The 112485-nt window shown below is 70.7% G+C and carries 104 protein-coding genes, 2 tRNA genes and 2 pseudogenes (1 of these 108 only partly in view); 46 read left to right on the forward strand and 62 right to left on the reverse strand.

The window, feature by feature from the left end; genetic code table 11:
* Positions 1-567 precede the first annotated feature (567 nt).
* From tyrS to infC, 15 genes are all read right to left on the reverse strand, one after another.
* Positions 568-1884 carry a tyrosine--tRNA ligase gene (gene tyrS / locus ACIPJ2_RS00005; RefSeq protein ID WP_402727041.1) on the reverse strand — a complete coding sequence of 439 codons (1317 nt, stop codon included), beginning with the start codon at positions 1882-1884 and terminating at the stop codon, positions 568-570.
* Positions 1885-1945: 61 nt separating this feature from the next.
* Complete coding sequence (locus ACIPJ2_RS00010) at positions 1946-2608, reverse strand: DNA-3-methyladenine glycosylase (RefSeq protein WP_402727042.1); 663 nt, start codon at positions 2606-2608, stop codon at positions 1946-1948.
* Positions 2605-4050: an argininosuccinate lyase gene (gene argH, locus ACIPJ2_RS00015; protein ID WP_402727043.1), complete on the reverse strand. Its 1446-nt coding sequence runs from the start codon at positions 4048-4050 to the stop codon at positions 2605-2607. Before argH ends, ACIPJ2_RS00010 begins: the two co-directional genes overlap by 4 nt.
* 74 nt (positions 4051-4124) lie before the next feature.
* The gene (locus ACIPJ2_RS00020) at positions 4125-5312 is read right to left on the reverse strand and encodes an argininosuccinate synthase (protein ID WP_402727044.1); all 1188 of its coding nucleotides are present in this window, start codon (positions 5310-5312) and stop codon (positions 4125-4127) included.
* Positions 5313-5320: 8 nt separating this feature from the next.
* Positions 5321-6298, reverse strand: a complete 978-nt coding sequence (gene argF / locus ACIPJ2_RS00025) for an ornithine carbamoyltransferase (protein ID WP_402727045.1) — start codon at positions 6296-6298, stop codon at positions 5321-5323.
* Positions 6295-7521 carry an acetylornithine transaminase gene (locus ACIPJ2_RS00030; protein WP_402727046.1) on the reverse strand — a complete coding sequence of 409 codons (1227 nt, stop codon included), beginning with the start codon at positions 7519-7521 and terminating at the stop codon, positions 6295-6297. Before ACIPJ2_RS00030 ends, argF begins: the two co-directional genes overlap by 4 nt.
* Entirely contained in the window at positions 7518-8540 is a 1023-nt protein-coding gene (gene argB, locus ACIPJ2_RS00035) for an acetylglutamate kinase (protein ID WP_402727047.1), read from the reverse strand. Before argB ends, ACIPJ2_RS00030 begins: the two co-directional genes overlap by 4 nt.
* Positions 8540-9700 (reverse strand): bifunctional glutamate N-acetyltransferase/amino-acid acetyltransferase ArgJ, encoded by a 1161-nt coding sequence (argJ, locus tag ACIPJ2_RS00040; RefSeq protein ID WP_402728291.1) that lies wholly within the window; start codon positions 9698-9700, stop codon positions 8540-8542. The genes argB and argJ overlap by 1 nt, the downstream gene beginning before the upstream one ends.
* A gap of 53 nt (positions 9701-9753) precedes the next feature.
* A complete protein-coding gene (locus ACIPJ2_RS00045) occupies positions 9754-10851 on the reverse strand; it encodes an N-acetyl-gamma-glutamyl-phosphate reductase (protein ID WP_402727048.1) in 1098 nt (365 codons plus the stop codon).
* A gap of 76 nt (positions 10852-10927) precedes the next feature.
* Positions 10928-13420 carry a phenylalanine--tRNA ligase subunit beta gene (gene pheT, locus ACIPJ2_RS00050; RefSeq protein WP_402727049.1) on the reverse strand — a complete coding sequence of 831 codons (2493 nt, stop codon included), beginning with the start codon at positions 13418-13420 and terminating at the stop codon, positions 10928-10930.
* Complete coding sequence (pheS, locus tag ACIPJ2_RS00055; protein WP_402727050.1) at positions 13420-14460, reverse strand: phenylalanine--tRNA ligase subunit alpha; 1041 nt, start codon at positions 14458-14460, stop codon at positions 13420-13422. Before pheS ends, pheT begins: the two co-directional genes overlap by 1 nt.
* Before the next feature lie 88 nt (positions 14461-14548).
* Positions 14549-15412 carry a TrmH family RNA methyltransferase gene (locus ACIPJ2_RS00060; RefSeq protein WP_402727051.1) on the reverse strand — a complete coding sequence of 288 codons (864 nt, stop codon included), beginning with the start codon at positions 15410-15412 and terminating at the stop codon, positions 14549-14551.
* 74 nt (positions 15413-15486) lie between these two features.
* Positions 15487-15873 carry a 50S ribosomal protein L20 gene (gene rplT / locus ACIPJ2_RS00065; protein WP_144759956.1) on the reverse strand — a complete coding sequence of 129 codons (387 nt, stop codon included), beginning with the start codon at positions 15871-15873 and terminating at the stop codon, positions 15487-15489.
* Between the two features lie 27 nt (positions 15874-15900).
* Complete coding sequence (gene rpmI, locus ACIPJ2_RS00070; RefSeq protein ID WP_065961871.1) at positions 15901-16095, reverse strand: 50S ribosomal protein L35; 195 nt, start codon at positions 16093-16095, stop codon at positions 15901-15903.
* Between the two features lie 76 nt (positions 16096-16171).
* Positions 16172-16843, reverse strand: a complete 672-nt coding sequence (infC, locus tag ACIPJ2_RS00075; RefSeq protein WP_402727052.1) for a translation initiation factor IF-3 — start codon at positions 16841-16843, stop codon at positions 16172-16174.
* A gap of 298 nt (positions 16844-17141) precedes the next feature.
* Here infC and ACIPJ2_RS00080 point away from each other — a divergent pair, with 298 nt between their 5' ends.
* A complete protein-coding gene (locus ACIPJ2_RS00080; protein WP_281265756.1) occupies positions 17142-17501 on the forward strand; it encodes a DUF1844 domain-containing protein in 360 nt (119 codons plus the stop codon).
* Positions 17502-17567: 66 nt separating this feature from the next.
* Here ACIPJ2_RS00080 and ACIPJ2_RS00085 read toward each other — a convergent pair whose 3' ends face one another.
* Positions 17568-18932: a phosphotransferase gene (locus ACIPJ2_RS00085; protein WP_402727053.1), complete on the reverse strand. Its 1365-nt coding sequence runs from the start codon at positions 18930-18932 to the stop codon at positions 17568-17570.
* A 129-nt stretch (positions 18933-19061) separates the two neighbouring features.
* Here ACIPJ2_RS00085 and ACIPJ2_RS00090 point away from each other — a divergent pair, with 129 nt between their 5' ends.
* The 4 genes from ACIPJ2_RS00090 to ACIPJ2_RS00105 all read left to right on the forward strand — a co-directional run bounded on the left by ACIPJ2_RS00090 (position 19062) and on the right by ACIPJ2_RS00105 (position 24263).
* Positions 19062-20552: a CHAD domain-containing protein gene (locus tag ACIPJ2_RS00090; RefSeq protein ID WP_402727054.1), complete on the forward strand. Its 1491-nt coding sequence runs from the start codon at positions 19062-19064 to the stop codon at positions 20550-20552.
* 35 nt (positions 20553-20587) lie between these two features.
* Positions 20588-21043, forward strand: coding sequence for a MaoC/PaaZ C-terminal domain-containing protein (locus ACIPJ2_RS00095; protein ID WP_402727055.1), 456 nt, complete (start codon positions 20588-20590; stop codon positions 21041-21043).
* 73 nt (positions 21044-21116) lie between these two features.
* The gene (locus tag ACIPJ2_RS00100; RefSeq protein ID WP_402727056.1) at positions 21117-22976 is read left to right on the forward strand and encodes a glycoside hydrolase family 2 protein; all 1860 of its coding nucleotides are present in this window, start codon (positions 21117-21119) and stop codon (positions 22974-22976) included.
* A 66-nt stretch (positions 22977-23042) separates the two neighbouring features.
* Positions 23043-24263, forward strand: coding sequence for a hypothetical protein (locus ACIPJ2_RS00105; protein ID WP_402727057.1), 1221 nt, complete (start codon positions 23043-23045; stop codon positions 24261-24263).
* A 175-nt stretch (positions 24264-24438) separates the two neighbouring features.
* Here ACIPJ2_RS00105 and ACIPJ2_RS00110 read toward each other — a convergent pair whose 3' ends face one another.
* Together ACIPJ2_RS00110 and ACIPJ2_RS00115 are read right to left on the reverse strand one after the other, a co-directional pair.
* Positions 24439-25467, reverse strand: a complete 1029-nt coding sequence (locus ACIPJ2_RS00110; protein WP_402727058.1) for an amidase domain-containing protein — start codon at positions 25465-25467, stop codon at positions 24439-24441.
* 43 nt (positions 25468-25510) lie between these two features.
* Entirely contained in the window at positions 25511-25921 is a 411-nt protein-coding gene (locus tag ACIPJ2_RS00115; protein ID WP_402727059.1) for a VOC family protein, read from the reverse strand.
* Between the two features lie 118 nt (positions 25922-26039).
* Between ACIPJ2_RS00115 and ACIPJ2_RS00120 the strand changes: the two genes are divergently transcribed.
* The gene (locus tag ACIPJ2_RS00120) at positions 26040-26423 is read left to right on the forward strand and encodes a hypothetical protein (RefSeq protein ID WP_402727060.1); all 384 of its coding nucleotides are present in this window, start codon (positions 26040-26042) and stop codon (positions 26421-26423) included.
* 29 nt (positions 26424-26452) lie between these two features.
* Here the strand turns inward: ACIPJ2_RS00120 and ACIPJ2_RS00125 are convergent, their stop codons facing one another.
* Positions 26453-28315 carry a hypothetical protein gene (locus ACIPJ2_RS00125; RefSeq protein ID WP_402727061.1) on the reverse strand — a complete coding sequence of 621 codons (1863 nt, stop codon included), beginning with the start codon at positions 28313-28315 and terminating at the stop codon, positions 26453-26455.
* Positions 28316-28568: 253 nt separating this feature from the next.
* On the opposite strand from ACIPJ2_RS00125, the gene ACIPJ2_RS00130 reads away from it, so the two are divergent.
* A complete protein-coding gene (locus tag ACIPJ2_RS00130; protein WP_402727062.1) occupies positions 28569-29087 on the forward strand; it encodes a hypothetical protein in 519 nt (172 codons plus the stop codon).
* 73 nt (positions 29088-29160) lie between these two features.
* On the opposite strand, the gene ACIPJ2_RS00135 is transcribed toward ACIPJ2_RS00130, so the two are convergent.
* The 4 genes from ACIPJ2_RS00135 to galU form a co-directional block, all read right to left on the reverse strand.
* Positions 29161-29236 (reverse strand) — tRNA-Ala (locus ACIPJ2_RS00135).
* Positions 29237-29309: 73 nt separating this feature from the next.
* Complete coding sequence (locus tag ACIPJ2_RS00140; RefSeq protein ID WP_402727063.1) at positions 29310-30401, reverse strand: hypothetical protein; 1092 nt, start codon at positions 30399-30401, stop codon at positions 29310-29312.
* 91 nt (positions 30402-30492) lie between these two features.
* A complete protein-coding gene (locus ACIPJ2_RS00145) occupies positions 30493-31152 on the reverse strand; it encodes a GNAT family N-acetyltransferase (RefSeq protein ID WP_281265767.1) in 660 nt (219 codons plus the stop codon).
* Positions 31153-31243: 91 nt separating this feature from the next.
* Positions 31244-32134 carry a UTP--glucose-1-phosphate uridylyltransferase GalU gene (gene galU, locus ACIPJ2_RS00150; RefSeq protein WP_281265768.1) on the reverse strand — a complete coding sequence of 297 codons (891 nt, stop codon included), beginning with the start codon at positions 32132-32134 and terminating at the stop codon, positions 31244-31246.
* 113 nt (positions 32135-32247) lie between these two features.
* Between galU and ACIPJ2_RS00155 the strand changes: the two genes are divergently transcribed.
* The 3 genes from ACIPJ2_RS00155 (at position 32248) to mscL (ending at position 33694) form a co-directional block, all read left to right on the forward strand.
* On the forward strand, positions 32248-32832 hold the full coding sequence (locus tag ACIPJ2_RS00155) for a 5-formyltetrahydrofolate cyclo-ligase (RefSeq protein ID WP_402727064.1): 585 nt from the start codon (positions 32248-32250) through the stop codon (positions 32830-32832).
* Position 32833: 1 nt separating this feature from the next.
* Positions 32834-33127, forward strand: coding sequence for an FmdB family zinc ribbon protein (locus ACIPJ2_RS00160; protein ID WP_402727065.1), 294 nt, complete (start codon positions 32834-32836; stop codon positions 33125-33127).
* 72 nt (positions 33128-33199) lie between these two features.
* Positions 33200-33694 (forward strand): large conductance mechanosensitive channel protein MscL, encoded by a 495-nt coding sequence (gene mscL, locus ACIPJ2_RS00165; RefSeq protein ID WP_281265771.1) that lies wholly within the window; start codon positions 33200-33202, stop codon positions 33692-33694.
* Between the two features lie 130 nt (positions 33695-33824).
* On the opposite strand, the gene ACIPJ2_RS00170 is transcribed toward mscL, so the two are convergent.
* Together ACIPJ2_RS00170 and ACIPJ2_RS00175 are read right to left on the reverse strand one after the other, a co-directional pair.
* The gene (locus ACIPJ2_RS00170; RefSeq protein ID WP_402727066.1) at positions 33825-34409 is read right to left on the reverse strand and encodes a CDP-alcohol phosphatidyltransferase family protein; all 585 of its coding nucleotides are present in this window, start codon (positions 34407-34409) and stop codon (positions 33825-33827) included.
* Positions 34410-34721: 312 nt separating this feature from the next.
* On the reverse strand, positions 34722-38402 hold the full coding sequence (locus ACIPJ2_RS00175; protein ID WP_402728292.1) for an AAA family ATPase: 3681 nt from the start codon (positions 38400-38402) through the stop codon (positions 34722-34724).
* Positions 38403-38754: 352 nt separating this feature from the next.
* Here ACIPJ2_RS00175 and ACIPJ2_RS00180 point away from each other — a divergent pair, with 352 nt between their 5' ends.
* From ACIPJ2_RS00180 to ACIPJ2_RS00215, 8 genes are all read left to right on the forward strand, one after another.
* Entirely contained in the window at positions 38755-39627 is an 873-nt protein-coding gene (locus tag ACIPJ2_RS00180; protein ID WP_281265774.1) for a CoA ester lyase, read from the forward strand.
* Positions 39628-39637: 10 nt separating this feature from the next.
* A complete protein-coding gene (locus ACIPJ2_RS00185; RefSeq protein WP_402727067.1) occupies positions 39638-40087 on the forward strand; it encodes a DUF6264 family protein in 450 nt (149 codons plus the stop codon).
* Positions 40088-40111: 24 nt separating this feature from the next.
* Positions 40112-42472: a hypothetical protein gene (locus tag ACIPJ2_RS00190; RefSeq protein ID WP_402727068.1), complete on the forward strand. Its 2361-nt coding sequence runs from the start codon at positions 40112-40114 to the stop codon at positions 42470-42472.
* Positions 42469-45189, forward strand: coding sequence for a hypothetical protein (locus ACIPJ2_RS00195; RefSeq protein ID WP_402727069.1), 2721 nt, complete (start codon positions 42469-42471; stop codon positions 45187-45189). The genes ACIPJ2_RS00190 and ACIPJ2_RS00195 overlap by 4 nt, the downstream gene beginning before the upstream one ends.
* Positions 45186-46043 carry an ABC transporter ATP-binding protein gene (locus tag ACIPJ2_RS00200; RefSeq protein ID WP_402727070.1) on the forward strand — a complete coding sequence of 286 codons (858 nt, stop codon included), beginning with the start codon at positions 45186-45188 and terminating at the stop codon, positions 46041-46043. Before ACIPJ2_RS00195 ends, ACIPJ2_RS00200 begins: the two co-directional genes overlap by 4 nt.
* Positions 46040-46708, forward strand: coding sequence for an ABC transporter ATP-binding protein (locus ACIPJ2_RS00205; RefSeq protein ID WP_402727071.1), 669 nt, complete (start codon positions 46040-46042; stop codon positions 46706-46708). Before ACIPJ2_RS00200 ends, ACIPJ2_RS00205 begins: the two co-directional genes overlap by 4 nt.
* 61 nt (positions 46709-46769) lie before the next feature.
* Positions 46770-48023, forward strand: coding sequence for an FAD-dependent oxidoreductase (locus ACIPJ2_RS00210; protein WP_402727072.1), 1254 nt, complete (start codon positions 46770-46772; stop codon positions 48021-48023).
* Positions 48024-48057: 34 nt separating this feature from the next.
* On the forward strand, positions 48058-48936 hold the full coding sequence (locus ACIPJ2_RS00215) for an aldo/keto reductase (protein WP_402727073.1): 879 nt from the start codon (positions 48058-48060) through the stop codon (positions 48934-48936).
* Between the two features lie 3 nt (positions 48937-48939).
* Here the strand turns inward: ACIPJ2_RS00215 and ACIPJ2_RS00220 are convergent, their stop codons facing one another.
* On the reverse strand, positions 48940-49377 hold the full coding sequence (locus tag ACIPJ2_RS00220) for a hypothetical protein (protein ID WP_402727074.1): 438 nt from the start codon (positions 49375-49377) through the stop codon (positions 48940-48942).
* Between the two features lie 148 nt (positions 49378-49525).
* Between ACIPJ2_RS00220 and ACIPJ2_RS00225 the strand changes: the two genes are divergently transcribed.
* On the forward strand, positions 49526-50491 hold the full coding sequence (locus ACIPJ2_RS00225; RefSeq protein WP_402727075.1) for an NAD(P)H-quinone oxidoreductase: 966 nt from the start codon (positions 49526-49528) through the stop codon (positions 50489-50491).
* A 72-nt stretch (positions 50492-50563) separates the two neighbouring features.
* Here the strand turns inward: ACIPJ2_RS00225 and ACIPJ2_RS00230 are convergent, their stop codons facing one another.
* Positions 50564-51190 carry a TetR/AcrR family transcriptional regulator gene (locus ACIPJ2_RS00230; RefSeq protein ID WP_402727076.1) on the reverse strand — a complete coding sequence of 209 codons (627 nt, stop codon included), beginning with the start codon at positions 51188-51190 and terminating at the stop codon, positions 50564-50566.
* Positions 51191-51266: 76 nt separating this feature from the next.
* On the opposite strand from ACIPJ2_RS00230, the gene ACIPJ2_RS00235 reads away from it, so the two are divergent.
* Positions 51267-52691: a DHA2 family efflux MFS transporter permease subunit gene (locus tag ACIPJ2_RS00235; protein WP_402727077.1), complete on the forward strand. Its 1425-nt coding sequence runs from the start codon at positions 51267-51269 to the stop codon at positions 52689-52691.
* Positions 52692-52782: 91 nt separating this feature from the next.
* On the opposite strand, the gene ACIPJ2_RS00240 is transcribed toward ACIPJ2_RS00235, so the two are convergent.
* From ACIPJ2_RS00240 to ACIPJ2_RS00275, 8 genes are all read right to left on the reverse strand, one after another.
* Positions 52783-53517, reverse strand: a complete 735-nt coding sequence (locus tag ACIPJ2_RS00240; RefSeq protein WP_402727078.1) for an amino acid ABC transporter ATP-binding protein — start codon at positions 53515-53517, stop codon at positions 52783-52785.
* A complete protein-coding gene (locus ACIPJ2_RS00245; RefSeq protein WP_402727079.1) occupies positions 53514-54377 on the reverse strand; it encodes an amino acid ABC transporter permease in 864 nt (287 codons plus the stop codon). The genes ACIPJ2_RS00240 and ACIPJ2_RS00245 overlap by 4 nt, the downstream gene beginning before the upstream one ends.
* 5 nt (positions 54378-54382) lie before the next feature.
* Positions 54383-55204 carry an ABC transporter substrate-binding protein gene (locus tag ACIPJ2_RS00250; RefSeq protein ID WP_402727080.1) on the reverse strand — a complete coding sequence of 274 codons (822 nt, stop codon included), beginning with the start codon at positions 55202-55204 and terminating at the stop codon, positions 54383-54385.
* A 214-nt stretch (positions 55205-55418) separates the two neighbouring features.
* Positions 55419-56210 carry a DUF3800 domain-containing protein gene (locus ACIPJ2_RS00255; protein ID WP_402727081.1) on the reverse strand — a complete coding sequence of 264 codons (792 nt, stop codon included), beginning with the start codon at positions 56208-56210 and terminating at the stop codon, positions 55419-55421.
* Between the two features lie 25 nt (positions 56211-56235).
* Positions 56236-56715, reverse strand: coding sequence for a cupin domain-containing protein (locus ACIPJ2_RS00260; RefSeq protein WP_402727082.1), 480 nt, complete (start codon positions 56713-56715; stop codon positions 56236-56238).
* Between the two features lie 7 nt (positions 56716-56722).
* Positions 56723-58036 carry an amidohydrolase family protein gene (locus ACIPJ2_RS00265; protein ID WP_402727083.1) on the reverse strand — a complete coding sequence of 438 codons (1314 nt, stop codon included), beginning with the start codon at positions 58034-58036 and terminating at the stop codon, positions 56723-56725.
* Positions 58033-59721, reverse strand: coding sequence for an adenosylhomocysteinase (locus ACIPJ2_RS00270; protein ID WP_402727084.1), 1689 nt, complete (start codon positions 59719-59721; stop codon positions 58033-58035). Before ACIPJ2_RS00270 ends, ACIPJ2_RS00265 begins: the two co-directional genes overlap by 4 nt.
* Before the next feature lie 65 nt (positions 59722-59786).
* Positions 59787-60728, reverse strand: a complete 942-nt coding sequence (locus ACIPJ2_RS00275; protein ID WP_402727085.1) for a PrsW family intramembrane metalloprotease — start codon at positions 60726-60728, stop codon at positions 59787-59789.
* Between the two features lie 90 nt (positions 60729-60818).
* Here ACIPJ2_RS00275 and ACIPJ2_RS00280 point away from each other — a divergent pair, with 90 nt between their 5' ends.
* The 6 genes from ACIPJ2_RS00280 (at position 60819) to ACIPJ2_RS00305 (ending at position 64921) form a co-directional block, all read left to right on the forward strand.
* A complete protein-coding gene (locus tag ACIPJ2_RS00280; protein WP_281265793.1) occupies positions 60819-61082 on the forward strand; it encodes a glutaredoxin domain-containing protein in 264 nt (87 codons plus the stop codon).
* A gap of 124 nt (positions 61083-61206) precedes the next feature.
* Positions 61207-62100, forward strand: a complete 894-nt coding sequence (locus ACIPJ2_RS00285) for an amidohydrolase family protein (RefSeq protein WP_402727086.1) — start codon at positions 61207-61209, stop codon at positions 62098-62100.
* 49 nt (positions 62101-62149) lie between these two features.
* Positions 62150-62998: a fumarylacetoacetate hydrolase family protein gene (locus tag ACIPJ2_RS00290; RefSeq protein WP_402727087.1), complete on the forward strand. Its 849-nt coding sequence runs from the start codon at positions 62150-62152 to the stop codon at positions 62996-62998.
* Positions 62998-63750: an SDR family NAD(P)-dependent oxidoreductase gene (locus ACIPJ2_RS00295; RefSeq protein ID WP_402727088.1), complete on the forward strand. Its 753-nt coding sequence runs from the start codon at positions 62998-63000 to the stop codon at positions 63748-63750. Before ACIPJ2_RS00290 ends, ACIPJ2_RS00295 begins: the two co-directional genes overlap by 1 nt.
* 91 nt (positions 63751-63841) lie before the next feature.
* A complete protein-coding gene (locus ACIPJ2_RS00300) occupies positions 63842-64519 on the forward strand; it encodes a FadR/GntR family transcriptional regulator (RefSeq protein WP_402727089.1) in 678 nt (225 codons plus the stop codon).
* Positions 64520-64642: 123 nt separating this feature from the next.
* A complete protein-coding gene (locus ACIPJ2_RS00305) occupies positions 64643-64921 on the forward strand; it encodes a GlsB/YeaQ/YmgE family stress response membrane protein (protein WP_281265797.1) in 279 nt (92 codons plus the stop codon).
* A gap of 87 nt (positions 64922-65008) precedes the next feature.
* On the opposite strand, the gene ACIPJ2_RS00310 is transcribed toward ACIPJ2_RS00305, so the two are convergent.
* From ACIPJ2_RS00310 to ACIPJ2_RS00350, 9 genes are all read right to left on the reverse strand, one after another.
* Positions 65009-65962 carry an aldo/keto reductase gene (locus ACIPJ2_RS00310; protein ID WP_402727090.1) on the reverse strand — a complete coding sequence of 318 codons (954 nt, stop codon included), beginning with the start codon at positions 65960-65962 and terminating at the stop codon, positions 65009-65011.
* Positions 65959-66279: an L-rhamnose mutarotase gene (locus ACIPJ2_RS00315; protein WP_402727091.1), complete on the reverse strand. Its 321-nt coding sequence runs from the start codon at positions 66277-66279 to the stop codon at positions 65959-65961. Before ACIPJ2_RS00315 ends, ACIPJ2_RS00310 begins: the two co-directional genes overlap by 4 nt.
* A complete protein-coding gene (locus tag ACIPJ2_RS00320) occupies positions 66279-67604 on the reverse strand; it encodes an alpha-L-fucosidase (RefSeq protein ID WP_281265799.1) in 1326 nt (441 codons plus the stop codon). The genes ACIPJ2_RS00315 and ACIPJ2_RS00320 overlap by 1 nt, the downstream gene beginning before the upstream one ends.
* Positions 67605-67637: 33 nt before the next feature.
* Positions 67638-68552, reverse strand: coding sequence for a carbohydrate ABC transporter permease (locus ACIPJ2_RS00325; protein WP_402727092.1), 915 nt, complete (start codon positions 68550-68552; stop codon positions 67638-67640).
* Positions 68545-69519 (reverse strand): carbohydrate ABC transporter permease, encoded by a 975-nt coding sequence (locus ACIPJ2_RS00330; protein WP_402727093.1) that lies wholly within the window; start codon positions 69517-69519, stop codon positions 68545-68547. The genes ACIPJ2_RS00325 and ACIPJ2_RS00330 overlap by 8 nt, the downstream gene beginning before the upstream one ends.
* Positions 69520-69622: 103 nt before the next feature.
* Positions 69623-70861, reverse strand: a complete 1239-nt coding sequence (locus ACIPJ2_RS00335) for an ABC transporter substrate-binding protein (RefSeq protein WP_402727094.1) — start codon at positions 70859-70861, stop codon at positions 69623-69625.
* A 43-nt stretch (positions 70862-70904) separates the two neighbouring features.
* Positions 70905-72233 carry an enolase C-terminal domain-like protein gene (locus tag ACIPJ2_RS00340; protein WP_402727095.1) on the reverse strand — a complete coding sequence of 443 codons (1329 nt, stop codon included), beginning with the start codon at positions 72231-72233 and terminating at the stop codon, positions 70905-70907.
* A 523-nt stretch (positions 72234-72756) separates the two neighbouring features.
* Positions 72757-73362 (reverse strand): TetR/AcrR family transcriptional regulator, encoded by a 606-nt coding sequence (locus ACIPJ2_RS00345; protein ID WP_402727096.1) that lies wholly within the window; start codon positions 73360-73362, stop codon positions 72757-72759.
* A gap of 59 nt (positions 73363-73421) precedes the next feature.
* Positions 73422-75587 (reverse strand): MDR family MFS transporter, encoded by a 2166-nt coding sequence (locus ACIPJ2_RS00350; protein ID WP_402727097.1) that lies wholly within the window; start codon positions 75585-75587, stop codon positions 73422-73424.
* Between the two features lie 190 nt (positions 75588-75777).
* On the opposite strand from ACIPJ2_RS00350, the gene ACIPJ2_RS00355 reads away from it, so the two are divergent.
* From ACIPJ2_RS00355 to ACIPJ2_RS00380, 6 genes are all read left to right on the forward strand, one after another.
* On the forward strand, positions 75778-76719 hold the full coding sequence (locus ACIPJ2_RS00355) for a phosphotransferase (RefSeq protein WP_402727098.1): 942 nt from the start codon (positions 75778-75780) through the stop codon (positions 76717-76719).
* Between the two features lie 78 nt (positions 76720-76797).
* Positions 76798-79872 (forward strand): FtsX-like permease family protein, encoded by a 3075-nt coding sequence (locus ACIPJ2_RS00360; protein ID WP_402727099.1) that lies wholly within the window; start codon positions 76798-76800, stop codon positions 79870-79872.
* Positions 79869-80807 (forward strand): ABC transporter ATP-binding protein, encoded by a 939-nt coding sequence (locus ACIPJ2_RS00365; protein ID WP_402727100.1) that lies wholly within the window; start codon positions 79869-79871, stop codon positions 80805-80807. Before ACIPJ2_RS00360 ends, ACIPJ2_RS00365 begins: the two co-directional genes overlap by 4 nt.
* Entirely contained in the window at positions 80804-81547 is a 744-nt protein-coding gene (locus tag ACIPJ2_RS00370) for an ATP-binding cassette domain-containing protein (protein ID WP_402727101.1), read from the forward strand. The genes ACIPJ2_RS00365 and ACIPJ2_RS00370 overlap by 4 nt, the downstream gene beginning before the upstream one ends.
* A complete protein-coding gene (locus ACIPJ2_RS00375) occupies positions 81544-82062 on the forward strand; it encodes a hypothetical protein (protein ID WP_281265810.1) in 519 nt (172 codons plus the stop codon). The genes ACIPJ2_RS00370 and ACIPJ2_RS00375 overlap by 4 nt, the downstream gene beginning before the upstream one ends.
* Positions 82063-82234: 172 nt before the next feature.
* Positions 82235-83599 (forward strand): NtaA/DmoA family FMN-dependent monooxygenase, encoded by a 1365-nt coding sequence (locus tag ACIPJ2_RS00380; RefSeq protein WP_402727102.1) that lies wholly within the window; start codon positions 82235-82237, stop codon positions 83597-83599.
* Between the two features lie 144 nt (positions 83600-83743).
* Here ACIPJ2_RS00380 and nadE read toward each other — a convergent pair whose 3' ends face one another.
* Positions 83744-84565 (reverse strand): ammonia-dependent NAD(+) synthetase, encoded by an 822-nt coding sequence (gene nadE / locus ACIPJ2_RS00385; protein ID WP_281265814.1) that lies wholly within the window; start codon positions 84563-84565, stop codon positions 83744-83746.
* Between the two features lie 88 nt (positions 84566-84653).
* On the opposite strand from nadE, the gene ACIPJ2_RS00390 reads away from it, so the two are divergent.
* Complete coding sequence (locus ACIPJ2_RS00390; RefSeq protein ID WP_402727103.1) at positions 84654-85676, forward strand: hypothetical protein; 1023 nt, start codon at positions 84654-84656, stop codon at positions 85674-85676.
* 117 nt (positions 85677-85793) lie between these two features.
* Here the strand turns inward: ACIPJ2_RS00390 and ACIPJ2_RS00395 are convergent, their stop codons facing one another.
* Entirely contained in the window at positions 85794-86945 is a 1152-nt protein-coding gene (locus ACIPJ2_RS00395; RefSeq protein ID WP_402727104.1) for an AI-2E family transporter, read from the reverse strand.
* A 96-nt stretch (positions 86946-87041) separates the two neighbouring features.
* On the opposite strand from ACIPJ2_RS00395, the gene ACIPJ2_RS00400 reads away from it, so the two are divergent.
* The gene (locus ACIPJ2_RS00400) at positions 87042-88412 is read left to right on the forward strand and encodes a serine hydrolase domain-containing protein (RefSeq protein ID WP_402727105.1); all 1371 of its coding nucleotides are present in this window, start codon (positions 87042-87044) and stop codon (positions 88410-88412) included.
* 4 nt (positions 88413-88416) lie between these two features.
* Here ACIPJ2_RS00400 and ACIPJ2_RS00405 read toward each other — a convergent pair whose 3' ends face one another.
* The gene (locus ACIPJ2_RS00405; protein WP_402727106.1) at positions 88417-89139 is read right to left on the reverse strand and encodes an SDR family oxidoreductase; all 723 of its coding nucleotides are present in this window, start codon (positions 89137-89139) and stop codon (positions 88417-88419) included.
* Here ACIPJ2_RS00405 and ACIPJ2_RS00410 point away from each other — a divergent pair.
* Both ACIPJ2_RS00410 and ACIPJ2_RS00415 read left to right on the forward strand, forming a co-directional pair.
* A pseudogene (locus tag ACIPJ2_RS00410) lies at positions 89138-89365 on the forward strand (LysR family transcriptional regulator); the annotation flags it as partial. The gene ACIPJ2_RS00405 and the pseudogene ACIPJ2_RS00410 sit on opposite strands and share 2 nt — an antisense overlap.
* A gap of 307 nt (positions 89366-89672) precedes the next feature.
* Positions 89673-90110: a LysR substrate-binding domain-containing protein gene (locus tag ACIPJ2_RS00415; RefSeq protein WP_402727107.1), complete on the forward strand. Its 438-nt coding sequence runs from the start codon at positions 89673-89675 to the stop codon at positions 90108-90110.
* A gap of 12 nt (positions 90111-90122) precedes the next feature.
* Here ACIPJ2_RS00415 and ACIPJ2_RS00420 read toward each other — a convergent pair whose 3' ends face one another.
* Positions 90123-92087 carry a potassium transporter Kup gene (locus tag ACIPJ2_RS00420; protein ID WP_402727108.1) on the reverse strand — a complete coding sequence of 655 codons (1965 nt, stop codon included), beginning with the start codon at positions 92085-92087 and terminating at the stop codon, positions 90123-90125.
* A gap of 141 nt (positions 92088-92228) precedes the next feature.
* On the opposite strand from ACIPJ2_RS00420, the gene ACIPJ2_RS00425 reads away from it, so the two are divergent.
* On the forward strand, positions 92229-93260 hold the full coding sequence (locus ACIPJ2_RS00425) for an NAD(P)-dependent alcohol dehydrogenase (RefSeq protein ID WP_402727109.1): 1032 nt from the start codon (positions 92229-92231) through the stop codon (positions 93258-93260).
* 100 nt (positions 93261-93360) lie between these two features.
* On the opposite strand, the gene ACIPJ2_RS00430 is transcribed toward ACIPJ2_RS00425, so the two are convergent.
* The 6 genes and pseudogenes from ACIPJ2_RS00430 to ACIPJ2_RS00455 all read right to left on the reverse strand — a co-directional run bounded on the left by ACIPJ2_RS00430 (position 93361) and on the right by ACIPJ2_RS00455 (position 98026).
* Entirely contained in the window at positions 93361-93666 is a 306-nt protein-coding gene (locus ACIPJ2_RS00430) for a DUF1214 domain-containing protein (protein WP_402728293.1), read from the reverse strand.
* A gap of 481 nt (positions 93667-94147) precedes the next feature.
* Positions 94148-94633 (reverse strand): annotated as a pseudogene (locus tag ACIPJ2_RS00435) (DUF1254 domain-containing protein); the annotation flags it as partial.
* A gap of 19 nt (positions 94634-94652) precedes the next feature.
* Positions 94653-95558, reverse strand: a complete 906-nt coding sequence (gene ppk2, locus ACIPJ2_RS00440; protein WP_402728294.1) for a polyphosphate kinase 2 — start codon at positions 95556-95558, stop codon at positions 94653-94655.
* 148 nt (positions 95559-95706) lie between these two features.
* Positions 95707-95910, reverse strand: coding sequence for a hypothetical protein (locus ACIPJ2_RS00445; RefSeq protein ID WP_402727110.1), 204 nt, complete (start codon positions 95908-95910; stop codon positions 95707-95709).
* 81 nt (positions 95911-95991) lie between these two features.
* Entirely contained in the window at positions 95992-96318 is a 327-nt protein-coding gene (locus tag ACIPJ2_RS00450) for a hypothetical protein (protein WP_402727111.1), read from the reverse strand.
* A gap of 556 nt (positions 96319-96874) precedes the next feature.
* Entirely contained in the window at positions 96875-98026 is a 1152-nt protein-coding gene (locus ACIPJ2_RS00455; protein ID WP_402727112.1) for an FAD-dependent oxidoreductase, read from the reverse strand.
* 115 nt (positions 98027-98141) lie between these two features.
* On the opposite strand from ACIPJ2_RS00455, the gene ACIPJ2_RS00460 reads away from it, so the two are divergent.
* Positions 98142-98867 (forward strand): TetR/AcrR family transcriptional regulator, encoded by a 726-nt coding sequence (locus ACIPJ2_RS00460; protein WP_402728295.1) that lies wholly within the window; start codon positions 98142-98144, stop codon positions 98865-98867.
* Positions 98868-98915: 48 nt separating this feature from the next.
* On the opposite strand, the gene ACIPJ2_RS00465 is transcribed toward ACIPJ2_RS00460, so the two are convergent.
* Positions 98916-99575 carry a hypothetical protein gene (locus ACIPJ2_RS00465; protein ID WP_402727113.1) on the reverse strand — a complete coding sequence of 220 codons (660 nt, stop codon included), beginning with the start codon at positions 99573-99575 and terminating at the stop codon, positions 98916-98918.
* Entirely contained in the window at positions 99572-99772 is a 201-nt protein-coding gene (locus ACIPJ2_RS00470; RefSeq protein WP_402728296.1) for a CocE/NonD family hydrolase C-terminal non-catalytic domain-containing protein, read from the reverse strand. Before ACIPJ2_RS00470 ends, ACIPJ2_RS00465 begins: the two co-directional genes overlap by 4 nt.
* A gap of 731 nt (positions 99773-100503) precedes the next feature.
* Between ACIPJ2_RS00470 and ACIPJ2_RS00475 the strand changes: the two genes are divergently transcribed.
* From ACIPJ2_RS00475 to ACIPJ2_RS00490, 4 genes are all read left to right on the forward strand, one after another.
* A complete protein-coding gene (locus ACIPJ2_RS00475; protein ID WP_402727114.1) occupies positions 100504-100917 on the forward strand; it encodes an ester cyclase in 414 nt (137 codons plus the stop codon).
* A gap of 147 nt (positions 100918-101064) precedes the next feature.
* On the forward strand, positions 101065-102132 hold the full coding sequence (locus ACIPJ2_RS00480) for a catalase family protein (protein ID WP_281265827.1): 1068 nt from the start codon (positions 101065-101067) through the stop codon (positions 102130-102132).
* A complete protein-coding gene (locus tag ACIPJ2_RS00485; RefSeq protein WP_402727115.1) occupies positions 102129-103238 on the forward strand; it encodes a catalase family protein in 1110 nt (369 codons plus the stop codon). The genes ACIPJ2_RS00480 and ACIPJ2_RS00485 overlap by 4 nt, the downstream gene beginning before the upstream one ends.
* A 205-nt stretch (positions 103239-103443) precedes the next feature.
* A complete protein-coding gene (locus ACIPJ2_RS00490) occupies positions 103444-104583 on the forward strand; it encodes a glutathione-independent formaldehyde dehydrogenase (RefSeq protein WP_402727116.1) in 1140 nt (379 codons plus the stop codon).
* 801 nt (positions 104584-105384) lie between these two features.
* Here the strand turns inward: ACIPJ2_RS00490 and ACIPJ2_RS00495 are convergent.
* Positions 105385-106221 carry an alpha/beta fold hydrolase gene (locus ACIPJ2_RS00495; protein WP_402727117.1) on the reverse strand — a complete coding sequence of 279 codons (837 nt, stop codon included), beginning with the start codon at positions 106219-106221 and terminating at the stop codon, positions 105385-105387.
* A gap of 293 nt (positions 106222-106514) precedes the next feature.
* Between ACIPJ2_RS00495 and ACIPJ2_RS00500 the strand changes: the two genes are divergently transcribed.
* Complete coding sequence (locus tag ACIPJ2_RS00500; RefSeq protein ID WP_402727118.1) at positions 106515-107453, forward strand: BLUF domain-containing protein; 939 nt, start codon at positions 106515-106517, stop codon at positions 107451-107453.
* Between the two features lie 590 nt (positions 107454-108043).
* Here ACIPJ2_RS00500 and ACIPJ2_RS00505 read toward each other — a convergent pair.
* Complete coding sequence (locus tag ACIPJ2_RS00505; protein ID WP_402727119.1) at positions 108044-108352, reverse strand: hypothetical protein; 309 nt, start codon at positions 108350-108352, stop codon at positions 108044-108046.
* A 157-nt stretch (positions 108353-108509) separates the two neighbouring features.
* Between ACIPJ2_RS00505 and ACIPJ2_RS00510 the strand changes: the two genes are divergently transcribed.
* Both ACIPJ2_RS00510 and ACIPJ2_RS00515 read left to right on the forward strand, forming a co-directional pair.
* On the forward strand, positions 108510-108680 hold the full coding sequence (locus tag ACIPJ2_RS00510; protein ID WP_402727120.1) for a hypothetical protein: 171 nt from the start codon (positions 108510-108512) through the stop codon (positions 108678-108680).
* 227 nt (positions 108681-108907) lie between these two features.
* Positions 108908-109258 (forward strand): hypothetical protein, encoded by a 351-nt coding sequence (locus ACIPJ2_RS00515; RefSeq protein WP_402727121.1) that lies wholly within the window; start codon positions 108908-108910, stop codon positions 109256-109258.
* A 27-nt stretch (positions 109259-109285) separates the two neighbouring features.
* On the opposite strand, the gene ACIPJ2_RS00520 is transcribed toward ACIPJ2_RS00515, so the two are convergent.
* The 3 genes from ACIPJ2_RS00520 to ACIPJ2_RS00530 form a co-directional block, all read right to left on the reverse strand.
* Complete coding sequence (locus ACIPJ2_RS00520; RefSeq protein ID WP_402727122.1) at positions 109286-110167, reverse strand: NAD(P)H-binding protein; 882 nt, start codon at positions 110165-110167, stop codon at positions 109286-109288.
* A gap of 85 nt (positions 110168-110252) precedes the next feature.
* A complete protein-coding gene (locus ACIPJ2_RS00525) occupies positions 110253-110537 on the reverse strand; it encodes a hypothetical protein (protein ID WP_402727123.1) in 285 nt (94 codons plus the stop codon).
* A gap of 515 nt (positions 110538-111052) precedes the next feature.
* Positions 111053-112141, reverse strand: a complete 1089-nt coding sequence (locus tag ACIPJ2_RS00530) for an alpha/beta fold hydrolase (protein ID WP_402727124.1) — start codon at positions 112139-112141, stop codon at positions 111053-111055.
* Between ACIPJ2_RS00530 and ACIPJ2_RS00535 the strand changes: the two genes are divergently transcribed.
* On the forward strand, positions 112112-112429 hold the full coding sequence (locus ACIPJ2_RS00535; RefSeq protein WP_402727125.1) for a winged helix-turn-helix transcriptional regulator: 318 nt from the start codon (positions 112112-112114) through the stop codon (positions 112427-112429). The two genes, ACIPJ2_RS00530 and ACIPJ2_RS00535, sit on opposite strands and share 30 nt — an antisense overlap.
* Positions 112430-112433: 4 nt before the next feature.
* On the opposite strand, the gene ACIPJ2_RS00540 is transcribed toward ACIPJ2_RS00535, so the two are convergent.
* Positions 112434-112485 (reverse strand) — tRNA-Arg (locus tag ACIPJ2_RS00540) (it continues 23 nt past the right edge of the window).

Here is a 112485-nt window from a genome sequence, read left to right on the forward strand (position 1 = left end):
GTAAAAAAATTACAACCAACACCGAAGTGCCAGCGAGTTGATCTTGACTGTTGACTGTCTACTGACAATCTTCAATCCAAAAGGAATTGTCTCCGTACCTCCACAAGTGAAGGCAACGGGGTCAATAAATTGGCATTGACAATGTGCACGCTGTTGAGTTCTCAAGGACCAGACGCACTCCCCGCTCGACCCCGAAAAAGGTTCCGCCAGAGAGGCATTCGTTCTTGGTTTGACCACCGGTGTCGTCGGACTCGAGGTCCAGTAGGCTCATCCCCGAGGGGAGAGAACCGGTGGAGTAGTCATCCTAGGCGTCGAAGCCGTCCAGCGCAAGGCCGGATCTGAACTCCAGTGGAGGATGGTCCCGCTTGAGGGCCGACGTGCTCTGGGCTTTCGCTCCAGCCGCTCCGCCGCACCTTTGGGGTGACGAGTAAGAACTATACGCAGCGCTGGACGGGTGCGCCAAGACGGGCCACATCCCGGGCGTGTCGCATCGTGCAACACGTCACCCGGGACGCACGGAAGCCCGGTCCCACACCCGTGGAACCGGGCTTCGCGCGTCCGGGTGGATCAGCCGACGAGGGTCACGCCGGCGAGGGTCTTCTTGCCACGACGGAGCACGAGCACTCCCCCGGGCAGGGCGAGGTCGGACAGCGGGGCCGTCGGGTCGTCGGCTCGGGCGTTGTTCACGTAGACGCCGCCTTGGTCGATGGCACGTCGGGCTTCCCCGAGGGACTTCACCAGCTCGGTCTCGACGAGCGCCTTCGCCAGGTCGGCATCCGGCGCGAGCGAGATCGACCCGGGGAGTTCCGCGATCGCGGACCGGAGCGTGGGTTCGTCGAGCGCCTCCAGGTCACCGTTGCCGAACAACGCCGCCGAGGCATCGATCGCCGCCTGGGTCGCCGGGACGCCGTGCACGATCGACGTCACCTCGAACGCGAGGGTCCGCTGGGCCTCGCGCCGGAACGGTTCATCGGCCACCGCCTGCTCGAGCCGTTCGATCTCGGCCCTCGACAGGAAGGTGAACTTCTGCAGGCGGTCGACGACGTCGGCATCGGTGGTGTTGAGCCAGAACTGGTACAGCGCGTACGGCGACGTCATGTCGGCGTCGAGCCAGATGGCGTTGCCCTCGCTCTTGCCGAACTTCGTGCCGTCGGAGTTCGTGATGAGGGGCGTCCCCATCGCGTGCACCGTGGCACCTTCGGCCCGACGGATGAGCTCCGTCCCCGAGGTCAGGTTGCCCCACTGGTCGGAGCCACCCGTCTGCAGCGTGCACCCGTACTGCCGGAACAGCTCGCGGTAGTCCATCCCCTGCAGGATCTGGTAGCTGAACTCCGTGTAGCTGATCCCGGCGTCCGAGTTGAGCCGGGCAGCGACCGCGTCCTTCTTGAGCATCGAGTTGACGCGGAAGTACTTGCCGACGTCGCGGAGGAAGTCGATCGCGGACATCGGCGACGTCCAGTCGAGGTTGTTCACGAGGCGCACGCCGTTGTCGCCGTCCGGGCTGAGGAACCGCGACACCTGCTCCTGCAAGCGGGCGACCCACTCGGACACGGTCTCGCGGGTGTTCAGGGTGCGCTCCGCGGTGGGCCGCGGATCACCGATCAGGCCGGTCGAACCGCCGACCAGTGCGAGGGGCTTGTGCCCCGCGAGCTGCAGTCGCCGCATCGTCAGGAGCTGGAGCAGGTTGCCGCAGTGCAGTGACGGAGCCGTCGGGTCGAAGCCGCAGTAGTAGGTGATCGGCTCGCCGTCGAGGGCCTCTTTGAGTGCGGTCTCGTCGGTCGAGACGTGCACCAGACCACGCCAGCGCAGTTCGTCCCACACCGAGGCGAAGGTGGGATCGTTCTGCTGGCGTGTCAGGACATCGGGAGCGGTATCACTGGACACCCAGCCATCGTAGCGGCGGCCGGTGACGCACTCGGCACACTGGAGGCCCGGTGCTGGTCCGTCAGTCGAGGGCGCGCTGGTGCCGTCGGTACGTCGAGACCGTGGGCTCACCGGGCAGCCAGAAACGCCAGGGGAAGCCGGCACCGCCGGCGATGCCGGCGACCCCGGTGCGCGGCCCGCGACCGATCAGCGGGTCGGCAGCCAGCCCCGCGAGGACCGCAGCCGGTCCGTCGGAGGCGAGCCGATCCTCCAGGCCGGGTGCCAGGGCGAGCACGTACGGGCCGCGACCGTCCGTGACGGAGGAGCCGTCGTCCGTGCCGAGGACCGCACCGAGCGCGCTGCCGAGGTTGCCGGGTCCACGCGCCAGCTGCACGTCCGACACTGACGGGCCCCGCCGCTCGCGGGCGACGTCGATGCCCTCGACGACCTCGGCACCACGGAGGAGCGATCCGGACGACGTCCCGGCCGGTCCGCTGACGACGTTGACGCACGTGTGGATGCCGTACGAGCGGTACGCGTAGAGGGTGCCGGGCGGGCCGAACAGTTGCCTGTTCCGCTCGGTCATCCCACGGTGCCCGTGTGAACCGGGGTCGGTCGGGCCGAAGTACGCCTCGACCTCGGTGATGCGGATCGTCACGCCTCGACCCGTGAGCGTCGCACCGAGCAGTGCCGGCGCGGAGACCGGTGCCGGCTCCGCCAGGAGCGCGAGGAGGCCCGCCGTCATCGGGTGAAGGGCGCCCCGCTCGCCAGGTCGTGGACACGCTGCGTCAGGCCCGTGAGCTGCTCGGCGACGCGATCCGGGGCCGTCCCGCCGACGCCCGAGCGAGACGACGTGCTGCCCTCGATGGTGAGGACGGCGCGGACGCCGGGGGTGAGGTGCTCGGAGACGGCGAGGTACTCGTCGTCGGACGGGTCGTCGAGCTCGATGCCGCGCTCCTCGCAGTACCGGACCAGGGAGCCCGAGATCTCGTGCGCGTCGCGGAACGGGACGCCCTGGCGGACGAGCCACTCGGCGACGTCGGTCGCGAGCGAGAAGCCCTGCGGTGCCAGGTCGCCCATGCGCTCGGTGTCGAACGTCAGCGTCGCGATCATGCCGGTGAACGCCGGCAGCAGGACCTCGAGCGTGGCGACCGAGTCGAAGACGGGCTCCTTGTCCTCTTGCAGGTCGCGGTTGTACGCGAGCGGGAGGCCCTTGAGCGTGGTCAGGAGGCCGGTCAGGTTGCCGACGAGTCGACCGGACTTGCCGCGTGCCAGCTCGGCGATGTCCGGGTTCTTCTTCTGCGGCATGATGCTCGACCCGGTGGAGAACGCGTCGTGCAACCGCACGAAGCCGAACTCCTTCGTGTTCCAGAGGATGACCTCTTCGGCGAGGCGCGACACGTCGATACCGATCTGCGCCAGGACGAACGCGAACTCCGCGACGGTGTCGCGGGCAGCGGTGGCGTCGATCGAGTTCTCCGCCGGGCGGTCGAACCCGAGCTCGCGGGCGATCGACGCGGGGTCGAGTCCGAGGGAGCTGCCGGCGAGGGCGCCGGCGCCGTACGGGCTGACGCTCGCGCGGGTGGACCAGTCGCGGAGTCGCTCGAGGTCGCGCACCAGGGGCCAGGCGTGTGCGAGGAGGTGGTGCGCGAGGAGCACGGGCTGGGCGTGCTGCAGGTGCGTGCGGCCGGGCATGATCGCCGCCGGGTGTTCGCTCGCCTGCTGGCTGATCGCGTCGACCAGGTCGATCACCAGGCGGCCGATACGGCGCCCGTGGTCGAGCATGTGCATCCGGCCGAGGGTGGCGATCTGGTCGTTCCGGCTGCGGCCGGCGCGGAGCTTGCCCCCGAGCTCGGGGCCGAGGTCGGCGATGAGCAGGCGTTCCAGCGCGCCGTGGACGTCCTCGTCGCTGTCGGCGGGCTGCAGCTCACCCGTGGCGTGTGCCTGCTCCAGGCGGTCGAGGCCGGCGGTCATCTGCTCGAGCTCGTCGGCGGTCAGGTACCCGGCCGTGTGCAGGGCGCGGGCGTGGGCCCGGGAACCGGCGATGTCGTACGGCGCGAGCTGCCAGTCGAAGTGCGTGGACTTCGACAGGGCGGCGAGCTCGGCGCTCGGGCCGTCCGCGAAGCGGGCGCCCCACAATGCGCCGGTGTTCGTGGCGTCGGTCTTGGCGTTCGTCTGGTCCGTCATGTCGTCCTGCGTTCGTCCTTCGGTGGGTCAGTTGGGGCGGTCGCGGCGGGTGCGGCGCGGTCGCCGCGCGGTGTTCAGTTGGCGCGGTCGCGGCGGGCCGCGATGCGGCTCGGGAGCGACCAGATGTCGATGAAGCCCTTCGCCTGCTCCTGGTCGAAGGTGTCGCCCGCGTCGTTCGTCGCGAGCTCGAAGTCGTAGAGACTCTGCTCGGAGCGGCGCCCCGTGACCGTCGCACGGCCACCGTGGAGCTGCAGTCGGACGTCCCCGGACACGTGCTGCTGGGTGTGGTCGATGAACGCGTCGAGACCCCGCTTGAGGCCTCCGAACCAGAGCCCGTCGTAGACCAGCTCGGCCCAGTCGGCCTCGACCCTGCGCTTGTAGCGGGCGACGTCACGCTCGAGGGTGAGGCTCTCGAGTTCCTCGTGCGCGGCGATGAGCGCGATCGCCGCAGGGGCCTCGTACACCTCGCGCGACTTGATGCCCACGAGGCGGTCTTCGAGGACGTCGATGCGACCGACACCGTGCCGGCCGGCCAGGGCGTTCAGCTCCTGGACGATGCGCAGCACGCTGAAGCGCTGACCGTCGATGGCGACCGGGACGCCCTGCTCGAACGTGATCGTGACCTCGTCCGGGTCACGTGGCAGCGTCGGGTCCTGCGTGGACGCGTAGAGGTCCTCGGTCGGGGCGGTCCACGGGTCCTCGAGGGAAGCGGCCTCCACCGCGCGTCCCCACACGTTCTGGTCGACCGAGTCGCTGCGATGGCGGATCGGAAGGCTGTGCGCTTCGGCGTAGGCGATCGCCTCGTCCCTGGTCAGCGCGAGGTCACGGACCGGGGCGATCGACGTCAGCTCGGGGGCGATCGCGGCCACCGCCGCCTCGAAGCGGACCTGGTCGTTGCCCTTCCCGGAGCACCCGTGCGCGACGGTGTCCGCGCCGAGCTGCTTCGCCGTGGCCGCGAGGTGCTTCGCGATGAGCGGGCGGCTCAGGGCGGAGACCAGTGGGTACCGCTTCTGGTAGAGCGCGTTCGCCTTGATCGCGGGCACGACGTACTCGTCGGCGAACTCGTCCTTCGCGTCGATGACCACAGCCTCCACCGCGCCGCAGTCGAGGGCGCGTCGGCGGACCGTCTGCAGGTCGTCACCGCCCTGACCGACGTCGACCGTCAGCGCCACCACGTCCTTGCCGGTGGCCTCGCGCAGCCAGCCGATGCCGACGGACGTGTCGAGTCCGCCGGAGTAGGCCAGGACGACGCGGTCTGCCACGGGTGCTCCTAGGCGCCCGTGTTCGCGGCGGTCGCCGCGGTCGCCGTGTTCGCCGCGGTCGCCGTGTTGGCGGCGAGGAGCCAGGCGAGGAGTGCCTTCTGGGCGTGCAGGCGGTTCTCCGCCTCGTCCCAGATGATGCTGCGCGGACCGTCGATCACGTCGGCGGTGACCTCGTACCCACGGTCGGCCGGCAGGCAGTGCATGAACACGGCGTCGTCCGCTGCGTGCTCCATCATCGCGTCGTCGACGCGGTACCCGTTGAAGGTGTCGAGACGCTGCTGCTTCTCGTCCTCCTTGCCCATCGACACCCAGGTGTCCGTCACGACGACGTCCGCGCCGGCCACGGCGGCGACCGGGTCGCTCACCACGAGCACCGATCCACCGGTCTCGGCAGCCCGGCGTTCGGCGTCCGACACGACGTCGACGGCCGGCGAGAACGCAGCGGGAGAACCGACACGGACGTGCATGCCCGCGGTGGCTCCGGCGAGCAGGTACGACTGCGCCATGTTGCTCGCGCCGTCGCCGACGAAGGCGACCGTCTGTCCGGCGAGTGCACCGCGGTGCTCACGGATCGTCAGGAGGTCGGCGAGCAGCTGGCACGGGTGGAAGTCGTCGGACAAGGCGTTGACGACGGGGACCGTGGTGCCTTCCGCCATCTCCTCGAGTCCGGCCTGACCGTAGGTGCGCCAGACGATGGCCGACACCATGCGCTCGAGCACACGGGCCGTGTCGGACGGGGTCTCCTTGCCGCCGAGCTGGCTGTTCGCCGTCGAGATGATGAGCGGGCTGCCACCCAGGTCGCTGATCCCGACGTGGAAGGACACCCGGGTGCGCGTCGACGACTTGTCGAAGATCACGGCGACGCTCTGCGGGCCCGCGAGCGGCTTCGCGCCCCAGCGGTCGCGCTTCATCCCGACCGCGAGGTCGAGGATGGCGGACTGCTCGGCCTGCGAGAGGTCGTCGTCGCGGAGGAAGTGGCGGGTCATGCGGAGGTCTCCTGGTCGGCGCCCTCGACGGCCGCCATGCTCTGGGCGAGGATCGACAGGAACTCGTCGATCTCGGCGTCGGACACGATGAGCGGCGGCGCGATGCGCAGGCTCGCCTCGTTGGGGGCGTTCACGATGAGACCCCGCTCGAGTGCGGCAGCCGAGATGGCGGCCGCGACGGGGCGGTGCAGCCCGACCCCGATGAGCAGGCCGCGCCCGCGGATCTCCTCGACCAGCGGCGAGGCGATCGCGGCGATGCCCGCACGGATCCGCTCCCCCTTGACCAGGGCGGCGTCGACGAGACCGGCGTCCTCGATCTCGCCGAGGACCGCGTTCGCGACACGGGTGCCGAGCGGGTTGCCACCGAAGGTCGAGCCGTGCTGCCCGGCAGAGAAGAGCTCCGAGGCGCGACCGAAGGTCACGAGCGCCCCGATCGGGAACCCGCCCGCGATGCCCTTCGCGATCGTGATGGCATCGGGGACGACCCCGAGGTGCTGGAACGCGAACCACGACCCCGTCCGGCCGACACCGGTCTGGATCTCGTCGAGGATGAGCAGCGCGCCGTGCTCCTCGGTCAAGCGACGAGCGGCGGCGAGGAACCCGTCTGGAAGGTCGACGACGCCGGCCTCGCCCTTGATCGGCTCGAGGATGAGCGCCGCGACGGTGTCGTCGATCGCGTGCTCGAGCGCCTCGATCGTGGTGTCGACGTGGTCGACCCCCGGGATCATCGGCAGGAAGTCCTCTTGCAGTGCGGGCTTGCCGGTGAGCGCGAGCGCACCCATCGTGCGGCCGTGGAAGCCCTGCTTGAGTGCGAGGATCCGGGTCTTCCGACCATCAGCACCCTTGTTCAGCCGGGCGAGCTTGAACGCGGCCTCGTTCGCCTCGGCACCGGAATTACCGAAGTACACGCGACCCGCGTCGCCGGCGCCGGTGATGCGCTTCAGCCGCTCGGCGAGCTCGAGCTGCGGGGGCGTCGCGAAGTAGTTCGACACGTGCACGAGTTTGGCGGCCTGGTCGGCGATCGCCTCGACGAGGACGGGGTGCGCGTGCCCGAGGGAGTTCACCGCGATACCGGCGAGGAAGTCGAGGTACTCCTTGCCGTCGACGTCCCACACGCGGCAGCCCGACCCGCGCTCGAGCATGACCTTCGGCGGGGTCAGGGATCGCATCAGCGACGCCCCGAACCGGTCGTTCCAGGTCTCGGTCTGCGTCTCGGTGTTCACCGTGCGGGTCCCTTCGTGTTCGTGCCGTGCGTGGTGTCGTGCGTGACCGCCGGGCCGCGTCGGCCGATCTCGGCGTGGGTGTTCTGGTTCTCGGTCCGTCGGCTCGGGTCCGGGATCACCTCGGTGCCCGCGCCACGGAGCGTGAAGACCTCGAGGAGGATCGAGTGCGGGATCCGGCCGTCGATGATCGTCGCGCCGCCGACCCCGCCGACGACGGCGTCCAGGCACGCGGTCATCTTCGGGATCATCCCCGACTCGAGTGTCGGGAGCAGCTCGCGGAGTTCCTCGACCGCGATGAGGTCGATGATCGAGTCCCGGTCCGGCCAGTTGCGGTACAGGCCAGGGACGTCGGTCAGCATCATGAGCTTCGACGCGCCGAGGGCGATCGCGAGCGCTGCCGCTGCGGCGTCGGCGTTCACGTTGAGCGCCTGGTCTGGGTGGGCGTCGTCGATCGCGATGCTCGACACGACGGGGATCTGGTTCGCGCGGATCGCTGCGAGGACGCCGGACGGGTCGACGTGCGTGATGTCACCGACGTGGCCGAGGTCGAAGTGCTCGCCGTCCACGACGACGCCCTTCTTCTCGCCCGTGAACAGTGACCCGCCGTCGCCGAACACCCCGACGCCGATGCCGTCGCCGTGCTCGTTCATCAGGTCGACGATCTCGCGGTTGACCTCTCCGGCGAGGACGTCACGGACGACGGTGATCGCCTCGGTCGTCGTCACGCGGTAGCCGCCGCGGAACTCCGACTGGATGCCCTGTTCCTTGAGCGCTGCGGAGATCTGCGGGCCGCCGCCGTGCACGACGACGGGGTGCAGACCGGCGTAGCGGAGGTAGACCATGTCCTCGGCGAACGCGCGCTTGAGGTCGGCGTTCACCATCGCGTTGCCGCCGAACTTGACGACGACGATCTTGCCCGAGAACCGCTTGAGCCACGGCAGGGACTCGATGAGGGTCGCGGCCTTGACGGTCGCGAGCTCGTGCTCTTCTTCCTTCGAGAGGATGCTGTCGTCGGCCATCAGCTGGAGTACGCGCTGTTCTCGTGGACGTAGTCGTGCGTCAGGTCGTTCGTCAGGATGGTCGCCGCGAACGGCCCCACCCCGAGGTCGATGAGCACGTCGGTGTCACGTGGGGTGAGGTCGACCTCGTCGCTCGGGCGGTCGGGAGCGCCGGCGTGGCAGACCCGGACGCCGTTCATCGAGACGTCGACCGCGTACGGGTCGAACTCGGCGTCGGTCGTGCCGATCGCCGCGAGTACCCGGCCCCAGTTGGGGTCGTTGCCGAACACCGCGGCCTTGAAGAGGTTGTTCCGGGCGACGCTGCGGCCGACCGTGACGGCGTCGTCCTCGCTGGCGGCGCCGACCACGTGGATCGCGATGTCGTGGCTCGCGCCCTCGGCGTCCTGCTGGAGCTGCCGAGCGAGGTCCGCGCAGACCGCTGTCAGGGCTTCCTGGAAGTCGCCGACCTCCGGCGTCACGCCCGAGGCCCCGGACGACATGAGCACGACGGTGTCGTTGGTCGACATGCAGCCGTCGGAGTCGACGCGGTCGAAGGTGACGCGCGTCGCCGCACGGAGCGCCTGGTCGAGATCCTCGGAGCGGAGGAGTGCGTCGGTCGTGATGACGACGAGCATCGTCGCGAGCCCCGGGGCGAGCATCCCGGCGCCCTTGGCCATGCCGCCGACGGTCCAGCCGTCTTCCGTGGCGACGGCCTGCTTCGCCTTGGTGTCGGTCGTCATGATCGCGGTCGCGGCGTCAGGGCCGCCGGTCTCGGTCAGAGCGTCCTTCGTGAGCGCGACGCCGTGCAGCACGTGGTCGCGGAACGTCTGGTCGCCGACGCCGATCAACCCGGTCGAGCAGACGACGACGTCGCCGGCTCCGATGCCGAGTGACTCGCCGACCGCTTCTGCGGTCATGTGGGTGGTCTGGAACCCGAACGGTCCGGTGAAGCAGTTCGCGCCGCCGGAGTTGAGGAACACCGCCCTCGCGATGCCGTCGCCGACGACCTGGCGGGACCAGATCACCGGATGGGCCTGTGCGCGATTGCTGGTGAACACCGCGGCGACGGCCGATTCTGGACCGTCGTTCACGACGAGTGCCACGTCCGGCGTTCCGCTCGCCTTGAGTCCGGCGGTCGCGCCGGCGGCGCGGAAGCCGGCAGCAGCGGTCACGCCCTGCAGATCGGGTCCGGCCTGGAGGCTCGGTTCGGCCTGGCCCTGCTTGCTCGCGTCCGTCACGGTGCGACTCCGTCCACGCTGAGGCCGAGTGTCTCCGGCAGGCCGAGGGCGATGTTCGCCGACTGCACCGCGGCGCCGCCGGTCCCCTTGGCGAGGTTGTCGAGGGCGCTGACCGCGACGACACGGCCGGCGGCTTCGTCGACGGCGATGCCGACGAGCGCGGTGTTCGCACCGATGGTGTCCGCGACCCGCGGGAATTCACCCTCGGGCAGCAGGTGCACGAACGGCTCGTCCGCGTACGCCTGCTCCCAGGCGAGGCGGACGTCACGTGCGGTGACGCCGGGCGCGAGCTTGGCGGTCGTCGTCGCGAGGATGCCACGGGACATCGGCACGAGGACCGGCGTGAAGGAGATGGTCACGTCCGAGGCCCCTGCCGCGCGCAGGTTCTGCTGGATCTCCGGGATGTGCCGGTGCTTCCCGCCGACGGCGTACGCGCTGGCAGAGCCCATGATCTCCGACGCGAGGTAGGTCGTCGCGAGCTTCTTGCCCGCCCCCGACGGCCCGACGCTGAGCACCGCCACGATGTCGTCCGCCTGGACGAGACCGGCCTGGACGCCCGGCTGGATGCCGAGCGTGACCGCGGTGACGTTGCATCCGGGAACGGCGATCCGCTTGGTGTTCGCGAGCTCGACCCGCTGCCGACCCTGCGCGACGATGTCGTCGACGTCGCGCCATTCCTCTGCTGACCCCGGCTTCGGCGCTGCGTGCAGGAGTTCCGGCAGCCCGTAGGTCCACGCGCCGAAGTAGTCGCCGCCGTAGAACGCTTCCCAGGCCGCCGGGTCCGTCAGCCGGTGATCGGCGCCGCAGTCGACGACGAGCGTGTCCGCGTCGAGCTCCGCCGTGATCGCGCCGGACTGTCCGTGCGGCAGCGCCAGGAACACCACGTCGTGCCCGCGGAGGTTCTCCGCCGTCGTCTCGATCAACGTCAGGTGCGACAGCGAACGGAGGTGGGGCTGCGTCGCGATGAGCGGCTGTCCGGCGTTCGAGAACGCCGTCACCGTCCTGACGTCGAACTCGGGATGTGCGGAGAGGATGCGCAGCAGCTCACCGCCCGCGTAGCCGCTGGCTCCCGCCACGGCGACGGATACGGACATGGGATTCCACCTTAGGTCGGACTGTTCGTCGAGAGATCGGAGGCGGCGGCCCCGGGCGGTGCTGGTCCCAGTGGGATCAGTCGCGCAGGGTCGCCCCGAATCGCTCGCCGGCACGTCGGACGGCGCCGTCACGGGCCTCAGAGGCCTCGGCAGCGGTCAGGGTGCGGTCCGTGGCACGGAAGCGCAGCGCGAACGTCAGGGACTTCTGTCCCTCGTCCACGCCGGAGCCCCGGTAGTCATCCACGAGGCGAGCATACTCCAACAGTTCTCCGGCACCAGTCCGGACGACGTCGAGCACATCACCCGCCGGAACGTCGATGCCGACCACCAACGAGAGGTCCTGCGTCGCCGCCGGGTAGGTCACGATCGGTGCGACGGCGGGGATCTCGGGCACGGCTCCGACGAGTGCGTCGAGGTCGAGCTCGACGACCGCGACGACCCGGGGCAGGTCCGCAGCGGCGGTCAGCTCGGGCAGGAGCTCCCCCGCGACACCGACGACGACGTCACCGACGAGCAGCGACGCCGCACGGCCGGGGTGCAGCGACGGGTGCGTGGTCTGCGCGACCGTGAGCTCGGTGCCGGCTGCCCACGCCGCGGTGCGTGCGACGTCGAGGGCGTCCGCGATGCCGAACGGCTCCGGTTGCACGCCGGGCTGCTTGACGACGCGGTTCCCGGTGAGGAGCGCTGACACGTGGAACGGCTGCGCCGGCAGTGCGGCGTCGAGCGCACGGAGCGTCTCTGCGCCGGGGTGCGCGGCTCCGGCCGGGACCGCGGTGGTGCCGAGCTCGGTGCCGTCGACCGGCAGGAACACGCGTGAGGTCTCGTACACGGCGACGTCGACGAGCCCGCGGGACACGTTGCGGCGCGCGACGTCGACGAGCGCGGGGAGACCGCTCCGGCGGAGGAGGCTCTGCTCGCTGTCGAGGGCGTTCGCGAGCGCGACGCTCGGTCCGCCGGCCGGGTCGATCCCCGGGTAGGCGGCGGTCGTCGCTGCGGACACGAACGGAGCCGTGACGACCTCGACGAGGCCGTCGGCAGCGAGCGCTGCGGCGACGCGACGGAGTGCCTTCTGGTGTGTCGTGAGGCCGCGTCCGGGCGGAGCGACGGGCAGGACGCTCGGGATGCGGTCGTAGCCGACGATGCGGGCGACCTCTTCCACCAGCGTGGTGTCGTCGGTGAGGTCCGGGCGCCAGGTGGGTGCCGTGACGACGAGCTGCTCGCCGTCGGCCTCCACCGAGGCACCGATCGCGCGCAGCGTGTCGATGACCTCGGCGTCCGTGTAGGGGACGCCGATGAGTTCCTCGGCGCGGGACAGCCGCATCGTGACGGCCGGGCGGGACGCGTCGTCGACGAGCGTCGACCCGAGGGCGTCCGCCGTGCCGCCGGCGAGCTCGACGAGGAGCTCGACGGCACGGTTGGCAGCGGCTTCGGCGACGAGCGGGTCGACACCGCGCTCGAACCGCCGGGACGCCTCGCTCGGGAGCTTGTGCCGACGGGCGGTGCGTGCGATCGACACCTGGTCGAAGCCGGCGGCCTCGATCAGGACGTCGGTGGTCGACGCCGTGATCTCGGTGCGGGCGCCGCCCATCACCCCGGCGAGGCCGACGGGGCCCTGGTCGTCGGTGATGACGAGGTCTTCCGGGTCGAGCTTCCTGGTGACGTCGTCGAGCGTGGTCAGGGTCTCCCCCGCGGCCGCACGACGGACGCCGAGCCCGCCGACGACCGTCGACAGGTCGTACCCGTGCAGCGGCTGGCCGAGCTCGAACATGACGTAGTTCGTGATGTCGACGGGCAGCGAGATCGAGCGCACACCCGCGAGGGCCAGTCGAGACACCATCCAGGCCGGTGTCGGCCGGGTGGCGTCGACACCGCGGACCACCCGGGTCACGAACGTGCTCGCACCGACGCGGCCGCGGATCGGGGCGTCGTCGGAGATCGACACCGTGAAGCCCTCGCCGCTGCGGGGAGCGACGCGGTCGACGGGGTCGTGGAACGAGGCACCGGTGGCGTGCGCGTACTCCCGTGCGACACCGCGCATGCTCAGGGCGTACCCACGGTCCGGCGTCACGTTGATCTCGACGGCGGCGTCGTCGAGGCCGAGGAGCGCGATCGCGTCCTGTCCGACCTGCGGCTCCATCCCGAGTTCCGCGAAGCGCAGGATGCCGTCGTGCTCGTCGCCGAGTCCGAGCTCGCGCGCCGAGGCGATCATGCCGTCGGACACGTGGCCGTAGGTCTTGCGCGCGGCGATCGGGAACGGTCCGGGGAGCACGGCACCGGGGAGCGTGACGACGACGAGGTCGCCCACGTCGAAGTTGTGCGCGCCGCAGACGATGCCGCGGGGCTCGGACTCGCCGACGTCCACCTGGCACCAGTTGATGGTCTTGCCGTTCTTCTGCGGCTCCGGGACGCGCTCGAGCACCCGACCGACCACGACGGGCCCGGTCAGGTCGAACGTGTGGACCGCTTCTTCTTCGAAACCGACCGACACCAGCGCCGCGTGGACGTGCTCGAGGGTGACGTCCTCGGGGAGGTCGACCGACTCACCGAGCCAACGGAGTGGGACGCGCATCAGACCACCGTTCCGAACTGCTGCGAGAAGCGGAGGTCGCCCTCGAGGAAGTCACGCATGTCGTTCAGGCCGTTGCGGAACTGCAGGGTCCGCTCGATGCCCATGCCGAACGCGAAGCCCTGGTACTCGTCGGGATCGATGCCGGCGGAGCGCAGGACGTTCGGGTTGACCATGCCGCAGCCGCCCCACTCGACCCACCGTGCGCCACCCTTGGCGTTCGGCTGCCAGACGTCCATCTCGGCGGACGGCTCGGTGAACGGGAAGTAGTTCGGACGCAGACGGATCTGTGCCTCCGCGCCGAAGACCTGGCGCGCGAAGTGCTCCAGCGTGCCGCGCAGGTGCGCCATCGTCAGACCCTTGTCGATCGCGATGCCCTCGACCTGGGTGAACACCGGCAGGTGCGTCGCGTCGAGCTCGTCCGCGCGGTACACGCGCCCGGGAGCGATGACGTAGAGCGGCAGTTCGCGCGACAGCAGCGACCGCACCTGCACCGGCGAGGTGTGGGTGCGCATCACGAGGTGCCGGTCCACTGGTTCGACGAAGATCGTGTCGGCCATGGCGCGCGCGGGGTGGTCCTCGTCGAAGTTCAGCGCGTCGAAGTTGAACCACTCGTGCTCGAGCTCCGGGCCTTCTGCCACTTCCCACCCCATGCCGACGAAGATGTCAGCGACGGCTTCGTTCAGGAGCGAGAGCGGGTGGCGGGAGCCGGGCGTACGGGTGGACGGCAGCGCGGTCACGTCGACGCGTTCGGCCTCGAGCCTGGAACGCTCCTCGGCCTCGGCCAGCACGGACTCCTGCTCGGCGACCGCACCGTTCACGCGGCCCCGCGCCTGCCCGACGAGCTTGCCGGCCTGGGCCTTCTGCTCCGGCGGCACACTGCGCATCGAGGCGTTCATGCGCGCGAGCACGGACTGTTCGCCCGTGTGCTCGGCCCTGGCCTGCTTCAGTTCGGCGACCGTCGTCGCGGCGCGGACTGCAGCGAGGGCCGCGTCGACCGCGTCGGCGACCGCCGATTCGCTGATCTCGAGAGGTTCTGACACAGCAACCGATCCTACCGGCCCCTGGGATACCGCCGTTCTGTCCTGCACGGTCCGTGAACAGAGCGGCCCCCAGACCGATTGCGGAGGACTAGGCGGTCCGGAGCGCGAACGCCGACTCGTACAGGCAGACCGACGCCGCGGTGGCGAGGTTCATCGACTCGGCCGCGCCGTAGATCGGGACCTTGACGGCCCGGTCGACCAGTGCCAGGTCCTCGGCGGTGAGGCCGCGGGCCTCGTTCCCGAAGACCCACGCGGTCGGTCCGTCGAGCAGCCCCTCCGCGCGGACCTGCGGGAGGTCGTCGCCCGAGACGTCGGCGGCCAGGATCGTGTACCCGAGCGCGCGCGCACGGGACACGGCGTCGACGAGCGAGACGCCGACCGACACCGGCACGTGGAAGAGGGACCCGGTCGTCGAGCGGACCACCTTCGGGTTGTACGGGTCGACGCTGCGGCCGGTCAGGACGACCGCGTCCGCGCCGGCGGAGTCGGCGGCGCGGATGATCGTGCCGGCGTTCCCCGGGTCCCGCACCTCTTCGAGGATCGCGACCAGTCCCGGCAACGGACGGTTCGTGGCTGGGTCGACCCGAGCCTCCAGGCCGACGCCGACGGAACCGGTCGCACCGGGGTCGGGGAAGACCTGCCGGACCGACGTCGGGAACTGCTGGCAGACCGCGACGACGCCCTGCGGGGTGACCGTGTCGGCCATCGCGGCGAGCACCTGCTCGGTGACGAACCAGGTGTCCACCGGCGCGTCGTGCAGGTCGTACCGCTCTGCTGCGGTCGGCGTGACGTAGAGCTCGCGGAGGAGCTCCGGCGCGTACTCGATCGCCTCGCGGACGGCCTGCGGCCCCTCGAGCAGGAACAGGCCCGTCTCGGCACGCTGGTCCTTCTTGGACAGGGCGGCGACGGCCTTGACGCGGCCGGCACGGGGGTTCTCGAGGAGATCAGTCACGCCACAAGTGTCGCAGCATGCACGAAGCCCCCGGTCCGCGGACGGAACGGGGGCTTCGGTGAGGGCAGTGACGACTACGCTGCGGCCTTCGGGGCCGAGGTGTCGGCCGGCAGGGCCTTCTTGGCCGTCTCGACGAGCGCGGCGAAGGTGTCGGCGTTGTTCACGGCGAGGTCGGCGAGGATGCGACGGTCGACCTCGACGCCGGCCAGGTTGAGGCCCTGGATGAGGCGGTTGTAGGTCAGGCCGTTGGCGCGGGACGCAGCGTTGATGCGCTGGATCCAGAGGCGACGGAACTCGCCCTTCTTCGCGTGACGGTCGCGGTACGCGTAGACGAGGGAGTGGGTGACCTGCTCCTTGGCCTTGCGGTACAGACGCGAACGCTGGCCGCGGTAGCCCTCGGCGCGCTCGAGGACGACGCGACGCTTCTTGGCGGCGTTGACCGCTCTCTTTACTCGTGCCATTGCACTATTCCTTTACGATCCGGGGGCTCAGTGGCCGAGGAGCTTCTTGACGTTCTTCGCGTCGGCCTTCGAGAGGACCTGGTCCTCGTTGAGGCGAGCCTTGCGCTTGGCAGACTTGACCTCGAGGTTGTGACGCATACCGGCCTGCTGCTTCATGATCTTGCCGCTGCCGGTGACCTTGAAGCGCTTCTTCGACCCGGAGTGGGTCTTCTGCTTGGGCATGGTGGTGCCTTTCCGTGGGATGGATGGGGGGCCGCGCCATTGCGGGTGGGTCTGGAGGGCCCGCGTGGGCCCTGACCTATTCGGCCGGGGTCTCGGCGGGTGCCGTTTCCTTCGACTCGGCAGGTGCCGCGTCGTCCGGCTTCGCCTTCGAGGCGTGCTCCGACGCACGACGCTCGGCCTTCTCGGCCGCGCGCTTGGCGTTCTGCTCGCCCTTGACGTCGGACTTGTTCTTGAGCGGAGCGATGATCATCGTCATGTTCCGGCCGTCCTGCGTCGGACGCGATTCGACGACGCCGAACTCGGCGATCTCCTCGGCGAACTTCTGCAGGAGTCGGACACCCTGTTCCGGACGCGACTGCTCGCGACCACGGAAGAGGATCATCGCCTTCACCTTGTCGCCACCGAGGAGGAAGCCCTCGGCGCGCTTGCGCTTCGTCTCGTAGTCGTGCACGTCGATCTTCAGGCGGAAACGGACCTCTTTCAGGTCCGTGTTCACCTGGTTGCGACGGGCTTCCTTGGCCTTCTGAGCGGCTTCGTACTTGAACTTGCCGTAGTCCATGATCTTGGCCACGGGCGGCTTCGAGTTCGGCGCGACCTCGACCAGATCCAGCTCGGCTTCCTGCGCGAGGCGCAGTGCGACGGCGATGGGGACAACGCCGACCTGCTCGCCCTGGGGTCCGACAAGACGGACCTCGGGGACGCGGATTCGGTCGTTGGTACGGGGATCGGGAATGCGGAGCTCCTTCAATCAGTGATGGCCGTCCGGGGCGTTTGCCTGGACGACGGCACGAGAGGAGATCTGACGCACGGATCGGGACCCGTTCGGCAGCCGCCCGACTCCTGCACCACTGGACGCTGCCAGTCGTGCCGGACTGCCGAACGCTGGCGCTCGGCGGAGCGGTGGTGACCCGGTAGCCTGGTGGTTCGTGGCCGCGGGTGGGAGTGACTCCTCTTCGTGATGTTGTCCGCCGGTCCGGTCTGGTTCTCGCGAATCGTTCCGGGCACACGGACAGCATCTGCCGCGAATAGTCTAACAGAGGAGCACCGTGACCGACACCCCGCCCAACATCCCCGTCGACGACGCCGACGACGCCGCCCGGGACATCTCGGAGGTACCGGCCGTCGAACTGATCAACACGGTGGCCGTGCACCTGCTGAGCGCCGCCGCCGTGAAGGTCGGACTGGCGGACGATCCGCAGGAGCAGACCGACCTCGACGAGGCGCGCAAGCTCATCACCGCCCTGGCCGGCCTGGTCACCGCGGCCGCCACCGAGATCGGCGACCACCACGCCCGCCCGCTGCGCGACGGGCTCCGCTCGGTGCAGCTCGCCTTCCGCGAGGCATCGGCCATCCCGGACGCGCCGGGCGCCGGTCCCGGCGAGAAGTACACGGGTCCCGTCAACTGACGACGTGACGGACGGGAGGCCCGTGGCGGCGTCGCCACGAGCCTCCCGTCCGTCGTGTGGTCCTGGTCAGTGCGCGGAGCGCGCGGCCAGGCGCGTCACGGCCGCCACCGGGATGCCGACCCAGGTCGGGCGGTTCCGCGCCTCGTAGACCACCTCGTAGACGGCCTTGTCGATCTCGAAGGCGTCGAGGACCTCGCGGTGTGCGCGGAGGTCGACGCCGATGCCCCGTTCGTAGCCGTCGAGGAACGCTGCGCGGGCCTCGTGCGCCCACGCCCCGGCGTCGACCGGGTCGTCGTCGTGCGCGAGGGCTCCGGCGACGTAGTCGAACGAGCGCAGCATGCCGGCGACGTCACGGAGTGGCACGTCCGGCAGCGAACGCTCGTGGAGCGGTCGGAGCGGCTCGCCCTCGAAGTCGAGGAACACCCATCCACGCGGCTCCGGCGCGGACAGCACCTGCCCGAGGTGCAGGTCCCCGTGGATCCGCTGGAGCGGCGGCCACGCGACGTCGGCGGCCCTCGCGTAGACCGCTCGGACGGCGTCGGCGTGTTCGGCGATCTCCGGCGCCTCGGCGGCGGCGGCCTCGAGCCGGGCGTGCATGGTGTCGACCGCGGTCCGGATGCGGTCAGGGGTCGCGGGCTCGGTCGGCATCACGCCCGCGAGGGTCACGTGCACGTCGGCGAGCGCCGCGCCGAGCCGGTCAGCTCCTGCCGCGAAGGAGTCGCCTCGGCGGGCGTCGTCGAGCGCCACCCGCCAGGCGTCGTCGAGGCCGGGGAGGAACTCCTGTGCGAAGGCCAGGTGGCCACTCGCCACACCGTCGGCGCGTCCGACGTCCGGCCACTCGCCGCGGAGGGCGCCGAAGACCTTCGGGACGCGTGACGAGCCCGCGGCCGAGAGTGCCTGCTGGGTCGTGACGTCGGGGTTGTCGCCGTGGTGCAGCACCCGGAAGACCTTCACGATGACGGTGCCGTTGTGCTCGGTCTCGCAGATGATCGAGGTGTTCGACTGCTCGCCGCGGAGGACCCGGGCGCTGCGGACGCGGCCGACCGGGGTGAGGGACTCGGCGCCGGCGTCGATCTGCGCGAGGAGCCAGCGGGCGTAGGCGGGGTCGTGGGGGCCGTCGTAGGTCGTGGTCGCGTCTGGCGCGTCGGGGGCTGCGCCTGGCGCGTCGGGGGCTGCGCCTGGCGCGTCGGCGTCTCCGGCGTCTTCCGTGTCGATGCGCGCGTGCTCCAGACCGGCCACCGCGTGCGCGTGCTCCGTCGTGGGCACCTGGTACAGCACGGCCCCGGTCCGGGCGTCGTCGATCACGAACCGGGTGGTGATCTGCGCCCCGTCGGTGGTGTCGTCGGTCCGGGCGATCGTCCGGAGGTTCGGCGTCCCGCCCTTCGCGGCGTACCAACGTTGGCGGGCCATCCACTGTGCGACGTCGCTCATGCGTCAGGAGGCTACGCGAGCGCTCGGGTCGCCGTCCCAGGTCCTCCACAACGCGCGACTTCGACAGGGGCGTCCACATGATGCGGATGCCGACGCACCGATGCCGGTCCGCGGACGACACTGGCGTGCATGGAGACCTCGCCACCCGCCCCTGACCCCGCCACCGCCGACGCCCTCGCCGACCCACGCCACACCTGGCGCATCCCGGACGACCGACGCCTGCCGGCGATCGACCCGTACTCGGACGCGGTGCACCGGACTCCCCCGGTCACCGTGCGCGAGACCCTCTGGGACACCGACGACCGGGTGCTCGCGTTCGAGGGCGTCGAGCTCCTGCGCGCCGAGGACGGATCGCCCACCTGGAGCATCGACCGCGGCGACGGTCCGACTCCCGTCCCGGACGACCTCGACCGTGCGACCGCGCCGTCGGACGACGGTCCGGTGGTCCCGCGCGACGTGGTGGAGGTGTTCCTCCGCGGTCGCACCGTCCGACCGGTCCGGGTCCGGGACACCACGACGGCCCTGGTGGTGGTCCGCGGCAAAGACGGGAAGGTCCGCGTCGAGGTCGCCGACGTCCGCATCGACGAAGGCGACTCGGACACCACGCTGGTGGCGAGTGGCCGGTGGTGGGCGCTCACCGACGACGGGCATCCCGGCTCGATCGCACGCGCGGTCGAGCGAGCGCTGACGGACGCGGCGGACGATCCCGGCCGGTCCGACCGCGGGCCGGTGCCGCGCCTGGCACCGGTCCGCCGTCCGGCAACCGCACGGGCGCACCTGCCGCGTTCCGGGACCGCAGCGGCCTTCGTCCGGGAGAGCCTCGTCGGGTTGCGGGCCGATCTCATCGCCGTCGACCCCCTGGTGCGTGCCGACGAGCGCGATGCGGTGCACGCGTTCCGCAAGGTCCTGCGCCGGACCCGCAGTGTGCTCGCGGCGTTCCGCGGCGCCCTCGACCGCGACGCCACCGAACCGCTCCGTGCCGCACTCGCGCAGATCGGTCGAACGGCGGGGACGGCTCGCGACGCCGAGGTCCTGCGTGACCGGCTGCTCCGATCCGCGGCACGGACCCCGGCGGGCTACGTCGACGCCCGGACGCTCGATCGACTCGGTTCGCGGTTCGAGGACACCCGGGCGACGTCCGCAGCGGAACTCCGGCAGACCCTCCGGACGGCGGCGTGGTTCGACGCCCTCGACGCCGTCGACCGGTTGGTGAACTCCGCGCCGACGGGTGGGCACGCCCGCGATGACGCATCGGCCTTCGTGACCGCACGGATCGAACGGGAACGCGCGCGGCTGGCGAAGACCCTCGACCGGAGCACGGGTGACCTCGTGTCCCTGCACGAGATCCGGAAGGCCGCGCGTCGGTTGCGGTACGCCCTGCAGTCCGCCGGTGGGCTCGCGGACGTCGGGAAGCGGCGACTCGGACGACTCCGGCGGATCCAGGACACCCTGGGCGACGCGCTCGACGCCACACACGCCGCGGATGCGTACCGACTGGCTGCCGTGGATGCTGCGGCCGACGGCGAGGACACGTTCGGGTACGGGGCGCTGGCGACGTCCGAGCGCGCGGTGGTCGAGCAGCGGATCGCGGAGGGGCGTCGGCTCCTCGCGGGACTCTGATCGGCCGTGCGCACGGGCTCTGCGAAGATGAGCGGGTGCCGCACTACCTCGAGGACCTCGCCGCCGGACAGACCTTCACCACCCCTGGTCGCACGATCACCGAGACGGACGTCATGTCGTTCGCCTCGTGGACGAACGACAACAACCAGGTGCACACCGACGTCGAGTTCGCCGCTCGGACGCGGTACGGCCAGCGTGTGGTGCACGGCATGCTCGGCGCGTCGCTCTGCCTCGGCCTGATCGCCCGCACCGGTGTCTTCGAGGGATCGGCCGTCGCGCTGCTCGGCATCGACCAGTGGCGGTTCACGGCCCCGGTGTTCATCGGGGACACCGTCACCTGCGAGGTCGAGATCCTCTCCACTCGGCTCACCAGCTCCGGCAAGACGGGGATCGTCGAGCGCACGGTCACCCTGCGGAACCAGCACGGCGAGGTCGTGCAGCAGGGTCGGATGGACGTCATGGTGCTGACACGGGACGCAGCGATCCGCTGAGCCGTCCTCGAATGGTCTCGGCAATCGGTGCACGTCGGTTTACAACGATGTAGGACTGGTCCACCATGGACGCATGAGCACGCTCGACGGCACCGTCGCCGCACCCAACAGCACTCCAGCGCCCGTCCTCCCGCTCGCCACACGGCAGGACGGCACGTACCCCCGCCCGCAGATGCTCCGCGAACAGTGGGCCGACCTCGACGGGACGTGGTCGTTCCGGAACGACGGCGACGACACCGCGTGGCGTGCTGGTTTCCCGGACGCCAGGGACATCGTCGTCCCGTTCCCGCCGGAGTCCGTCGCGTCCGGCATCGACGAGCCGGGCTTCTACCCCGTGGTCTGGTACTCCCGCACGATCACCCGGTCCGACCTCGAGGCCGCCGGGTACGGCGCGAGCAGCCCGCGACTCCTGCTGCACTTCGGTGCCGTCGACTACCGCGCCTCGGTCTGGATCGACGGCGCGTTCATCGGGTCCCACGAGGGCGGCCACACGCCGTTCGGCTTCGACGTGACGGATGTCCTCACCGGGGACGCCGACGCCGCGCACACCCTGGTCGTCCGTGCCGAGGACGACCCGCACGACCTCACCCAGCCCCGCGGCAAGCAGGACTGGCACGAGGACCCGCACGCCATCTGGTACCGCCGGACCACCGGGATCTGGCAGACCGTCTGGCTCGAAGCCGTGCCGACCGCGTCGATCGAGTCCCTGCGCTGGACGAACGTCGACCACGAGACCGTCCGTCTGACCGTCCGGGTCGCCGGTGTCCGGGCCGGCGGCGACCGCATCCGCGTCGAGGCGTGTTGGGACGAGCGGGACGAGCACCTCGCGACGATCGAGGCGACGCTCGGCGACACCGCGGACGAGTTCGACGTGGTCGTACCGATCGCGCGGCAGTCGAACGGGCAGGCCGAGGACGAACTGCACTGGACGCCGGAGACGCCCCGGCTGGTCGACGCCACGGTGACGCTGCTCGATCTCGCCGGCACCACGGTGGACACCGTGGCGAGCTACTTCGGCCTGCGGACGGTCGGCGTCGACGGCGGCGTGTTCGTGCTCAACGGCCGGAGCTACGACGTCCGCAGCGTCCTGAACCAGGGCTACTGGCCGGACTCGCACATCGCCGCCCCGTCGCGAGCGGCCCTCCGCCGCGAGATCGAGCTGATCAAGGAACTCGGCTTCAACGCCGCGCGCAACCACCAGAAGATCGAGGACCCGCGGTTCCTGTTCTGGGCGGACCGCCTCGGTCTGCTCGTGTGGGGCGAGGCACCCGGCGCGTACGCGTTCTCGCCGCGCGCCGTGCAGCGACTGATGCGGGAGTGGATGGACGCCGTCGAACGCGATGCGTCGCACCCGTCGATCGTGACCTGGGTGCCGGCCAACGAGAGCTGGGGCGTCCAGCACATCAACACCGACCCGGCGCAGCAGGCCTACGCCAGGTCGCTCGCCGACGTCACACGGGCACTCGACCCGACACGTCCGGTCATCTCGAACGACGGCTGGGAGCACACCAACTCCGACATCATCACCATCCACGACTACGACGGGAACGGCGAGAGCCTCGCGCGCCGGTACGCGGACGACACCGCACGCACGGAGCTGTTCCACGGGATGGGTCCTGCGGACCGCTGGGTGCTCGTCGGCGGCGCCGAGGACCACGGTCAGCCGGTGATGCTGACCGAGTTCGGCGGCGTGAACTACCAGCCGGGTGCGCAGCGCGAGGACGGGTGGGGCTACACCTCGGCCTCGGACGGCGAGGACTGGATCGTCCGCATCACCGCGCTGTACGACGCGATCCGCGCGAGCTCGTTCCTGGCCGGCTCCTGCTACACGCAGCTGACCGACACGATGCAGGAGACGAACGGGCTCTTGAGCGCCGACCGCACCCCGAAGGTGCCGATCGAGCAGATCCGGCGAGCGGTGACGGGGCGCTAGCCGAGTTCTCCACAGTCACCGTTCTGCGGTCCCGGCCGCGGTGTCGGGTCTGGGAGGATCGCCTCCGTGACCAACGTGGCGGAAGCGAGCCGGGCCTCCCGGCCGGTGCTGCGGTCCCTGCTGTCCGGGCCGCGCAGCGCGTGGAGCGCGCCGCTCGTGATCTGGGCGGGGTCTCGGATCCTGAGCACGCTGCTGCTCGCGACGATGTACGTCGTCGCGACGGCGAGCGGGTGGGACTTCACCTCCTACCGGAAGGACCCGTCGTTCTTCACGTTCTCCGGATCGTGGGACGCGTCGTTCTACCGGACCATCGCGGAGCACGGGTACCCGTCGACGCTGCCGACGGACGGCGACGGGCACGTGCTCCCCAATCCGTGGGCGTTCCTGCCGGTGTTCCCCGCACTGGTGCGTGTCGTCATGTCCGTGCCCGGTGGGTCGTTCTGGATCGTGGGCGTGCTCGTCGCGACGGTCGCCGGCGCCGGGGCGTGCGTGCTGCTCTACCGTCTCGTCCTCGCCGTCGGGTGCGCGCACCGGGCGCGGTGGGCGACGGCATTGTTCGCGTTCGCACCGACCGGGTTCCTGTTGCAAGTGGCGTACGCCGAGACCACGTTCCTGGTCCTGCTCTTCGGCGGGCTGCTCGCACTCGTGCACCGGCGCTACTGGCTGGTCGCGGCGCTCGGGACGGTCGCCGCGTTCACGAAGCCCGGCGTCCTGGCCCTCGCCGTCGCGCTCGCCGTGCACCTCGTCGTCCGCTGGGTGGGGTTCGTCCGTCGGCGTGAACCGTTCCCGTGGCGGGACCGGATCGCGATCGTCGTCGCGGGGATCGTCGTCGCGGTGGCGGGGCTCGCGTGGCCGGTGATCGCGAGCGCGGTCACCGGCCGGCCGAACGCGTACCTCGACACCGAGTTGTCGTGGTGGGTCGGGTTCGTGGGACGCCAGCACTTCGCGCCGCTGACCCCGTGGTTCGTGATGGCGGGGCGGTGGCTCGGGCCGATCGGCATCGTGCTCGTCGTGCTCGTCCTCGTGGGCGCGCTCTGGTTCTTCCGGCGACGCGACGTGCGCGCGCTCGGGCCGGAGGTGCTCGGGTTCACGGCCTCGTACGCGCTCTACCTCGTCGCGGTGTTCCTGCCCCAGCAGAGCCTGCCGCGGTTGCTCATGCCGATGGCGCCGCTGCTCGGGTCGGACGTGTTCGTCCGGACGCGGCGGCGGGCGCTGACGTGGCTGGTCGTCGGCGTGTGCCTGCAGCCGGTCGCGATCGTGCTGCTCTGGTTCCTCGGGTACCCGTAGCGCCGGCGGCGGGCCGTGGTGCGGATCGCATTCGCGCAACCGAAAGCACGCGGCACCACGGCGTCTCGTGGCGCGAGGTGACCCCGGTTGTGCGGACCGCCCATCCGCGGACCGCCGGACCGCCCGCCCGAGCGCCCGAGCCGCCCAGCCGCGGACCGCCCCGCCCCGCGGGGTGTCAGGCGTCGAACGTGTGGAACCAGGCCGTGCCGCCGGGGTGCTGCACCGTGATCATCTCGTCGAGGTCGCGGTACGGGCCGTCCTGGTTGTGGCTCGCCGACTTGATGCGGATCGTGCCGTCCGGCTCCGTGAAGACCTCGGACACGATCGTCGTGTGGTCCGGGGAGTCGTTGTGGTTCCAGTCGAAGAACACGATGTCCCCGACCTTGACCTTGTCGCGCTCGTCGAGGGTCCGGCGCGTGAGCCCGAACGTCGCCGCGTTCGTCGACATCCACGGGTCCATCGCCGGGCAGTAGGTCCACGTCGCGGAGTGCGCAGCGCCTCCTGAGCGGCTGTACCAGTCGTCGCGCTGCTCCCAGCCACGGGCGATCAGCGTCTGGCTGACGTAGTTCGCGCAGTCGCCACCGATCGGGTTCATGGTGCCGTACTCGGCGAGGTTGTAGTCCTTCCAGTACCGCATCGCGTACTCGAGCTGCCGGTCCACCGCGGTCAGCGCGGCATAGGCGAGCGACGTGGTGGTGAGCGCCTTCGAGGCGTCGGGCGCCGGTGACGCGGTCGGCGTGGGCGTCGCGGTCGACGAGTCCTGCGTGGCTCCGGACTGGCCGTCGTTCGCGGCACTGCCGTTGCCGTCGGAGCTCTGGTTCGCCGACGCGACGGGCGTCAGCTCCGAGTCGAACAGCGCGACGTCCGCGGATCCGGCCGTGTACATCGCCTGGTGCGGCGCCGTGAACGTCACCTTCGTCGCGGTGGCCTGCACGTCACGGGCGACGATGCCGTCCACGGTGACGCCGCGGACCGCAGCGAGACCGCTGCCGGTCACGGTCACCGTCACACCACCGGCGAGGGGGACCTGCGCAGGCTCGAGTGCGGTCGCGGCGGGCGCGGCGGCCGGAGCACCGGACGCCGACGGGGACGACGACGGACGGGCCCCGCCGTCGGACGACTTCGAGCACGCGGCGACGGCGAACCCGACTCCGGCGACACCGGCGAGGGACAGGAGCGAGCGGCGCGTGAACGAGGAAGCCATGACGGGACCAGGCTACGTGATCCCGTCCGGGAACAGGCGGAGTTCAGCGACCGGTGATGTTCACCAGCCAGCTCACCCCGAACCGGTCGGTGAGCATCCCGAACTCGTCACCCCACGGCGCCTTGGTCAACGGTTCGATCACGGTGCCGCCCTCGGAGAGCCCGCTGAAGAAACGGCGCATGTCCTCGGCGTCGTCGCCGGACAGGGACACCGAGATGCTGCTGCCCGACGTGTACTCCATGCTGTTCGGGGTGTCGGCGCCCATGATCAGGTACCCGTTCGGCGTCTCGAGCTGGCCGTGCATGATCTTGTCCGCCTCGGCCGGGTCCTCGGAGGCGTGCATCTCCCCGAATGTGCTGAGCGTCAGCTCACCACCGAACACCGAGTGGTAGAACTCCATCGCGGCCCTGGCGGTGTCGCGGAAGCCGAGGTACGGGTTCAGTCGCGAGGTCATGATGGACTCCTTCGTCCGCACGCGGCGGGCGTCGCGGCGCGCACGGTCATCGTGGCACCGGCCACACCACCCCGCAACGATGGTTCCGCCCCGGCACCATCCACGCCAGACTGATGCCATGCCCGAGAGCCACGACTTCTTCGCGTCCACCTCCCCCGACCAGGTCCGCGCGACGGTGCGCGAGGCGTTGGCGTCCGAGGGCTACACCGTCGAGGACGGCGAGCAGGGGTCGCTCCGCGCCAGCCGCGGCAAGCTCGGGCTGACGCTGCTCATCGGCGGACTCGCGAACGACCGGACGTTCCACACGACGCTCGCGGTGCAGATCATGGTGACGCAGGACGGGCATACCGTCGCGCGCCTGCTGCGCGGCTCGGGCAAGTCGGCGCTGAAGGGCGGCGCGATCGGTGTCTCGCGCGGCAACCGGGCGTTCGAGCAGGCAGCGAACGCGATCCACGGACGGCTCGCCGCCACGGGCGCGCTGACGGCCAGCGTCCCGAGCTGAGTCACGTCCTCGACGTGCGCCTCAGTACGTCAACTGCAGGACCAGTCGCGGTCGATCTCGACGTTGCCGTACGGTGTGACGTACTGCGTCATCAGGATCGGCCCTCCCGCGATCGGCGTCGCGCTGCACGCGGCCTGCGCCTGGGCGAGCGTGCCGTCGCCGATGGCGACCCAGCTCGGCAGCGGGCGGATCGTGCTCGTCGCGGGCACGGTGCCCATGATCTGACCGAACTGGAAGCCGGTCGAGTAGATCCCGAGCTCGTCGATGCCCTTGTCCGAGTAGGCCGCGATCATGCCTTCGAGCGTGGCGCGGTTCTGCGTGACGTCCGACTGGTGCGAGAGCCCGGTCTCGACGTCGAGCCACCAACGGTACTGCCCGGGATCGCTCAGCTTCGTGAAGCCCACGTTCGCGGCGGCGCGACCGTAGCCGTACACGTAGGAGCACGCCCGAGTCGTCCGCGGGGTGCCGTCGGTGGCGGGCGTGCAGGCGCCGTACGGGCTCCCCGTGACCGTCGACCCGGCGAACGAGTTCGACGTCGGCCAGCTCACGCCAGGGGCAGCCCCGGGGTTCTGGACGAGGGCGTAGAGCTGCGTGTCGTCCTGTGCGGTTCCCCCGGCCGAGTTCGCTGCCCAGCCGAGCTGCGTGCTGAAGCACGGGTTCGGCTGGTTGCCGAGCTCGCCGTTGACCCCGACGATCCCGAAGGACTGGTCGGTGGGGATCGTCTTGCCGCACTGCGGCCAGGAGACGTCGATGCCGGTTCCCGAGCCGGTCGACCCGTCGACGAAGTACCCGACGACGTCGACGTAGACCGTCGCGGTCCCCGCGGAGACCTTTGCCTGGACCTGCCCGGCCGCGGCAAGGGGAGCGATGAGCGCGTTGCCGATCGTCTGCCCAGGGGCGTAGATCTGCGTCGGCACGCTCGATCCCAGGCCCGCACCGGTCACACGGAGGAACCCGTTGTTGGTGCCACCGCCCACCTTGGCGTTGATGACCGCGGCGGTCGCGTTGCGCGGGACACCGGCCGTGCCGGCGACCGTGATCGTCCGCGCGGTCGTGGTCGCCGGGACGGTCGCCGCGCGCACCGGGTCCGCCGGGACGAAGACCGATCCGGTCGACACCGGTGCGTAGTAGCCGACGACGTCGGCGAGCACGGCCGCGCTCCCCGCGGACACCAGCATCTGGACCGCTCCGTCCGACAACGCAACCGTTGTCGTGTTCGCAACGGTGACACCGGCTCGGTAGGTGAGCGTCACGACACCGGCGGAGTCACCGGACGGCGTGATGCGGAGTGTGCCGCTCGCGGCCGGCTTGGTGACGTCACTCTGGAGGACCACCGCCGTCGCGTTCGCCGGGACACCTGCCGTCCCCGCGATCTGGACGCGCTGCGGCGCCGTGGTGGCCGTCGACTTGATCACGTTCGTCGGTGGCAAGGGCGTGTAGGTCGACCCCGATGCACTCGTGCCGTACCAGCCGGCGACGTCGAGGGCGACCTTGCCCGAGCCGGCCGACAGCCGGACCTTGGCCTTGCCGTTCGTCAGTCCGACGGTCGTGGTGCCGGAGATCTGCTGCCCGGTCGAGAAGTTCTGCACCGACGGACTCGCCGTGCTGCCGGCGGGCGCGATGCTGATGTACCCGTTCGCGGTCGGAGCGGTGACGGTGGCCGTGAGCACGACGGCGGCCGCGTCGGTCGGGATCGCGTCGGCACCGCCGAGCGTCACCGTGGTCGCGGTCGTGCCGACCGTTCCGCTCCACGCACGGACCGGAGCAACGGGGGTGAAGCGTCCGGTGGTGGGGGTCGCCGCCGTAGCAGCGGTCACCGGGCCGGCGAGGACCAGACCCACGACGACGGCGAGCGTCGTTCCCAGAGCGACGACGGTGGACCTGAGACGCATGCGTACCCCTCTTCTGCGGGCGACCCGGTGGGCGCACCGGGAGTCTAGGGGGAAGGAGTTCCCGAGCACACCATCGACGTCGCGCGTGGAGCGGAGGACACACGCCGAGCCTCCCCGACGTGACCCACGTGACGGACGGGAGGCTCGTGGCGGTGTCGCCACGATCCTCCCGTTCGTCACGATCCAGTCTCGAGCCGATCTCGATTCCGCAACCACGTCTCGCCGCCCGCCCGCGATCCGTCAGGATCGGCACATGGGGAACCTCCGATCCGTCCGCCCGTCCGTCCTCGGTGCAGCACTGCTGGCGTGCGCAGCGCTCGCCCTCGCCGGGTGCTCGTCCGCCGACACCGCCGCTGCCGACCGGACGCCGTCGCCCACGTCCACGCCCGCGACGCCGACCGCCGCCGCCGACCCGGACCCCGTCGTCATGGACGAGGACCAGAGCGCCCCGGCCGTCTGCGGCCAGCTCAGCGCACTCTCGACGGTGACGCTCAACGCACGGGTCGGGCTCCAGCAGGGCGACCTGACCCAAGCCGAGCTCGAGGCCCTGCTCGCAGCCGCACGGTTCGGCTACGAGCACCTCTCGAGCACGGACACGCGCCTGTCGAACGCCATCGCGTACACGCAGCGCTACCTCGAGGACCACCCGGCCCCGGCGTCCGGACCCGCACTCGACGACTCCCCGGAATGGGACCTCGCGATGCGCTCGCTCAACACCGCGTGCCAGGAGTCCGGGTCCTCGGTCGTGTCGACCGCACAGTACGGCGGATGACCCGCCGAAACGACAGCAGCCCCGGACCGTGTGGTCCGGGGCTGCTGTCGTGCAGTTCCTTGCTGTCGTGCCTTGGTGGAGCTAAGGGGATTCGAACCCCTGACCTTCTCATTGCGAACGAGACGCGCTACCAACTGCGCCATAGCCCCAAGTGCTCGACCACACTAGCACCCGCCAGGCCCGCACCGAAATCGATCGGAGCCGGCCGGGCGTGCCGCGATCTCAGACCGCGCGGCGGCGACGCATGATCGCGTCGAGGTCGGCCTGCTGGTACGCGTCGTCGCCGATGACGCCCATACCGGCCCACTTGCTGGGCTGTTCCGGCGCGGCCTGCGGGGCCGGCGCGGACCGCTCCGGCTGCGGCGCCGTCGGTGCGGCCCGCAGCCCGAGCCGCTCGGCGAGCCGACCCTGGTCGTGCGCCGACAACGAGGCGACCGCTTCCTCGACGTCCGGGCGCATCCGCGACACCGTCGCGAGCGACGGGTCGGCGTCCCCGGCCCGGATCGCCGCGGCCTCGGCGTCCGCTTCGGCCTTGGCTTCGGCGACGCGCTCCTTGAGCCGCGCGGCGAGCTCCGCCGACGATTCCGGGGACGCCACGGGAGCGGCTGGCCGCTCCACGTAGAGCGGCTTGGGAACACGGCCGGGCGTCCAGGTCCGCTCCGTCGCCGGCGCCTCGGTCGGCTGTTCGCTCGTGAGCGGCGGGGCAGGATCGGTCCAGGCCGTCGTCGGACGGGAGGCACGGGTCGCGCTGGCAGGAGCCGCTGCGGCCCGCGCCTTCCGCGCCTGGGCCACCTGATGCAGCTGGGCGAGGACGGCTGCGGACCCGCCGGCGGCGACGATCCCGGCGACGGCGACGAGCCATGCGCCGGGTGCCGCGACGAGCACCACGAGCGCGACGACGAGGCCGAGCACGCCGAGGCCCGTCGCGCCGAGCCGCGAACTACGCATGCGCATCGCGGTCAGCGCGGGGACCGCCGAGGCCCGCTCGAGCGCCGGAGCCTGCTCCGCGAGTCGTCGGGTGATCTCACGCTGCCGTGCGGCTTCGTGCGCGCGGACGATCGCCGAACGCTTCGCCTCTTCGGACTTCGCGACCTTCTGCGCCTCGGCGAGGGACTTCGCGTTCATCTCGATGCGGACCTCATCTGGGAGCTCGGCCGTCTGCGCGAGGATCCGGAGGGTCTGCTGCAGCCGGATCGCGTTCCGCTCGGTGGCGAGGTACTGGCGACGGGCTGCCCACGAGGGCATGAGGTAGACGAGCCACAGCACCGCGGCGACCAGCAGGACGATGCCGCCGCCCCATGACCCGATTCCCATGGGGAGAGGCTAGGGGCGGGGATACTTCGCACTCGTGATTGCGTGGCGTGTGTTGCGCGTGTCGTCGGGAGATTCGGGGTCCCGGGCCGGTTCAGGCGCGCGGGCCGGTGATGATCGGCATGGCGGCCTCGTCGCGCGCGGCGAGGGGCACGCTGCCGACACCCGGGGGCACCTGTCCGCGGACCCAGCGCTCGAGGATGCCCTCGCGCACCTCTTCCGCGACGAGCGCGAAGCAGAAGTGGTCGCGCCAGTCCCCGTTGATGTGGATGTACCGCCGGCGGAGTCCCTCGTACCGGAACCCGAGCTTCTCGACGACCCGGAGTGACGGCGCGTTCTCTGGACGGATGCAGATCTCGATGCGGTGGATGCCGACGGTGCGGAAGCAGTGGTCGGCGGCGAGTGCCACGGCGATCGGTGTGACGTTGTGGCCGGCGGCGTTCTCGACGACCCAGTAGCCGATGGAGGCGCTGGCGAGCGATCCGTACGTCACGCCGGAGACGTTGAGCTGGCCGACGAAGCGACCGTCGAGCTCCATGGCGAACGGCAGTCCGAGTCCCGCGCGGGCATTGGCCTGGAGCGCGCGGATCGAGCCGCGGACGTCGGTGGACACGTGGCCGGACGGGTTCGTCGCCTCCCAGGTGCGGAGCCAGGAGCGGTTCGTCGCGAGCGCTGCGTCGAGGTCACGGGTGTCACGGAGCCGGAGGGGGCGGATGGTGACCCGCCCGTGGGACAGGGTCGGGATCGTCGTCATCGCTCAGGTTCCTCCGGTGCCCCGGGGAGGCTCCGGAGCGGGGTGTCCCGCACGGGTCCGGCGGTACCGGACCCGTGCGGGATGGGTCGACTCATTCGCCCGCGTTGAACTCCTTCAGCCACGACTTGAGGTCGGGGCCGAGGTCATCGCGGTCCGAGGCGAGCTGCACGATCGCCTTGATGTAGTCGAGTTTGTCACCGGTGTCGTACCGGCGTCCACGGAACACGACGCCGTACACGCCGCCGGTCCACTCCTCCGCACTCGCCATCTTCATGAGCGCGTCGGTCAGCTGGATCTCGCCGCCCTTGCCCGGCTCCTGCTTCTCGAGCACGTCGAAGACCTCGGGACGGATGACGTAGCGGCCGATGATGGCCAGGTTGGAGGGCGCTTCGCCCTGCGCCGGCTTCTCGACGAGGCCGGTGATCTTCACGACGTCGTCGGTGTCGGTCTCCTCGACCGTGGCGATGCCGTAGAGGTGGGTCTGCGACTCGGGGACCTCGAGGAGGGCCACGACGGTCGCGTTCTTCTCGCCCTGGACCTCGATCATGCGCTGGAGCAGCGGGTCGCGGGCGTCGATGATGTCGTCGCCGAGGAGCACGGCGAACGGCTCGCGGCCGACGTGCATCTTGGCGCGGAGCACCGCGTGGCCGAGGCCGAGCGGGTCGCCCTGTCGGACGTAGTGCATGTCGGCGAGGTCCGTGGACTGGTTCACCTTCTGCAGCTTCTCGTGGTCACCCTTCTTCTTGAGGGTCTCCTCGAGCTCCGACACGTGGTCGAAGTGGTTCTCGAGTGCGTTCTTGTTGCGCCCGGTGATCATCAGCACGTCGGTGAGTCCTGCGCCGACGGCCTCTTCCACCACGTACTGGATGGCTGGCTTGTCGACGACGGGGAGCATCTCCTTCGGCATCGCCTTGGTCGCGGGGAGGAAGCGGGTGCCCAGCCCTGCCGCTGGGATCACCGCCTTGGAAATCTGGAAGCCCATGCCAATGACCGTATCGGATGCCCCCATTACGGGGACGTAAACGAAGAGAGGACACGGGATGAGGACACGATCAGTCGGAAAGCCGCATCGACGCGATCGTTAGACTCCCTCGCATGATCCCCGATCTCGGCAACGAGAAGCGCGCGCTGCGGGCCGAGCTCCGCCAGCGCCGACGCACCAGGACCACGACCGAACGCGACGAGGACACGACGGCGCTCACCGAGACCCTGCAACGGTTCGCCGAGGAGCGTCAGGTCGAGTCGATCGCCCTCTACCTCTCGGCCTCGGACGAGCCGAACGTCCGACCGTTCCTGAACTGGGCGTTCGAGCGCGACATCCGCGTGCTGCTGCCCATCACCCGCGAGGACGGGTTGCTCGACTGGGCGGTCGGCGACGGGTCGAGCGAGACCGAGGGGATCTCCGGCATGCCCGAGGTCGTCGGCGAGGTGCTGTCCCCGCTCGCGATCAACGACGTCGACGCGATCCTCACCCCGGCCGCCGCGGTCGGACACGACGGCGTCCGGATGGGCTGGGGGCGCGGGTACTACGACAAGACCCTCGGGTCCATGGCGAAGCGTCCGCCCGTCTATGCTGTGATCTTCGACGCGGAGTACCTCGACGAGGTCCCGCGCGAACCCCACGACGAACCCGTGGACGGCATCATCACGCCGTCGCGCATCATCACGTTCCGGAGCTGACGTGCCCACCTACTCGTACCGCTGCACCGAGTGCAACACCGCGTTCGACATCAAGCAGTCGTTCTCCGACGCCACGCTCACCGAGTGCCCCACGTGCGGCGGTGTCCTGCGGAAGGTGTTCTCGCCGGTCGGCGTGACGTTCAACGGCGGCGGCTTCTACCGGACCGACTCCCGCCCGGCACCGAAGTCCGAGGGCTCGTCCAGCAGCGCGCCCGCGAAGTCCGAGTCCGCGAAGGCCGCGCCGGCCGCCGCGCCCGCTGCACCCGCTGCACCCTCGAAGCCCGCCGCGTCCTGACGCCCGTCGCGCCTCCTCGCTAGGTTTGACTGGTCGCCGCCCGGCGGCCGTCCTCGACCCGGAAGGAGACCCGTGAAGGGCTTCAAGGAGTTCCTGCTCCGCGGAAACGTGATCGACCTGGCCGTCGCCGTGGTCATCGGTGCTGCGTTCACCGCCATCGTGACCTCGATCGTCACGAACGTGATCAACCCGCTCATCGGCGCCGTGTTCAACGCGTCGATGCTCGACAAGACGCTGATCGTGCACATCCCGACCGTCTCCGGAGGAGACGCCTCCCTGAAGTTCGGCGCGGTCATCGGCGCGGCGATCAACTTCATCATCATCGCCGCGGTGGTCTACTTCGCGCTGATCCTGCCGGTGAACCACCTGATCAAGCGCACGTTCGCCAAGCTCCAGAAGGACGAGGAGCAGACGCCGCAGGACGTCCCGCCGACCGACGTCGAGGTCCTCGTCGAGATCCGCGACCTCCTGCGCTCCCAGCAGGGCCGCTCGCTCGACGGTGGCGCGCACGTCGCGCCGAACGACGCCCCCGAGGGCCCGGGGCTGCCGAGCACGACGAAGCTCTAGCGAGCCGTTCTCGATCGCACCCGCTCACGAACATCGCGCCCCGTCACGACGGGGCGCGATGTTCGTACGGGGGCGCGACGCAGAGGTGGACGTTCGGGCGTGGCCCGGCGCGACGCAGAGACCGCGGCCGCTACGCGGCGGGGACGCGGCGGCGCTTCGCGAGCATCGCGGCGAAGTACTGCGCACCCGCGAGGACGTGCCCCGCGGTGCCGAGCCACACGAACACGAGGGCCGTGATCCGGATCCAGGAGTGCTCCGACGCCCACGACGTCTCCGAGAACAGCAGCACGGGCAGCCCGACGAAGAGCAAGGCGGAGCGGATCTTCCCGGTCCACGACACCTTGAGGTCGGGGTCCCCCTTGAACCACACGCTCGACAGGACGGCGAGCAGGGCATCGACCACGACGATGATCACGACGACGATCCACGGCAGCAGCCCGACGAGCACCAGGGAGAGCACGACGGCGATGATCGCGAGCCGGTCGGCCACGGGGTCGAGCGCGGTGCCGAGCTTGGAGCCCTGGTCGAACTTCCGCGCGATGAAGCCGTCCGCCCAGTCCGAGACGCCGAGGACGACGAGCGAGACCAGCGCCCAGCCGGGGTGCCCCTGCACGACCAGGATGACGAACACCGGGATGAGCAGGAACCGGACCAGCGTGATGAGGTTCGGCCAGGTCTGCCAGTCGGGGCGCTCGCGCACTGCGGGGTCGGTCATCAGCTGCTCTCGTCGGGGGCCGGGGCCTCCAGCGTACCTACCCCCAGTGGGGAGGGCGGTCGCCGAGCAGGCGGGCGTCGTTCTCGCCGCGGTCGTGCCGGGGCGGCTCCGGGGCCGGGGACGGGTCGGAGCCCGGCACCGGCTGGGTGGTGACGCGCCTGCTGCGCCGCACCGCGCCTCCCGTCCGCTCCGGGGCCGGGTTCGGACCGACGGGAGGCTCGGGTGCGGCCGCGTCGTCGGCTCGCGACCACGTGCCCACCAGTTGGTCCGTGCCGGGCGTGACCGGACCGGCGGCCCGGGAGGCCCTCCGACTCATCGACGGGCCGGTACCGGGGGGATGCTGATCTCCTGCGTTGCCCCACGGTCGACACCGAGGACGGCCGCGACCGTGTTCGCGACCCGGTCCGGGTCGGAGAACAGCTGGAAGGCGTGCACGCGCACGTAGTGCCAACCGAGTCGACGGAGGACCTCAGGACGGAGCCGCAGCGACTCACGGAGCGAGCCCTGCTGGAGCGTCGCATCCGTCTCGATCGTGACGCAGACGCCGCCGTGCGCGGCCACCAGGCCGAGCTTGCCGCGGTGCCCGAGCGCGACGGGGATGCCGCGCATCTCGAGCCGGCGCGCCAGGTCGACGAGCAGCGGGTCGGAGTCGTCGGGGACGTACTCGGCAGTGGTGCGGGCGCGGACCTCGGCGAGGATCTCGGCCAGGGCGACGGTGCCGTGGCCCATACGCTCCGCCTCGATGTCGGACGGCTGGAAGCACGTGACGATGACCATCGAGCGACGCGCACGGGTCATCGCGACCGCGAGGAGCCGCTCGCCTCCGGGCTTGCCGAGCGGACCGAAGTCGCGCAGGACCCGGCCGTGCGGGGTGCGGCCGTAGCCGATCGAGAACACGACGCGGTCACGGCTCTGCGCCACCGACTGCTCGAGCGTCGCGACGATGAACGGCTCCGCACGGTCTCCGATGACGAACTCGGTGAGGTCCTTGTGCCCCTGCGCCGCGGTGAGCACCGCCTGCTCGACACGCACGGCGTGCTTCGCCGATGCCGTGATCACCATGAGCGACTCGGTGGGACGCGTCCGGGCGTGGTCGATGACGAGCCGGACCACGCGGTCCACCTCGGCGTCGACGCTCTCCACCGCGCCGGACTCGGGGTCGGGAACGGCCTTGCCGTCGCTCACGTAGTCGAGTGCGATCGAGCCGTGGCCGAGGAAGGAGCCGGCCCACGGCAGCGACTCGATCCGGCCGCCGTAGAAGCGACGGTTCACGAGCTCGGCGAGGTCCTCGCCGCCGGCACGGTACGACGTCGTGAGCGACAGGGTCGGCAGCAGGGTCGAGAGCTTCGCGAGCGCGGAGTCGGCGTGCAGGGCGTCGAGGGTCTCCTCATCGACCTGCAGTGCGCGGTGCGTCGGGTCGACGGCGATCCGGAACGGGGACGGCGTCTGCGTCACCGGGTCGCCGAACACGACGGTCTGGCGGGCACGGCGGACGGCGTCGACGGTCTCCGCGATGGTGACGGCACCGGCGTCGACAAGGATCACCGTGTCGAACGGCATCGTGTCGGCGATCTGCGGGACCTCGTACGGGGACGCCAGCCACACCGGCGCGATCGAGCGGGACAGGTGCGGCGCGGAGTCCTGCAGGAGTCGCGAGGTGATCGCGCCCGCCTTGAGCTGGGACTTCAGCGCCGCCGCCTCTTCCGGCCAGTCGACGAGGCCGACCTTCCAGTTCTCGGCGAGCTGCCACGCGAGCCCCTGCGAGACACCGGCGGCGTGCGCGTCGTCGACGAGGCGGAAGTCGGCCTCGACCCGGTCGAGCATGTCGGTGTTCGCGCCGAGCAGTGCCCGGTCGGACTCGAGCATCGTCTCGAGCGCCGACTGCCACCAGGCGAGTTCGAGCTCGGCCGGCACCTGGGTGTCCGGGACGTGCCGGTTCGCGAGGTCGGTGATGAGCGGCTCGAGCTGCAGGTCACGGAGCGTCTGCATGAGCTCGGTGCGCTCCTGCAGGTTGTGCAGGACGTCGGAGTCCGCCGCGAGCGTGCCGATGTACGGCACGAGGTCCTCGACGGGCATGTTCGCGAGTTGCTCGTCGCGGCTGGTGCGACCGAGCGGCTCGTCGAGGCGCGCAAGGTCCTCGACCACGTTGGAGAACAGCACCTGCACGTCCGCGATGCCGGTGGGGACCTCGGGGTTCACGCCGGCGGCGACGTAGCGCTGCCAGAGCACACGCTGCTGCTGCACGCGGGAGAGCGCTTCGTGCAGGTCGGACACGTGCACACCCGGTCGGACGTACTCGCGCGCCAGCTTCTTCAGCCGGCGGCGGTTGGTGCTCGACATCGGGGCGCCCTCGCCTCGGGGCGCGGTGGCGGCCACGAGCTCCGAGACCGAGCGGTCGAACACCACCGGCAGGAAGCGGTCGAGGGTGTCGCGGATCTCGGTGAGCAGGCGCAGGTAGATCCCGAGCTCGTTCACCGTGGTGAACTGCCGCATCCGGGTGGACGCGATGAGTTCGTGCGCCCGCTGGAGCAGCGTCGGCAGGGCGCCGTCGTGCAGGTCCTTCGCGATCTTGTGCGCGCGCTGGGCACCGTCGCTCGACGAGAACTTCGCGCCGTACCAGGGCGAGTCGTCCGGGCCGTATCGGAACTCCCCGAGGTTCGCGGCGCTGACCATCGTCTCGGCGACGCGGGAGCGCCCCTGGACCATGGCGGCGACGGACTGCTTCGAGAGCCGTGCCGTCGTCGACGGCGGGACGGGCAGGAGCGACAGGCGCGAGAGCTCGACCAGGCAGTCGAGGACGCTGACGCCGAAGTCGCGGTCGGTGCGGGACAGGGCGCCGCGGTAGTCCTTCAGGACCTTGCGGAGGCGGACCAGGGCGTCGTCGACCTCGCGGAGGCTCGGACGGGTCGCCTTCTCGTTGCGCGCGATGGCCCGGACGACGTCGCGGCGGAGCGTCGACGGCGTCACGGCGACACCGGGGAGCTGCACCTCGGCGAAGCGCGCGGCGATCCCACGCAGGGTCGCGCGGCGCGGGCTCACCACGAGGACGCGCTTGTTCGCGGCGACGAGGCCACCGAGCGCGTTCACGATGGTCTGCGTCCCGCCGGTACCCGGGAGGGTCTTCACGACGATCGAGTTGCCGGCCGTGATCTGCGCGATCACGTTCTCCTGCTCGTCGTCGGCGTCGAGCAGGAGCGTGTCGGTGTCGGGGCTGCGCTCGTCCGACGGGGTCTGCTCGACCGGACGGTAGGACTGCTCGACCTGCCACTTGGCGCTGGGGTTGCCGGCGAGGGCGTCGAGCACCGGGTGCGACAGGTCCTTCGTGTCCTCGACCAGGCCGGTGGCGACCTCCGCGAAGGTCGACACGACGAGCCGGGCGTGCACTGAGAAGCCGGGGATGTGCGCGGTCAGCCCGCGGAGGCGGTCGATCACCGGGTTCGGGGTGAACGAGCCGTCCTGCTGGGCGAGCGCGACGAACGCCTGCGCGTCGAGCGTGACGCCGAACTGCTCACGGAGCGCATCGGCCAGGGCCGGGTTGAGGACGGGCTCACCGAGTAGGCGGACCTCGAAGTCACGGCCGTGACGACGGATCGCGAGCGGACGGAGGAGCACCGGGCCGCGGTACTGCTCGTCGCCGTGCTTCCAGTCGGCCATGCCGATGCCGAGGTTCACGGCGTCGATGCCGCGCACGGTGGCGAGCTCGGTGCCCTTCGCCTCGACGTGTCCGGCAGCGATTCGCGCCGCACGGAGGGCGACCTCGTCGCGGATCAGGCTGGAGAGCAGGGTGGTCTTGCCGGTGATGAACTGCGCGAGTCCGCCGGGGTGCGTCGTGGAGAGCTCGATGCGCGCACGCGGGTGGTCAGCGAAGTGCACGAGCGGACTGGTGCCGCCGACGCCGGCGAGCTGCGAGCGCCAGGCGTCCCAGACCGGCTCGGCCGCGTTCGTCGCCGTGAGCCGCGGGTCGCCGAGGCTGATCGCGTGCGGGCTCGTCATCTGGAGCTCGGGTCGGAGCGAGCGGTCGAGGTCGTCGTCGTTCGGGTCGGTGGTGGCGTCCGCGGTGCTCGTGGTCTCGTCCTGCCCGTGCTGCTGCTGCTGGTCGTCGTGCGGCTCGTCGCCCCCGACGGTCTGGTCGCCCCCGACGTGCTGGTCGCCCCCGGACGCGCGCGTGTCCTCGGCGGAGACGTCGTCGTTCACGTCGTCCTCGCCGCCGGTCACTCTGTCCGCGCGCCACACAACGCCCACTGTAGGCGGAAGGATCCCGCGTCTCTGGCAATGAACCGAGGTTTCGGGCAGATCGGGCGACCGGCGGGCGATCCGCGAGGGCGGTGTGTGGTACCAACGTGGCATGGCCATCGACGACCGCACCGCCCCGCCCACTGCCGCTCCGTCGCGGCGTCGAACGGTCCCCGCCGAGATCTCGCGCTCGTGGCTCCTCGTCGCCGGGACCGCGTCCGACCGCTTCGAGTCCGCCACCCGGTCCCGCGCGGACCAGGTGATCCTCGACATCGAGGACGCCGTCGACCCCGCCGCGAAGCCCGCCGCACGGTCCACCGTGGCCGAGTGGCTGACCGGTGGCGGCGACGCCTGGGTGCGGATCAACGACGTCACGACCGACTTCTGGGCCGACGACGTCGAGGAGCTCCGCGGGCTGCCCGGTCTGCAGGGCGTGATGCTCGCGAAGACCGAGAGCCCGGCGCAGGTCACCGACACCTGGCACCGTCTCGGTGGACAGACGCCGGTGATCGCCCTCGTCGAGTCCGCCCTCGGCATCGAAGAGGCGACGTCGATCGCCCGGGCGCAGGGCGCGTTCCGGCTGGCCTTCGGCAGCGGCGACTACCGCCGCGACACCGGGACCTCGGCGGACACGCTCGCGATGGCGTACCCGCGGTCCCGGCTCGTCGTGGCGTCCCGCGTCGGCGACCTGCCCGGTCCGATCGACGGCCCCACGGTCGGCTCGTCGCACCCGATCCTGCGCGAGCAGTCGCAGGTCGCGGTGTCCCTCGGGCTCACCGGCAAGCTGTGCCTCGACACCGAGCAGCTGCCGGTCATCAACGAGGTCATCTCCCCCACCCCGACGGACGTCGCCTGGGCGCAGGACTTCCTCGACGACTTCGAGGCGCGCGGGCGCGTCATCCGCGACGGCTCCGACCTGCCGCGACTCGGCCGTGCACAGAAGATCCAGCGACTCGCCGAGGCCTTCGGCGTCGAAGCACGATAGGGGTACCGCGATGACATGGTCAGCACCCGATCCCACACCGGGCCGCCCGACGCCCACCGAGTGGCAGCAGGGCGCGACGACCCTGTTCCCGCCCGGGAAGATCGCCGACCGGATCACCACGATCCTGCTCCTGGTCTTCGGGGCGCTCATGACGATCGTCGCCGCGATCGTGGGGCTGATCGTGACGATCTCCGCGACCGCGGCGTGCGACGCCGCAGCGGGGTGCTCCCCCGGCGGGTACTTCGGTGGCGCGGCGCTCGCGGTCGGCGGCGCGTTCGTGATCGGCGTCGCGACGGTGGTGCTCGCGATCGGTGCCTGGATCCGACGCCGGACGTCGTGGTGGATCGCGGCGGTCGGCTTCGTGCTCGCGGTGGCGTGCATCACGTGGGGCGGCGTCGTGTTCGCGGGCGCCGCGGACGACACGCCCTCGTCGACGGGACCGATCAGCAGCGGCGTGTGACGGCCTTCCCCTAGATTCGTCGGGATGGGGGTTCGGCGCAGACCACAGCACCCGTGGCGTGCACGGGCACGACGACGGGTCGGTCTGCTCGCCGTCACCACCGCCGTGGTGGCGTTCGCCGCTGCCACCGCCGTACTGGTCCTGGTGATCGGACCGGCCGCCGCACGGGACCGCTCCGCAGCGATCACGGATCCTGCCACAGCGCGCGCAGCGGTCGGTGTGGCGGTCGCACTGGACGGCCTCGCGGTCGCCGTGCTGGGGGTCCTCGCCCTGGTCGCCCTCGTCGTGGTCGCCACACGGCTCGACCTGGTGCGGTCGGCGGAGGACGCCCTCCTCACCGCGCGCGGCGCGACCCGCGGCCAGCTCGCACGCTGGGGTGCGGCGGAGGGGATCGTCACGGCCGCGGTCGGGTCGGCCGTCGGCACGGCCGTTGCCGTCGCCGTGTCACTGCCGACCGGACCGTCGACCGGCTCCATCTCGTCGGTCGTCACGGCCACCGTCTGCGCTGCCGTCCTGGTCGGCACGATCGTCCCCGCCGCGGTCGTCGGACGGCGCCGTCGGTCGACCACCGGGATCGTCGGGCAGGTCGTCGCGGCGGGCGTGCTCGTCGCCGCCGCGGTGTTCGCGACGTGGCGGCTCTTCACCGCTGGCGTCCCGATCGACGTCGTCCGGCGCACTGTCACGGTCGACGTGGTCGCCGCCGCGGCACCCGTCGTCTGGATCGTCGCCGGGGCGTCGGTCGTCGTGCTCCTCGGGAGCGTGGCCGCGCGGGTCGTCGCCCGGTCGGCCACGGGATGGCGCGGGCTGCTGCCGGCGCTCACCGCCCGCCGGACCGCGCGCACGTGGGCGTCCTCGGCGCCCGGGGTCCTCGTCGTCTCGATCGTGGCCGCCACCGGGGTGTTCGTCGCGGGATTCGCGGCGACCGTCGCCGAGGTGGACGACGACACCGCCCGCGCCGTCGTCGGTCCGGACGTGCGGGTGCGGTTGGACGGGGACGCGGTCGTCGGCGAGCGCTCGCCCCTCCAGCGCATCCGCCTCCATCGGCCGGCCTCCGGCAGCATCACCCCGGTGTGGACCGACACCGTCGGCGTGGGGTCCGTGGACGTGCCGATCGTCGCGACGTCGGCAGCACGTGCCGCCGCACTCCTCCCGGGCACCGGAGCGGATCGACTCGGCCCCGCGCACCGGTCAGGGGTGCCGCTGGTCCCGGGACGACGCTCGGTGTCGATCGACGTACGGACCACCGTGGCGACGTTCGACGACGTGCAGCGGCCGGACGCGGTGGGCTCGGTGCGGTTCGCCGCCTGGGTCGTGGACGACGACGGGGTTCCCGCGCTGGTCACCCTCACCAGCTCCGCCGACGGCACCGGCGCGGTCGCGGTCGGTGGCGCTGCTCGGCTGACGGGGACCCTGCCGTCCTCCGGGTCCGGCTGGCGTCTGCTCGCCGTCGAGCCGACCCTGACGTTCGCGTCCCGGCCCGCCGACACCGACTCGACGTTCACCTCGTCGCGGCTCCGTGTCGCCGTCGGGGCCACCGTCGACGGCGCCGCCGGGCCCGTCTCGGGCGAGACCACCGCGGTCGACCTCGCTCCGCCCGCCAGGATCGTCCTCGGCCGGTCACCGGGCAACGGGCGCCTGCCCGTCGTCCTGACCAGCACCCTCGCGGACCGTCTCGGTGTCCGGATCGGATCGCACCTGGACGTCACGCCCGCGTCCACGGGAAGCCCCGTCGCGAGCACCGTCCGGGCGATCGTCGCGTCAGTGCCGGGGACGGGGAGTCGCAGCGCCGTCGTGACGGACCTGTCCACGCTCGTCGCGACGACGATCGACGGGGGTGCCGCGCCCGCGGGCTCGGCCGTGCCGCGCGTGGGCGAACGCTGGATCACGACCTCCGACCCGACGTCCGTCGTGGAGTCGCTCCGCACCGGTCTCTCCCGTGGTTCGACCGTGACATCCGGTGCGGCGGTCCGGTCCGGTCCCGTGGTCGCCACCGCGGTGGCCGGCCTCGCCACGACCGCTGCCCTCGGTGCGCTCCTCGTGCTCCTCGTGCTGGCGATCGTCGGCGCCGAGCCCGATCCGGCGCGACGGGTGCTCCGGGCGCTCGGAGTCCCGGCGAGGCGGTCGGCGGCCGCTCGCGGGCTCGGCTCCTCCCTCCCAGCGGTCCTCGGGGTGCTCGGCGGAACGGCGGCGGGCATCCTCGCGGTCGGCACGACCGTGGCTCCGTTCGCCGTCGCGGCGGTCCCGGCGGCGCGCGGGCTCGTCGACGCTGCCCCGGTCGCGGTGACCCCGGCGGCGTTCGTCGCGCCCGTCGTCCTGCTCGTGGTGACCGCGGTCGTCGCGACCGTGGTGGTCGTGCGCGGACGCCGGACGGAGGGCGACTCGTGAGCCGGTCGCGACGCGCCACGACCGGTGCGGCCGCGCGTCGGGTCGCCCGATCGCACCGCGGTCCCCTCGTCGCGATCGCCGCGGTGGTGTACCTCGCCACCGTCGCCGGGGCGGTCGTGCTCCCCGTGCTCGGTGGGCTGCAGACCGCCGGGGTCCAGCACGACCTGACCAGGGCGACGCCCGTCGAACGGGACCTGCAGGCCACCTTCGTCGTGGCAGAGCCGGGCTCCGCCCCCGCGGACGTCGCCGGCTCCGCCGCCACAGACCCGGTCACGTCCGGCGCACAGGCGGCCTTCGTCGGCATCGCTCCCGCGCTGGACGACGCGCGACGGGCGATGCCGGCCGTCCTCCGGTCGGCCACCCGTCCCGGCGAGTACGTGGCGCAGACCGAGCTCATGCCGCTCGCCCAGGAGCCCTCGAAGCCCCCCGCGTACATCGCGATCGCGGCTGATCCCGGGTTCGCGGGACGATCGCACATCGTCGAGGGGCGGGCTCCGCGGCCGTCCACCGACCCGGGAGCGATCGAGGTCGTGCTCTCCCGTCCCGTCGCGTCCGCCGTCGAGTGGCCCGTCGGGACGACAAGGGTCGTCGCTGACACCGGGGGCGAGACGACCATGGACCTGGTCGGGACCTACGCCGCCGACGACCCGAAGGAGGACGCCTGGACGCAGACCCCGACGACGCTCCGTCCGGCGAAGCTCGCGCTCGGGCCCGGTGGGACGGCCGAGACCGGCGTCGCGTACGCCGCTCCCGGGTCGGCCGGCGCGCTCGCCGGCAACCTCCGCGCGGTCCACGGGCGGGCGTGGTTCGCGCTCCGGCCGGACGCGGTGACGACGGCGAACCGCGCGGCGCTGTCCGACGCCGCGAGGACCACGCTCTCCCGTCTCACACCACTGCCCTCGACGGTCTCGGGCTCAGCGCGCCTGACGACCGGCCTCCCCGGGCTCCTCGACGCCGCGGCTGCCCGCGACGCGACCGTCGGCACGCTGACCGCCGCGCTCGGGACGGGCCCGCTCGTCGCCGTGGTCGGGGTCATGGCCCTCGTCGCGCTCCTCACCGTCGAACGCGACCGGGACCGGTGGCAGCTCCTCGCGGCACGCGGCGGCGGTCGGGTGCTCCGCGGCGGTCTGGCTGCCCTCCTCGTCGCCTGCGCCGCCGTGCCCGCCGCGCTGCTCGGTGCCGGGACCGCTGCGGCCGTCCTCACGGCGATCGGCGCCGGCTCGGACGCCGGAACGGGAACGCTGGCGGCGGGGATCACGGTCGCAGCGTCGGCGAGCGCCGTCGTCCCGTGCCTCGCGGCTGCTGCGCTCGTCCCCGGTGGGCGGTCCCGGGCGCGCGCGCCACGACTCCGGCTCGTCGTCGAGAGCGCCGTCCTCGTCGCGACCGCGGTGGCGGCGTTCGTCTCGGCGCGTGCCGGCATCGCCACGGCCGCGCCGGACGGGCGCATCGATCCGCTCGCCGCCGCGCTGCCGGTGTTGCTCGCGGCCTCTGGCACCGTGCTCGCGACCCGGCTGCTCCCCGTGGCGTTGCGCGTCGTCGTGCGGGCGTTCCGCCGCGGCGCCGACCTGGCGGGCCTCCTCGGCTCGATCACGACGGCGCGAGGGGGCGTCGCCCGGACCGTCGCGATCGGCGTCACCACGGCCGGGGTGGCCGTCGCACTTCTCGGCAGTGTCGTCGGCAGCACGCTCGTGCACGGACTCGACGAAGCCGCGCGGCGGTCGGTCGGAGCGACGGTCTCGATCGAGGCCCCAGCGCTCGACGACGACCAGGTCACCGCGATCGGCCGGGTCCGCGGCGTGGCGTCCGCGACGGGGATCGCGACCACGGACGCCGTCAGCCTCGACACCCGGTCGGGAACGGTCACCTCGACGCTGCTCGTCGGCGACTCGGCAGCGCTCGGGGCGACGCAGCGCGGCATCCCCGGCGCGCTGCCCACCCCGAGGGCGCTGCGCGGTCCCGCCACGGCGTCGGTCCCGGTCGTCGTCTCGGAATCCCTCGCCGAGGACCTCCGGCACGGCGGGTCCGTCCTCGGGACGCGCGTCAGGGTGGTCGGGACCGCGCCGGACCCGTCGCCGTTCACGGACGCCGCGAAGTGGATGCTGGTCGACGTCCGGAACGCGTCCGACCTCACCTCGACCGGCAGCGTGGACCGGGTGCTCGTCGCGCTCAGCCTCGGTGCGGACGTCGACCGCGTCGTGCCGCGCCTCCGCGCGGCGGCCCCGGACGGCACCGTGCAGACGGCCTCGAGCGTCGCGCGCGAGCTCACAGCCGACCCGCGGGTGCCCGGCGTCCGGACGATCGCCGTCGTCGCCGCGCTGCTCGGCGTCGTGATCGGCGCCGGCGCGCTCGCCGCCTCGGGGTTGCTCGCCGCGGCCGGTCGGCGGGAACGCGGGCGACTGCTCGCCACCCTCGGCCTCGACCGCCGTCGGAACCGCCGGGTGATCGTCGCCGAGTCGGTCCCGCTCCTCGTCACGATCGTCGTCGCGGGGGTGGTCGTCGCGGCCGCCGCCGTGGTGCTCATGCTCCCCGCGGCCGACCTCAGGTCCTTCACGGGGAGCCCGGTGCAGCCGCCGGTCGCCCTCGACCCGTGGGTGTTCGGCGGCACGGTCGCCGTCGTCGTGGTCGCGCTGCTCACGGTGCTCGTCGTCGAGGTCGCCGCCGGCACGCCACCAGCACACCGTCCCAGTCCGCGTCCGCAGAACAGGAGCCGTCCATGAGCGACACCGAGGACATCGTCTGCCGCGACCTCGTCCGCATCTTCCGGTCCAGGGACGTCGAGGTGCAGGCCCTCCAGGGCCTCACGCTGACCGTCCGACGCGGCGAGATGGTCGCGGTCGTCGGCGAGTCCGGCAGCGGCAAGTCCACCCTGCTCGGCATCCTCTCGGCGCTCGACGAGCCCTCTGCCGGCACCGCGGTCGTGGCCGGGACCGACCTGTCCGGGCTGTCACCGCGGCGCCGCACGGCGTTTCACCGGCACGCCGTCGGCTTCGTGTGGCAGCAGACGGCCAGGAACCTCATCCCGTACCTCAGCGTCGCGCAGAACGTCGCCGCGGTGCTCGCCGTGGCCGGGGTGCGCGGTCGGGCCCGTGCCGACCGGACCGCGGCCGTCCTCGACCTGGTCGGCATGCGCGACCACGCCGACGCCCTCCCCGAGGACCTGTCCGGCGGGCTGCAGCAGCTCGCCGCACTCGGGGTCGCGCTCGCGAACGAGCCGCGCGTGCTCCTCGCCGACGAGCCCACCGGTGCGCTCGACCGTGAGAGCGCCCGCGCCGTCCTCGCCACCATGCGTGCCGTGAACGAGGCCAGCGGCGTCACGATGCTCGTCGTCACGCACGACGAGCGCGTCGCCGCCCAGGTCCGCAGGACGGTGCGGATCCGGGACGGCCGGACGTCCACCGAGACGATCCGCGACGACCTCGACACCGGCCCGGGCGAGGAGTACGCGGTGGTCGACGCGGCGGGACGCCTCCAGCTCCCGGAGTCGTTCCAGCAAGCGCTCGGGCTCCACGACCGGGTCCGACTGAGCCTGCACGACGACCACGTCGCGATCCGACCTGGAGCGGGCCGATGACCGCGGCACCGGTCCTGGTCGCCAGCGGCCTCGGGCACGACCACTACTCCCCCGCCGGTGTCGTCCGCGCGCTGGACGCGGTCGACCTCTCCGCAGACCGCGGCGAGCTCGTCGTCGTGCACGGCTCGTCCGGATCGGGCAAGTCCACGCTGCTGCGCATCCTCGGCGGCCTCGTCCGGCCGACGCGCGGCGAGGTCGCCGTCGACGGAGTACCGCTCGCGCCGCGCTCCGAGGACGAGCTCCTGGCGATGCGGCGCGACCGCGTGGCCTTCGTCTTCCAGGACTTCCGGCTGCTGGCCGAGCTGACCGCGGCCGAGAACGTGGAGGTGCCGTTGCGCATCGCCCGCGTCGACCCCGCCGAGCGGGACGACCGGGTCCGAGCGGCGCTCCGCGAGGTCGGCCTCGACGGCCACGGTGCGCAGCGGCCAGACGAGCTCTCCGGAGGCCAGCAGCAGCGCGTCGGCGTCGCCCGCGCCGTGGTGGGCAGACCGGGGCTGCTGCTCGCGGACGAGCCGACCGCCCAACTGGACAGCATCACCTCCGCCGGGATCGTGGACCTGCTCGCCGGGCTCGTCGAACGGACCGGTCTCGCGCTGGTGGTCGCCACCTCCGACGACGCGTTCGCGGACCGCGCGACGCGCGTGGTGGAGCTGCCGGACCGCTGACGGGAGGGTCGTGGCGGACTGGCCACGAGCCTCCCGTCCGGTGGGGCGTACCGTCTGCACCATGGTCACGGTGAGCCGGACGACGGTCGCGATCGTGGGCGGCGGGCCCGCCGGCGTGGTGCTCGGGCTGCTCCTCGCCCGAGCGGGGATCCGGGTGCGCGTCGTGGAGAAGCACGACGACTTCAACCGCGACTTCCGCGGCGACACGGTGCACGCCTCGACGATCCGGTTGCTCGACGAGCTCGGGCTGGGCGACCGCTTCCGGGCGATCCCGCAGTCACGGCTCGACGACTTCTCCCTGCCGATGCCGGACGGCTCCCGGCTGCTGCTCGGCGACTTCTCGCGCCTGAGCCCGCCGTACGACCACGTGGCGATGGTCCCGCAGTGGGACCTCCTCGACATGCTCGTCAGCGCAGCACGGCAGGAACCGTCGTTCGAGATCTCGATGGGGCAGGCGGCGTCGGCCCTGATCGTCGAGAACGGCGTCGTGGCGGGCGTGCACCTGCACCCGTACCGCGGTGACGGCGAGCACGAGGAGCTCCGCGCCGACGTCGTGGTCGCGTGCGACGGACGCGACTCCGTCCTCCGCGCTGCCGCCGGCCTCCGCCCGAAGCAGTTCCCCGTGCCGTTCGACACCTGGTGGTTCCGGCTGCCGAAGGAGCCGAGCGACGCGGAGACCGCACTCGTCCCCGCGTTCGACGGCACCGACGTACTGCTCAGCTTCCCGCGGCGCGACTACCACCAGGTCGCGTACTTCGCGCCGAAGGGGTCGGATGCCGCGCTCCGGGCCCGCGGCGTCGAGGACTTCCGTGCCAGGGTCGCCCGACTCCGGCCGTCGTTCGCCGACCGGGTGTCCGCGATCGGGTCGATGGACGACGTGCACGTGCTCGACGTGCGGATGGACCGCCTGCGCCGGTGGTGGCGACCGGCGTTCCTGTGCATCGGTGACGCCGCGCACGCGATGTCGCCGGCCGGCGGCGTCGGGATCAACCTCGCGGTGCAGGACGCCGTCGCGACGGCCGCGATCCTGGCGCCGGCGATCGTCGGGGGCGTCCGCGGACGGGCGCTGAACCGGACCCTCGCCGCGGTCGAACGCCGCCGGACCCCGCCGGCGGTGCTGGTGCAGGGCGCGCAACGCGCACTGCACCGCATCGTGTTCGAGCGCGCGTTCGCGGGGAAGCTGCAGGACGGACCGCCGCTGCTGCCGGTCCTGCTGGCGAAGTACGTGCCGCCGGCCAGCGGGGTCTACGCACGCGGGATCGCGTTCGGGCCGCTCCCCGAGCACGCCCCGGCGTGGGCTCGACGAGGCTCCTGAGTCCGGCGATCGAGCATCGGCGCATGCTGGGCGGATGAAGCAGCGAACCATCGGGGACACCAACGTCAGCGCGATCGGACTCGGCGGCATGCCGATGTCCATCGAGGGACGACCGGACGAGCGCCAGGCGATCGCGACGATCCACGCGGCACTCGAGGCCGGCGTGACGCTCATCGACACCGCGGACGCCTATCACCTGGCCGCACACGACGAGGTCGGGCACAACGAGGAGCTCATCGGCCGGGCGGTGCGGGAGTACCACGGCGACGCGTCCCAGGTGCTCATCGCGACGAAGGGCGGGCACCTCCGACCGGAGCCGGGCGCGTGGGCGCAGAACGGTCATCCCGAGTACCTCAAGGAGGCGGCCAAGGCCTCCGCGAAGCGCCTCGGCGTCGAGACGATCGACCTCTACCAGTTCCACCGCCCGGACCCGGCGGTCCCATACGCGGACTCGATCGGAGCACTCGCCGAGCTCCTCGACGAGGGCGTGATCCGGATGGCCGGCATCTCGAACGCCGACGTCGACCAGATCCGTCTCGCGAACGAGGTCCTCGACGGACGGCTCGTGTCCGTGCAGAACCAGTTCTCGCCGGCGTTCCGGTCGAGCGAGGCCGAGCTCGAACTCTGCGACGAGATGAGCATCGCGTTCCTGCCGTGGAGCCCGCTCGGCGGCATCGCGGGAGCGGCGGACCTCGGGTCGACCTACGCGGACTTCGCGACCGTCGCGCGGGACCGCGGCGTCACACCGCAGGTGATCGCCCTGGCGTGGGAGCTCGCGAAGAGCGACGTCGTCATCCCGATCCCGGGCGCGTCACGGCCGCAGTCGATCCTCAACTCGGTGACCGCGGCGACCGTGAAGCTCCGACCGGAGGACATCGCACGACTCGACGCCGCGCAGGCGGCTGCGGCCTGAGCGTCAGCCGCAGACCTCGCTCATCTTCTGCGTCGACTTCTGGACGTCGGTGATCGAGTCCTGCAGCTTCGTCGAGTCCACCGACTGCGGGTCCTTCGAGTAGGCCTCGAGCTGCGACACGAGGTTCGAGAACGACTGCTCGAACCCGGAGGCCGTCTCGTGGACGTCCTCGTTCGTCACCTTGTCGGTGGCCGCCTTGAGCTTGCCGTCGAACTCCTTGAGCTTCGCAACCGCCGTGGTCGGGTCGCTCTGGATCTTCGTCATCTGCGACTGCAGCTCGCTGGAGACCGACTTCATGTCGCTCTCCAGCGTCTTGCAGGCCTGCGCCTTGGTCTGTGCCTTCGGCGTCGGCGTCGACCCGCTGCCAGCCCCGCCGGACGCGCATCCAGCGAGCAGGACGACGGCGACGGCGGCTGTGGTGAGTGCGGCGAACTTCTGCATGGTGATCCCCCAGGGTCTGATGACGTGTCCCTCGAACGGGAACACGGATGCGCGACCGAGCGTACATGGGAAACCCACAGGGTCGGATGGCGAGGGTGTCGGGTCCGCACCACCGCCGGATGACGTCGCCGCGCGTACCGTCGTGGGCATGCAGGCCATCACGTACGACGAGCACGCGCTCTCCCTGACCGACCTCCCCGACCCGACGCCCTCCGACGGCGAGGTGCTCGTCGAGGTGGCGGCGGCCGGGGTGAACAACGCCGACCTGCAGCAGCGGCAGGGGAACTACCCGCCTCCCCCTGGAGCGTCCGAGATCCTGGGGCTGGAGGTGTCCGGCACGATCCGCGCGCTCGGCAACGGCGTCTTTGGTTGGGCCGTCGGCGACCGGGTCTGCGCGCTCCTCGCCGGCGGCGGGTACGCGACGCACGTGGTCGTCCCCGCCACGCAGCTGCTCCCGGTGCCGGAGGGCGTCGACCTCGTGGAGGCCGCTGCACTGCCCGAGGCAGCATGCACCGTGTGTTCCAACATCGGCATGCTCGCGGGGCTCCGTCCGGGGCAGACGCTGCTCGTGCACGGGGGTACCGGGGGCATGGGGTCGCACGCGGTCCTGTGGGCGAAGGCACTCGGCGCGACGGTGATCGCGACGTCTGGCGGCGACCGCAAGGTGGCCGCGTCGCGTGACCTCGGTGCGGACCTGGTGATCGACCACCGTTCCGAGGACTTCGTCGCCCGTGCGCTCGACTTCACCGACGGTCGGGGCGTCGACGTCGTGCTCGACGTGGTCGGACCGGACTACCTGGCGCGGAACCTCGAGGTCCTCGCGCCGAACGGGCACGTCGCCGTGATCGCGTCGGGCAGCGGGACCGAGGCACCGCTGCCGTTCGGGTTGCTCATGCGCAAGCGGGCGACGATCAGCGGGACGACGCTCCGCGCGCGGCCGCTCGCCGAGAAGGCCGCCATCGTCGAGGCCGTCCGGTACAACGTGTGGCCGTTCGTCGCCGACGGTCGCGTGCGTCCGGTGGTCGACGCCGTGCTGCCGCTCGCCGAGGCGGGCGAAGCGCACCGCCGCATGGCGGCGGGCGAGGTCATCGGCAAGCTCCTGCTGCAGCCCTGAGGCGCGCCGGGAACCGCCTGGAGGCCCGGTGCCGGTCCGGCGGACCGTCACCGGGCCTCCAGGCGGTTGCGGTCAGGCCGCTGCGCGCGCCAACGCGACGACCTGCATGCACTTCTCGCCGAACGTCGCGCGGAGCAGCGCCGCCGCGTCCTCGTCGTCGTCGAAGCGGGCGGGCATGTCGATCGCGAGCATCACGCTGAAGATCATCCCGGAGCCGAGGAAGCCCTGGACCTGCTCGTCGGGGATGCCGGCCTCGTCACGCAGGAACCGGTAGATGCCGAGGAACCCCTCACGGGCAGCCCGGCCGATGGCCGGCTCGGCGCCGGAGACGAACGCCTGCAGGAGCATCGTGTGCAGTCCGCGCGTCGCGGCGAGGTCGACGAACTGCTCCCCGATCGCGCGCGCCCGCTCGTGTTCGTCCGCACCGGACGGCAGTCCGTCGAGCGTCTCCCGCCAGGCGTCGACGAGCGTGGCGAGCGTGGCGTCGAGCACCTCGAGGAAGAGCGCCTCCTTCGCCCCGAACATCCGGACCACGTACGGCTGGCTGATGCCGGCGGCCTTCGCGATCTGGTCGGTCGTCGTGCCGTGGTAGCCCTGTCGGCCGAACAGGTCCCGCGCGGCGTCGAGGATCATCGCCCGGCGTTCAGCAGCCGGCATCCGACCGGTCCGCGACACTGCGGCATCTGCTCCAGAAGTCATGGTTGACAGGTTATCAGTCGATTACTACAGTCGCCAGCGTTAGTAATCATCCGATTACCTCAGAACGGACCTCCCGATGAAACGACGCATCCCCGTCTGGCTGGCGATCACCGCCGCGTCCCTCCCGATGTTCATGGCGACCCTCGACAACCTCGTCGTGACGAGCGCGCTCCCCGCGGTGCACGCGGACCTCGGTGCCTCCGTCGAGGAGCTGCAGTGGATCACCAACGCGTACACACTCGCCTTCGCCGCGCTGATGCTCCTCGCCGTCGGACTCGGCGACCGGCTCGGCCGACGGCACCTCTTCGTCGCGGGCATCGCCGTGTTCACGATCTCGTCGGCCTTCGCCGCGATGAGTACCGACCCCACCGCGCTCATCGTGTGGCGTGCCGTGGAAGGCGCAGGAGCGGCGGCGATCATGCCACTCTCGCTCACCCTGCTCGTCGGCAGCGTCCCCGACCGCACCCGAACCGTCGCGATCGGCGCCTGGGGCGGGATCTCCGGCCTCGGCGTCGCGCTCGGTCCCCTCATCGGCGGCGCCGTCGTCGAGGGCTGGAGCTGGCAGGCGATCTTCTGGCTCAACGTCCCCGTCGGGATCATCGCGATCCCGCTGGCACTGCTCGCCCTGCCGAACACCCTCGGCGCCCGGGTCCGCGCGGACGTCCTCGGCGTGGTGCTCGCCGGGCTCGGGGTCCTCGGTGTGGTGTTCGGCATCGTGCGGGGCAACGACGCCGGGTGGGCCTCGTTCGAGGTCCTCGCCGGGCTCGTCGGCGGCGGCCTGCTGCTCGTGGCGTTCGTCGTTCGCCAGGCCACGACCGACGCGCCGCTCCTGCCCCTCCGGTTCTTCCGCGACCGGAGCTTCACGCTCGCGAACATCGTCGCGATGACGTTCTCGTTCGGGGCGTTCGGCGCGGTGTTCATCCTCATCCAGTTCCTGCAGGTCGTGCAGGGCCGCTCCCCGCTCGAGGCCGGAGTCTGGACGATGCCGTGGACCCTCGCGCCGATGGTGGTCGCGCCGCTCGCGGGCATGGTCGCACCTCGGATCGGCACCCGCGTGCTGATCGCCGGCGGGATGGCGTTCCTGTCCGCCGGACTGTTCTGGATCGCCGGTGCCATGTCCGCCGACGTGACGTTCACGGGCCTGCTCCCCGGGTTCCTGCTCGCCGGGATCGGGATGGGCGCGGTCTTCGGGCCGATCTCGACCGCGGTGCTCGCCCGGATGCCGCAGGAGGACCACGCGAAGGCCTCCGGCTCGAACTCCACGCTGCGGGAGATCGGCGTGGCCCTGGGCATCGCCGTGCTGACCGCGGTGTTCACCGGCGCCGGTGGGCAGCTCACACCGACGGGCTACGTCGACGCGGCACAGCCGGCCGTGCTCGTCGGGGCAGCGGTGGTCGCGGTGTCGGCCCTGGTCGCCGTGTTCCTGCCCGCCGGGCGCGGGGTGGCGTCGGCGGAGCCGGCAGCGGCGGAGCTCGCACCGGAGCCGGCGCTCGCGGCATGACCGGCCGCACCCCGTTGCGGACATCGCGCCCTGTCACGACGGGGCGCGATGTCCGTGACGGGGCGCGGCGCCACGAAGCGCGGTGAACGCGCTACGCGCCGACGCGGGAGAGGAACTCCACCAGCGCCGGGTGCGTGGGAGCGTCGAGGACCTCGGCGGGCGTGCCCTGCTCGACGACCTCACCGCGGTGCAGGAACACGATGCGGTCGGCGACGTTCCGCGCGAAGTGCATCTCGTGCGTCGTCATCAGGATCGTGGAACCCTGGCGCTTCAGCTCGGTGACGAGATCGAGCACCTCGCCGACGAGCATCGGGTCCAGGGCACTCGTGACCTCGTCGAGGAGCAGCAGCTCCGGCTCCGACGCGATGGCCCGGACGATCGCGACACGCTGCTGCTGCCCGCCGGAGAGCCGGTCCGGGTACGCACCGGCGAAGTCCCCGAGCCCGATCCGGTCGAGCAGCCGGCGTGCGGTGGCCTCGGCGGTGGCGCGCGGGACGCCGTGCACCTTCCGCGACGCGAGCGTCACGTTGTCGAGCACGGTGATGTGCGGGAACAGGTTGAACTGCTGGAACACCACGCCGATCCGGGCCCTGGTGGCGTCGACGTCCACGCGCGGGTCCGAGATGTCGGCACCCTGCAGGAAGATCTGCCCGTCGTCGATGCCCTCGAGGAGGTTCACCGTCTTGAGCAGCGTCGACTTGCCGGAGCCGGACGCACCGATGACGCAGATGACCTCGTGCCGGTCGACGGTGAGGTCGATGCCGCGCAGGACCTCCTGGTCGCCGAAGGACTTGCGGAGTCCCTGGAGCTCGAGCACGGCGGTCATACGGTGCCCCCGATCTGCTCGCGGCGCTGCTGTCGGCGGGCGATGGCGTCGGTGACGCGGATGAGCGGCAGGCTGATCACGACGAACAGCAGACCCGCGACGAAGTACGGCGTGAAGTTGTAGGTCTCCGCCTGGGCGATCTGCGCCGAGCGGACGGCGTCGACCGCGCCGAGGATCGACACCAGGCCGACGTCCTTCTGCATCGACACGAAGTCGTTCATGAGCGCCGGCGTGACCTTCCGGATCGCCTGCGGCATCACGACGAGCCGGAGCGTCTGCGCGTGGGACAGCCCGAGCGACCGGGCGGCGAGCCGCTGCGAGGGGTGCACGGCCTCCATGCCGGCGCGGAGCACCTCGGCGATGTACGACGAGTACGTCAGGATGATCGCGACCGTGCCCCAGACCTCGGCGGGCAGGCGCGGGAAGATCCCGAGCCCGGGGATGCCGTAGCCGACGAGGTACAGCACGATGATGAGCGGCAGCCCACGGAACAGGTCGGTGTACCCGGTGGCGAGCATCCGCAACGGGAAGAACACCGGGTTGCGCAGACCCCGGACGACGGCGAGCAGCGTGCCGAACACCGCGACGCCGATGGCGGCGAAGAACAGGATCCGGATGTTCAGCCACAGGCCGAGCAGGATGTCCGGGAACGTCGACACGGCGGTGCCCGGGTCGAAGAACGACTGCTGGACCGCAGCCCACCCCGGGGTGTTCACGACGCCGAAGTAGACGACCACCAGCACGACGACCGTCGACACGACGGATGCGAGGACCGCTCGACGCCCGCGCTGTCGACGGTAGATCCGCCGCTCGAGCTCGACCTGACTGGGAGCCGCCGTGACGGCTGTGGGGACCGTCACCTGCGCTACTTCAGGACGGGGGTGTTCGTCTCGGACGACAGCCACTTCGTCTGGAGCCGCTTGAGCGTGCCGTCGTCGTCGAGCGTCTGCAGCGCCTTGTCGACCTTGCTCGTGAGCTCGGAGCCCTTCGGCAGCACGAACCCGAACTGGTCGCCCTTGCCGTCCGACGGGAACTGCGCGGACACGGTGCCGTCGTCGAGCTGCGCTGCCGCCATGTAGAAGGCCGTCGGCAGATCGGTGACGATCGCGTCGATCTGGCCGGACTTCAGCGCGAGCACGGCGTCGTCGTTCGAGTTGAAGACCTGCGGGGTGACCCCGAGGACGTCCTTCACGCTGGCGATGCTCGTCGAACCGGTCGCGACACCGATCGCGTCCTTCTTCAGGGAGTCGACCGTGGTGTCGTCGACGGCCTTCGACCCCGAGGTCGTGACGACCGCCTGTGTGGTCGTGTAGTACGCCGAGGACATGTCGACGGCCTTCTTGCGCTTGGCGTCGATCGAGAACTGCTGGATGTTGAGGTCCCAGTCCTTCGGGCCGGGAGCGATCGCGCTGTCGAAGGTGCTGCGCTTCCAGACGACGTCCGACTGCGCGTAGCCCATCTCCTTCGCGACGGCGTACGCCACGGCCGACTCGAAACCCTTGCCGGACTGCGGCTTGTTGTCCTCGACCCAGGGCGAGTACGCGGGCTGCCCGGTCGCGATCGTGAGCTTGCCGTCGGCGACCGTGCCGTCGGCGCTGTTCCCGCTCCCCGATGCGCAGGACGAGAGGGCGAGGGCGGCGACCGCGGCGGTCGCGACGGCGATGGAGATGCGGAGGGGACGAGTCACGGTCGGGCCTTCGTGCAGGGGGTGGGGGCAGGGAGAATCGTACGGGGAACTGGTACACCACCGCGACCCGGCCCGTCACCGAGCGACCCGGTCCTGGTAGGATCACGACGCGGGCTGAACCGAGCGCATGCTCGGCTGAGGTCTGAGATCAAGGGGCGTCCCAGCACGGGGCGCCCCCTTTCTCGTTCGTGGTCGGCGTCGCGCGTCGTGACCGTCAGGGCCAGACGACGATGGCGTCTCGGCGTGCTGTGGTCACCTCGGTGCGCCACACCGGCCGGAGTTCGTCCCACATCGTCTGGTCGCAGACACTCCCGCTCCGAGCGCCGGGCGCCTGGAACCGGCGGAACGCGGTGTACGCGACGAGGTCGGCCGCCTGGATGAAGTAGGACGACGCAGAGTCCCGAGGGACTGGGTCCTCGACAAGGAGCGGCGCACTGACTCGACGGCCGCCCGGTGCGAAGCTGTGCCGCCGGAATCGACGATGGATCGCCCGGACGGTGGTGTCGTCGCCGGCATCGTGGACGAGGATGATCGGCCGCCCGAGGCGTTCCGACCGGATCCGGAGGCGCTGGAGCGGGGAGGTCCACGCCCGTTCCTCCGGTTGGAAGTCCATCGGACGGGCTTCCTTGTCGATGACCACTGCGAAGACGCCGGACGCAACGACGGACAGAGCAACGAGGGATCGACGGAAGACGTCGCGCCGCTGCCCGTCCCCGAGCCCCAGGTCCCTGAGGTCGCCGCGACCCCTCAGGAGGACGTTCGCCTTCAGCTCGTGCCGAACGAGGATGCCGTAGGTGTCTCGCATCTCCCGACGCACCTCTGCCAGCCAGTCCAGCCGATCGGTCCAGTCACCGCCGGGGACCAGCACGCACCCGAGCGTGTAGGTCCGCGTCGCCCCGGGAGAAGCGACGGGATCCCCCTTGTCACCGGTCTCGTCGACGTAGGCGAACTCGAACGGCGCGTCGATCGCTGCTTGCGCGAGCGCAGGTACAAGGCCGGGATCCATCCGGCCAACATACCAATGGAGAATTTCAGTCAGCCAGGGTGAAGTCCTCGAACGAGAACCCCGGCGACACCAGACAGCTCAGCAGGACCTCGCCGTCACCGGGGAGGGTCCGCTGCCACACGCCACCGCGGACGAACGCCTGCGCGTCGTTCACCCGGTCGCGGCCGGCATCGGCACCGAGGGTGATCTGCGCGCCCGGTTCCGGCTGCTCACCGTCGCCGCCGAGCTCGAGGACCACCGAGTCCGGCCCGTGCCACATCCAGATCTCGTCGCTCGTGACGCGGTGCCACGCGGACGCCTCACCCGGGGGCAGGAGGAAGTGGATGAGTGTCGCGGCCGGCCGCTCGCCCCCGGGGGTCGACACCGTCGCGGGCGACGTCCAGGTCCGGACGTACCAGCCGCCCTCCGGGTGCGGCTCCATCCCGAGTGCCGCTGCCCGCTTCGGGACGTCCAGCCACTCGATGATCTCGCCGTCGACCGTCCGCCGTGCCATCTGCCCGTTCATGCCACCATCATCCCGCGAGACGGCCGTCGTCTGCGAGACGGCCGTCCTCCGCTCGCACACGCCCACGGATCACCGTCGCCGCGGCCCGTCCGGCACCGTCCTCGACGAGCTCCGCGAGCGCATCCGGCACCGTGCGGGCGTCCACGTCGAACACGGCGAGGTCCGCTCGGGCCCCCACGGCGAGGTGCCCGATCCGGTCCGGGCCGACGGCGAGCCCCATCGCGTGCGCTCCACCGAGCGTGGCCGCCGCGAGCAGTCGCTCGTGCAGGTCGTGGTCGCCGTAGCCCTGCGCGCGGGCGATCCGGTGCAGCGCGGTGACGTCGGCCATCAGGTCGAGGGAAGGCGACGAGGACAACGAGTCCGTCCCGATCGCGATCGGGCTCCCCTCGCGGAGGTAGTCGGCGACGGGCGGCGGGTCGAGGCCGATGACGGCGTTCGAGCGTGGGCAGAGCGCGACGGCGGTGCCGCGGGCGCGGAGCAGGGCTCGGTCGGCCGCGGTCATGTAGACGCCGTGGGCGATGTGGCAGTCCGGCCCGAGGACGCCGAGCCGGTCCACGAACGACGTCGCGCTCGCGCCGAACCCGAGCGCGCGCATCGCCCGGAACGACGGCACGTTCGCGAGGTGCCAGTCGGATCCGTGCTCGGGCGACGTGGCGAGGCGCTCCCCCTCGAACGCCGCCTCCCCGAGGTGCAGGTGCAACCGGAGCCCGCGCTGGCGGACGATGTCCGGGAGTTCGAGGAGCGGCGCGACGTCGAGCGAGTACGGCGCGTGCGGGGAGAGTCCTGCACCCGGCGTCGTTGGGATCCGGGCGAGTTCGTCGAGCACCTGGTCGCGCCCGTGCTCCTGCCACGCCGCGTTCTCCCAGTCCATCACCTCCCAGTAGGCGATCCCGCCGAGGCCGTACGTCTCGAGCGCGGTGGCGGCCTCGATGTCCGTGACGATGTCCGCGATGCTCGTCACCCCCGCCATGATCGACTGCGCAGCCCCGTCGGCAGCTTCGGCCCGCCAGTCGTGCGGTTCCGCGTACTCCTCGTTGAACGCCGCGGCCCAGTCCTCGAATCCGCCGTACTGGCCTCGTCCGACACTGGCCATGCCGGTGTACTGCAGGTGGGAGTGGGCGTTCACGAGCCCGGGGAGCAGCGCCCCTTTCCACCGCCGCTCGGTGAACGTCGTGCCGTCGAGTTGGTCCAGGACCCATGCGCGCTCGCCGACGTGCAGGATGCGTCCGTCGCGGACCGCGACCGCGCCGTCGGCGATCGGCGGCGCGGTCATCGGCACGACGATGCGCGCCGAGTGGACGGTGGTCTGCTGGTCGCTCATGCAGGGTCTCCGAAACGGCGGGTCCGGACGTCCGGCTCGCGTTCGGCGGGTTGGCTGGCGACACGGACGGGAGGCTCGGGTCGACTCCCGAAGGCGACCAGCGCCGCGCGGGCGGTCGCCTCGTCCACCGCGGGGTCGATGGGCACGACGGCGCGCGGCAGCTCGTCGCCGCGCTCGAGCAGCATCCGCACGGCGCCGAGCTGCGCCGCGAACGAGAGGTCCATGATCTCGACGGGGTTGCCCTCGGCAGCGGTGATGTTGATGCACCCACCGTCGTCGAGCACCACGACGCCGTGGCCGTCCGGGAACGTGAACCGTTCCGCCTGCGGCCCGACCGTCGACCGGGAGGCACCGGCCGCGAGCGCGTCGTCGATCGCGATCTCCTGGTCGACGCCGCCCGCAACCGCGACGACCGCGTCGGGAGCGCAGGAGCGGAGGACGTCGACCGTGATCGTGTCGCGGACGCCCGTCGCACTCATCACGAGGTCCGCGTCCTGCACGGCGTCGGCGAGCGGAGCGACGGCGTGCCCGGCGAACAGCGCCTGCAGGGCGCGGACCGGGTCCGTCTCGGCGACCGTCACGGTGAAGCCGAGCGCGCGGAGCACCAGGGCGACCCCCTCGCCGACGTGTCCGTACCCGGCGACCGTTGCCGAGCCTCCCGACCGGATCCGGTGCGCGACGGCGGACGGGAGCCCGTCGACCAGGTCGAGCGTCGCGAAGACCGTCGACTGCCCGGTGCCGTACCGGTTGTCGAAGAACGTCTTCGTGCGGGCGTCGTTCACCGCGACCACGGGGATGCCGAGCTGCCCGCGCTCGGCCATCACGCGCAGGGGCCGGAGGCCGCTCGTCGTCTCCTCGGCGGCACCGAGCATCGTCGGCAGCAGGTCGGGACGCTCCTGGTGTGCGAGGCGGATCAGGTGCGAGCCGTCGTCGAGCAGGATGTGCGGGCGGGTGTCGAGCATCGCGAGTGCGAGCGCCTTCTGCTCCGCGAGCGTCGCGGTGCTGCCGGCGTGGACCGTCAGTCCCGCGTTCCGGAGGGCGTCCGCCACGGCGTCGTCGGTCTCGTCGGCATGGGCGTAGACGACGACCTCGGCACCGGCGTCGCGGAGCAGCAGGCTCAGCACGGCGGTCTTCGGCTCGAGGAACATCGCGACGCCGATGCGGGTGCCACGGAGGAGTCCGCCGTCGCGGAGCTCGGCGGCGACGGCGCGGGAGACCGGCATCGAGCGGCGGGCCCAGCGCAGGCGGGCCTCGGCGGCGAGGTCGGCCTCGGGGTCGCGGCCCGTCGAGACCATGAACACGTCGTCGGAGGTCATCGGCACCCCGAGCACGCCGGGTCGGGCGGGGGCGACGGGGCCGAACGCGTCCTCGTCGACTGCCGGGGTGTGCCGGCCGGCGTCGATCACGATCAGGGTCGCGCCGCGGGGGCGGTCGGACTCCCGCTCGATGACGGGCGTGCTGTGCTCCGGTGTGCCGAGGCACCAGAGCTGGTCGATCGGCTCGTGCTCATCCGCGCGGAGCGCGCCGAGACCGGTCAGCAGCGCGTCCAGCGCGGCGACGTCTCCGCGCTCGCCCCCGACGATCCGGAAGCGGCGTGCGGCGACGAGCATGTTCGTCGTCCGCGCGAAGTGCCGGACGGCCGCGGATGCCCAGGCCGCCGTGTCGGGGTCGGAGCGTAGCGGCATGGTCCCAGGGTAGAGCTGTGCGGTAGCCGGTCGGTGCGTCCGGCGGGGCGCTCTCGGGGTCGGTCTCAGCGGAGCACGTCGGGGCGCGGGGCGTCCGCCCAGCCGGGCGCGGCGGGGGCGCCGAGCTGCCGCGTGCGCTTGCGGTAGTGCACCTGGATCCCGATCAGCACGGCGACGCCGATCGCGGAGACGATCGCGAGTCCGACGAGGTACAGCGTCGACGAGAGCCCCACGATCGACGCCGGCACCGCGCCGTTCTGCGCCACGGAGATCGGCGTGCCCGTGATGAGGAACGCGAGGAGGGTCGAGATCGTGGAGTTCGAGTCGTAGAGCCCGTGGAGCAGCGCGACCACGACGTAGGTGACGAGGATGCTCCAGGCCCAGCGGAACCGCGGCCGACCGTGCGCGGCACCGAACAGCACCGCCCCGAGGATCGCGGTCCAGAGCACGTGGCCGACCGGGGAGAGGATCGCGCGGAGGACCTCGGTCTGCAGCAGTGACACCAGGTCGATCCCCCGCGAGGTGATCGCGGCGTTGAAGGCGTACCCGGCGGACTCGAACGCGGCGAACCCGGCGCCGACGGTCGCGCCGAGCAGGGCTCCCTGCCGAGCCGTCTTCGGGCGGACGCGCCATCCGACGACCACGAGGAGCACGCCCTTGACGAACTCCTCCACGAACCCGACCGCGACGTAGACCAGGGCGTTCTGCTGCAGGTCCGACTCGAGCAGCGACGCCCCGAGGACCCCGAGGATGCCGCCGACGAAGAACGCCGTGACGAGCTGCATCGTGCTGACCGTGCCGGTGACCCGTTCGATGACGAAGAGCACCACGGTGAAGGGCACGAGGAAGCTGCCGAGCAGGATGATCGTCGGCACCAGGTTGGTGTTGCTCGTGTACACGGTGACGACGATCGTCACCGCCCAGAGCACGAAGCCGACGAGCAGCGTCTTCCACCACCAACCACGGCGGTGGTGCGGGTGGGCGACGGGTTCGCTGGCCGTGGACATGGGACCATCGTGCATCGCCGGCCAGCGCCGTGCCCGGATCGGTGCCCGACCTGAGGAATGTCTCCTGCGCTCCGGACGTAGTGTCTGGGTATGAGCGATGAGACATTCGACCAGGTGACGATGTTCGGCGCGGACTGGTGCCGCGACTGCCGACGTTCGAAGGCGCTGCTCGACAAGCTCGGTGTTGAGTACACGTACGTGGACGTCGAGGCGGAGCCGTCGGGAGCCTCGCGTGCCGAGGCGATCAGCGGGCGCAAGAACATCCCCGTCGTGGTGCTGCCGAACGGCAAGCACTTCGTGGAGCCGTCCGACGCCGAGCTGCAGGCCGAGCTCGAGGCGTCCGGCGCCGTCTGACGGGGGTCTTTCCCGCGAAAGCGACGGAATTCGCCCGGAATCCGCGGGCACAGTGTCGCTTTCGCGGTAGGGACCTGCGCCCGTCCAACACGCGGACATCGGATGAATCGGGCATGATGAGCGCGTGATCATCGACGCTCACCAGCACCTCTGGGACCCCTCCGACCGTGCGTACCCCTGGATGGACGACTCCGTCGCGCCGATCCGACGCCGGTTCGACGCGTCGGACCTCCACGCGGTCACGGCCCCGGCCGGTGTCACGGCGACGATCGTCGTGCAGGCCGTGCACGACCCGGGCGAGACCGCGTGGCTCCTCGCGCAGCCGGAGCCCGTAGCCGGCGTCGTGGGATGGGTCGACCTGACCGCGCCGGACGTGGCCGATCGACTCGCGGCGCTCCGCACGGCCGCAGCGGGATCCCAGCAGCGCGGGTCGCACCCGCCGCTCGTCGGCATCCGACACCAGGCCCAGGACGAGCCGGACCCGTCCTGGCTCGCCCGTGAGGACGTCGCCCGCGGTGTCCGAGCCGTCGCCGCAGCAGGACTGGCGTTCGACCTCCTGATCCGCGGAGCTCGAGAACACGCGGCAGCCCTCACCCTCGTCGACTCGGTCCCCGACGGCGTCTTCGTCCTCGACCACGCCGGCAAGCCAGACATCGCCGGCAAGCCAGCCATCGCGCACGACGATTCCGACTCGGCGACTGCCTGGCGGGCACGCATGCGGGACTTCGCCGCCCGGCCGAACGTGGCGTGCAAGGTCTCCGGGCTCCTCACCGAAGCCGGCGACGACTGGCGGCACCGCCCCGTCGACCGGTACGTACGGGACACGGTGCACACCTTCGGCCCCGACCGCTCGATGTGGGGCTCGGACTGGCCGGTCTCGACCCTGGCCGCGGACTACGGCACCTCCCTGCGCACGACAGCCGACGCCCTCGCGGACCTGTCCGACACGGAACGCAAGGCCGTGCTCGGCGGCACGGCGGAGCGTGTGTACCTTGCCGGAGTACAGCCCCAGACATAGGATGTCTGCACTGCCCGCTGCACCGGCGCAGCGCAGAGAGCGAGGAACGATGAAGTTCGCACGACTCGGCCCCCTGGGACGCGAGATCCCCGTGGCCATCGACTCCGACGGCGAGGCCCTCGACCTCCGGCCGATCACCACCGACATCAGCGGTGCCTTCCTGTCGTCCGACCCGGTCGGCCGCGTGCAGCACGCCCGCAGCGCCGGCGACCTGCAGCCGGTGCCCGACGCCGACGGCCTGCGCCGCGGAGCGCCCGTCGCCCGCCCGGGCAAGGTCGTCTGCATCGGCCTGAACTACCGCGACCATGCTGCCGAGACGGGTGCCGACATCCCCACCGAGCCGATCGTGTTCATGAAGGACCCGATGACCGTGATCGGCCCGGACGACGAGGTCCTGGTTCCCCGGAACAGCACGAAGACGGACTGGGAGATCGAGTTGGCCGTCGTGATCGGCACGATGGCGCGGTACTGCGAGTCCGAGGACGAGGCCGCGACGCACATCGCGGGCTACGCCATCGCGAACGACGTCTCCGAACGCGAGTTCCAGCTCGAGCGCGGCGGGCAGTGGGACAAGGGGAAGTCCTGCGAGACGTTCAACCCGCTCGGCCCGTGGCTCGTCACGCCGGACGAGGTGACCCCGGACGCCATCGCCCTACGGCTCAGCGTGAACGGCGAGGTCCGCCAGGACGGCACGACCGCCGACATGGTGTTCCACCCGGCGGAGATCGTCCGGTACCTCTCCCAGTTCATGGTCCTGTACCCGGGCGACGTCATCAGCACCGGAACGCCCGCCGGCGTCGCGCTGGCCGGGCACGCCCCGTACCTGCAGCCGGGCGACGTCGTCGAGCTCACCGCGGACGGCCTCGGCGCCCAGCGGCAGACGATCGGGGCCGCCTGATGCCCGGCTCGCACGAGGGGCTCCGTGCGATCGTGACGGGCGGTGCCTCGGGCATCGGCGCGGCGATCACGTCGGCACTGCAGGAACGCGGCGCGACGGTCGCCGTGCTCGACCTGCAGACATCCGGCGTCACCGACGGCACGATCGCCGTCCCGTGTGACGTCGGAGACGACGAGAGCGTCCGCGCGGCCGTCGCCACCGCGGTCGAGCAGCTCGGCGGACTCGACGTCCTCGTCAACAACGCCGGCATCGGCGCGCAGGGCACGGTCGAGGGCAACCCCGACGACGAGTGGCGCCACGTGTACGAGGTCAACGTCCTCGGCGTCGTCAGACTCTCCCGTGCCGCGCTGCCGCACCTCCGCGCATCGGGGAACGCCAGCATCGTGAACACCTGCTCGATCGCCGCGACCGCCGGACTCCCCCAGCGCGCGCTGTACTCCGCGACGAAGGGCGCCATCGCCGCACTCACCCGCGCGATGGCCGCCGACCACATCCGCGAGGGCATCAGGGTCAACGCCGTGAACCCGGGCACCGCGGACACGCCGTGGGTCGCACGGCTGCTGTCGACCGCCGCCGACCCGGCAGCCGAACGCGCCGCACTCGAGGCACGCCAACCCCACGGGCGCCTGGTCGCACCGGAGGAGGTCGCCGAGGCCGTCGCCTACCTGACGAGTCCGCTCGCCCGGTCCACGACGGGCGTCGACCTGGCGGTCGACGGCGGGATGCAGGCACTCCGGCTCCGGCCAGCCTGATGGCCCGGCGGCTCCGCCGCGCCGGTCGGGAGGCTCGGCCCGGGTATCGTCGGGACGTCCCGACCCAGCGTGGTCGGGTGGAGGGACCGCCATGGCTTCGCTGACCGACGACGCGATCGCGCGCATCCAGCAGATGATCGTGACCGGCGAGCTCAAACCCGGCCAGCGCCTCCCGCCCGAGAAGGAACTCAGCGAGTCCCTCGGGCTCTCCCGGAACAGTCTCCGCGAGGCGGTGAAGGCCCTCGAACTCATCCGCGTGCTCGACGTGCGACGCGGCGACGGCACCTACGTGACCTCGCTGGAGCCCTCCGTCCTGCTCGAGGCGGTGTCGTTCGTCGTCGACATGCACCACGACCGCTCGCTCGTCGACCTGCTGGAGGTCCGTCGCATCCTGGAGCCCGCGTCCGCCGTGCTCGCCACCGCCCGCGCCTCCGAGCAGCAGATCGACGAGCTCGCCACGCTCATGGGCTCGGTGGGCGAGGACACCGGCGTCGAGGACCTCGTCGCGCACGACCTGCTCTTCCACTCCACGATCGCGGGCATCGGCGGGAACCAGTACCTGTCCGGGCTCCTCGACGCCCTGTCGAGCAAGACCGTGCGCGTGCGGGTCTGGCGTGGTCTCACCCAGAACGGCTCCGTCCAGCGCACCCTTGACGAGCACGCCGCGATCGTCGACGCCATCCGCCGACGGGACCCCCAGCTCGTGCAGGCGCTCGTCGTGTCACACGTCGAGGGTGTCGAGCGCTGGCTGCGCCGTTCCCTCGACTGACACGTCGTCGGATCAGCCAGTCCGCGCACTCCTGGCCGCGTCGAGCGGTTGACGTGTTCGATGGGACGTCGGCCCTGACTCCGGCAACCATGCCGCGGCAACCGCACCCACGAGGAGGAAACCGTGCTCGGTCTCATCATCAGCTTGATCATCATCGGACTCATCGCCGGCGCCATCGCGCGACTGGTCATGCCCGGCAAGCAGCACATCTCGATCCCGATGACCATCCTGCTCGGCATCATCGGCTCGTTCGTCGGGGGCTTCCTCGGCTTCCTGATCTTCCAGCACGACCCGATGGACGGCTTCTTCCAGCCGGCCGGCATCATCGGGTCGATCATCGGCGCCATCATCGTGCTGTTCATCTACCTGCGCGTCACCGGCCGCAAGTCGGCTCGCAGCTAGGGTCTACCTCGGCGCTGATCGCGCCCCCGCACGAACATCGCGCCCCGTCTCGACGGGGCGCGATGTTCGTTGTGGGGCGCGACGGGGTCAAGCGGGCAGCAGGGCCGCCGTCTCCAGGTCTGCCCAGAGCGCGTCGGGGACGGGCACCGCGGCGCGAGCGGCGTTCTCGCGCACCTGCGCTGCCGACTGGGCACCGACGGCGACCGTGCGGACCGCTGGTGCCCGGCGCGGGAACGCCAGCGCGGCCTCCGGCAGCGTCACCCCGTGCCGCGAGCAGACCGCGGCGAGCGCCCGGGCCCGATCGACCAGCGACGACGGGGCCGGGGCGTAGTCGTACGTGGTACCCGGCGCGGGGAGCGGGTTGCTCAGGAGCCCGGAGTTGTAGACACCGACCGCGACCACGTCGACCCCGAGCGAGGCGCACCGGGAGACCAGCGCCGCCGCCGGCTGTTCGAGCAGCGTGTACCGCCCGGCGAGCATGATGACGTCGCAGATGCCCGTGTCCACGGCGGCCGACAGCGCCGACACCGAGTTCGAGCCGACACCGACGGCCTGCACGACGCCCTCGTCCCGCAGGCTCGCGAGCGCCGGCAGCGCCTGGGCCAGCCCGTCGGACAGCGAGTACACGTCGGGGTCGTGCAGGTACGCGACGTCGACGTGGTCGAGGCCGAGCCGCACGAGGGACTCGTCGAGCGACCGGCGCACCCCTGATGCCGACGGGTCCCACCGTCGCACGAGGTCGTTCGGCACCGCGAACCCGTCGTCGTCGACGCCGTCGCCCGGTCCGGGGACGAGGAGCCGCCCGACCTTCGTGGACACCCGGTACGAGTCCCGCGGCCGACCGGCGAGCGCCGCGCCGAGGCGTCGTTCGGACAGCCCGACCCCGTAGTGCGGCGCCGTGTCGAACCCGCGCACCCCGGCGTCCCACGCGGCATCGACCGTCGCGCGGGCATCGGCGTCGGAGACCTCGCGGTAGAGGTTCCCGAGGTTCGCGCACCCGAGCCAGAAGGGCCCGACGTCGAGGTCGAACGGCACGCTCACGGCTGACTCGCCAGGGTCCACACGAGCGGGATCCCGTCGTCGTCCCCGGAGTAGTCGTCGTCGGCCTCGAGCAGGGGGTTGATCACGGCCTGCCACTCGGCGTTGACGGGGTCGTCCGCCAACGAGCGACGCATCGCCCGGTAGTCGGCGACCTCGATCAGGTGGACGAGGTCCTGGCCGTCGCGCCAGATGCTCCAGTTCGACACCCCGGCGGCACGGAGCCGGTCGGCCAGCGCCGCCGGGACGGCGGCGTGCACGCGGTCGTACTCCGCCTCCGCCCCGCTCCGCAGTCGCGTCCGCGAGAGGATCCGCTGCATCAGTCGCGCAGGAACAGCTCGACGACGGGCACGGCGACGTCCGGTCGGACGATCGGCAGCGTCAGGGTCAGCGTCCCTGCCGGCTGCCCACCGAGCCCGGTGTTCTGCGCCCGGGTCCCCGGCGGGATCTCGCGGTAGTGGATCTCGGACGCGTCGTTCAGCAGCTGCGCGTACTCGACGCGGCCGGCGAGGTCGGGCAGGTGCACGTGCTCGAACGGCCACGTGAACAGGTGCAGGTACAGCCGGTTGCCGTTCTGCGTGTAGACGGTGCCCGCCGGTGCCCGGAAGGACGAGGGCCCGGCGCCGTACACCGACCGTGCGTGCCGGTCCATCCACGACCCGATCTCGGCGAGCGCCGTCCGGGCGACCCCGTCGAACTCGCCACGACCGGTGGGTCCGACGTTGAGGAGCATGTTCCCGTTGTTCGACACCCCGTCGACGAGCATCCGGACGAGCAGGTCGGTGCTCTTCACGTTGAGGTTGTCGCGGTCGTAGCCCCATGAGCCGTTGAGCGTCTGGCACGCCTCCCACGGCACCTGGACCCCGTCGACCTCCATCGGCTTGTCCGGCTGGTACTGCTCTGGGGTGACGATGTCGCCGGGCAGATCGAGCCGGTCGTTGACGATGATGCCGGGCTGGAGCCGACGGGTCAGCTCCAACAGCTCCGAGGATCCCCAGTCGTCGCGGCCCTTGCCGCCCCAGATGTCCTCGTGGTCGTTGTCCCGGTACGAGAAGTCGTAGAACAGGTAGTCGATCCGCCCGTAGTCCGACAGCAGCTCCGTCACCTGTCCGTGCAGGTACTCCCGGTACCGCGCCATGTCCCGGCCCTCGTTGAGCGCCGCGATGGCGGACTCGCCGTCGTCCCGTCGCGGGTGCACCCCGTCGATGGTGAAGTCCGGGTGGTGCCAGTCGATGAGCGAGTGGTAGAACCCGACCCGGAGCCCCTCGGCGCGGACGGCGTCGACGAACTCGCGGACGATGTCCCGGCCGAACGGCGTGTTCGTGGCCTTGTAGTCCGTCAGCGCCGAGTCCCAGAGCGCGAACCCCTCGTGGTGCTTCGTGGTGAGCACGACGTACTTCATGCCGGCCTCCCGCGCACGCCGAGCCCAGTCGGCGGCGTCGAACAGGTCGGGGTCGAAGTGGTCGAAGTACTTCTGGTAGTCCTCGTCGGTGATCCGCTCGCGGTTCTTCACCCACTCGTGCCGGGCGGGCAGGGCGTAGAGCCCCCAGTGGATGAACATGCCGAAGCGGTCGTGGGTGAACCAGGCGGGCAGGCCGTTGGCGGCGGGGTCGACCTGCGGCTCTGCAGGTGCGGTGATGGTCATGGTGGCCAGTGTTCCTTTCAGGAGTGCAGCACGTCACCGGCCGCCGAGGCCGGAGGTGACGATGCCCTTGACGAGGTGCTTCTGGAGCAGGACGAGCAGGATGACGGTCGGCAGCATCGAGATGACCGAGGCGGCCATGACGAGGTTCCACTCGGAGCCCTGCTGCCCGAAGAACTGCTGTAGGCCGAGCGGGATGGTGCCGTGGGCCTCCACGTCGTTCACGACGACGAGGGGCCACAGGAACGAGTTCCAGTACGAGAGGAACGAGAACACCGCGAGCACCGCCATCGTCGGGCGGGCGAGCGGCATCATCACCGAGAAGAAGGTCCGGACGGGTCCGGCACCGTCCACCCGTGCGGCGTCGTCGAGCTCCTGCGGCACGGTGAGGAAGAACTGCCGGATCAGGAAGGCGCCGAGCGCGGTGAACGCCCACGGGATGATCAGCGCCTGGAACGTGTCGACCCACCCGAAGCCCTGCATCATCACGTACATCGGGATGACGAGGACGTCCTGCGGGATCATCAGCGTGACCAGGAACAGCATGAACACCGTGTTCCGCCCGCGCCAGCGCAGGCGTGAGAACGCGTACCCGGACAACACCGCCACGGCGACGTTGATCGCGGTGCCGACCGCCGCGACGAACACCCCGTTGAGGATGAACCGCGCGAACGGGAGGTAGGTGAACGCCTGGACGTAGTTGCTCCACTCGAGCGACCGACCCCAGAGCGTCGGCGGGGTGGTGAAGACCTGGTCGGCGGGCTTCAGGCTCGTCGCGACCATGTACACGAGCGGCGAGACGAACAGCAGCGCGACGAGGCACAGCAGGGCGTACCCGATGGCGTGTCGCACCCGGCCCGGCCGTGGTGCAGTCTTCGTCCTGGCGACGGCTCGGGGGTTGACCGACCGGTTCGACGTGGTGGCGAGGCCGCCGCGGACCGCTTCACTCATAGTGCACCCACCGCTTCTGCCCGAGGAACTGGACGGCCGTGATCCCGAGGATGATGACGAACAGCACCCAGGCGCCGGCCGAAGCCAGGCCGAGCTGCTGGTTCTGGAAGCCCGTGTTGTAGATGTACTGCACGAGGGTCTCGGTCGCGGTGCCCGGGCCGCCCTTCGTGAGGACGAACGGCTGCACGAACACCTGGAACGAGGTGATCAGCGTCATCATCGTCGCGAAGAACACCGATGGTGAGATGAGCGGGAACTTGATCGCCCAGAAGGTCTGCCAGGCGTTCGCCCCGTCGAGCTGCGAGGCCTCGATCTGGTTCTCCGGCACCGCGTCGAGCGCCGCCGAGAAGATCAGCATGTTGTAGCCGAAGCCCTGCCACACGCTCATCGCGACGATCGCGAGCATCGCCCAGTGCTCGTCGGCGAGGAAGTTCGGTGCGTGCACGCCGACGGTGGACTGCAGCGTCGCGTCGATGGCACCTCCCGGCTGGTACAGCATCCGCCACACCACGACGTTCGCGACGATCGGCGTGATGGTCGGGATGAAGAACAGCACCCGGAAGACGTGTCGGCCAGCGATCCTCGGTGTCAGCCAGGCGGCGAGCCCGAGCGACACGACGAGGTTGAGCGGCACGTACAGCACCACGAACAGCGCCGTGTTGAGGGTGACCGTGCGGAACACCGGGTCGGCGAAGAGCCGCGCGTAGTTCTCGATGCCGGCGAACGACCGCGCGCCGAGCGTCGGCCAGTTCATGAAGCTCACGACGAGCGACGCGATGATCGGGAACGCCGTGAACACGACGAGGCCGATGGAGTGCGGTGCGGCGAACGCGGCACCCCACCAGGTGCGGCGCCCGACCGGGCCTGGGTCGCCGCCCTGCCGGTTCGGCGCGGCCGTGCCGGCCGCCACGGCGGTCGCGACCGCCGGGACGGCCGCGGCGGCCGGTGGGTCCTGGATGGTGGTCATGCGACGACCTCCTCGTCGTTCGCGCGGTCCTGGGGGGGGGTGGGATGGGACGGACTGGAGGCTCGGATCGCGTCGCGAGCACGGCCTCCAGTCCGTCAGCTGGTCACTGGGTGCCGAGCTGGCCGGCGATCGAGGACATGGTCTCCTTACCGGAGGTCTGCCCGTTCACCGCCTGGAGCGCGTACTGCGTGAACAGCTGGGACAGCTGGTCGCTCTGCTTGTTGCCGAGCAGCGGCGACGACTTCGCGAGTGCCGCCTTGAGGGCGGGCTCCGCGCCCTCGATGCCGGCGCTGGAGTACCAGGCGGCCTGTGCCGCGGTCCGACCGGGGAACGCGCGTCCCTGCTCGGCGAGCGAGGTCAGGACCTTCTCGCTGGTCATCGTCTGCACGGCCTTGAACGCCTGCTCCGGGTACTTGCACTGCTTCGAGACGCCGAAGCCGGAGCCGGCCGCGAAGGTCGACGGGCCGGACGTCCCGGCGGGGAGCGTCGTCACGCCGAGGTCGAACGTGACCTTCGCCTTCTGGCTGATGAGCGACCACGGACCGTCGGTGTACATCGCGACCTTGCCGGCGGCGAAGTCGTTGCCCGGTGTCGACGAGTCGGACGACGCCTGCGTCGCGTAGCCCTTCTTCACCAGGCTGGCCATCCAGTCCAGGCCGTCCGCGAACTTCGCGTTCGTCGCGTCGAGCTTGCCGCCTGCGGTGATCACCCGGCCGCCGTTGTAGCCGTAGATCATCGACTCCAGGTTGAGGTCGGCCACCGTCGAGCCGTACTCGGTGATGCCCTTCGCCTTGAGCGCAGCCCCGGCCGCCTCGAAGTCGTCGACGGTCCAGCCGGGCTCGGGCTCGGCCACACCAGCCTGCTTGAAGAGGTCCCGGTTGTAGAACATCATGATGGGCCCGGTGTCGTACGGCAGCCCGTAGAGCTTGCCGTCCACCTTCATGCCGTCGAGCGCGGTGCTGTCGAACGCCGACAGGTCGGTGCCGTCCTTCTTGGCGAGGTCGTCGAGCGGCAACAGCGACTCGGTGTAGTTCGCCGCGCGGAGCGACTGCATGCTCACGACGCACTGGGCGCTCCCGGCGCTCAACTGCGTGCTGAGCTTCGTGAAGTAGTTCTCGAACGGAGCGCCCTGGATCGTCAGGGTGATGCCGTCCTCGCTCTTCACGGTGTCGGCGACCTTCTGCCAGGCGGCCTTGTCCTCCTTCCCGGCGATCCACATGGACCAGGTCAGGGCGTCCTTCGACTGGCTCCCGCCGGCGCTGCTGCCGGAGGAACAGCCGCTGAGCACGAGGGCCGCGGCTGCTGCCGCCGCGAGCCCGGCGATGATGCGTCGTCGTTGCATCGGAGTCTCCACTTCGTCGTGGTGATCGGGTGAGGGGGTGTGGTCAGGCGACGCGGACCGCGTCGCGTGGGGAGTCGACGGCCCAGACCGGGCCGTCGGGGAACTCGTACGTGTCGAGGGAGTCGGCGAGCATCTCGGTGCCGGCACCGGGAGCGGTGGGGGGCCAGTAGCGGCCGTCGTGCACGTCGACCGGGGTCACGAAGTGCTCGTGGAGGTGGTCGACGTACTCGATGCAGCGGGTGTCGAGGTCGCCGGACAGCGCCACGGCGTCGAACATCGACAGGTGCTGCACGGCCTCGCAGAGCCCGACACCGCCGGCGTGCGGGCAGACCCGGACGCCGTACTTGCCTGCGAGGAGAAGGATCGCGAGGTTCTCGTTGACACCGGCCACGCGGGTCGCGTCGATCTGCAACACGCGCATCGCCTCGGCCTGGATGAGCTGCTTCGCGATGACCCGGTTCGCCATGTGCTCCCCCGTCGCGACCGGGATCGGGGCGATGCGGCGGGCGATCTCGGCGTGGGCGAGCACGTCGTCGGGGCTCGTCGGCTCCTCGACCCAGGCGATGTCGAACGGTCGGAGTCGATCGATCCACGCCACCGCCTCGTCGACGTCCCACCGCTGGTTCGCGTCGACGGCGATCCGGATGTCCGGACCGACGACGGCACGGGCGATCCCCATCCGGCGGACGTCCTCGTCGACGTCGCCACCGACCTTGAGCTTGATCTGCGTGAAGCCCTCGTCGACGGCCTCTCGGCAGAGGCGGGCGAGCTTGTCGTCGTCGTAGCCGAGCCAGCCGGGGGTGGTCGTGTACGCCGGGTAGCCCTGCGCTTCGAGCCGCGCTCGACGGCCCGCGCGGAGCGGCTCGGCCTCGCGGAGCATCGCGAGCGCCTCGGCGGGGGTGATCGCGTCGGTGAGGTAGCGGAAGTCCACCAGGTCGACGAGTTCCTCGGGCGCGAGGCCGGCGAGGTGCGCCCAGAGCGGCTCCCCTGCGCGCTTCGCCCTGAGGTCCCAGAGGGCGTTCACGACGGCGCCGATCGCCATGTGCATGACGCCCTTCTCCGGGCCGAGCCAGCGGAGCTGCGAGTCGTGCACGAGTTCGCGCCAGGTGCCGCCCATGTCCGCCAGGAGTGCTTCGGCGTCGCGACCGACGACGTGTCCGCGGAGTGCGGCGATGGCGGCTTCCTGGACCTCGTTGCCGCGGCCGATGGTGAAGACGAAGGCGGATCCCGCGAGCCCGTCGAGTGCGTCGGTCGTGATCTCGACGGTCGCGGCGGAGTAGTCGGGCGCCGGGTTCATGGCGTCGGACCCGTCGTGTTCCCGAGAGGTCGGGAACCGGATGTCGCGCACGCGCAGACCGGTGATGCGGCTCATCGTGTCTCCTGCCCGTCCGGTCACCGTCGACCGAACGAGGCAATCAAAACATCCGATGTCTACCGCGTCAAGCGTCTATTTCGTCACGTTCTGGCGTCATGTCCACCGCAACCACCCGATGACTGGGTGCGGGCCGGGTCCCACGCCCGGGCCGCGCCGAGTGGTCACGACATGCCGTCGGCGGGCCGCCGAGCGGTCACCATCCGTCGCTCCGCGGGCCGGCGGGCGACAGTTCGTGACCAGTCAGCGGAGGGGAGCGGCACGTCGTTACACCTCGGGGCAGCGAGAGACGGGCGGCGGACGGGAGGCCCGTGGCGGGCGGACACGAGCCTCCCGTCCGGCGGGCAGTCGCGACGCGACCTGCCGCAGACGCGCGCCGAGTGGTCACGACATGCCGTCGGCGTGCCGCCGAGGGTGCACGAAGTGTCGCTCCGCGGGCCGGCAGGCGACAACTCGCGACCAGTCGGCGGACGTGAGCGGCACGTCGTGACACCTCGGGCTACCAGGAAGCGCGCACACTGACTCAGGACGCGGCGAGCCGGCCCATCTCGGCGACGACGCCGCGGACGCGTGCAGCGAGCTCGTCGCGCGAGCCGACGGTGACGCGGTGCGCGGTCTCGATGACCGCGGCCATCACGAGGGTCGTGGCCGTCCGGGCGGTGTCCGCGTCGGTGCGTTCGCACGCGACCTCGTACACCGCGAGCCGCGCATCGGCCATCCACTGCAGCATCGTCGGGACCATCTCGGGGCGGGCCTGGACGAGCGCCTTCATCCGGGAGCGGTCCTCGGGGAGCTCCACCGTGGACGCGACGAGGTCGCAGAGGTCGTGGACGAGTTGCCCCTCCGAGGCGAGGAACGCCTCGCGCGCGTGGTGCGGGATCGCCGTTCCCGGCAGCCCGAGGGCGGCGTGCCCCTTCGAGGAGAAGTAGTTGAAGAAGGTCCGGGTGGAGACGCCGGCCTCGGCGCAGATCTCCTCGACGGTCACGCCGGCGAGTCCGCGGTCGGTGACGAGCGCGAGCGCGGCTTCGTGCATGGACTGCCGGGTGCGCTGCTTCTTGCGCTCCCGGAGGCCGCAGTGCTCGTCGTCGGCTGCGGTGGCGTCCGTGGCGGGCGCTTCGGTGGTGCTCACGGGGTGCTCCTGGTGCGGGTCGGGGCCTCCCGCAGTGCTGCGGGAGGCCCCGATGGTGCCTAGTTCGCCGAACGCGGACCCTGGACGGGGATCGAACCGGTGGACGGTGCCGTCGGCGAGCCCATCGTGTTCGCGGCCTCGACGGCCTGGGCCTCGAGGTCGTCGGCGGTGCCGTCGGCGTCGGCCTGCTCCTGCAGGGCCGAGCTCTTGCGGAGCGGCGGCGCCTTGAAGAACCAGCTGAGGACGAACGCCAGCAGGATCACGGCGAAACCGACCCAGTAGACGGTCACGGCCGAGGTGTTGAACCCGGTCATGAACGGCCGCGTGAGCGCCGGTGCCGCGCCGTTGAGGTAGGACGTGTCGCTCGTCTCGGAGCTGCTGCTGCTGCTCGAGGAGGACGATGCCTTGTCCATCTGCTTGACGACACCGGGGACGACCTGGTCGACCCAGTACGTGCGCTCGGCCTTGTCGGACCAGTCGACGACCAGTGCGCCGTTCTCGACCGTGGCGTGCGCCTTGTCGGCGGCAGCGGCGAGCGCCTGGCTCTCCGCCTGGGGCAGTGCGGCGGCGACCTGCTGGTCGATGACGCCCTGCGCCGCGGCGGCCGGGACTGCGCCTGCTGCGACCTGCTGCTGGACGGCAGCGGTCACCTGCTGCGTGACGGCCTGGTCGGCGGCCTGCTTCGCGGCGCTCGTCGCGTCGGTCAACCCGGAGGAGACCTGCTGCTTGATCGGGGTGACGATCGGGTTCCAGATCTGGTCCATGACGCCCTGGTTGGCCTTCGCCGACGCGACGGTCGGGTTGAGCGCGGCGTCGAGCGCACCGGTCAGGTTCTGCTTGTCGGCCGTGGCGTGCACGATGTTCGTCGGCATGATCGAGAACAGGACGCTCAGGAGCACCGCGGTGCCGAGCGTTCCGCCGATCTGGCGGAAGAACGTCGCCGAGCTCGTCGCCACACCCATGTCACGTGGCTGGACCGAGTTCTGCGAGGCGAGCGTGATGCTCTGCATGAGCTGACCGAGGCCGAGCCCGATGAGGAACATGCCGATCATCAGGAACCAGAGCGGCTTGTCGATCGTCATGAACGTCAGGACGACGTAGCCGATCGAGACCAGCGCGGTCCCGATGACCGGGAACTGGCGGTACTTGCCCGTGCGGGCGACGATCTGCCCGGAGGCGATCGACGCGATCATCAGGCCGCCGATCATCGGCAGCGTGGCGAAGCCCGACTCGGTCGGGGTCAGCCCGGTCACGATCTGCAGGTACAGCGGGATGGTCAGCATGGCGCCGAACATCGCGAAGCCCACGAGGAAGCCGAGGATGGTCGCCATCGAGAACACGCCGGAGCGGAAGAGCTTCAGCGGGATGATCGCGTCGTCCTTCATGAGCGTCTCGATCACCAGGAACGCGACGAGGCCCACGGCACCGGTCACGTAGCAAGCGATCGCGCCGGCCGAGCCCCAGCCCCAGGTGCGGCCCTGTTCGGCGACGAGGAGCAGCGGGACCAGGGTCACGATGACCGAGGTGGCGCCCCACCAGTCGATGCGCGGCTTCGCCTTGGCGTCACCGAACTTCGGGAGGTGCAGGAACGCGATGACCATGAGCAGCGCGCCGACGCCGATCGGGACGTTGATGAGGAACACCCAGCGCCATCCGGTGACACCGAGGATGCTCGACGCACCGGCGAAGAGCCCACCGATGAGCGGGCCGATGACCGAGGAGATGCCGAAGACGGCGAGGAAGTAGCCCTGGTACTTGGCACGTTCACGCGGGGCGAGGATGTCGCCCATGATCGCCAGCGGCAGCGACATCAGCGCACCGGCACCGATGCCCTGGAAGGCACGGAAGGCGGCGAGCATGATCATCGACGTCGACATGGTCGAGAGCAGCGATCCGAGGATGAAGACCGCGATGCCGAAGATGTAGAGCGGGCGACGACCGAAGACGTCGGAGAGCTTGCCGTAGATCGGCGTGGTGATCGTGCTCGCGATGAGGTACGCGGTCGTCACCCAGGCCTGCTGGTCGAGTCCGTGCAGGTCGTCGCCGATGGTGCGGATCGCCGTGCCGACGATCGTCTGGTCGAGCGAGGACAGGAACATCCCGGCCATGAGGCCGTAGATGACGAGGAGGATCTGGCGGTGCGACATGATCGGCTTGCCCGGCGTGCTCGCCGGTGCTGATGATCGCCCGCGCTGCACCTCGACGGGTGCGGTGGCAGTTGACATGGCGGTCCTTCTGGAGTGCTGATGGCGGATCGGTGCGCGTCGGTGCGTGGTGGTCGCGAGGGACGCCGGGGCTTGCGCGGCGGGTCAACCTTGCAGACGCTGCAACTTTACACCACGGGCACGTTTGCCGCCAATGCAAACTTTCCCATTGCGCACGTTTGGTGAACACACCCTCAGGTAGCGTCGACGCATGGGGCGAACGACATGGAGCGATGTACCGGCGACGCTGCGGGGGCAGGTCGAGGGACTGCTCGGGAGTCGGGTGGTCACGGCCGGATCGCAGGCCGGTGGGTACTCCCCCGGCGGAGCCGACCGGGTGGTGACCGACTCCGGTCGACGGGCGTTCGTCAAGACGCTGTCGCGCCGGACGAACCCGGACGGGTACGGCTTCCACGAGCGTGAGGCAACGGTGATGGCGCACATCCCGCCGAGCGTGCAGGCGCCCCGCCTGCTCGGCACGCTGCGCGCCTCCGTGCACGACGACGACTGGATCGCCCTGGTGCTGGACGACGTCGACGGTGCGCACCCCGGCAGCGCGGACGTCACCGCCGTGCTCGACGCGCTCGACACCCTGCCCGTCGCGGCCGACCCGCTCGCCGACCTGCCACGTGCAGCACCGGACCTCGCCGAGGAGTTCGCCGCGTGGGACCGGATGCTGGCGACCGGGCTCGACGCCACCACGGCGGCGGGCGATCCCGTGGTCCCACCCGACGTCGCCGCCCACGCCGCCCGCTTCGCCGAGGTCGCGCGCGCCGGTGCCGCGGCGGTCGACGGCGAGCACCTCGTCCACCTCGACTGCCGTGCGGACAACCTGCTCGTCGACGCGGACGGCGTCGTGTGGGTGGTCGACTGGCCGTGGGCGGGGATCGGTGCGCACTGGCTCGACCCGCTCACCTACCTGCTCGACACCCTGGTGCGGGGCGACGACGTCGACGTCGAACACCACCTGTCTACGCACCGGGTGTTCGGCGGCGCGACACCGGAGGCGGTCGACGCGGTCCTCGCCGGACTCGCCGGGATGTTCTTCGAGAAGGCCGGCCGTCCCGCACCGCCGAACATGCCGACGATCCGCGCGTTCCAGCGGGCAGAGGGCATCGCTGCCGCACGGTGGCTCCTCCATCGGGGGCACTGACCGGAATCCGCACCCCCCTGCCCGGTTGTGCCACAATCGCGGAGCCGGTGACGAGGCCGGCTGCTCGAGGGGGTACCGGTGTTCTGGTCGCGCAGCATCCGCCGACGTCCGGCCGCCGCGACCGTCCTCGCCTTGCTCGCCCTGGTCGCCACGGTGGTCTCCGTGCTCGCGCCGCTCCTCCTGCGTGCCGTCGAGCAGGCGAACCTCGATGCCACGATCCGCGACGCCGGCCTCGGCGGGACGTCCATCGCAGCATCGGCGGAGATCCCGGACCACCAGCTGAACGAGGCCGAGGGGGCCGTCGTCGCCACCACCGCCTCGGCGTCCGATGCCCGCCGGTGGCTGCCGGGCGTCGTCGTGGCCGAGTCCTCGGCGTCGGCGTCCTACGTGGTCCCCGACCAGCGCCCCCAGCAGACCAGGAGCGTGCAGCTCGCCGGGCTCGCGACCGACTGCCGGAAGGCCGGGCTCAGCGACGGCCACTGCCCGTCCGGTGCCGACGAGGTGCTCGCGGCCGCCGGGTCCGACGTCGCCACCGGAACACGACTCCGCGTCACCGTGCAGTCCGTCCCCGAGCAGGTCCTGACGCTCCGGGTGGTGGGCACGTACGACCCGGACAGCCGCGTGGGGCGCATCGCAGCGGGTGCCGGCAAGCTGTTCGGCAGCGGGGGCGACGGCGATCCGGACCTCGTGATGTCCCTCGGCGGCTTCGAGGAGCTCGCGCTCGAGGGCAACGTCTGGTCCGTGACGACGCTGGCCCCCGGACTCCGCCTCGACGAGGTGCCGGCCGTCGTCGAGGACGTCCGTGCGACGAACGACGCGACGCTCACCACCACCGGCGCAGACTCGGCCGTCTCGGTCCAGCAGCGGATCGACGTGCTCGTCGACCGGGTGGCCGACGGCAACGACGCCGCGACGGTGATCGTGGCGGTCGCTGCACTGCAGGCGATCGTCCTCGCGTGGTTCGCCCAGGGTGTGGCGGCAGGACGCATCGGTCAGGCACGCGCCGCGGAGTGGGGACTCACACGACTCCGAGGCCTCCCGGCCCGGCGACGACTGGTCACCGTGCTCGCGGAGCCGGTCATCGCGACCGTCGTCGGTGCCGCGGTCGGCTCGGTGGTCGGGTTCGCACTCGCGGCGGCCTGCGTGCCGCTCCTGCTCGGCGCCGACGCGCCCGCTGTCGAACCGTTCCGTGCACCGGTGCTCGCCGCCCTCGCAGCATCGCTCCTCGGCTCGTTGGTCGCACTCGTCGTCGCGAGTGCTCGTGCCGCACGTGTGCCGCTGGTCGACCTCCTGCGCCGGGTCACCGAGCCGCGCACGCTCTCGCGGACGGGAGCGGTCGTGCAGGCAGTCGCCGTGATCGCGGCCGTCGTGGGCATCGCGGCGGTCGTGACCCAGCCCCGCATCTCCGGGCCGGGCGTCGCGCTCCTCGCCCCGACGCTCGTGGCCGTGCTCCTCGCCGTGGTCGCCCTGCGGGTCGGTGTCGCCGTCGTGCGCCGACGTGCGGTCCAACCGGCAGGGTCGCTCACCGAGCTGCTCGTCGTCCGCCGCATCGCGAGGACCCCGTCCGTGCTGACGACCGCCGTCGTCGTCGTGATGGGCGTCGCACTCGCGGTGTCCTCGAGCCAGACCGCGGTCCTGGCCGTCCGGCTGGCCGACGACCGCGCCGCGGCCGTCCTCGGGGCCGCGGCCGTCCTCGACGTCGAGGTCGGAGCGGGACGGTCGTTCGTCGGGAGTGTCCGCGACGCGGATCCCGACGGTCGGTCGGCGATGGCCGTGGAGACCACGACGAGCGGCAGCGGCGTCGGGCGGCTCGTCGCGCTCGACTCGACGCGGCTGGCTGCGGTCAGTGCGTGGGACCCGGCGTGGGGCGGCCGCGACGTCGCCGCGCTGGAGCGGTCACTCCGACCCTCCGGTCACAGCCCGCTCCGGATCACCGGCGAGCGGCTCTCGATCACCCTCGCGGACGTCGGGGCTCCGGACGGGACCGCCGCACAGACGCTCCAGACCGCGGACCAGGACGACGTCGACCTCGTCGCGGTCGTCCAGGCGGCGGACGGGTGGCACCACGTCGACCTCGGCGGTGTGCGGGCCGGGACCCTGACCAGCGCTGCCGGGGCGGTGCCGTGCAGCGCCGGGTGCCGCCTGGTGTGGCTCGGGCTCGAGACCCACGACTCCGAGTCGACGCCGTACGGTCTCGGTGCCACCGTCACCGCCATCGACGTCGACGGCCGTGCGGTGTCGTCGTCCTGGCTCGACCCGGACCGCTGGCGGGACCGCATCGGTGAGAACAGCCTCCCGAGCGGCGGCCCGAGCGCGACGATCGGTGCGCACGCGGACGGCCTCGGTGTCTCGTGGCTCGACCCGACCGGGCAGGGGTCGCCGAGCATCGCACCGTGGGACTCCCCCGAACCGCTCCCGGCGGTCGTCGGGAAGGGGACGGCGCTCCAACCGTTCGCGGGCGTGCGGGACGGCGCGCTCGGGATCGGGTTGAACGGCGAGTCCCTCGTCCTCCGCGTGGTCGGCAGGGCACCGGCGCTCCCCCGCGTGCTCGGCGACGGCGCACTCGTCGACCTGTCCACGGCCGGACGGGTCACCGATCCGCGCGGCGGGGGTTCCACCCACGAGGTCTGGGTCGCCCCGGGAGCGACGGCACGCGTCACCGCTGCACTGCGGACACACGGCATCACCGTGACCGGACACCGGACCCTGGCCGACGCCGAGCGTCGCGCCGAGCGGGCAGCGCCGGTGCTCGGAGCGCTCGTGGGCCTCCCGGTGGCCGGCGCAGCACTCGCGCTGACGCTCGTCGTCGTCGCCGGGGTCGGCGTGATCGGCGCCAGGACGCGACGAGAGGACGCCCGCGTGCTGCGCACCGCCGGCTTCGGTCGACGCGCGCTCCGGCGCTCGCTGCTGCTCGAGACCTTCCTCCCCGCGGCGGCCGCGACCGTCGTCGGAGCGATCGCGGGGACCGCGGCCACGCTGCTCACCGCCGCACGCCTACCGCTCCGGGCACAGGCACTCCCGCCGATGGGCGTCCCCGTGGGCCCGGTCACCGTGCTCGTCGTCACGGTGTCCGTCCTGGTCGTCGCGTTCGCCGTCTCGGTGCTCGTCGCCAGGAGCGGAGCCCGGCCGACGAGGGACGGGGGTGCGCGATGACCACGCCAGCGTTCCGCGCTGCCGGACTCGTGCACGTCTACCGCGAGGCCGAGGTCGACGTCGCCGCGCTCCGGGGCATCGACCTCACCGTCCCATCCGGCCAGCGGGTGGCGCTCCTCGGCCCCTCCGGCTCGGGCAAGTCGACGCTGCTCTCCATCGCGGCCGGGCTGATGCGCCCGAGTGCCGGGACCGTCACCGTCGGCGACCAGGACCTGGGGACCGCCGGCCGACGCGACCTCGAGCGTCTCCGACGCGACGTCCTCGGCCTGATGCTCCAGGGCACGGACGTCAACCTGATCGGCCACGAGTCGGCACACGCCAACGTGGCGTGGTCGGTGCGCGGCATCGCCGGACGGGACACGAGCCTCGGCGGCCGGGTGCTCGCCGCCGGCGGGGTGCCCGACGACGACCGCCCCGTCGCCGAGCTGTCGGTCTCGCACCGGCAGACCGCGGCGCTCGCCGTCGCACTCGCTCCCCGGCCCCGGCTGCTCCTCGCCGACGAACCGACCAGTCGGCTCGACGGTCGCGCACGAGACGTCCTGCTCGACCTGCTCGTCGAGGAGACCGCTCGCGAGGACATCGCCGTGCTGCTCGTCACACACGACGAGCGGGTCGCGCGCCGGATGGAGCGGATGGTGCACCTCCGCGACGGCCGGGTCGGCGAGGAGGACTCCGGGTCCGGCCGTCGGGCGGTGGTCGCGGCCGACGGGTCCGTCCCCATCCCCCAGCACCTGCGGGCGGACTGGCCGACCGGGTCCCTGGTCACCGTGGAGCCGGACGGTGCCGGCGGCCTGCGGGTGCGCCACGCGCACGACGGCGACCAGCCCGCCGTCGACGTGCCCGGCGACCGGCCCGCCGACCGGCCCGACGACGGGCCCGCCAACCGACCCGCCAACCGGCCCGCCGACCGGCCCGACGACGGGAGGGCTCCGTGACCGTGCTCCACTTCGACCGGTTCGTCGTCCGGCTCGACGACCACGAGGTCCTCGCCGTCGACGGCGAGTTCGCAGCAGGCTCGGTCCTGGTCCTGACCGGCGAGGACGGCGCCGAGGTGTCCGCAGCGCTCGCAGCGGTCCTGGACGCCGTCACCTCCGCGGCCGGGCAGGACCGGCTCCTCGACGTGCCGGCGTACGTCGCGGTCGACGGAACCGTCCGGGTGACCGATGCGTCCGACCCGCTGGCCGCCGCGATGACCAGGGACCACGGCCTCCTCGGTGCGTTGACCGCGACCGAGAACGTCGCACTCGGGGTGCTCGCCCACGCACGGGAGCGCTCCCGTCCCGCGCCGGTCGACGCCGTGGCGGCCGCCCTCGACGCCGTCGGAGTTCCGGATGCGGTCAGGCACAACCTCGCCGAACAGCTCTCCGGCGGACAGCAGCAGCGCGTCGCCCTGGCGCGGGCGCTCGTGGCCGATGCGGCGGTCACGGCACTCGACGACCCTGCGAGCGAGCTCGACCCGGCATCCGTGGTCGTCGTCGACCGGGCGATCGCCGACGCGGCGGCCCGCGGTGGGGTCGTGCTCGTCGGCCGCTCGGACGACCAGCCGATGCCGCCGACGGCCGTGCGCATCCAGGTCGGGGAACGGCGACGGGGCCGGCAGCACGGTCGGCACCGATCGGGGTACCTCGAGGACCCAGGAGACACGTCGGGCACGCGCGTACCGTCGCACCGATGAACGACGAGAACGGAAGCAATCGTCCGGAGGACGACGCCGCACGCCTGGGACTCGTCGTCGTCGGCGAGGCAGCAGCCCTGCACTCCGGTGACGAAGCCGCCTTGGACGCAAGCGAGGACAACATCCGGGAGACCGTGGACGACCTGGTCGACGAGCCGCTGACCCAACGGCAAGAGGAGGTCGTCCAGCGCCTCGCATCCGCGGGCGGCACCATCGCCGCCGGCCTCAGCGGTGCACTCGCCGCACAGACCGACCGCTCGGTGGACGACGTCCTCGCGGGTGCCGCCCGCGCGGTCGTCTGGCAGCAGCGCATGACCGCGGACCAGGACCGCCGCGTGGAGCGCGACGGCACCGACGAAGCGGCCGCACGCGTCGAGCAGGACGACCAGACCGAACGCGACGCCCACGCCGAGTACGACCGGGACGAGCACGGGGACCGTGGCGGCCGTGTGGACGCCGACCGGAGCGACTCCGACGACCATCGGCAGGACGGCCGTCACCGCGACGACCGCTGACCCACCGCACCGCGGCGGCCCGCGCCGCGGCGGCCCGCGCCGGGCACCGCAAGGCGGCCCGCGCCGGGCACCGCAAGGCGGCCCGCGCCGCGCCGGAGCACGCCGGAGCACGCCGCGCAACACGGGGTCACGAACCAGCAGTCGTCGCGAGCCCTTCCGTAGCGTTGCGCCCATGCCGAAGCGACTCCTGCTCAACGTGTTCGAGATGAACTGCGTCGGACACATCACGCACGGCCTCTGGCGCATCCCGGGCAACAACCGGCATCGCTACAACGACATCCGGTACTGGACCGAGCTCGCACGCACCGCAGAGGCCGGCCAGTTCGACGCGATCTTCATCGCGGACGTCCTCGGTGCCTACGACGTGTACGGCGGCTCCGCTGCGCCGGCGCTCCGCGAGGGCCTGCAGATCCCGAACAACGACCCGATGCTCGTCGTCCCCGCGATGGCCGCCGTCACGGACCACATCGGCTTCGGCATCACGTTCTCCACGAGCTACGAGCCGCCGTTCGCCTTCGCCCGGCGGATGTCGACCCTCGACCACCTGACGAACGGCCGCGTCGGCTGGAACGTCGTGACGAGCTACCTGCCGAACGCCGCCCGGAACTTCGGGCTCGCCACAGAGATCCCGCACGACACCCGGTACGAGATCGCCGACGAGTACCTCGAGGTCCTCTACCAGCTGTGGGAGGGCTCGTGGGAGGACGGCGCCGTCGTCCGTGACGCGGCGAACGGCGTCTACACGGACCCGGACAAGGTGCACCCGATCGACCATGTCGGCGAGCACTTCAGCGTCGCCGGACCGCACCTGTCCGAGCCGTCGCTGCAGCGCACCCCGACGCTGTTCCTGGCGACGGGCTCCCCCGCCGGCATCGCCCGCGCCGGCAAGCACGCCGAGGTCGTCTTCACCGGCGGCCACGGCGTGCAGCGGACCGCCGACGCCGTCCGCGACGCCGCACAGGGCGCCGGTCGCGACCGCGGGGACGTCAAGTTCGTCACGCAGGCAGCGGTCATCACGGCGCCGACCCAGCGCGAGGTCGAGGACAAGGTCGCCCAGTACAAGGCCTTCGCCAGCGAGGAGGGCCCGCTCATCCACGGCAGCGTCCCCTTCGACGCCCTGTCGCACCCGCGGAACCGGACGGTCCGCGACGCCCTCGAGGCCGAGGGCGTCGACGGCGGCGAACGACTCGTCGGCCGGGTCGCGCTCGACGCCACGGTCGGCGAGCTCATCGACCGCGTGAACGAGGCGTGGAACGGTGCCTTCTGGGCGGCCGGCGTGCCGGAGGCGGTCACCGAGCAGATCGAGGGGTGGCTCGACGACGACGGCATCGACGGGATCAACCTGCGCCAGTACCACTCGTTCGACACGGTGCGCGACTTCGGCACGTACGTCACGCCGCTGCTGCGCGAGCGCGGTCGCCTCCCCGAGCGCTACGCGGACGGCGAGACGCTGCGCGAGCGCGTGACGGGAGGCCCGGCTCGGCTCCCCGCATCGCACCCGGCCGCCACGTACCGGCACACCACCGTCCCCGCCTGAGCAGACCGGCGCGCGCTAGGACCCATCACCCGCGCGATGGGAAGCCAAAACGCGCGTAGTGGGTCGGAAAAGACGACCCCCTACGCGCGTTTCGACCTCCTACGCGGGAAAGGACCCGCCAAGGACCCGCGGCGCGAACGCCCGCTACGAGCGCCACCAGGTGTCGAACGGGGTCGCGGGGACCCGGCGCTTGTGCTCGGTGGCGCGGTACCGGGCCTCGATCGCCTCGGCGACCTCGACCGGGACGTCGTGCCCCTGCAGGTACGCGTCGATCTCGGCGTAGCTCAGGCCCAGGTTCGCCTCGTCCGTCTGTCCGGGGAGGTCGTCGAGCAGGTCGGCGGTCGGCGCCTTCTCGTACAGCCGGGCCGGGGCGCCCAGGTGCTCGAGGAGCTGCCGCCCCTGGCTCTTCGTCAACCCGGTCAGCGGCGTGATGTCGACACCGCCGTCGCCGTACTTCGTGAAGAACCCGGTCACGGCCTCTGCCGCGTGGTCGGTCCCGACGACGATGAGCCCGCGCTGCCCGGCGACCGCGTACTGGGCCACCATGCGCATCCGGGCCTTGACGTTGCCCTTCACGAAGTCGCTGAGCTCGACGCCGGCGCCGGTCGTGTCCTGGACGACCCCGTCGACACCGTGCTCGATGTTCACGGTGATGCCCGGCTCCGCGGCGATGAACTGCAGCGCGAGCTGGGCGTCGTCCTCGTCCGCCTGTACCCGGTACGGCATGCGCACCGTGGTGAAGGAGACGTCGTGCCCGTCGGCGCGCAGCGACTCGACTGCGAGCTGGGAGAGGCGTCCGGCGAGGGTCGAGTCCTGCCCGCCGCTGATCGCGAGGACGAGGCCCTTCGCGCCGGTCGTCGTCAGGTAGTCGCGCAGGAAGCCGACGCGACGCGACACCTCCTCGGCCGGGTCGATGGTCGGCTGGACGTCGAGGGCCGCGGCGATGGCGGCTTGCAGTTCACGCACGTGTCCAGTATTCACCGAGCGTGTCGCTCCGTGTCCGGGATGACCAGATGCCACGCTCACGAGAGCACCACTGAACCGAGGGGGAGTCATGGCCGGGACGGCGCTGTACGAGGTCGGAGCCCTCCACACCTACCAACGCGCGCTCGAGAACGACGGCATCCGCGCCGCGTTGCAGGAAAGCCACCTCTACATCGTGTCGCGTCGCCCGCGCACCACGGTCACGGTGGCCAGAGCGGGACTCGGACGGCCTCGGCTCGTCACCCGCACGCGAGATGTCCGGAGCGCACAGGACATCGTGCTCTCGACAGATGCCGTGCAGGATCCGACATCACGATCGGACGACGCCTACTGGTCGGGGATCGTCAACGGGGCACCGGTCCACGGCGAAGCCTGGCACCTCGCCGCCCTCCTGAGCGACCGCGCGACGAGCATCTCGGCGCACGAGGTGCTCTACGTCGGGCAGGCATACGGCACGGCTGGATCGCGTCACACCGGGCACCGGACGAGTTCGCACTCGACGCTCCAGAAGATCTACGAGGACCATCGCGCGCAGGAGTGGGATGTCTTCGTCACCCCGCTCGTGGTCGGGAAGCTGCTCTCCCTCAACGACGATCACATCGACGACGCGATCGGCGGACTCGAGGGCGGTCTCCTCGAGAGCATCATGCAGCACGAGCGGAACACCGTGGCCGAGAACACCGTCGATGTCGTCGAACACCTGCTGATCTCGTACTTCCGGCCCAAGTACAACAAGAAGCTGCTCGACTGGGTCGACGCGAAGCACCTCGCGCCGCTCCGCGACGGCGGCTACCGACTCGTCTCCGTCCAGCTGCAAGCACTGCACGAGCTCGCGGCGTTCTTCAGCGCCACGCGCACCAGTCCGCACCGCTCGCACCGCATCCTGGCGGAGGTTCCCGCCCTGCCGGAAGGGACCGAGTTCACGATCGGTGGCTGGGACGAGGTCGATCTCCCCGAGATCTCGGGGATCGCGCTGTTGGCTGCAGCGACCGCCACCACGAGCGAGCTCGCACGCTCGTCGTCGGGCATCCTGCGAGTCTTCGGCGACTCCGGGCCGGTCAGCCAGCCGGACTTCTCCGCCTGGGGTGCATGACGCTCGATGTTCGCGCCCCCGCACGAACATCGCGCCCCCGCACGACGGGGCGCGATGGTCACAGAGGGGCGCAAGGTCCCGACCGCCGCGCCGACTCCGGCCCCGGCGCGGCCCACGTCACCGCCCGGCGCGCGCCTTCACGGCCACGTCCTCCGACCGCTTCTGCCGCCACATCCGAGCGGGCTGGTCCGGGCCGTCCCAGACCTGCACGGCGCCCCATGCCGCGGCGAGGAGCGGCACGGACATCACGGCACCCGTGATGCCGGCGAGGACGGTCCCGGCGGTCAGGCCGACCAGGATCACGAGGCCGTGCAGCTTGAGCGTCCGGCCCATCAGCACCGGCTGGAGGAAGTTGCCCTCGAGCTGGTTCACGAGGACCACGATGCCGACCACGACGAGCGCCTGCACCGGCCCGAGCGCGACCAGGGCGACGAGCGCGGCGAGGATCCCGGCAGCGGTGGCACCGACGATCGGGATGAAGGCGGTGATGAAGACGACGACGGCCAGGGGCAGCGCGAGCGGTACGCCGACGATCGCGATGCCGATCCCGATGCCGATGGCGTCGACGGCCGCCACGGCCGCCGTCCCGCGGACGTAGCCGCCGAGCGTCGACACGACACGGTCCCCGACGCGGCGGGCACGGGCGTAACCGGAGCCCGAGAACGGACGGAGCAGGAACTCCCAGATGCGCGGGCCGTCCTTCAGGAAGAAGAACAGCACGACGATCATCAGGACGAGCCCGGTGAGGAAGTTCGCGGTCGCCGACGCCCCGGCGAGCGCGCCGGAACCGAACTGGGCGCTGGTGATGAAGTCGGTGACGGTCTTCGTGGCGTCCTTGATCTGCGAGTCCGAGATCGAGATCGGCAGCGACGTCACCCACCCCTGCAGCTGCTTGAAGCCGTCGACGGCGGAGTCCTGCAGGTCGGACCACTGGTTCTCGACGGCGACGACGATGAGCCAGCCGAGGAGCCCGAGCACGACGAGCACCCCGAGGAGCACCGCCAGCGTCGCGAGGACCGACGGCACCCGGTGCTTCCTGAGCCAGGACACGACGGGGTGCATCGCGGACGCGATGATGAGCGCGATCAGCACGGGGATGGTGACGACGCTGAGCGTGCTCGCGGCGTAGACGATCCCGGCGACGATGACGAGCACGATGATCGCCTGCAGGCACCGCGTCGCGAGTCGGCCGAACGAGTCCGACCAGGCCTTCCTGGGGCCGACGACCGCTTCGACGGGCTCGGGTGCTGACGATCGGAAGAGGGGCATGGTGGTCCTTGTCGGTGACGTCGCTGACGTGCGGCGCGATCGGCGGTCGAACGCTCCCCTGATGATGTCAGGGTGTCGGTGGATACGCTCAGGGTCGTGACGACGACGTTCCCGCGCAGCACCCCGTCCGCCCTCGGCATCGACGCCTCCGGCATCGACGCCCTCGTCCGTGCACTGGAGGCAGCGCCCGACGTCGAACCGCACAGCCTCATGGTGCTCCGGCACGGGCAGGTCGCCGCCGAGGGGTGGTGGACCCCGTACTCCGCCGACCGACCGCACCTGCTCTACTCGCTGAGCAAGAGCTTCACGGCGGCGGCCGTGGGCATCGCGAGCCGCGAGGGCATCGTCGACCTGGACAGCACCGTCGTCAGCCACTTCCCCGAGCTGGACGCCGAGGTCACCGACGCGCGCAGCCGATCCATGACGCTGCGGAACATCCTGGCGATGTCGAGCGGCCACCGCGAGGAGACCCTCGACCGGGCCCGCGCGATCGACTCGAGGAACATCGTCCGCGGCTTTCTGCTGCTCCCGCCCGACGAGGACCCCGGCACCGTCTTCGCCTACAACCAGCCCTGCACGTACACGCTCGCAGAGATCGTCCGCCGGGCGAGCGGGACCTCCCTCGTGGAGTACCTGCGCCCGCGCCTGTTCGACCCGCTCGGCATCGAGCAGGTGTCATGGAAGCAGGACGAGCACGGCAACGAGCTCGGCTTCAGCGGCTGCTACGCCACGACGGAGTCGATCGCGAAGCTCGGCCAGCTGTACCTGCAGCGCGGCGTGTGGGACGGCGAGCGGATCCTCGACGAGGACTGGGTCGAGGCGGCCACCCGCACGCAGGTCGCGAACCCGGGTGAGGAGAACCCGGACTGGAGCCAGGGCTACGGCTACCAGTTCTGGATGGCTCGGCACGGCTTCCGCGGCGACGGCGCGTACGGCCAGTTCTGCGTCGTGCTGCCGGAGCACGACGTCGTCGTCGCGATGACCGGCCAGAGCACCGACATGCAGGCGGTCCTCGACGCGGTGTGGGAGCACCTGCTGCCAGCGGTCGACCGCGACGGCTCGGTGGGCACCGTCGACCTGTCCGCGCTCGTGTTGCGGCCGGTGCCCGGTGGGCGGCTCGGCCTGGAGGCTCGTGGCACCTACGCACGCGCGTCCCGTTCCGGGGTCCCCGGCCTGGAGTCCGTGGTGCTCGAGCAGGACGGCGAGCGGTGGGTGGTCACGCTGCACCAGGACGGCTCCGCCGTGCGTGCCGTCGTCGGCGAGGACGAGTGGGCCGTCGACGGCTCGACTGCGGCGGGCGCCGCGACCGACGACGACGGACGCGTGCTGGTCGCCGTCCGGTTCGTCGACACCCCGCACCTGCTGTGGGTCCGCCTCGACGCCGGGGACCGGACGTTCGCGGCACGGTGGGCGACCGAGCCGCTGCACGACACGTTCGCCACCCTGCACCGCCCGACGGCCGACTAGCGCGTCACCAGGGGACGACGCCGCCGTCGTCGAAGAACCCGCCACGGGGTCCGTCGTCGGGCAGGGTCGCGAGCCGGACGGCCGTCGCGGCGCCCTGCTCGGGCGACCGGTTCCCGGCGAACCCGTTGAAGTCGGTCGCGACGAGCCCGGGGCACGCGGCGTTCACGATGACCGGTGTGTCCTGGAACGCCCGCGCGTACTGCACCGTGATGCCGTTGAGGAAGGTCTTCGACGACGAGTACACGCCCATCACCGGACCCGGCTGCCGCTCGAGCGAGCCCATGCTGCTCGACGTGTTCACGATCCTCGGGTGCTCGGACCGGCGGAGCATCGGCAGCATCGCGTTCGTCACGCGGATCACGCCGTACACGTTCGTGTCGACGACCCTCCTGAGGTCGTCGAGGTCCATCGTCGTCGGGTCCTGCCCCCACGTGACGGGGTCGAACGGTCCCGAGATCCCGGCGTTGTTGACCAGGACGTCGAGCGTGCCGAAGCGCTCCTCGAGCTCGCGTGCCGCAGCCGCGACGCTCTCGTCGCTCGTGACGTCGATCCGCACGCTCGTCGCGTCGATGCCATCTGCGGCCAACCGGGCCGCGGCGTCCGAACCGGCCGTCTCGTTCCGTGCGCCGACGACGACACGCATGCCGAGCCTCCCGAGCGATTCCGCGATCGCGAAGCCGATCCCCTTGTTCGCCCCGGTGACCAGGGCGGTCGTTGCTGTTGTCATGCTCCGATCCTCGGTCCCCGCCCACGCCCCCGTCCAAGACCCGTTGGGTGTCCATCGATACCCGACGGGTATCGGGCGACGTAGGCTCCGTGGCGTGGACGATCTCGAGACGCGCGAACTCCGGTACTTCGTGACCGTGGCCGAGGAACTGCACTTCGGCCGTGCCGCCGCACGCCTCGGCATGTCCCAGCCGCCGCTGTCCCGCGCCATCCGGCAGCTCGAACAGCGGATCGGGACGGAGCTCTTCGAGCGGAACCCCCGCGGCGTCACGTTGACGGCAGCCGGCACGGTCCTGTTCGGCGATGCCGGGCCAGCACTGGCGGCCGTGGCAGCCGCCGGCCGGCGAGCCCAGCGGGCGGGACGCCGGACGCGCCACCTCGTGCTCGCCGTGAAGGCGGGAGCCGACCACGAGCTCCTGCAGGCGTTCCTCGGGGTGCAGGACGCGGACCCCGACGCCCTGCCGATCGAGGTCGTTCGGCGAGGTCCACGAGCAGGCGGCGTTCCTCCGCGACGGCACGGCGGACATCGCGCTCATGCACCGCACGTACGACGACCTGACCGGTTTCGACGCGGAGGACCTGCGGACCGAGCAGCAGGTCGCGATCCTGCCCAGGTCGCACCCGCTGGCGGCACGGCCGGCGCTCTCCACCGCCGACCTGCGCGACCTGCCGGACCTACCCGCCGCCAGGTGGCCCCGCGTCGACGGCACCTACCCGGACGGCCCGGGTCCCGAGGTCCGCTCGCAGGCCCAGCTCGCGCAGCTCGTCGCCCTCGGGAGGACGGTCATCGTCATCCCGCGGTCGAGCCGAACCCTGCAGTGGCCGGAGCACGTCGCGGTCCCGGTGCTCGACGCCGCGCTCGCGACGACCGTGATCGCGTGGCCCGCCGCCTCCACGTCGCCGGACGTCGCCCGCGCGGTGCGGAACGCGGTCAGCGCCGCGGAGACGTTCGCGGCGTCGCGGACGGCCTGACCGGCCGCGACGTCAGATCTCGACGTCGCTGCCCATCGTCACGGTGCGCTGCGGCGGGAGACCGAAGCGTGCTGCCGGGTCCGCGGCGTTGTGGGCGAGCCCGACGAAGAGCTTCTTCCGCCAGGACACCATGCCCCGGTTGCCCCGCATCGGCCGGAGTGCACCGCGGGAGATGAAGTACGACGCCTCGGCCATGTCCTCCGGGTCGAGGTCGAGCACCTCGGACAGGCAGGCCGCGTGCAGGGCGTGCGGCAGGTCCTGGTCGTCGGAGAACCCGAACTTCACGGTGATGTGCTCGATGCCGTCGTCGGTGTAGCCGAGGTCGTCGCGGACGAAGGCCTTGGCGTGCGGCACGTGCGGCACGTTCGCCGTGATGACGGAGACGATGATGACGTGCTTGTGCACCACGTGGTTGTGCTCGACGTTCGCGCGGAGCGCCAGCGGTGTCGTGTCCTTGTTCGGGTGCGGGAAGACCGCGACACCCCGGACCCGCGGTACGTGCTTCGTGTTGATCTTCTCGATGAACTCGTCGAGGGACCCCTCGCGCTCCTGCCGCTCCTGCTGCACGAGCTGCCGTCCCCGGCGCCACGTCGTCATGACCGTGATCACCGCGAGGGCGATGAGGAGCGGCACCCACCCGCCGTGGATCACCTTCGACAGGTTGCCGGCGAGGAACGTCAGCTCGAGACCGCCGAACACGACCGCGGCGACGACGAGCTTCCACGTCGCCCACTGCCAGAGCGGCTTCACCACGAGGAGCAGGAGCAGCGTGTCCGTGACGAGCGCCCCGGTCACCGACACCCCGTACGCCGTCGCCAGGCTCGCCGACGACCGGAACGCGAGCATGATCGCCATCACGCCGATGAACAGCAGCAGGTTCACCGCGGGCAGGTAGATCTGCCCGCCCTCCTGCTTGGAGGTCTGCCGGATCGTCAGCGGCGGCAGGAGCCCCAGCTGGACGGCCTGCCGGGTGAGCGAGAACGCCCCGGAGATGACCGCCTGGCTCGCGATGACCGTCGCGGCCGTCGCGAGCACCACGACCGGGAGCTGCGCCCAGTTCGGGAAGAGCAGGAAGAACGGGTCCTTCGTCGCCTCCGGGTGCTCGAGCACGAGCGCCGCCTGCCCGAGGTAGTTGAGGACCAGCGCGGGGAACACCACGAAGAACCACGCGCGGAGGATCGGCACCCGGCCGAAGTGGCCCATGTCCGCGTAGAGCGCCTCGGCACCGGTGATCACCAGGACGACGGCCCCCATCGCGACGAACGAGATGAACGGGTGCGCGAAGACGAACGCGATCGCCCAGGTCGGGGACAGCCCCTGCAGGACGCCGGGGTGCTGGACGATCATCGGGAGGCCGGCCACCGCGATCACGACGAACCAGAGCAGCATCACCGGGCCGAACAGCGTCCCGACCTTGCCGGTGCCGAACCGCTGCACGAAGAACAGGATCACGAGGATGACCGCGGCGATCGGCACGATGAGGTGCCCGACCGCCGGGGCCGCGGTGCCGAGGCCCTCGACCGCGGACAGCACGGAGACCGCCGGGGTGATCACGGAGTCCCCGTAGAAGAGCGAGACCCCGACGATTCCCACGATGAGGAAGATCGTCGACCCGCCGCGGCGCTTGGCGTACAGCCGACGGGCCAGTGCGGCGAGCGCCATCACGCCGCCCTCGCCGTTGTTGTCCGCGCGCATGAGCACGAGGACGTACTTGATCGACACGATGATCGTGATGCTCCAGAACATCATCGAGATCACGCCGTAGACGTCCTCGGGGATCGGCTTCACGATCCCGCCGTCGATGGTGAACACCGTCCGGAGCGAGTACAGCGGGCTGGTTCCGATGTCGCCGAAGACGACCCCGAGCGCGGCGAGCGCCAGGGCCGTCACGCCCTTGGGGCCGCCGTGTCCGGCAACGGCGTCGTCGCCGGGTGCGGTGTCCTCGTTGACAGGGGCCGCGGAGTGGGTGTCCGTCACGCTCGATCTCCTCGAATCCAGTCGCCAGGGAAGCGGCCAGCGATCATCCTGCCACCGTCCGACGTACACGCTCGCAGCCACCGCTCGACCGTTCGGGAAGCGCAAACGACACCTGTCGTACAACGGGCGTATCCTGACGCCATGAAGGCACTGCAGTACCGCACCATCGGCTCCCGACCGGAGCTCGTCGAGATCCCGAAGCCCGTCCCCTCGGCGTCGGAGGTCCTGCTCCGCGTCACCGCCGCCGGGGCCTGCCACTCGGACGAGTTCATCATGGGCACGTCCGCCGAGGACTACTGGTTCAAGCCCGTCCCGCTGACGCTCGGCCACGAGGTCGCCGGCGTCGTCGAGGCGATCGGCGAGGGCGTGCACGGCGTCGAGGTCGGCGAGTCCGTCCTGGTCTACGGACCGTGGGGCTGCGGCCGCTGCTACGCCTGCGCATCGGGCGAGGAGCAGAACTGCGAGCACGGGATGCGCGCACCCGGCATCTTCAGCGACGGCGGCATGGCGGAGTACATGATCGTCGACGACGCCCGCCACCTGGTTCCGATCGGCGATCTCGACCCGGTCGCGAACGTGTCGCTGACCGATGCCGCGCTCACCCCGTACCGCGCCGTGAAGTCCGCGCTCCCCCGGCTGACCCCCGGCACCACCGCCGTCGTCATCGGCTCCGGCGGCCTCGGTCACGTCGCGATCCAGCTCCTCAAGGCGCTGACGCAGTCGACCGTCGTCGTGCTCGACGTCGACGACGACAAGCTGTCGTTCGCCGAGTCGGTCGGCGCCGACCACACCTTCCTGTCGAAGCCCGACGCGATCGAGCGCGTCAAGGGCATCACGCGCGGCCTCGGCGCCGACGTCGTGTTCGACTTCGTGGGCATCCAGCCGACCGCCGACCTCGCAGCAGGCATGATCCGCGTCGCCGGTGACATCGTCGTCGTCGGCGTCGCGACGGGCGCCGTTCCGGTCGGGCAGACCACCGTGCCGCTCGACGTCAACGCGCGGGCGATCAACTGGGGGTCCCGCACCGAGCTCATGGAGGTCGTGGAGCTCGCCAAGAAGGGCGCGATCTCGATCCACGTCGAGGAGTACTCGATGGACCAGGCGACCGAGGCCTACGACCGCCTGCACGCGGGCAAGGTGCGTGGACGCGCCGTGGTGGTGCCGACCCGCTGAGCCGCCAGCGGCTCCGGTCGCGACCGGACGACGGACGGGAGGCGCGGTGCCGGCTGGCGCCGCGCCTCCCGTCCGTCACGGGGTCACCATCTCGATCCCGTCACGCGTCCGCCGGTTCGAAGTCGCCTGGTGCCCAGCTCCGGTCGAGGGAGGGACCGAGCGGGCCGTAGAGCCGGAAGTACGAGAACCAGTGCTTGCCGGGGATCGTCTGCACCCAGTTGCTCGTCCCACTCGCCGGTGGTTCCGGACCGAAGTGCAGCACGACCGAGCCGTCCGGCTCCACCGAGAGGTCCCGGTCGCGGCTGCCACGGTCGCCGCGCTGCTGCTCGTTGTCGATGAGACACCGCGTTCCGACGTCGTACACCGTGACCGACCAGAACAGCGCGGCCGGCACGTCGGGCGGCACCGTGAGCTCGTACGACCGGCCGCCGTCGAGCCACGCACCCGTTGCATCCGTGTACGACCGCGAAGTCCCACTGCCGGTCCGGGCGGTAGCGCGTGTCGGGGAAGCGCTTCGCGAACGTGTTCGCCTGTGCCATGCGCTCCCCGTCGGCAGCCGCCCGTTCCAGCACGGTGACGAGCCGCTCGTCCGGCGCGAACGGCTTGCCAGGCTCGATCCCGAGCTGTCGCAGCATCGCCAGGAAGAACCGGTCCCGCTCGTCGACGACCTCGGTCTGGTAGATGCGGTGCAGCACCTCCCAGTAGGCGATGCCCCGCGGTTGATCGCCTGACCACGGCCGCCCGTCCGGCGAGATCAGCCGGGTCGCCGGGGGATCGTCGTGCTCCGTCAGGGGATGCACGCGCACCGCCGCCGCCAGGGCAGCCCCACGCTCCGGATCCGGGTCGAGCGTGCGGAACCCGAACATCACGTTGACCCCGCTGGACCGGATCACCGACCAGCTCTGGTCGTGCTCGGGGACGTCCTGTCCCGGAGCGACGACGAGCGTCGTCCCGCCGTGCCCGGCGTCCGCCCCCATCTCGCCGAGGACGCCGCACTCGCGCTGCCAGAAGTCCGACACCCCGCCCGCCGTCGGTCCCGGTGGGAGCTCGATCACGAGCGGACCGGTCTCCGACAGGTCGAAGAAGTTCAGGATGTACGGGGTCGTCGCGTTGGCCGTGATCAGCCCGAGCTTGTCCCGGTAGGTGACGTAGTGCACGAGGTCGTGCTGCGTCGCGCCGAACACCTCGCGGTGCTGGGCGCTCCAGTGCGCGTAGGACACGATCGGCAGCGCCCACAGGTAGGTCAGGCAGGCGAGCTGGTGGTCGAGGTCGTCGAAGATCACCGGCAGGCTGTCGCGCGGCGGGAGGTCGGTACCGTTCTCCGCATCGGTGGTCATGCCAGCGATCGTCGTCCCGAGCCGCCCTGGCGACATCACCCCAGCAGGGTGAGCGTCACTCCTCCATCTGGAGCGCCTTGCCGCGCATCACCAGCAGCGGATCAGGCGGCAGCGCGACCGACGGGTCCTTGTCCTCGTAGTCGAACTGCGCGAGGAAGTACCGCATCGCGTTCACGCGGGCGCGCTTCTTGTCGTTCGACCGGACGATCGTCCACGGCGCGTAACGCTTGTCGGTGCGGCGGAACATCTCCTCCTTCGCGGCCGTGTAGTCGTCCCAGACCCGGAGCGACGCGACGTCGTTCGGCGAGAGCTTCCACCGGCGGACCGGGTCCAGCTGCCGGATGGCGAACCGGGTGCGCTGCTCCTTCCGGGTCACCGAGAACCAGAACTTCGTGACGTGGATGCCCGAGTCGACGAGCATCCGCTCGAACGACGGCGCCTGCGCCATGAACGTCTCGTACTCCTCGTCCGAGCAGTAGCCCATCACGCGCTCGACCCCGGCGCGGTTGTACCAGGAGCGGTCGAACATCACGATCTCCCCGGCACTCGGCAGGTGCTCGACGTACCGCTGGAAGTACCACTGGCCCTGCTCGCGCTCGGTCGGCTTCGACAGCGCGACGACGCGGGACGTCCTGGGGTTGAGGTGCTCGGTGAACCGCTTGATCGTGCCGCCCTTGCCTGCGGCGTCGCGGCCCTCGAAGAGGATGATGGCGCGGCGGCCGTTGTCCTCGAGCCAGTACTGGAACTTCAGCAGCTCGACCTGCAGCCGGTACTTCTCGAACTCGTACTCCTCGCGGCTCATCCGCTCGTCGTACGGGTAGTCCTCTTTCCAGGTGTAGATCGGGTTGCCCTGCGGGTCGATCAGCTCCGGGTCGGGCGTGTGGGCGTTGTCGACCGTGTACCCGCGGGTCCGCAGGTCCTCGATGTACTCGCGCAGGTCGCCGACGGGGCCTACATCCAGCACGGGGTCCTCCTCTGCCGGCGCGGGTCGGGTGCGCGGCTCACCCCGGTATAGCAACCCGGGGTGAACAACGGGCACCGTCGACCATCCGGTCAGTCCGGCGTACTCCGACCCCGTGGGTCGGCGTGGACGTTCGGTGACGCCGCGGCTACTGGCCGCGTTTCGCCTTGCGGAGGGCGAAGCGCCACAACCAGATGCCAGCACCGAGCCAGAAGATGCCGAGCGCCGTGTTCACGACAGCCAGGACCACGTCGAGATCAGGCCGGACGAAGCGGACGATCGACGTCGTCATGAAGACCGAGCCGAAGGCGAGGGCGATCGTACCCAGGACCTTCGCGCTCAACACGTCCACCGAGCCAACCTAGCGCGCGCTCGCGTCTCGAGGACCGATCCGCTACCGGGCGCGGCTTGATGACGCCGATGCGAGTAGTGATCAGCGTTGCCTGTCCATGGCGAGCCCGATCAGGTCTCCGACCGCGACGTCCGAGAATTCGGGATAGAGGCCGCGATGCGCGTCGCGTACCTCGGTCTCGGTCAAGCCTCCCGCTTCGCGAAGCGACCGAGCCCATCGAGCCGCGTCCGACTCCAGCTCGTCAAGTCGCTGTTGCGCCGTCTCGAATTCGTGCTCCGGCACTTCAGGAAACGCCGCTCGTACATCCAGCGGAGCCCAGTGCCGCCTGCGGGCCACTGATGAACGGACCATCGCGTCGTGAAGCGACAATTGCGCCAGGGTGTCTTGACTGATCCGGTAATACTCCATGTCGCGATACTAGAGATGGCAAGGAGCGCAACGGCGTCTCGATAGCCGATCGGTCAGCGGGCCGCACTTGATCGGCCAGGGGACGATTGCGCACCGCTGACCGTTCGGGTCCGCCCGGTCGAGGGAGTATCGCACAGGGGTTTCGTGGCGATCGCGACGGGGACCGTCCACTGGAGATTCCGGCCGGCAGGATCGCGCGCCCGGGGAACGGCGCTCCACGAGTGACGGGGCGCGGTGCTCAGCTGATCAGCTCAGCTCAGCCGAGCCCGAAGCGGAGCCGAGAGTCGGTGGGAAGTCGGGCTGCCCGGCTCACCCGACGGCCCGGTACGCCTCTAATCGTGCGACGCCGGGTAGCGTTCCACGGTCGGTCGGTCGGTCGTGGTGCGGTGCGGTGCCGATTCTGTGTTCGAGCGTCGCCAACTCGCCACTGTCAGCAGGCTGGTCTCGGTAGCCGACCCGGTTGCGCTACTCGCCACCGAGCTCTGCTGCGGCCAGCGAGATCATTCCGTCCGAGAGTCGTCCTGATCCGTCAAGCCGAGCGGACCCGTTGGCCGGGTCACCGCTGGGCCGCTGCCCGCTGGTCGGCGAGGACGCCCTCGAAGAGTTTGACGACGCCGTCTGGGGCTCCTGTGCCGAAGATGGTGTCGACCGTGCGGTGCGCGGCGATGGCTGCTGCCTCGCTGCGCGGGAATATGATCGCCTCGTACTCAGCCAGGGCCGTTTCGATGTCATCGGGGTGCGAGGCGATCGCCTCGGCGAGCTGGGCGCCGTCGAACATCGCCAGGTTGGCGCCGTCACCACCGGGAACGGTGACGTGCGCTGCGTCACCGATGAGGGTCACGCCGGGCGTGCGCTCCCAGCGGTGGGCATCCGGCAGCTGGTAGATCTTCCGCACCGCCGGCGGCTGCTCACCCTCGGAGATCAACGCCGTGAGCTTCGGCGACCAGCCGTCGAACTCTGCTGCGACCCGGGCACGGGAGGTCGCGGCATCAGTGAGATCGATGGCGTCGAACCACTCCACCGGCCGGTGCAGGATCACGTACGTGTGCACCACGTCGCCGACCTCGCGGTGCGCCAGGAACCCCTTACCCGGCATGATGCCGTAGAGCGCTCCATCACCCACGGTGTCCGCGATGTCCGGGTAGTCGATGCTGACGCTGTGCAGGTACGAGTCGACGTAGCTGAAGCCGGAGTAGATCGGTACCGCGTCCGAGACCAGGGGGCGCACCTTGGACCAGGTACCGTCGGCACCGACCAGGACGTTCGTGGTCGCGGTCGTGCCGTCCGTGAACACCAGCTCGTGCTCGGCTGCGCCGACCGCGGCGACCGAGGCGAGCTTCTTGCCCCACTGGACCGTGCCCTCGGGCAGTGACTCCAGCAGAATGCGGCGAATCTCTCCTCGCAGTGTCTCCGGCCGCGTCATCGAACCATCATCGGGGACCTCGACGAGGACGTTGCCGTCCGTGTCGTACACCCGACGAGCTCCTCCACCACGGTGGATGATCCCCTCGTACTGCTCCGTCAGACCAGCCATGTGCAATGCGCGCTGGCCGTCTTCCTCGTGCAGGTCGAGCTGGCCGCCCTGCGTCCGGGACTCAGCGGAGTGCTCCGCTTCGTAGATCGTCGCCGACACCCCGTGGACGTGCAGGACGCGAGCGAGAGTGAGGCCGCCGAGGCCGGCGCCGACGATCGTGACGGTCGTGGTCATGGAGTTCCTCCGATCGAGCAGTCTGAACAGATTCACGAACAATGTTCCATACGAACATTGATCGTGTCAATGGTATGGTTGCCCCATGGCTGGACGACGTGCCGCGCGGGATGCGATGACGAGGGAACAGTGGGTCGCGCACCTCGAGCAGGCATCCTCTCGAGGGTCGGGGGCACCCGTCGCACCCGTTCGGAGTCGTCGAGGTCGAGAGCCGATCACCACCGAGCGGATCGTCGCCGCGGCGCTCGACACTGTGCAGGAGACCGGCTTCGAGGACCTCACGATGCGCTCGGTCGCGGCGGCCCTCGATACCGGGCCGGCGTCGCTGTACGCGCATGTGCGGAGCAAGGCCGAACTCGGCGACCTCCTCGTCGGGGAGCTGTGCTCCCGGGTCCACCTCCCGAGACCGGACGCCGACCACTGGCAGGAGCAGTTCATCGCTCTCTGCGCTGGACTTCGTGATCAGTTCCTCGCCTACCCCGGCGTGGCCCGTGCTGCCCTGGCAGTCGTCCCAGCCGACTTCGGGACACTCCGGGTCGCCGAAGCGCTGCTGGCTACCCTGCGCACAGGCGGCGTGCAGCCCCGGCAAGCGGCCTGGGCGAGCGACGCCGCGTTCCTCTACATCTGTGCCTACTGCCTCGAAGCTGCGGACGGTGATCAGCAACGCCGCGACGTCAGCGGAACAGCGATCGGCGCCGAGGAGATCGCTACTCGCTTGCAGATGCTCCCGGCAGATACGTTCCCGCACACGATCGAACTGTCCCGCGACCTCACCGCCGGCGACGGTCATGACCGCTTCGCATTCACCCTCGACCTCATCGTTCGAGGACTCGACCACTGACGTCGTCCAGCTCGCCCGTCGAACTGAGTGGCTCCAGGTGGCGCAGAGTCACACCTCCCCCGCGGCACGGAGGATCCAGGTGCGGAACTCCACCGCGAAGTGTTCGAGGTGCTGATCGATCACAGCCGGCGCACATGAGGCCGGGAGTGTGACCGACAGGCGTGCGGTGAACCCGTCGGGTCCGTCCTCGAAGGCGTTGGCGATCGAGCCGATGACGGTGCCGTCGGCGAGGAGCATGTGCGAGCGGCGGCCAGCGGGCCGTCCGGACGCGGCTGGGAGTTCCTGGTCGACGATGACACTGTCGTCCCAGGGGCGCATGAAGAACGAGCACACCTGGTCGTCGAGGGTCTCGACGATGTTCACCAGCTCCCCCGGCTCAGCGTGGATCGCGTAGTGCTCCGGGTGTCCGGCGAGCATGACGTCCTCTCGGGCGAACGCTGCACCGAGCCACCCACCGAACTGCGCCGCGGTGATCCCGGTGGCGCGCAGCGTCGTGGTGCCGCTCGCTTCCTCGCCGCGGGAGCGTCCGAGGTGGTTTCGGAGGAACATCTCCCCAGCGGCGATCTCGTCGGCGAGAAGCTCGAGGAGCTGCTCGCGACCGAGCTTCCGCTTCAGGAGCTCCATCGCACGGCGTGCTGAGAACAGTTCGTACCCGTCGATCGTCGCGTCGCTGTCGTGCCCGTCGAGCCGGACGGTCGCGGCTGTCATCGTGCGCTCCGGACGGGCAGCTGCAGGTAGGAGGCGTGCTCGCCGCCGGGGTGCACGACGTGCGTGCCGGTGTTGGCGCCGACGTACTCGCGGATCCCTGGCATGAGGGTGCCGAGGAGGTTCCGGGAACTGACGATGAAGCGCAGCTGCTCCCCGGCGTGGAACCGCAGGCCCACGGGGAACAGGTCGATCTCGATCTCTCAGTGCGACCTCGATCGGCCTCACTGTCGTGCGGGCAACCGTACGGACGTACGAACGTACGAACGCGCGGGCTTAATCGAGACCGGTCGACAGGATGCTGTCGGGTCTCTTGCGATGGCTAGGACCTGGCGACCCATGTCCGATAGCCGATCGGCTATCGATACGGGTTCTGGGTACGGTCTCGCCATGACGAAGAGTCCTTCGGCGGTCACGAGCCGCTTTGTCCCGTAGATCACGGATGTCGTGCTTCCAGGGGCAGTCACGTACCAGGACTTCGCGATGGGAAGCCCCAAAGCCCACAAGAGAGTGACACTCTCGGCCCGCCAGAAGTCGTCATCGCCGCATACGCGTCTATCCCGCGTGTACGTGAGGCTGCCCTGGTGCTCGGTGTGTCCGAGCAGGCGCTGCTCGAGGAACTCCAGCTCATCCGCGCAGCGTTTCGGGGTGCCGGTTATGCAGCAACCGCATCCCGTCCTGCACTGTTGAAAGCTGCTCGGGACACCCATCAGCTCCCGTCATCTGTGGAGCATACGGGCTAGCGGCGTACTAGCGGGTCCCGGACCCATAATGCTTACGGCGGCCGCCGCACTAGCCTCTGGCCAGCATCGTGTCACGGGCGCAAGACGGCGGCTGCGTCGCTTCCGCCGAGCTGTTCCTTGAAAGACCCTCGTTGAGACTGAGCCGACGGGCCTAGGTACCCTCGGCAGAAGATGACGAGGAGATTCCAATGGCGGTTGAAGTGACAGTCGACGGCGAGCCGACGCTCACGGCGCGGGACCGGATGCGGCAGCAGGACCGCCCCCTCGAGGAGCGGTTCACGGTCGACTTCATCGACCACGACGCAGCCGACGGGCAGCCATCCGACGGATCCGGCATAGCCTGGTTCTGGGAGCAGTTCGGGGAGGCCTTCTCCGACGTTCAGCGAGAGGACGTCGAGACGATCGCGACACCGACGAAGGTGATCACAATCTCCACCCTTGCTGGCACGCACACGGGTGACTGGATGGGACACGCCCCGACCGGACGCCGTTTTACCGGGATCCGGAACGTGCAGGTCATCAGTTTCCGCGACGGCCGCGCATCCGAGCGGTGGGGCAGCACCGACCAGCTCGGCATGCTGCAGCAGCTGGGCCTTGCCTGACATCTTCAGCTCCGTTGCTCCCGCAGCCCTCGCCCCCGGTTAATCACCAGCGACACCGCACGGTGGACATCAGCGTTGCACCACCCGTGTAACGCCAAGGGGATAGCGCTGAGGTCGCTGTGGCCTGGTCGGCGTTGCATGAGCCGCATGAGATCGGACATGACGTACGAGCAACCCATCCGATACCGCGACGACCTCGAGCAGGAGCTTCCGGACGAGGAGGCGATCGTCTCGGAGACGATCGCGCTGATGCGGCAGACGATGAAGCAGACGTTCGAGGAGACCCGCCACGGAACTTCGGGAACGCACGCGAAGAGCCACGGCGTCGTCACGGGCCGGTTCGAGGTGTTGCCGGATCTGCCGCCCGAGCTCGCGCAGGGCATGTTCGCCGTCCCGGCGACCTACGAGACGGTGGTCCGGTTCGCCAGCGAACCGGGCGGCATCGACCCGGACACGGCGCAGCGGGCCCGCGGCGCAGCGGTGAAGGTCCTCGACGTGCCGGGGGAGAAACTCCGCGACGGGTGGACGAGTCAGGACTTCCTGCTGAACACGTGGCCGATCATCCCGCAGGGCGACGCGAAGGTGTACCTCGACGCGATCCGCGCCCGCGCCGAGCACCATGGCCACTACGTGCGGACGGTCGCGGCGACGATGGCGAAGCATCCCGCACCGAAGGGAACCCTCTTCGACCGCACCCCGAACATCCACCCACTGGCGTTCAGCTACTACTCTCAGGGCGCGTTCCGGTACGGCGACCACGTCGCGAAGTTCCATATCGCGCCGGCAACGGACCGGCAGCGTGAACTGGCGGAGCAGACCGTCCCGGCTGGTGCGTCGCCCGGGATCCTCAGCGAGTGGGTTCGCGACTTCTTCGCCGGTCAGGAGGCCCGGTTCGAGTTCCGTGTGCAGCTCAACGTCGACCCGCAGGCGATGCCGATCGAGGACGCCTCCGTCGAGTGGGACGAGACCCGCAGCCCCTACCGGACCGTCGCGATGCTGATCCTGCCCGCGCAGGAGTCGTTCAGCCCCGCGCGTCGGGTCTACGCCGAGGACGTGATGTCCTGGCGGCCCTGGCATGGACTGCGCGCGTTCCGACCGCTGGGCAGCATCAACCGAGTCCGGCGACGCGGCTACGAAGAACTCGGCAAGTGGCGCCACGACATCAACGCACGCACAGAACAGAACCCGACCAGCCTCCAGGAGGTCCCCGCATGACCGACCGAGACCAGCCCACTACGTACCTGCGGTACACGCCCGACGTCGAGGTGGAACAACCCCACGAGGCGGAGGACATTCAGGCACTCCGGGAGACGTTCGCGCAGATCCGGACCATGGCGTTCGACAAGCTCCGGCACGCCGTCCGCGACGCGCACGCGAAGAGCCACGGCGTGCTCGCCGGCACCCTTCGCATCCACGACGACCTCCCGACCGAGCTGCGGCAGGGCCTGTTCGCCCAGACCGGTGAGCACCCGGTGATCATCCGCTTCTCGACGGCGCCCGGGGACATCGTCTCCGACGGGATCGGTTCCGCGTTCGGGATGGCGATCAAGGTCCTCGACGTCGACGGCGAGAAGGTGCTGCCGGGGAAGCAACAGGCTCGGACGCAGGACTTCCTGCTGGTCAACCACCCCACCATCTCGTCCGGAGACGTGCACACCTACCGACGCGACCAGGCGGTGCTGCTGCAGACGTCGAAGGCGCCCGAGGGCATGCAACTGGCTGCGACCACGGCGCTGCGCGCCGGCGCGGACCTGCTCCGCAAGGTCGGCGTCGACAAGACCGGCGGCCCTGCAGGGCAGGCGAAGCCACACGTCAACCTACTCGGTGAGACGTACTGGTCCCAGGGCGCGATCCGGTACGGCGACCACGTCGCGAAGGTATCTGCTGCCCCCGTGGCCGAGAACCTCACAGCGCTGACCGGAGAGCACGTCTCGGTCCGGGAGCCGTCCGCGTACCGGGACCTGACCAGCGCGTTCTTCGCCGGCAACGCGGGCGTCTGGGAACTCCAGGTACAACTCGCCACCGAACTGGAGACCACGCCCGTCGAGGACGCCTCCGTCGCGTGGCCCGAGGACGTCACCCCGTACCGGACGGTCGCAACGCTGACCGTCGACCCGCAGGACTCGTTCTCCCCAGCACGGCGCGTCTACGCCGACGACGAACTGTCGTTCAACCCGTGGCACTGCCTGGTCGAGCACCAACCCCTCGGATCCATCCAGCGCGTCCGCCGCCCCGTCTACGACGACTCGGTGGACTTCCGCGCAACCACCAACGCCGCGACTGTCGAGGAGCCCGGGAACATCGACGAGCTTCCGGCCTGACGGCTGGTCGACCGCGGACCACCGCGACGGGCAGGAGGGGCGGCTCCAGGTCGGAACTGTCCCGGTGACTCCAGCGGGTCCACGGTGGTTCGCGCTCGGGCCGATCGTCCCCTCCGCGTACTCCGCAGGAAGCGTTCGTACCGCGCGCGTACCGTCCGCTGGGTCCGGCGCCGACGACGGCGCCGACGACCTGAACGGAGCAACCATGCGAGCAGTCGTCTACAACGGCCCCCACGACGTCAGCGTCGACGATGTCCCGGATGCCGAGGTCGAACAGCCGACCGACATCCTGGTCAAGATCACCGCGACGAACATCTGCGGGTCGGACCTGCACATGTACGAGGGCCGGACCGACATCGAGACCGGCAGTGTGTTCGGGCACGAGAACCTCGGCACCGTGATCGAGGTCGGTGACGGCGTCCAGAAGGTGCGGGTCGGCGACCGTGTCGTCCTGCCGTTCAACGTCGCTTGTGGGTTCTGCAAGAACTGCGAGCGCGGCTGGTCGAGCTTCTGCCTGACCATGCAGCCGAACGAGGCTGCTGCCGGAGCCGCGTACGGCTACGCGGACATGGGCCCCTACCGCGGCGGGCAGGCGGAGTTGCTGCGCGTCCCGTTCGGTGACTACAACGCGCTCCGTCTCGGTGAGGACTCGGTCGAGAAGGAGAACGACTACGCCATGCTGTCGGACATCTTCCCGACCGGCTGGCACGGGGCCGAGCTCGCCGGAGTGCAGCCGGGCGACACGGTGGTCGTCTACGGTGCCGGACCCGTCGGCCTCATGGCCGCCCTCTCCGCCTCCATCAAGGGCGCATCGCGGATCTTCGTCGTCGACCGGCAGGCGGACCGGCTCCGTCTCGCCGAGTCGATCGGTGCGATCGCGGTCGACGACTCGAAGGTCGACCCCGTGCAGACGGTCCTCGACGCGACCCTCGGCCTCGGAGCCGACCGCGGCATCGAGGCCGTCGGGTACCAGGCCCACGACGGGCAGGGTAACGAGCAGCCCAACCTCGTGCTGAACCGTCTCATCGCCTCCGTCCGGTTTACGGGCGGGATCGGCGTCGTCGGCGTGTACCTGCCTGACGACCCCGGCGCTTCCGACGAACTGGCGAAGAAGGGGCAGATCGCGCTGGACTACGGCACGTTCTTCTTCAAGGGCCAGCACATGGGCACCGGTCAGGCACCCGTGAAGCGGTACAACCGCCAGCTCCGCGACCTGATCGCCGGGGACAAGGCATCGCCGTCCTTCATCGTCAGCCACAACCTCTCGCTCGACGAGGCCCCGGACGCCTACCGCCACTTCGACGCACGCGACGACGGCTGGACCAAGGTCGTGCTCCACCCGTGACCACCGGGACGGGAGGGTCGGACCGCTGCTGGCCCTCCCGTCCGTCGCGATGGTTCGCTGCCGACCAGCTGCCAGGAGGGAAGTTCGTCGACGTGCTCAGGTGGGTCGATGATCACGCGTTGGTCGTAGTGGAGAAGTCCCCTGAGCCGCCGTGGACGGGATGGTGAACCTCCTGGATGAACCCGAGCGGCTGGTGTTCGACGAAGCAGCGCCACGGGTCACAGGTCAGCTCGTCCTCGGCGGAGATCCGCCGTGCCTGAAGAACGAGTCCTGCGGGCCGAGGGTGGGTGTCGCGGCCATGCCGTGCGGGGTCATGCGTCGGAGAATCCTCGACCGGCGTCCTCTTCAGATCACTGGCGAGCTGCGGTCGGAACTCCCAGCGGCCCTCGCCCGGCGAAGGACGCGCTGATGAGGTCCGTGGTCTTCTGGCGTTCTGCTCTGACAGATTCCGTCTGAGGATGTCACTCGGGATCCGACCAGCGCATCCATGAGTGGATCTGTGCTGATGCAGCCTCGAACGAAGTGTGCGACCCGCCAAGGGGCCAGCAGTTCGAGCCGACGTCGTACTGCGCCCGTCGGGTGATGTCTGCCACAGCGAGATCGCCGAGGAAGATGCTCCAGTGGCCGGCGTAGTCGTTGCCCCATCGCAAGCGATCCGGCATGGCGTGTCCTGACGTTCAAGATGCGGAGCAATCTGCTCTTGCACGAACAGTAGGCGTCGCAGCCTGCGCTAACGCGTTTCTGGCAGTGATTGGGCCCCGCCCTTGAAACCGAGTGCGGGGCCCTTCACGAGGGGCTCGTCTACTTCGCGAGGAACTCCAGCACGACCCGGTTCCACTCATCCGGGTGGCTGACGTTCACGCCGTGCGGACCACCCTTAACGACATGCAGTTCCGAACCGGTGATGGCTTCGTGGGTGCGGGCGCCGGAGCCCTCGTAGGGCACGGTCGCGTCACCGTCGCCGTGGATGATCAGCGTCGGCACGGTCACCTTGGGCAGGTCGTCGCGGAAGTCCGTATTCGCAAACGAGGCCATAGCCTCGAGCGCGGCAGTCTTCGATGCCTGCTTCGCCAACGCGAGCGCTTCCTGCCGGTCGTCTTCGGAGACCACCAGGACGCCGTCGACGGAGAAGAAGTCGGTGGTGAACTGGTCGTAGAACGAGTCCTCGTCCTTCATCAGCCCAGCCGTCATCTCGGCTGCCTGCGACTTCGGCAGCGGCCCGTCCGGGTTGCCGTCGGTCTGCAGCAGGTACGGCGGGACCGCGGAGGCGAACACGACACTGTGGAGCCGTTCGGTGCCGTACATGGTGAAGTAGCGGGCCACCTCACCGCCACCCATCGAGAACCCGACAAGGGTGACATCCTGCAGGTCGAGCTCAGTGAGAACGGTGTGGAGGTCCTCGGTGAGGTGGTCGTAGTCGTAGCCGGTCTTGGGCTTATCGCTGCGGCCAAAGCCGCGACGGTCGTAGGTGATGACCCGATAGCCGCCATCGGCGAATACGGGCACCTGCTTGCTCCAGGACGCTCCGGAGAGCGGCCACCCGTGGATCAACACGACCGGGCGGCCGGAGCCGCCGGTGTCGTCGATATGCAGGTTCGTGTCCTTGAAGAGGCCGTGGTGGGCGGTGATCTCAGTCATACCTCTGCTCCGTTCCTGTCACCACATGGCGCGGCGACGCATAGATCGGGTTCGGAGCCTGCCAGCGAGAGGATGGCAACAGCTGCCAGCAGCGAACGACGACGCCGGTTTCTGGACAGCCGCCCCGGCTGCTCGCGGCGTCGCTCCGAAGTGCGCGGCCCGCGGCGACGCGTAGCGGGTACAGCTTGTGGCTCGGTGCTGTCCGCGGCCGGTGGGGGGGGTTGTGGAGCAGTAGACAGGGCGGTTCACTCGAAGGGGCAACGTATCCCGGCTCATCAGGGAAGTCAGCACCGATGCGTTCGATCGTGTACACCAGCACCCAGACCCGTCCGATCACGGACACCGAGCTCGCGCAGATCCTCGCGGTGGGGCGGGAGAAGAACACCGCCCTCGGGGTGACCGGGATCCTGGCGCACAAGGGTGACAACCGCCTCGGGATCCTCGAGGGCGATGACGCCACCGTCGCCGCACGGTTCGAGCAAGTGCGCCGTGACCCCCGACATACGAGCGTGCGCGTCCTGGCAGATGAGTCGGTCGCGCAGCGGTCGTTCCCAGACTGGTCGATGGCGTTCCAGCCGCTGGATCCGCTGATGGAGCACGTTCCGGGCTTCAGTGACCTGTTCGCGCCCGGTCAGCAGCTCGACCCGGCGATCGGGCTGACTCGGGCGCGGGGGTTGTTGGAGTGGTTCCGGAAGCATCCCCTCGCACCGTTGACGAGTCAGACCGCCGAAGCGGACGAGGTACCCCGCACGCGTGCGATCAACGGGGCGATCTCGGCGTTGCACGGCGGCAGCATCACGCGGTTCACCCTCGACGACGCCGCCGAGCGCGCAGGGATGAGCGTGGCCGAGGTGCGGGAGGTGTTCCCGACCGAGCGGGCGTTGCTGGCGGCGACGGTGGAGCGGTGGACGCAGGCGATCTCTGCACCGTTGGCGCCACTGATGGGCGAGCAGGGTACGGTCGCGTTCCCGCACGCGCTCCTGGCTACGCACGCGGAAGGGCGGCGCTCACGCGGAGAGACCGAGGACGATCGCGGCGGACGCGGCGACGAGGGCCGAGACGATGCCGGTCGCGGTCATCATGAGGGTCCGTTGACGGGGCTGCTCGCGGACCTCGGAGAAGGGGCTGCGCATCGACGCGCGGCGGACACGACGCACCAGAGCGGTGTGGGCCGTCGAGGGAAGCACGGTGTCGGGAGCGATGAACGTGGTCACGGTGCCCTTCAACTCTGAGCCATCAGCGGCTCGGTCAGACCCGGATCGTCCGGCCGGGATGACCGTAGGAAGGAAACCGTTCACGCCGCGGACGATCCGACCACGACAGCGAAACCTGAACAGCCACCAGCGGAAGCGGTGTCCAAAAACGGACGCAGGGAGATGCGAGGGCATCCATCACTGGTTCGGGTCCGGGACGGACACCCTCGCGCTACGACGCCGTCGGGTTCGACGCTGAATCAAGACGAGGTCAGCCCCGGGAACAGGGATCGGGGCACCCACGGACAGGGTTCGCGGAGTAGCAGCCCTGACGGTACAAGCGACGGGCTTGTACTCCCCCAAGCCAGCCTCAGCCAGTCGCGTCCGTCGAAGCGGAACTGACCGGTAGCCGATCGGCTATCGGACATGGTTTGCCAGGTTCAATGACATCGCGAGAGACCCGACAGCATCCTGTCGACTGGTCTCGACGGAGCCCGCGCGTTCGCACGTCTGTACGGCCGGGCGGTTGCCCGTCGGGACGTTGAGGCCGATCGAGGTAGCGCCGAGTGCACGTGCTCGGGCGACGGCAAGCCGCACCAAGACGGTGACGGCGTCGGATGCGCTCTGCGTCAGTCCAGAGGGAACGGACGACGAGCAATCCACGCGATGAAACCAACGATGAAGAGCGCGGCGAGAGCGAGGGGGAAGTAGCCCCATCCGAATGTGAAGCCGGCTTCGAGCGATCCGACTCCGAGGACGACCATCACTGCTGCGAACAGCACCATAAGAACGGGCAGGATCAGGCTCAGACGAGGTTGAGCGTTGAGACCGAGCTGCGCATCACGAACCCATTGCTTGTTCCGAGCGCGCCACACGATTCCTGCGGCGGTGAGCACGAGAACGGCCACGCTCATCACCGGCAACAGGGCTTCTCGCATGTCCTCAAACTAGGGCCGCGGCGGTCGGGATGCACCTCATTAGCCACTTCCCCTGCGGCCGCCGGATCTCGGAGAGGTTCCTTGTCCGCTAGCCACGACATCGGTCTCGATTGCCGATCGGCTATTGGGACGGCGCTCATCCTGATTGACTCGCCCCATGTCTGCTCAAAGTCTTGTCGTGATTGGTGTCGTCGTGATCGCGTTCGCGCTGCTTGTATGGATCATCAACCCGACGATTCACGGAGCGAGCTTCGTAGTGCTGGTCGTCGCGCTCGTCGCCGGGCTTGCGTCCGTCGCGCTGGGGATCGCGCAACGCTCACGAGGTTGACCCTCGTCGACGGCCTAACCCGATTCACCAGGGGATCGTCTGGTGCGACTCGTCAGCTCCGCTTCGGGTTCGGCTGGGCTGGGCCGATCAGCGATGTAGCGCGATCGTTGCTCAGCGGCGCCCCCAACAGTGGGGAACGACGAAACGGGGGCGTCGACTCCATGCTGTGAGCAGGGTCGTGTGACTCACGTCACGGACAGCAGCTGCCTCGACGGACGGACTGAATAGTGATGGACGACCACGGCGCCACCTCGCAGAGCACAGTTCCTCCGGCGCGCAATCGTGCCGGCTGGCATCTCCTGTGGACGGTTCCCGTCGCGATTGCCACGAACGCCGTACTCGCCTTCATCGCCTGGCTCGCCAACTGGGGCAACTCTGCCGGTGCATCCGCCGATGAAGGGCTGGAGGGGTACTTGCTCAGCCAGCCCTGGATCTGGTTGACCCTCATCGGGCTCATCACGTTCGTGGCCCTGGCGGCCCCTTCCTGGAGCCGAAGCGTAGTGCTCCGTGTGGCGATAGCCGTGGCGGTCGCGCTGACGGCCACAACCGCCGCGGCGCTCTTCATTTTGCGGCAGTAGCGGTTCAAGCGCCCGATAGCCGATCGACTATCGGGCACTGACTGAGCTGCGGTGGAGCTGGGTAGCCCATGCGCGCAGCGTCGTGGGCGTGGTTGTGGTGACGTCGCGTCGCTGCTCGGGGATGAAGTCGTCTCGAATGCCCGTAGACATGCCGATGATCGCCGCTACCCGCTGTTCCGTAAGGCCACTGGCCCGGAGGTCTCCCCGCGTCGCTTCGTCTCTGACGCGCTCCACCTGGATAGGACGGCTCAGTGTCGAGCTGAGAACCTCCGCGACTTCGGACCAGGTGAGATGCTCGGGCCCATGAAGTGCCTGGACTTCCCTCCCAGACCAGTGCGGCGATAGGAGTCGGGCAGCGGTGACTTCTGCAACGTCGCGAGGTGCCACCCATGGCATCGGGAGATCGAGGGGGAGAAGCACGCGGATCGTGCCACCATTGAGCCCATCCGGGGCAAGCAACAGGTTGCTCATCAACAGCCCGCACCGCAGGTGCACCACGTCGATACCAAGGGCGTCAAGTCGTTGCTCAGTGGCGGCGAGACCGTCGATCTCGCCGACCCCGTTCCGGCGCTCGGCGCCGACGCTGCTCTGGAAGACGACCCGCCCGATCGCGTTTGATGTCACCGCGCCCTGCAGCGATTCGGCCAGTTCGTCGTAGTAGGCAAGAGGATCGGACTCGTCGAGCGCTGGTGATGGTGTGATCCATGACAGCGATTGGATCCCGCGGAGACTCGCGACGACAGCAGCATGATCGCGAAGGTCCACAGCGACGACGTCTGCGCGCTCGCGAACGTCCTGGGGCAAGAACTCCGGGTGCCTCGTCAGAACCCGCGGGCGGACCCCCGCGCGCAAGAGTGCGCGGACCGTCTCGCTCCCGACGTTGCCGTTCGGCGCAGTCACCGCAATCATCCCCACTACCTTTCTGCGCCCTAGTTCTACCGCGCGGGTCTGACACCGCCTCGTCCGGTAATCGATCGGCCATCGGGCATCGCGCTCACTCCTCGTCGGCGCGCTCCGCTCGAAGGGCTCGCCTCCCCGCGATCCGCTGTAGAAGTTTCCGTAAGAAGACGAGCTCGATCGCCACCATCACCGCCAGGCCGAACAGGGCGAAAGCGATGTGCGCTGGGCTCAAGCCGCCGCTGAGCACGATCACCGGCAAGCCGACGAGCAACGCGGCCCCGGCGACGACGTTCCACCATGATGCGAGGAGCCCCGCGGGAGCGTGGTTCGTGAGTTCTGGGCGGTCAGTTGGATCGGTGCGATCCCACCAGGACGTCATGCGCGTAGGCTACCCGGGCATCCATGACCGGTCAGAAGCCCGACCGCCGGTAGAAGATCAGGCGGATGCCCCTTCGGGAGCCCTCCGCTCCTGCCCGATAGCCGGTCCGCCAGTGGACATTTGACTGACCATGGGCAACGCCGACTCACACCGCCCTGGTGCGAGTCGTACCCCGTCTCACATAGGTGGTCCGCGGAGCTTCGCGGTTCACGCATGCCATACGGACGCCTTCTGACGAAACGATGCCGAGCCGATCCGCCGTCGACCTGACCCGTCTCGGACGCCGACCACTGAGTCCATCTCCGTGTCTCAGGAACGCTGCGTGCCGGTCGGACATGTCGTTCGGCAGACGACACCACACCCCCGAGACTCTCCGACGACACGTCGCCGCTCTGCCGATACCGTCAACTCCAAGGGCATGGGTTCTCGGGGATTTGCCAACTCGCTCGTCGTGACGAGACGAGGTGCGAGCCGTGAAGATCGATCTCAGCGCTCGCGAGCTGGCGGTCGCATCGTCAGCTCGCAGGGAGCGTGTCGCTGAGGAACGGTGAGAGTTGGTCGAGCAGCTCGCGCGGCCTGTCCAGGGGAACGATGTGACCGCTGGTCGCGATCGAGGCGCTCTCGAGCTGATCCGTGATCGGCTCGAGCTGACGAGCGGTGGCGTCGCCGACGACCTGCGCACCGACCGCGAGCGTCGGAACGCGCAAGCGCAACCGAGTGGTCGCCTCCGCGATCTGTTCGGCGTTCCGAGGCATCGCGCGGTAGTACTCGAAACCGCAGCGGAGCGCCTCCCGCCCGCTGTACGCGCTGACGAATGCGTCGCCGATGGTCGCAGCCACGCCCGACTGATCCGCGGTACCGGCCCGGAGGAAGAAGTCGAGGTACTCGGCTTCGTGGCCCTCGACGACGGTCTCGGCCAGGCCAGGTACGGCATGGAACCCGAACCACCACGGCGCACCGTTCTGGAAGAACCCCTCGGCGCCGGGCAGCAGCCCGATGGTCGACTCCATCAAGACGAGCCGTGACACCCGGTCCGGGTGTTCGACCGCGAGCATGAACGCCGGTGGTACGCCAGCGTCGATCGCGACGACAGCGGCAGTGGGCGCATCCATGGCATCGAGGAGCCCAGCCATGTCGGCCGCCAGGTTCCGAGCGTCGTAGCCCGTACGTTCGCGGTCGCTTCCGCCGAGGCCGCGGAGGTCGGGTGCGATCACCCGGTGCGATCGGGACAGGACGGGGATCACGTCGCTCCAGACACGCCAGGTGTGCGGGAAGCCGTGCATCAGGAGCACAGGGGACCCCGTGCCGGCGATCGCGACGTTGAGTCGGGTGTCGTTCGTCGCGATCAGGGTTTCGTCGATCGATGGGTTGCTGGTCATGGCGCTCCAGGTCGTGGTTACGATTGGTGACCAGCTGATGGTAGGAGACCACCCATGCGCGGGAAAGACGGCACTTTCACGGAACCTGGTCACCCGCCGGTGACCGATCACTCGCACCAGTCCCGGGGTGATCTCTTCGATCCGGCCTGCCCGACCCGTCAGCTCTTGGATCGGCTCGGCGGCAAGTGGACGTCCATGGCGGTGAAGGTGCTCGGGGACGAGCATCCGGGTGAGGTCCGCTTCGCCGAGCTGAAGCGCCGGATGCCGGGGATCTCGCAGAAGATGCTCGCGCAGACGCTCAGGAGCCTCGAACGCGACTCGCTGGTCGACCGACGCGTCGAGCCGACGTCGCCGCCGAAGGTGCACTACCGACTCACGGAACTCGGCGAGTCGCTCACCGAGCCGATCGCCGCCCTGCGGGACTGGGCAGAAAGCCACATGGCGCGGATCGACGCCGCGGGCCAGGCTTGGGACGCCGTCCGGCAGGGATCGGAGCCACGCGCCGACGCGTGACGTCTGGTGCCCCTGGAGGGACTCGAACCCCCAACCCTTTCCTTAGGACGGAACTG

The sequence above is a fragment of the Curtobacterium sp. NPDC090217 genome (assembly GCF_044746705.1).
Taxonomy (GTDB): Bacteria; Actinomycetota; Actinomycetes; order Actinomycetales; family Microbacteriaceae; genus Curtobacterium.

Bases quoted from the DNA above. Each gene is read 5' to 3' on its own strand.
- ACIPJ2_RS00145 (WP_281265767.1), bottom strand. From the start codon at position 31,152: ATGACGACGATCCCGACCCTGTCCCACGGGCGGGTCACCATCCGCCCC.
- ACIPJ2_RS00500 (WP_402727118.1), top strand. From the start codon at position 106,515: ATGCGTTCGATCGTGTACACCAGCACCCAGACCCGTCCGATCACGGAC.
- ACIPJ2_RS00125 (WP_402727061.1), bottom strand. From the start codon at position 28,315: ATGCGTCTCAGGTCCACCGTCGTCGCTCTGGGAACGACGCTCGCCGTC.
- ACIPJ2_RS00495 (WP_402727117.1), bottom strand. From the start codon at position 106,221: ATGACTGAGATCACCGCCCACCACGGCCTCTTCAAGGACACGAACCTG.
- ACIPJ2_RS00320 (WP_281265799.1), bottom strand. From the start codon at position 67,604: ATGACCATCACCGCACCTGCAGAGCCGCAGGTCGACCCCGCCGCCAAC.
- ACIPJ2_RS00280 (WP_281265793.1), top strand. From the start codon at position 60,819: ATGAGCGATGAGACATTCGACCAGGTGACGATGTTCGGCGCGGACTGG.
- ACIPJ2_RS00340 (WP_402727095.1), bottom strand. From the start codon at position 72,233: ATGAGCCGCATCACCGGTCTGCGCGTGCGCGACATCCGGTTCCCGACC.
- ACIPJ2_RS00390 (WP_402727103.1), top strand. From the start codon at position 84,654: ATGGCCGGGACGGCGCTGTACGAGGTCGGAGCCCTCCACACCTACCAA.
- ACIPJ2_RS00465 (WP_402727113.1), bottom strand. From the start codon at position 99,575: ATGACAGCCGCGACCGTCCGGCTCGACGGGCACGACAGCGACGCGACG.
- ACIPJ2_RS00450 (WP_402727111.1), bottom strand. From the start codon at position 96,318: ATGGAGTATTACCGGATCAGTCAAGACACCCTGGCGCAATTGTCGCTT.
- argB (WP_402727047.1), bottom strand. From the start codon at position 8,540: ATGGCCGACGACAGCATCCTCTCGAAGGAAGAAGAGCACGAGCTCGCG.
- rpmI (WP_065961871.1), bottom strand. From the start codon at position 16,095: ATGCCCAAGCAGAAGACCCACTCCGGGTCGAAGAAGCGCTTCAAGGTC.
- ACIPJ2_RS00415 (WP_402727107.1), top strand. From the start codon at position 89,673: ATGCACCGCACGTACGACGACCTGACCGGTTTCGACGCGGAGGACCTG.
- ACIPJ2_RS00365 (WP_402727100.1), top strand. From the start codon at position 79,869: ATGACCACGCCAGCGTTCCGCGCTGCCGGACTCGTGCACGTCTACCGC.
- ACIPJ2_RS00130 (WP_402727062.1), top strand. From the start codon at position 28,569: ATGGGGAACCTCCGATCCGTCCGCCCGTCCGTCCTCGGTGCAGCACTG.
- ACIPJ2_RS00260 (WP_402727082.1), bottom strand. From the start codon at position 56,715: ATGAACGGGCAGATGGCACGGCGGACGGTCGACGGCGAGATCATCGAG.
- ACIPJ2_RS00300 (WP_402727089.1), top strand. From the start codon at position 63,842: ATGGCTTCGCTGACCGACGACGCGATCGCGCGCATCCAGCAGATGATC.
- ACIPJ2_RS00455 (WP_402727112.1), bottom strand. From the start codon at position 98,026: ATGACCACGACCGTCACGATCGTCGGCGCCGGCCTCGGCGGCCTCACT.
- ACIPJ2_RS00240 (WP_402727078.1), bottom strand. From the start codon at position 53,517: ATGACCGCCGTGCTCGAGCTCCAGGGACTCCGCAAGTCCTTCGGCGAC.
- ACIPJ2_RS00235 (WP_402727077.1), top strand. From the start codon at position 51,267: ATGAAACGACGCATCCCCGTCTGGCTGGCGATCACCGCCGCGTCCCTC.
- ACIPJ2_RS00525 (WP_402727123.1), bottom strand. From the start codon at position 110,537: ATGACGTCCTGGTGGGATCGCACCGATCCAACTGACCGCCCAGAACTC.
- ACIPJ2_RS00460 (WP_402728295.1), top strand. From the start codon at position 98,142: ATGACGAGGGAACAGTGGGTCGCGCACCTCGAGCAGGCATCCTCTCGA.
- ACIPJ2_RS00510 (WP_402727120.1), top strand. From the start codon at position 108,510: ATGTCTGCTCAAAGTCTTGTCGTGATTGGTGTCGTCGTGATCGCGTTC.
- ACIPJ2_RS00405 (WP_402727106.1), bottom strand. From the start codon at position 89,139: ATGACAACAGCAACGACCGCCCTGGTCACCGGGGCGAACAAGGGGATC.
- ACIPJ2_RS00230 (WP_402727076.1), bottom strand. From the start codon at position 51,190: ATGACTTCTGGAGCAGATGCCGCAGTGTCGCGGACCGGTCGGATGCCG.
- ACIPJ2_RS00330 (WP_402727093.1), bottom strand. From the start codon at position 69,519: ATGACCACCATCCAGGACCCACCGGCCGCCGCGGCCGTCCCGGCGGTC.
- argF (WP_402727045.1), bottom strand. From the start codon at position 6,298: ATGACCCGCCACTTCCTCCGCGACGACGACCTCTCGCAGGCCGAGCAG.
- ACIPJ2_RS00200 (WP_402727070.1), top strand. From the start codon at position 45,186: ATGAGCGACACCGAGGACATCGTCTGCCGCGACCTCGTCCGCATCTTC.
- ACIPJ2_RS00170 (WP_402727066.1), bottom strand. From the start codon at position 34,409: ATGACCGACCCCGCAGTGCGCGAGCGCCCCGACTGGCAGACCTGGCCG.
- ACIPJ2_RS00355 (WP_402727098.1), top strand. From the start codon at position 75,778: ATGGGGCGAACGACATGGAGCGATGTACCGGCGACGCTGCGGGGGCAG.
- ACIPJ2_RS00215 (WP_402727073.1), top strand. From the start codon at position 48,058: ATGAAGCAGCGAACCATCGGGGACACCAACGTCAGCGCGATCGGACTC.
- galU (WP_281265768.1), bottom strand. From the start codon at position 32,134: ATGGGCTTCCAGATTTCCAAGGCGGTGATCCCAGCGGCAGGGCTGGGC.
- pheT (WP_402727049.1), bottom strand. From the start codon at position 13,420: ATGCGCGTCCCACTCCGTTGGCTCGGTGAGTCGGTCGACCTCCCCGAG.
- ACIPJ2_RS00505 (WP_402727119.1), bottom strand. From the start codon at position 108,352: ATGCGAGAAGCCCTGTTGCCGGTGATGAGCGTGGCCGTTCTCGTGCTC.
- ACIPJ2_RS00190 (WP_402727068.1), top strand. From the start codon at position 40,112: ATGGGGGTTCGGCGCAGACCACAGCACCCGTGGCGTGCACGGGCACGA.
- ACIPJ2_RS00380 (WP_402727102.1), top strand. From the start codon at position 82,235: ATGCCGAAGCGACTCCTGCTCAACGTGTTCGAGATGAACTGCGTCGGA.
- ACIPJ2_RS00485 (WP_402727115.1), top strand. From the start codon at position 102,129: ATGACCGACCGAGACCAGCCCACTACGTACCTGCGGTACACGCCCGAC.
- ACIPJ2_RS00090 (WP_402727054.1), top strand. From the start codon at position 19,062: ATGGAGACCTCGCCACCCGCCCCTGACCCCGCCACCGCCGACGCCCTC.
- ACIPJ2_RS00535 (WP_402727125.1), top strand. From the start codon at position 112,112: ATGGCGGTGAAGGTGCTCGGGGACGAGCATCCGGGTGAGGTCCGCTTC.
- ACIPJ2_RS00490 (WP_402727116.1), top strand. From the start codon at position 103,444: ATGCGAGCAGTCGTCTACAACGGCCCCCACGACGTCAGCGTCGACGAT.
- ACIPJ2_RS00110 (WP_402727058.1), bottom strand. From the start codon at position 25,467: ATGGCTTCCTCGTTCACGCGCCGCTCGCTCCTGTCCCTCGCCGGTGTC.
- ACIPJ2_RS00140 (WP_402727063.1), bottom strand. From the start codon at position 30,401: ATGGGAATCGGGTCATGGGGCGGCGGCATCGTCCTGCTGGTCGCCGCG.
- ACIPJ2_RS00255 (WP_402727081.1), bottom strand. From the start codon at position 56,210: ATGGATCCCGGCCTTGTACCTGCGCTCGCGCAAGCAGCGATCGACGCG.
- ACIPJ2_RS00220 (WP_402727074.1), bottom strand. From the start codon at position 49,377: ATGCAGAAGTTCGCCGCACTCACCACAGCCGCCGTCGCCGTCGTCCTG.
- ACIPJ2_RS00155 (WP_402727064.1), top strand. From the start codon at position 32,248: ATGATCCCCGATCTCGGCAACGAGAAGCGCGCGCTGCGGGCCGAGCTC.
- ACIPJ2_RS00210 (WP_402727072.1), top strand. From the start codon at position 46,770: ATGGTCACGGTGAGCCGGACGACGGTCGCGATCGTGGGCGGCGGGCCC.
- ACIPJ2_RS00085 (WP_402727053.1), bottom strand. From the start codon at position 18,932: ATGAGCGACGTCGCACAGTGGATGGCCCGCCAACGTTGGTACGCCGCG.
- ACIPJ2_RS00205 (WP_402727071.1), top strand. From the start codon at position 46,040: ATGACCGCGGCACCGGTCCTGGTCGCCAGCGGCCTCGGGCACGACCAC.
- ACIPJ2_RS00270 (WP_402727084.1), bottom strand. From the start codon at position 59,721: ATGCCGCTACGCTCCGACCCCGACACGGCGGCCTGGGCATCCGCGGCC.
- ACIPJ2_RS00275 (WP_402727085.1), bottom strand. From the start codon at position 60,728: ATGTCCACGGCCAGCGAACCCGTCGCCCACCCGCACCACCGCCGTGGT.
- ACIPJ2_RS00100 (WP_402727056.1), top strand. From the start codon at position 21,117: ATGAGCACGCTCGACGGCACCGTCGCCGCACCCAACAGCACTCCAGCG.
- ACIPJ2_RS00315 (WP_402727091.1), bottom strand. From the start codon at position 66,279: ATGCAGCGGATCCTCTCGCGGACGCGACTGCGGAGCGGGGCGGAGGCG.
- ACIPJ2_RS00175 (WP_402728292.1), bottom strand. From the start codon at position 38,402: ATGACGAGCCCGCACGCGATCAGCCTCGGCGACCCGCGGCTCACGGCG.
- ACIPJ2_RS00375 (WP_281265810.1), top strand. From the start codon at position 81,544: ATGAACGACGAGAACGGAAGCAATCGTCCGGAGGACGACGCCGCACGC.
- ACIPJ2_RS00295 (WP_402727088.1), top strand. From the start codon at position 62,998: ATGCCCGGCTCGCACGAGGGGCTCCGTGCGATCGTGACGGGCGGTGCC.
- ACIPJ2_RS00120 (WP_402727060.1), top strand. From the start codon at position 26,040: ATGCCCGAGAGCCACGACTTCTTCGCGTCCACCTCCCCCGACCAGGTC.
- ACIPJ2_RS00395 (WP_402727104.1), bottom strand. From the start codon at position 86,945: ATGCCCCTCTTCCGATCGTCAGCACCCGAGCCCGTCGAAGCGGTCGTC.
- ACIPJ2_RS00520 (WP_402727122.1), bottom strand. From the start codon at position 110,167: ATGATTGCGGTGACTGCGCCGAACGGCAACGTCGGGAGCGAGACGGTC.
- ACIPJ2_RS00010 (WP_402727042.1), bottom strand. From the start codon at position 2,608: ATGACGGCGGGCCTCCTCGCGCTCCTGGCGGAGCCGGCACCGGTCTCC.
- ACIPJ2_RS00335 (WP_402727094.1), bottom strand. From the start codon at position 70,861: ATGCAACGACGACGCATCATCGCCGGGCTCGCGGCGGCAGCAGCCGCG.
- ACIPJ2_RS00350 (WP_402727097.1), bottom strand. From the start codon at position 75,587: ATGTCAACTGCCACCGCACCCGTCGAGGTGCAGCGCGGGCGATCATCA.
- ACIPJ2_RS00480 (WP_281265827.1), top strand. From the start codon at position 101,065: ATGAGATCGGACATGACGTACGAGCAACCCATCCGATACCGCGACGAC.
- ACIPJ2_RS00045 (WP_402727048.1), bottom strand. From the start codon at position 10,851: ATGTCCGTATCCGTCGCCGTGGCGGGAGCCAGCGGCTACGCGGGCGGT.
- ACIPJ2_RS00185 (WP_402727067.1), top strand. From the start codon at position 39,638: ATGACATGGTCAGCACCCGATCCCACACCGGGCCGCCCGACGCCCACC.
- rplT (WP_144759956.1), bottom strand. From the start codon at position 15,873: ATGGCACGAGTAAAGAGAGCGGTCAACGCCGCCAAGAAGCGTCGCGTC.
- ACIPJ2_RS00325 (WP_402727092.1), bottom strand. From the start codon at position 68,552: ATGAGTGAAGCGGTCCGCGGCGGCCTCGCCACCACGTCGAACCGGTCG.
- ACIPJ2_RS00265 (WP_402727083.1), bottom strand. From the start codon at position 58,036: ATGAGCGACCAGCAGACCACCGTCCACTCGGCGCGCATCGTCGTGCCG.
- ACIPJ2_RS00180 (WP_281265774.1), top strand. From the start codon at position 38,755: ATGGCCATCGACGACCGCACCGCCCCGCCCACTGCCGCTCCGTCGCGG.
- argH (WP_402727043.1), bottom strand. From the start codon at position 4,050: ATGACGGACCAGACGAACGCCAAGACCGACGCCACGAACACCGGCGCA.
- ACIPJ2_RS00425 (WP_402727109.1), top strand. From the start codon at position 92,229: ATGAAGGCACTGCAGTACCGCACCATCGGCTCCCGACCGGAGCTCGTC.
- ACIPJ2_RS00530 (WP_402727124.1), bottom strand. From the start codon at position 112,141: ATGCTCGTCCCCGAGCACCTTCACCGCCATGGACGTCCACTTGCCGCC.
- ACIPJ2_RS00475 (WP_402727114.1), top strand. From the start codon at position 100,504: ATGGCGGTTGAAGTGACAGTCGACGGCGAGCCGACGCTCACGGCGCGG.
- ACIPJ2_RS00225 (WP_402727075.1), top strand. From the start codon at position 49,526: ATGCAGGCCATCACGTACGACGAGCACGCGCTCTCCCTGACCGACCTC.
- ACIPJ2_RS00115 (WP_402727059.1), bottom strand. From the start codon at position 25,921: ATGACCTCGCGACTGAACCCGTACCTCGGCTTCCGCGACACCGCCAGG.
- ACIPJ2_RS00290 (WP_402727087.1), top strand. From the start codon at position 62,150: ATGAAGTTCGCACGACTCGGCCCCCTGGGACGCGAGATCCCCGTGGCC.